This is a genomic window from Ferriphaselus sp. R-1, from assembly GCF_000746095.1.
Classification (GTDB): domain Bacteria; phylum Pseudomonadota; class Gammaproteobacteria; order Burkholderiales; family Gallionellaceae; genus Ferriphaselus.
Window position 1 is genome coordinate 1 of sequence record NZ_KN050807.1, and the last position, 111,047, is coordinate 111,047.

Here is a 111,047-nt window from a genome sequence, read left to right on the forward strand (position 1 = left end):
CTATCGGGAAAAATTGCTGGGGCATGGCATGCGCCCGAGCATGAGCAGGCGCGGCAACTGTTACGACAACGCAGTGGCCGAGAGTTTCTTCTCAACCTTGAAGAACGAGCTCGTTCACCATTGCGACTTCCACACTAGAGATGAGGCACGGACGGCAATCTTCGAATATATTGAGATCTTCTATAATCGACAGCGTAGGCATCAGACTTTGGGGTACCTCAGCCCAGTGCAATTTGAGCAGCAAGCAGATGTACCCAATTAAACCGTCCGGGAAAAGCGGGTTAGCTCAGTCTGTCCCCGGTTATATGTCCCCGGTTATAAGGATTGTTTCTCCCGTGTTCAATTCGCCGTAAGCGCCGGACTCATGGAGGAAGCGACGCGATAAACCAAACGCTGCTTCAAAGAAGGCGATAGAGGACAAAACGTCCGGTACATAGATGATGGCGTAACCAAACTTCATAGCGGCTCCGTTTGTGAGGCCCAACGTGGAGCTAAGGGGCGCGCCGCAGGCGCGTCCCAGCGACCGAAGGGAGCGAACTTGAAAATAGGTGACTTGGTGTCACCTAGCACAGCAGGCGCGTCCCAGCGACCGAAGGGAGCGAACTTGGCCTTGCTCTTCTTCCCCTTGACCTTGTTCGCAGGCGCGTCCCAGCGACCGAAGGGAGCGAACTTGAGCGTAGGGTTAGATGCACGGATATACAGGTGCTCACGATGGCTCCCATTCCTTTGTTTCATAGTTGTACGCCCACCAATCTGCTTCACTTATATCAATCTCCATCAATATCTCGATTCGCAGTTCAGCCTTCTTAGGCATAAATAACTTTGCGGCTTCTTTTGCCTCTTCCATTGTTCGATAGTGAGATATTTCCCTATCCACATAAAGCCTGAAATTTTCTTCATTCATAGCGGCATCTAACGTAATTTAGACGGCTTAACAACAAGCCCGCAATGTCGTCTAAAACGGTCTGGCCTGTCAATGAATTGTTGGAAAAACACATAAAAGCAGCATGTTGCTATAACTTTGGATATAGACCATCCGATATGGGCGGTCTAAAAATACACGGATGAATGCTCGCGTTGTTTCTCAGGTCTGGACAGTCTGACTGCGTTAGTTCTTGCTTTCCAGCTTATCCGTCTGGGTGAAGGTCCAGGTGCGGGTGATGCTGAGGATGTCGGTGTCGCGGCGGATGTCGGGGGGGAAGGCGGCGTAGGGGGCGGCCAAGGCGACGATGCGTTTGGCGGCATCGTCCAGCACGGGTTGGCCGGAGGAGCGGCTGACTTCGATGTTCTCCACGCTTCCGTCGCTGCGGATGGAGACGGTGAGTTGCAGGCTGCCGAAGATGCGTTCGCGGCGGGCGCGTTCGGGGTAGTTGAGGTTGCCGATGCGCTCGACCTTGGCGCGCCAGTCTTCGACGTATTGGGCGAAGCGGAATTCCTGGGTGCGCGCGCCGATGAACTTGCGCCGGGGCAGCTTCTGGTAGGCATCGAAATCCTTGTTGATCTGCGCTTCGAGGCGGGCGATTTCCAGACTGCGCTGCATCAGATCCTGGCCGCTGCTGTCACCGACCTGCGATTGTTTCGGGTTGTGGCCGCGCTCCACCGTGGTCGAGCTTTTGAGCTGGGTCATCAGTTTCTTGTTTTCCTGTTCCAGTTGCTGCTGGCGCTGGGTGGCTTGTTCTTCGGTGAAGTGTTTGTCGTCCGTCAGCGTGGGCAGCGGACTTTTGGCCTGCTTGTCGGCGCTGGTGTTGCCGCCGCCATCCAGGTTGGCCTGCGCCAGGGCATCGGCCTGGTCCGGGCGTGATCTGGACTGGCTGTTGACCAGCGTGACTTCCAGCGGTTGCAGGGCGTTGAGTGCTTTGCGTGGATCGGGCAAGACCAGCCCGACACCGAACAGGATGAAGCTGTGCAGCAGCAGGGAAAAGGCGAACGCATGGGTCATGCGTTGCTTGATCCAGATTGCGAGCTGCACGGGCATTATTCGGCGGCCTCCACGGTGGCGACGTAGCGCGCGTCAAGGTTGAGGTCGAGCAGGTCGACACCGGCGATGGCCAGCGTGACGCGGGTGCCGGCGGGCAGTTCCGGTAGCGAGGGGAAGCGGCTGATGAGCGGTATCCCGTCCACCCGTGCCAGATTCTCGCGGATGATCTGTGCGTTGATCTGCTCCACGTTTTCCTGCTGCAGCCAGCGCAGGCACCAGTAACGCTCCATGTCGCGCTGGAAATCGGCGTAGATGCCGTACATCTGGTCGAAGTCGCGCATCGCCGCGAACAGCATCGGATCGTTGCGCACGTACGCAGGTTCTTCTCCGCGCAGCAGGGCGATGAGCTGGCGCTGGTTGAGCAGATCGACGTAGCGGCGCAACGGCGAACTGGACCAGGCGTATTGCGCCACGCCCAGGCCTTGATGCGGCGCAGGCACGCTGCTCATCTTCACCTTGCCGTTGTTCTGGGTGCGGTAGATGGCGGTGTAGTTGTTGTCGGCCAGCAGCTTGCCCCACTCGCTGTTGACGAAAATCATCAGCTCGGAGACGACCTTGTCGATGGGCGAGCCGCGCCGGCGGGTGCCGATGGTGACGCGGTCGTCCCGAATGTCGAAGGTGTAATCGACTTGCTGGTTGCTGTTGTCGGCGGACTTGCCGCGCTTCTCTTCCAGCTTCTGCGCCAGTTGCCAGAGCAGCGTCAGCTCGGGCGCGTAGGCGTAGTCCAGCTTGCCTGCGGCCAAGGTCTCCTCGTTGAACAGCGGTTCCAGCGTGTCGTGGCGCAGGTTGGCGGCGATGTGCAGGCGCTCAAGGCGGCTCTCGGTGGCAGTGACTTCCAGCGTGCCGGCCTGCACGGTGAGATACATCGACAACGCCGGGCAGACGCGGTCGGCATTGAGGGTGAACACTTCGACCACCGAGTCCGGCAGCATGGTGATCTTGCCGCCCGGCATGTAGACGGTGGACAGGCGGGACAGGGCGACCTCGTCGCCGGACGAGCCGCGCGGCATGCCCAGCGCCGGGGCGGCGATGTGTACGCCGATGCGCCAGTCGCCCGAGTCCAATTTTTCCAGCGAGAAGGCGTCGTCGATCTCGGTGGTGCTGGCATCGTCGATGCTGAAGGCGGTGACCTCGGCCAGCGGCAGCTCGTCCCAGCTGGCCAGCTCCACCGGCGGGAAGCCTGTGCCCTTGGGGAAGTGCTCGGTGAGGAAGCGTTGCAGGTGGTAATCCTGGGTGGACGTGATCGCGCCGCAGCGGTGCAGCAGGTGGGCGGCGGACAGGCCGGTGGCGGCGCAAGCGGCTTCCAGCGCCTTGACCTCGATGGTGTTGCGATCCGGCTTGTACAGCAGCAGTTGCAACTTGCCGGCCAGCTCCTCCGGCAGTTCGAAGCGGCTCAGCGCTTCGGTGTGGCGTGCCTGCTGTTCGGCCAGCAAACGCTTCTTTTCCACGCCAGCCAGCGCGGCCTTGAGCGCTTCCGGCGGTGCGGCCTTGTAGCGGCCCTTGCCCTTTTTGTAGAAATACATCGGCGCGGAATGCAGCCGGATCAGCGTGCCTGCGGCTTCCAGCGGATTCGGCGCATGGCCGAAGTATTCGGTCGCCAGCTCCTCGAAACCGAACTCGTCCGGTGGACAGCATTCCCACAGGAAGTCGGTGTCGATGTCGGCGCAGATCGCCTCGGCCTGCGGCATGAACTCCTCCAGCGCCGGGGCGGTGAAGCGCAGCATCACGCTGGTCGCCTTGATCTTGCTGCGTTTGCCGGAGATGCTCTCGACTTGCAACGAGGTGGTGTTATCAGCGAAGAGCGCGCCTACCTTGAAGCCGCCGTCTTCTTCGTAAAGGATGTTCATGGGGGATGGTGTGAAAACAGTGCGCGGATTATATCAGGTGCACCGCGCCGCAAAGACAAACGGCGGAATCGGTTGCCCGATCCCGCCGCTGCCTTTTGATGCTGGGTGGCTTACTTGAGCGCCAGAATCCAGCTCACCAGCGTCTTGATGTCAGCATCGCTCACCTTGGCGGCGGTGGGCGGCATCTTGCCGCTGAAGGAACCGGATCCGCCACTGCGAACCTTGGCTTCCAACTTGGCTTGAGCATCTGCCTTGCCGGCGTACTTGGCGGCGACATCCTTGAATGCAGGGCCCATCACCTTTTTGTCTATGCTATGGCACATGGTGCATCCCGACTTCTTGGCCAGCGCTTCATCCGCCCATGCGCTGCCCGCCATACCCAAACCAACCACCAGTGCTGCACATACGAGTTTCTTCATGCTGCTCTCCTTGCGAGTTAAAGTGAAACGAACCATAAAATTTCGACCGCGTGCAGTATCACGGTTTGCTAATGAAGCTGTCTTGACCTAGCTCAAATCGCTGCCAATGCCGTGTTGAAAGTGGCACTGGGCCGCATCGCGGCGGAGGTCTTGACGAAGTCCGGGTGGTAGTAGCCGCCCATGTCCACTGGCTGGCCTTGCGCGGCTATCAGCTCTTCGTTGATCTTGGCCTCGAAGGTGGTCAGCAGTTGAGCCAGCGGAGCGAACTTTGCCTTCAGCTCGGCATCCTTGTCCTGTGCCGCCAGCGCCTGCGCCCAGTACAGCGCGAGGTAAAAATGGCTGCCGCGATTGTCGATCTGGCCGACCCGGCGAGCGGGTGAGCGATCGTTGTCCAGGATCTTGCCGTTGGCCGCGTCCAGCGTGTCCGCCAGCACCTGCGCCTTGGGACTCTTGAACACCTGCGCCAGATGTTCCAGCGACACCGCCAGGGCGAGGAACTCACCCAGCGAATCCCAACGCAGATAGCCTTCCTGCTGGAACTGCTGCACATGCTTGGGCGCAGAGCCGCCCGCGCCGGTCTCGAACAGGCCGCCGCCGTTCATCAGCGGCACGATGGACAGCATCTTGGCGCTGGTGTTTAGCTCTAGAATCGGGAACAGGTCGGTGAGGTAGTCGCGCAACACGTTGCCGGTGACGGAGATGGTGTCCAGCCCCTGGCGGATGCGGGTCAAGGTCTCGCGGCAGGCGGCGGCGGGTTCCAGGATGCGCAGGTCCAGCCCGGCGGTGTCGTGATCCTTGAGGTAGCGCTCCACCTTGGCGATGATCTGCGCGTCGTGGCCACGGTTGGCATCCAGCCAGAAAATGGCGGGCGTGTTGCTCAAACGGGCACGGCTCACGGCCAGCTTGACCCAATCCTGGATCGGCGCGTCCTTGGTCTGGCAGGCGCGGAACACGTCGCCCGCCGCCACCTGTTGCTCCAGCAGCACTTGGCCTGCGGCATCGACGATGCGCACCACGCCGTCGGCGGCGATCTCGAACGTCTTGTCGTGCGAGCCGTATTCCTCGGCCTTTTGCGCCATCAGGCCGACGTTGGGCACACTGCCCATGGTGGACGGATCGAGCGCGCCGTGGGCTTTGCAGTCCTCGATGGTCGCTTGGTAGATGCCCGCGTAGCAGCGGTCGGGAATCAAAGCCAGCGTGTCGGCGGGCTGGCCGTCCGCGCCCCACATCTTGCCGCCGTCGCGGATCATGGGCGGCATCGAGGCATCGATGATCACGTCGCTGGGCACGTTTAGATTGGTGATGCCCTTGTCGGAATTCACCATCGCCAGCGCGGGACGGCTGCGGTAGGTCGCCTGGATGTCGGCCTCGATCTCGGCGCGCTGCGCTTCCGGCAGGGTGGCGATCTTTGCGTACAGGTCGCCCAGGCCGTTGTTGGGATTCACGCCCAGCGTCTTGAAAGTCTCGGCGTGCTTGGCGAACACCTCGGCGAAATACACCGCCACGGCGTGACCAAACAAAATGGGGTCGGACACTTTCATCATGGTGGCCTTGAGGTGCAGCGACAGCAGCACGCCCGGCTCGACGGCGGTCATCTGCTCGGCGTAAAAGGCGCGCAGGGCGGCGCGGCTCATCACCGCTGCATCCACGATCTCGCCCGCCTTGAGGTTGGTCTTTTCCTTCAGCACCTGCACGCTGCCGTCGTTGCCGACGAACTCGATGCGCGCCGTGGTTGCCGCATCCACCGTGACGGATTTTTCGCTGCCGTAGAAATCGCCGCTGCTCATGTGTGCCACGCGGGTCTTGGAATCCGCCGCCCACTTGCCCATGCGGTGCGGATGCTTCTTGGCGTAGTTCTTCACCGACAGCGCGGCGCGGCGGTCGGAGTTTCCTTCGCGCAGCACCGGGTTCACCGCGCTGCCTAGTACCTTGCCGTAGCGCGCCTTGATCTCTTGCTCTGCGCCGTTCTGCGGTGCTTCCGGATAATCCGGCACGGCATAGCCCTGTGCCTGCAATTCCTTGATCGCCGCCTTCAGTTGCGGCACCGATGCGCTAATATTCGGCAGCTTGATGATGTTGGCATCGGGTTGCAAGGTCAGCTCGCCCAGTTCGGTCAGCGCGTCGCCGATGCGTTGCGCCTCGGCAAGATGCTCGGGGAAGTTGGCGAGGATGCGTCCGGCCAGCGAGATGTCGCGTGTCTCGACAGCGATGCCCGCTGCCTGGGTGAAGGCCTGCACGATGGGTAGCAGGGAGTAGGTCGCCAGACGCGGCGCTTCGTCGGTCAGGGTGTAGATGATCTTTGGGGTGGTCATGTGTGTTTCCGGAATGAAAGATTGAGATGAGTCGCATCCTGTTGTTCAACAAACCCTACGGGGTCATTTGCCAGTTCAGCCGTGACGGGATGCACCCGACGCTGGCGGATTATATCGCCGTTCCCGAGGTTTATCCCGCTGGAAGGCTGGACACCGACAGCGAAGGCCTGCTACTGCTCACCGATGACGGCAAGTTGCAGCATCGCATCACCGATCCCAGGCATAAACTGCCCAAAACCTATCTGGTACAAGCAGAAGGTGTGCCAGATGAGGCGGCGTTGCTAAAGCTGCGGCAGGGCGTGCAACTCAAGGATGGCATGACGTTGCCGGCTGAGGTCAGGCTCATTTCTGAGCCGGTCGACCTGTGGCCGCGCACTCCGCCGGTGCGTTTTCGCAAGGAGATACCGACGAGCTGGCTGGAACTGACCATCCGTGAAGGGCGCAACCGTCAGGTGCGCCGCATGACGGCAGCGGTCGGATTCCCTACGTTGCGTTTGATTCGTTGGCGCATCGGCGATTGGTCGCTGGAGGGTCTGCCGCCGGGAAAGTGGCGCAGCTTGCCGACAGCGTGACGTTGTGGGCGGCGGGCGGCAGGGCCGCGTCCAGCGTCACCGGATGCAGCTTGGCGCGCTTCAGCGTGTCCAGCAATGAGGGCAGCACCTTGAGGATCAACGGCGTGCCATCCGCGCAACGCCCGGCACTGCCATCGTGCAGCAGCAGGATGTCGCCGGCCTTGAGGTCGCGGGTCAGTCTGGCCAGTACCTGTGCGGGATCGTGTCGCAGCGTGTCGAAGCCGCGTTTGCTCCAGTTGCATAGCATCAACCCTTGCCGGGCCAGTAGCGGGCCCAGCTCGGGGTTGCGCAATCCGGCGGTGGGTCTGAAGAAGCGCGGAGTCCGGCCACATATCTCGGTCAGTGCGCGCTGGGAGGACTCGATGTCGCGCCGCATTTGATAGGGCAGGAACAGCGAGAAGAGCCGGTTGTGCGTGTGCGTGTGGTTCTCTATCAGATGGCCGCGTTTCACGATCTCCCGGCACAGTTCCGGATAGCGCATGGCCAACTCGCCGATGCAGAAAAAGGTCGCCTTGGCCTGATATTCATCCAGTATGTCGAGCACATGCGGAGTCACGTCAGGGTTGGGGCCGTCGTCGATGGTGATCGCCACCTCGCCCCGCCGGGCGGCAGTCTGCGGCAGCCGGATGATGTTCGCCCCCAGCAGAGTGCTGCGGGGAATCAGCCCCGCGACTACCAGGATGGCTCGGTTGATGCACAGGGCAGCCAGCGCCCAGGCCCAGAGGTCGGGGCGCCACGCGGCGGTGGCAAGGGCGATGAAGACGGTCAGCGTGCTGAGCTTGAGTGCGAGCGTCGGCTTCCAGGGCAGGGCAGGCAGGGACATCGTTACGGGATGGATATGGCTTCCCCCCATTATACAATGGCAGGCGGTGAGGGTTTGATGGAGGGTGTATGCAGTTCCGCTGGATGGTTCTAGGGTTTTCGTTGTGCGCAGTCGCCGGGTGCAGTACGCCCCCGCACAAGCCGGTCGTCACCGGGCGAGGGGATTTCGCCTACACCAAGGAATACATGTCCTGGCTGATCGGGCGGGAGATGCGCAGTGCCGACATCACCGGGCTGAGCATCGCGCTGGTCGATGACCAGCAGGTGGTGTGGGCGCAGGGCTTCGGGTATGCCGACAAGCAGGCTCGACTCGGCGCAACAGCCGATACGGTGTACCACCTCGGCTCCATCGCCAAGGTGTTCACGGCGACGGCTGCGATGCAGTTGGCCGAGCAGGGCAAGTTGGACATTGACCAGCCGCTGCAGACCTATCTGCCGGGGTTCTCCATCAAGAGCCGTTCCGGTGGCGTGGACAGGGTCACCCCACGCAACATCATGACGCATCATTCGGGTCTGCCGGGCAACTGGGTGAGTGGCATGAGCGAGCGCCATCCGGGGTCCTTCACCGAGGTCGAGCATGCTGTCCGCGATGAGTACATGGCCTATCCGCCAGACTATATATTTGCCTACTCCAATCTTGGGGTCACCTTGCTCGGGACTGCCATCGGCAAGGTGGGCGGGCAGGGCTATGCAAACTACATGGAACGCCAGGTGTTGCAGCCGCTGGAGATGCGGCATTCCGAGTTCGCTCCGCGTATCCCCGGCAAGAGTTACGACAAGGGCAAGGAGATCGAGGCGTTCCCGCTGCGCGACCTGCCGTCCGGAGGCATGAACTCCAGTGCGAACGATCTCGCGCATTTCATGCAGATGATCTTTGCCGACGGGAGCTATGCCGGGCGACAGCTGCTGCGGCCGGAATCCTTGCGTGAGATGTTTCGGGCGCAGAACGAGGCTGTCCCGATGGATTTCGATTTCCGTATGGGGTTGGGCTGGATGCTGAGCGGAATCGAGGTGCCCGGTGCCGGTGTGGTGGCCAGCCATGGCGGGACCACGCTCAATTCACATACCCTGATGGCGGTGTTGCCCGAACACAAGCTGGGCGTGGTCGTCCTGTCCAACTCGGTCACGGCGCAAGAGTCGGTTGGCAAGATCGCTGCCGATACTCTGAAGCTGGCACTGGAAGCCAAGCAAGGCATAGCTCCGCCAGCACCTGTGGCGGTGGAGGCGGTTGAGCTGCCACTGACGGACGAGGACCTGCGCACCTATGTCGGCTATTTCGATACGCTGGTCGGCGTGGTCAAGGTGAGCGGGAAGGAGGGGCGGCTGGTGGCCGAGATCATGGGGCAGAAGCTGGAGCTGCTGCCGCGCGAAGAGAAGATGTTCGGTGTGCGCTTCAAACTGTTCGGCTTCATCCCGATCAAGCTTGCCATGCTGGAGGAGTTGAACCTGTTCCTGCGCCGTATCGACGGACATGATGTGCTGGCCCTGAAGCGGCACGGGCAGAGCATGCTGGTCGGCGAAAAGCTGGAGCCGGTCGCCCTGGCTCCGCATCTGCTCGACTATGCCGGTGAGTACGAGGTCATCAACAAGCACGACGGGCCGCTGCCCGACTCGGTGCGCATTCAGCATGAGGATGGCATGCTCATCGGTGCGTTGACCTTTCCGCAGAAGCCGGGATTCACCTTCCGCGTGGCGTTCCGGCCAGTGGCCGACGACGAGCTGGTGATGTACGGCCTGGGGCCGGGCAAGGGTGAGACGCTGCGCTTGAAGAAGGTTGGCGACGAGTGCCGCGTGCTGTTCTCCGGTTTCGAGTTGCGCAAGAAGACTGCGGGCAAGGTGGATGTTCAGTCTTAAGGTTCCTTATGTGCAGGATGTCGCGCCGGAAGTCGCGGGCGAGCGGGCTTTGTTGCTGATGCTGCCGGGCGCGAAGAACACACCGCAGCAACTGGTTGAGCATGGCTTCATCTGCGCCTTGCGCGAGCGCAGGTTGCCGGTCGATGTGTTGGCGCTGGATGCGCCCGTCGATCTTTATCTGGAGCGGGCTGATATAGAGCAGGTCCTGCTCCACACGCTGGATGAGGTGAGCGCGCGCGGGTATCGCCGCATCTGGCTGTTCGGTATCTCTCTGGGCGGCTCGGGAGCGATGATCGCCGCCACCCGACGTGGGTCGGAAGTGGCCGGGGTGTTCTTGCTGGCCCCCTTTCTCGGGACGCGCGGCATCATCGCGGAAGTGGCGGCGGCGGGCGGCTTGAGCCACTGGCGCCCCGGCGAGGTGGCCGAACGCGATCACGAACGGGCGTTGCTCGACGATCTGCGCAATGGACTGTGCGTCGCGAGTGAGCTGCCACCTATCTATCTGGGTTACGGTAGTGAAGATCGTTATCGGGGTGCGAGCCTCATGCTCGCCGCGAGATTGCCGGCGCGGCAGGTGGTGGAATGCTCCGGCGGCCATGACTGGGCGACCTGGTTGCAACTTTGGCATGTGTTGCTGGAGCAGGCGGCAGGCGGGGGCTGGCCGTTCGCCGCTCCTGCGGTCGATCCGGACACGTGCGAGGTGCTGCGTTGACCGCGCGCAGGGCGCTTGTCGGGCCCGGAAAAATATAGTGAAAATGGTTTTGACCGGGGGCGTGGTTTGTGTATAATTCGCGCCTTTGCAAAACCCCATTCATCGAGGTTGTCATGTACGCAGTCATTAAAACTGGTGGTAAGCAGCACCGTGTTTCGCTGGGCGAAACGCTGAAAATCGAAACCGTCGCAGGCGACGTAGGCGCTGCTATCGTTCTGGACAAGGTCTTGCTGGTCGCCGATGGCGATAAGCTGAGCATGGGCAAGCCGCTGGTCGCTGGCGCTACCGTGCAGGCCACCATCGTGTCGCATGGTCGTCACGACAAGGTTCGCATCTTCAAGATGCGCCGTCGTAAGCACTACCAGAAGCGTCAAGGTCATCGTCAAAACTATACCGAGATCCGCATCGACGGTATCTCTGCCTAAGCACTGAAGGAGCAATAAGATGGCATCGAAAAAAGGTGGTGGTAGTACCAGTAACGGCCGCGACTCACACTCGAAACGACTGGGTGTCAAGAGTTACGGCGGCGAACTGATCAGCGCAGGCAGCATCATCATTCGTCAGCGTGGTACGCAAGTACACGCAGGCGACAACGTCGGCATGGGCAAGGATCACACCCTGTTCGCCAAGATCACCGGCAAGGTGGTGTTTGCGACCAAGGGCGCTCTGAAGCGCAAGACCGTCAGCATCGTCGCCGCTTAAGCGCGACCTGCTCAGGTTACAATGAGCCCTATCGCAAGGTAGGGCTTTTTGCTTTTTGTTGGATTACCGGACATAGCGCCCCATGAAGTTCATAGACGAATCAAAGATCGAGGTCATCGCCGGTAATGGCGGTAACGGTGTCGCCAGTTTCCGCCGCGAGAAATACATCGCCAAGGGCGGCCCGGATGGCGGTGATGGCGGGCGTGGCGGCAGCGTGATCGCGGTGGCTGACCGCAACATCAATACGCTGGTGGACTATCGCTTCGCACGTATCCATCGCGCCCGGAACGGTGAGTCCGGACGTGGTTCGGATTGCTACGGCAAGGGCGCGGACGACATCGTGCTGCGTATGCCGGTAGGCACCGTGATCACCGATCTGAATTCCGGCGAAGTCATCGCCGATCTGGAGCGCGACGGACAGCAAGTGGTGGTAGCGCAAGGCGGCAAGGGCGGACTGGGTAATCTGCATTTCAAGTCCAGTACCAACCGCACGCCGCGCCAATGCACGCCGGGCGAGGAGGGCGAACGCCGCGATCTGCAACTGGAGTTGAAGGTGCTGGCCGATGTCGGGCTGCTGGGCATGCCCAACGCGGGCAAGTCCACCTTCATCCGCTCGGTATCGTCCGCCCGACCCAAGGTCGCTGATTATCCCTTTACCACGCTGCACCCCAATCTGGGCGTGGTGCGCGTGTCGGCGGAGAAGAGTTTCGTCATCGCCGACATTCCCGGCCTGATCGAAGGCGCGGCTGAAGGTGCCGGTCTCGGCCACCAGTTCCTGCGCCATCTGGCGCGCACCCGCTTGCTGCTGCATCTGGTGGACATCGCGCCGCTCAACCCCGAGACCGATCCGATACACGAAGCGCACGCCATCCTCAATGAGCTGAAGAAGTACGACGAAGAGTTGTACGCCAAGCCGCGCTGGCTGGTGCTGAACAAACTGGATCTGGTGGAAGATGCCGACGCTAAGGTTGCCGCCTTCCTGGCTGAATTCAAGGATTACGACCGTCAGTTCGCCATTTCCGCCATCAACGGCGACGGCACCAAAGAGCTGACTTACGCCATCATGGAACATCTGCAGCAGACGGCGCGCGCCGAAGAGGAGGCCGCCGCCGAAAGCGCTCAGGAAACCGATACGCCCGTATTATGAAAACGCTACTCGCTCATTGCCAACGTCTGGTCGTCAAAGTCGGCAGCAGTCTGGTCACCAATCAGGGGCAGGGGCTGGATCATCAAGCCTTGTCCAACTGGGCGGGCCAGATCGCCGCTTTGCGCGAGAGCGGCCACCAGGTCATCCTGGTCTCATCGGGGGCCATCGCCGAAGGCTTGCAGCGTCTGGGCTGGAAGACTCGCCCCAGCGCTGTTCATGAACTGCAGGCGGCAGCGGCGGTCGGGCAGATGGGCTTGGTGCAAGCCTACGAAAGTTGCTTCCGCGAACTGGGCCTGCGTGCTGCACAGGTGTTGCTGACCCACGCGGACCTGGCGGATCGCGAGCGCTATCTGAATGCGCGCTCCACCTTGCTCACCCTGCTCGAACTGGGCGTGGTGCCCATCATCAACGAGAACGACACGGTCGTCACAGACGAGATCAAGTTCGGCGACAACGACACCTTGGGTGCGCTGGTGACCAACCTGATCGAAGCCGATGCGCTGGTAATCCTGACCGACCAGCCTGGCCTGTACACCGCCGATCCACGCAAAGATCCGAACGCCACGCTGGTGGAGCATGCCCAGGCGGGTGATGCTTCGCTGGAGCTGATGGCCGGCGGCGCGGGCAGCAGCATCGGTCGCGGCGGCATGATCACCAAGATACTGGCCGCCAAGCGCGCAGCCCGTAGTGGTGCGCACACCGTTATCGCATCCGGTCACGAGCGTGACGTGCTGGTGCGCCTGACCCAGGGCGAAAGCATAGGCACCCTGCTGGAAGCGCCGCAGATGATACTGGCTGCGCGCAAGCAATGGCTGGCCGACCACCTGCAAGTAGCAGGACAACTCAAGCTGGATGCGGGCGCGGCACGGGTTCTGCGCGACGAAGGCAAGAGCCTGCTGCCCATCGGCGTGACCGAAGTCTGTGGCGAATTCCAGCGCGGTGCTGTCGTGGCGCTGCTTGACGAGCACGGCAACGACATCGCACGCGGACTGGTCAACTATAGCGCCGCCGAGTCCAGACGCATCGCACGGCAGCCCAGCAGCTCGATCGAAGCGACCCTCGGCTATGTCGACCAGCTTGAGTTGATCCACCGGGATAACCTGGTGCTGCTGTAACTCTTGTTTTAGAGTGTGATGCAATGCATTGAAATTATGGGTGAATTTACTTCCTGCCCGCCGAAGTGAAAATTATTCAAGAAAGACGTGAAAAAAATCCGAACTTTGCTATAATGCGCGCCTTCGCAAAACAACGCGACACGCGCCCGTAGCTCAGCTGGATAGAGTACTTGGCTACGAACCAAGGGGTCAGGAGTTCGAATCTCTTCGGGCGCGCCATATAAATCAAAGGGTTAAGTTTAAAGACTTAACCCTTTGTTCTTTTCTGCGCTACCCATGCGCTACCGGATTAATCAATCTCGAAGTAATTCCAATGCACTCGGTTGCAATGTCGGTGTACCGAATATTGTGCGAACGGGGGGCTTTACTGTGTGGCCTCCGGTCTTCAATCTGGGCAGTAAACCGGAAATTGGCGGGGGCTTCCCGCTGATGTTAGGTGAGTTGCTTGTGCCGAAAGAAATCGCCCCTGCCGCACACGCTGCTAAAGAAGCCAGGGAAGATGCCGATAGGCACGGTCTAGTGTCGTGTAGGTCAAGAAATGGTGGGGATCAGTGGTTCCCGGTTAATAATCGAGCAAATTTAGCTGGTTAACGATAGCCTCCGGTTCTTCGAGTTGTCTGCGGCCTGTGAAAGCCTGATCCAGCGGGGTTTTCTTGAAGGCGGACACCGAACGAATCTGTAGCAAGGAATAGAGCGAACTATCCAATTGAAGCTCCTTTTTGACGATGGCGATCAGTACATGCGTGGCGACGGCGCATCAGGTTTGTGTTTTCATCCCGTTCTCGCTATTGCCGATGAATCGTTTGATACGCGGATGCTGCTTGACTCATTTAAAGAACAGTTCGACTTGCCGAAGACTTTTGTACCGCGCGGCGATCGTCAGTGCGGGCAGGGCGATATTGCTGGTCAGGAACACCAGCGTCTTGAGTTCTGCCAAGTCGCCCGAGATGTGCCGGTCGCACCCTTGGTTGGCATTGGCCAGCAGGCAGGCTTCGATGTTGCGCAGACTCTCGCGGTAGTTCACCTCGGGCGGTATCAACTGATGGATGCGACTCGAACCGGAGTATGGGTAAACTGATTTCAGACTGCACCACAATCTTGGCGCTGTAACGCGCGTCGTTATTGGGTTGAATGGCATCAATGGTTAATTTAACCGGACGCAACTGGGAGGGGATATGAAAGTGGTGGTCATCGACGATGCGCAGATCAATGTGACGTTGTTGCAGCATCTGGTCAAAAAACTGCCGGATTGCGAACCCGTATGTTTCACCGATCCGGTTGCGGCGCTGGCTTGGTGTGTGGACAACGACCCGGACTTGGTGGTGGTGGACTACATGATGCCGCAGTTGAACGGTACCGAGCTCACCAAGCAGTTCCGCGCGCGTCACCCGGACAATCCGGTGCTGATGGTGACTGCCAATCACGAGCTTGAATTGCGGCATGATGCCTTGCATAACGGTGTCACCGATTTCCTCACCAAGCCTTTGGACAATGCCGAGTTCCTAGCGCGTGCGCGGAATATGCTTGCCTTGCGCAAGAGCCACAAACTGTTGCAAGACCGTGCGGCCCTACTGGCAGAGGAGGTGCGCCAGGCGACGGCGAAGATAGTGGCGCAGGAGCGCGAGACCATCTTCTGCCTGGCCAAGGCGGCGGAATATCGCGATCCCGAGACCGGTGCGCACATCCTGCGCATGGCGTATTACTCCCGCCATATCGCCCGCGCGCTCGGTTTGTCTGTAGCACAACAGGAGTTGCTGCTGGAAGCAGCGCCTATGCACGATATCGGCAAGGTGGGCACGCCCGATCTCATCCTGCTCAAGCAGGGCAAGTTGACCGATGAGGAGTTCATTATCATGAAGCAGCACGCGGTGATCGGCTTTGAGGTGCTGAATGCATCCAGTTCACCCATGTTGAAGGTGGCTGCCGAGATCGCCTATACCCATCACGAGAAGTTTGATGGTGCGGGTTATCCACGCGGATTGAAAGGCGAGGACATCCCGCTGTTCGGGCGCATCGTGGCCGTGGCGGATGTGTTCGATGCACTGACTTCAGAGCGCCCCTACAAGAAAGCGTGGGACATCGAACGTGCCAGCCAGTTGTTACAGGAGGGAAAAGGCAAGCATTTCGACCCTGCTTGTGTGGAGGCATTCTTTACCGATTTCGAAGAGGTGTTGGCGATCAAGAACCAATTCGTCGATGAGACAGTAGACCCGCGTGAACAAGACGAAGTGCTGGGAGTGGGAGGACGATAAGGTGTTCAAGGTTTACAACTTGCGGGGTGTGTTTCTGGCGACACTGCTCCTCGCATTGAGTGTCGGTACGTATCTGTGGTGGTCGTCTAAATCTGAACGTCCCGCCGATAAATTGAACGTGATGGGATGGCATCTTCTAGTCCCGGAGAGTATGGGAATCACCCAGCCCATTCCGTCGAACCTGGTGTTCGATGCGAAGAAGGTCGCGCTGGGCGGGGCGCTGTTCGATGAGAAAATGCTATCCGCCGATGGCACCATCGCTTGCTCCAACTGTCATGTGTTGCAAGCCGGTGGGACGGATAACATGGCGCGATCGGTCGGTATCAACGGGGAACAAGGCGGCATCAATGCGCCGACCGTCCTCAACAGTGGTTTTAACTTCGTGCAGTTCTGGGATGGCCGGGCGGCCACACTGGAAGATCAGATCGACGGTCCGGTGCAGCATCCCAAAGAGATGGGGGCGACCTGGCCGCAGGTGCTGGATAAACTGAAAAACAGCCCGCGTTACCAGGCAGCCTTTGCCGAAATCTATCCCGACAAGGTCACGGTCGCCAACATCAAGGACGCGCTTGCCACCTTCGAGCGGTCGCTGGTCACGCCCAACTCCCGTTTCGACCGCTATCTGCGCGGCGATTCGTCGGTACTGTCCGAGCAGGAGAAGCGCGGGTACGCGCTGTTCCAGGAGCGGGGATGTGTCGCCTGCCATCAGGGGATCAATCTGGGCGGCAACATGTACGAGCGCATGGGGCTGATGGGAGACTACTTCGGTGACCGCGGCGGCCTCACGGAGGCCGATAACGGGCGCTTCAATGTCACCCGGAAAGAGGAGGACAGGTATTATTTCCGCGTGCCCAGCCTGCGCAACGTCGCCAAGACCGCCCCCTATTTCCACGATGGCAACGCGGCTGACCTGCATAGTGCGGTGAGTATCATGGCGCGTTACCAGCTCGGCCGCGTTCTGGAGGAGGATGAGATCGATGCCATCGTCGCATTCCTGCATACCTTGACAGGTGAACTGCAAGGACACCCGCTATGAAAGGTATTCTGTTCAAATCACTCGGCGTGCTGTTGATGGGGTGTCTGCTGGCGTTCCTGTATCTCAAATCCGTCTCGGTCGATGCGAAGAAACATGTACATATCAGTGCAGAGCTAAGACATCTACACCTGTTGGAAGAGCGTTTGGGGCAACTCGTGCTGAAAAGTGGGGAAGGGCTGTTGCTGAACAACGACCCGATGAACCAGACGCAGGAGAAGATGCGGGTCATTGCGACGCAACTGGAGACCGATTATCCGAACCTGTTCCAAGGGGACGCAACGGAATTGTCGCGGCGCTTCATCGACTACCGCAGGGCGCGTGAAGAGCGGCAGTCTTTGATCGAATCCTTCAAGTCGCAGCATGCGGTGCTGCGTAACTCAGTGCGTTATTTCCCGGTCGCTGTTGATACCTTGCTTGAAGGGAAGGGGCATCTCAAAGCCGGTGATCCGCTGGAGATCGAGGTGCGCGATCACTTGTTGAACGACATGCTGGTATACCAGCTCAACACGTCCGAGGCCAAACTGAAATCCATCATGGACTCGATGTCGAAGATCGCGCAGCGCTCAGACAGCTATCCGGAGACTCAGAGACTGCAATTGGAAGCATTACTCATGCATGCGGGCCTCATGACCGCATACAAGGATGAAACGGACAGGGTGACCAACAGTATCTTGACTAACCGTTCGTCCGAGATATTGGAGGAAGTCTTCAATCTGTACAGCCAGCAGTTCGAACGGGAAGAACATGAGGCTGACTACTACCGCTTCTGGTTGATGCTGTTCGCCTTGTTTGGACTACTGTATGGCATCTATTCGCTGAGCCGTATCAGCCGGGCTCGCGATGAGCTGGTCAAGTCCTTGTCTGAACTGGAGTTTCAAAAGTTCGCTCTTGACCAGCACTCCATCGTCAGTATCGCCGACCGTGCGGGACGCATCACCTACACCAACGACAAATTCAGCGAGATCAGCCAATTCAAGCGTGAAGAGCTACTCGGGCAAGACCATCGCTTGCTGAATTCCGGGTATCACCCCAGCAGCTTCTTCAAGGCGATGTGGCAAACCATCGGTCGCGGTGGTGTATGGCATGGTGAGATTAAAAACAAACGCAAGGACGGCACGGAGTACTGGGTGGAGTCGACCATCGTGCCGTTCATGGATGCGGATGGCAAACCGTTGCGCTATGTGTCCATCCGCACGGACATCACCGAGCGCAAACAAGCCGAGGCGGAGATGTTGCGAGCGAAACTCATCGCCGAAGAAGCCAGCCAGGCCAAGAGCGATTTCCTTGCCAATATGAGTCATGAGATACGCACGCCGATGAACGGCATCATCGGCTTGACCGAACTGGCGCTGGATACCGATCTGAATGCGGAGCAGCGCGAATTCATCGGCTTGGTCAAGTCCTCCGCCGATTCCCTGCTCACCATCGTCAACGACATTTTGGATTTCTCCAAGATCGAAGCGGGCAAGATGGGGGTCGAGGACATCGAGTTCTGTCCGCAGGATATGTTGGCGCAGACCCTGCGTTCCATCGCACTGCGAGCTAACCAAAAGGGGCTGGAGCTGTTGCTCGACATCGATCCCGCCATTCCGCAGATGTTGATCGGTGACCCAGGACGTTTGCGTCAGGTCTTGCTCAATATCATCGGCAATGCGATCAAATTCACCGAACACGGCGAGATCGTGGTGCGTGCGGTTTTGCGCGAGGCTGACTCGGATGCGCGCCATGTCGGTCTGCGTATCAGCGTCAGCGATACCGGCATCGGCATTCCCACCGACAAACAACAGGCGATCTTCGAATCGTTTGCGCAGGCGGACACTTCCACCACGCGCAAATACGGCGGTACCGGTCTCGGCCTGACCATCTCCACCCGTTTGGTTGAGATGATGCAGGGGGCGATCAGTGTCGAGAGCGAAGTGGGCAAGGGCAGCACCTTCCATGTGGATGTGTTGTTGCAGCGTGCCGCCGAATCCGTTGCGCCGACGTTCGAAACCGGCAAGTTGGCGGATATGGACGTACTGGTCGTGGATGACAATGCCACCAACCGCGAGATCGCCGTAAAGCTGTTGCAGGGTTGGGGGATGCGGCCTTATGCGGTGGTGGGCGGTGCAGAAGCCATCGCCGAATTGGACAGAGCGAGCGCGGAAGGCAGAGGCTATAGACTGTTGTTGCTGGATGTGCGCATGCCGACCATGGACGGTTTTGAGGTGGTCACGCATTTGCGTCAACATCCCGCTCTCACAGCGGCACCGATCATGATGCTGACTTCGGAGGGCCAGCGCGGCGATGCAGCCCGTTGCAGAGAGTTGGGGGTCGCCGCCTATCTGTTGAAACCGTTCGCGCAAAGCGATCTGTTCATCGCCATCATGAATACGCTGGGCATGGAATCGGTGGCCCAGGCGCCCCTGGTCACGCGCCATACCATCGTGCATAACCGGCGCAGCCTGCGCGTGCTGCTGGCAGAGGACAACAGCGTCAACCAGACGCTGGCCACGCGCTTGTTGCAGAAGTTCGGTCATACGGTCGAGGTCGCCGCCAACGGTGTCATCGCGGTCGAGAAATGGAAGCAGGGCACATACGATCTCATCCTGATGGATGTGGGTATGCCTGAGCTGAACGGATACGGCGCGACCGAGCAGATACGCGCGGCGGAGCGCGAAAGCGGAGCACACATCCCGATCATCGGTTTGACCGCCCATGCCGGGCAAGGCGCGCGTGAGAGTTGCCTCGCACACGGGATGGACGGCTACCTGAGCAAACCCATTGGCACGGAAGCGCTTTGGGTAGAGTTGGAGGGAGTCAAGGGCGGGGCTGACGAAACGGAAGAAAGCACACCCGTTGCGGTTGAAGTGCCGCCTGTCCGTTTTGAGTTCGATGTGAAATGTGCGATGGAGTTGATGGCGAACGATCATTCCTTGTTCAAAGAGATGGTGCGCATCTATCTGGAAGACTACCCCGGCTATCTTGCCAGGTTGCAAGAAGCCGTCGCGAATGCAGATGCGGACCAGACGCGGTATCTGGCGCATACCATCAAGGGGATGTTGTCGGTGTTCGCGGTGCGGGAGATCTCTGATATCGCACAGCGTATCGAAGATCAGGTCGGCGCAGATCACAGCTCGTCGGTGGTGGTGTTGGCTGAGGGACTGCGCTGGCTAGCGTTGGAATTACGCAAACATACGGATACGAATTAATCCTTGTAAGCGGACGATTTATAAGGCAGCAGACATTGAGGTCGACCTAAGATCCAAGAGCGCAGGAGTTCGAATCTCTTTGGGCGCACCATATAAACAACGGATTAGATAATCCCCATAAGTCTATCGACCAAGTTCATCCAAAGCGTCGAATAGCTTCCACGGCAAGTCCGGCACCAATGCTGCCAAACAAATCTTCTTCGATGCGCCGGGCTTGAGGTAGTAGAGATGCGATGCGTTCTCTCACCATCGGCACACCGCTGGCGCCGCCTGTGAAGAACACCGTATCCACTTTTTCATGGCTTACTCCCGCCGTTGCAAGCAAGGTGCTGAGGGTGGTGCCGATGCGTTCGACTAACTGAGCAGAGGCCAACTCGAACTCAAGCCGAGTGAGCGTGTGCTGCAAGTTAGGAGTCAACTTATCCAGGTTCAGGGTTACTTTTTCTCCGTCAGAAAGGGCGATCTTGGCGGCTTCCACCTGTATGGCCAGCCAATGGCCAGAGCGTTCGCGAATCAATTTGAGCAGGCGATCCAGTGCTTCGGGAGCTTGCGAGTCAAGATACAGCTCCTGCAACTCCGCCCAAGTTCGACGGGTATACACTTGGTTGATGGTGTGCCAGGTCGCGAGATTCATGTAATGGCTGGATGGCATATCCAGGCCACGCTTGAGCATGCTGCGATAACCCAGCAGAGGCATTACGCCGGCCAGGCTTAATTGACGATCAAAATTGGTGCCGCCGATGTGTACGCCGCCATTGGCCAGAAGGTCCTCCCGCCGATCCGTATTGCGCGCGCGTTGCGGCGACAGGCGAATCAGAGAGAAGTCGGTGGTGCCGCCACCAATATCGGCAACCAACACGAGCTCTTCGCGATCAATCTGGCGTTCATAATGGTAGGCCGCCGCGATGGGCTCATACTGAAAACACACCTCTTTAAAGCCAGAGGCTCGGGCGATGGCCTCAAGCGTGGCTTCAGCTTTACGGTCTGCGGCTGCATCGTCATCCACAAAAAACACAGGGCGGCCGAACACTGCCTGGTCAAATGAACGACCCGCAGCCGTTTCGGCTCGGCGTTTTAGCTCGACCATGAATTGGCTCAACAGCTCCATGTAGGGCAACGAGCGCCCCTGAACCTCGGTTTTTCCTTCCATCAGGCTGCTACCCAGCAGGCTCTTGAGCGCGCGCATCAGTCGACCTTCATAGCCAGCCAAGTATTCGTTGAGAGCGGCGCGACCAACGCTAGTGCTGTTCTCCTCGACATTGAAAAAGATCACTGAGGGCAAGGTGGCATGGCCATCCTCAAGTGCCAGCAGTGGCGGATGATTAGGGCGAAGCCATCCTACCGTGGAGTTGGAAGTGCCAAAATCTATACCGCAGGCGCGGGCGGGAGCGGCTAAAAACATGGCGGAACACTCTGGGCAAGCCGAACTGAAAAGGGCGGCGATGCTACCGCCCTGATTGGAAAATGTCGAATGGTCTATAGGAAGAATGTGCTGATTTTGTGTTTTGGCTGATTGATGATGAAAATGGAGGCCGGGCTGTTAGCCCAAGCTCATGAGCTGAGCAACACGTTTTTGTTCATAGTGACGGGCCGTTGAACAGTGTGTTGTAGTCTGCCGAGATAGGCGGATTATCCAGACTCTGCACATGAAATCGAATCGGTGTCGCAGCCTTGGCAATGTTTTCACCAGGCGCTTTCACAAACACGGTAAAAGCGGTGCCTCTTTCATGGGCAACGAATATGGGCTTGGCCGAGCCGACGATGAGTTGACCCTTGATGCCGCCCTCTGCCGTCACGGTGATCTGCATATCCTTGGGGGACTTGTTCATCAACTTGAACTCATACCGATTCTGGATAGAGCCGTCGCTCATGCGCACGAACAAAGGCTGTCGTTCCGGCCTGACGTTGAGGGTCAAGACAGACATGTGGGTCAGGCCGTACACGACACCTGAACCCGATGCCAGCAAAAGGGCGGCATAGACCCAAAGCCAGGGATTTTGCCGCCGCTTCCCGTGCGGCTTGCCCTCGATCTCATCCGGCGTGGCGTAGCGGATCAAGCCGTGCGGCTTGCCGATTTTGTCCATCACCGAATCGCATGCGTCTATGCACAGGCCGCAGGTGATGCAGCCCAACTGGTGTCCGTGGCGTATATCCACCCCGGTGGGGCAGACTTGCACGCACTGGTAGCAGTCGATGCAATCGCCCTGTTGCGCCGGGGCTTGATCGCCTTTGCGTAATTTGCTGCGCGGCTCGCCCCGCTTGATGTCGTAGCTGGGCATGAGGGTTTGCCCGTCCGCCATCACTGATTGAAAACGCGCGTAGGGGCACATCCATAGGCACATCTGTTCGCGCATCAATCCGGCATACAGATAGGTTCCGGTAATCACCAGCGCCAGCGTCACCCATCCGGCACGGGGTAATTGCAGGTGGAGCAGCTTGTTCCAATACTCGAACGCATCGACAAACCAGACGGAAAAGCTGATGGCGGTGAGCAGCGACACGCCCAGCCAGATGGCGTGCTTGGCAACTTTTTTGATGATCTTGTCGGCATGCCACGGGGCATCGTCCAGCTTGCGTCGCGCGGCGGGATTGCCTTCAACCTTGCCTTCGATCCAGGTAAACAAATCGACCCAGGTCGATTGAAAACAGAAATATCCGCACCACACCCGCGAGGCGATGTTGGTCACCGCGAACATCAGCACGGACGCGCCCAGCCAGAGCAACATCAGCATCCAGATCTCGTCCGGCCTGACGGTCAGGTTAAAGCAATGAAACTGGCTGTGGTCGATGTCGAACATGATGGCTTGTTTGCCGTTCCAGCGCAGGTAAGGCAGCAACAGCAGCGGCAGCCACAAACCCAGCTGTGTCGCCGTTCTGAGCGAGCGGAAGTAGCCCGGCATGCGTTTGGCATGGACGGTTTTCTCGCCGATATTGACCGGATATGACTCCAGCTCGCGGTATAACTCAATGACTGCGCCGACTTGTTGTTGCATGGCTTCCCCCGGAGTGATGGTAGTGGCGATTGATAGGCCGTTGCATGGTAGAGGCTGGGCCGCAGCAGTAACAGAATCAGAATTTGAAAAAAAGACCGTATCAGATTCATAATCGCTCCCTCTGCAAGCAGGCAAAACCCACACATGAAACGCTACGAACAACTGGCCGACGACATCGCGCGCTCCATCCGGGAAGGGCTGCTGGCGCGCGGCGAAAAGCTGCCCTCGGTGCGGCAGGCCAGCGCCGCCCGCAAGGTCAGCCCCGCCACCGTGTTTCAGGCTTATTACCTGCTGGAGGCACGCGGCCTGATTTCGGCGCGGGAGCGCTCCGGCTACTACGTCTCGGGCGGCGCGCAGCACCTGCCGCCGTTGCCTGAACCCGACATCAACAGCACACCCGAAGCGGCGCAGGTGGATGTCAGCGAATTGGTGTTCGAGGTGCTGGAATCGACGCGAGCGCGCAAAGTCGTGCCGCTGGGTTCGGCCTTTCCCAGCCCGGAGCTGTTTCCCATGGCGCGCCTGGCGAAGACGATGGCGGCCTGCGTGCAGGCGATGGACCCGTGGCGCAGCGTGGAAGACATCGGCCCCGGCGATGCCGAGTTGCGCAGGCAAATTGCGCTGCGTTACATGATCGACGGCTTGCAGGTTGCGCCCGACGAAATCGTGATCAGCAACGGCGCGCTGGAGGGCTTGAACCTGTGCCTGCAAGCGGTGACGCAAGCCGGCGATACCGTGCTGATCGGATCGCCCACGTTTTACGCGGCGTTGCAGGCGATCGAGCGCAACGGCCTGAAGGCGGTCGAGGTGCCTTGCCATCCGCGCGACGGCATCGACCTGAACGCGCTGCAACGCGCGCTTGAGTTGCATCAACCCGCCGCCTGCTGGCTGATGACCAACTTCCAGAATCCCCTCGGCAGCCTGATGCCGGATGACAAGAAAAAGGACATGGTGGCTTTGCTGGCGCGCCACCATGTGCCGCTGATCGAGGATGATGTTTACGGCGAGTTGTATTTCGGCGAGCAACGCCCCAAGCCTGCGAAGGCATTTGATACCGAGGGGCTGGTGATGCACTGCTCGTCTTTTTCCAAATGCCTGGCACCCGGCTACCGCGTCGGCTGGGCCGCGCCGGGGCGCTACGCAAAAACCGTCGAGCGCCTGAAACTCACCACCACGCTGGCGACCTCGGTCCCCGCGCAAATCACGCTCGCCAGCTACCTGAAAAAGGGCGGCTACGACAAACACCTGCGTGCGCTGCGCCACACCTTGCTGCTACAGCAAATCAAATTCGTCGAAGCGGTGGAGCGTCACTTTCCGGCAGGCACACGCCTCACCAGCCCGAGCGGCGGCTATTTTTTATGGGTGAAACTGCCGGACGGGGTGAACTCTCTGGAGCTGCATCGCGAAGCATTGCATGCCGGTATCAGCATCGCGCCGGGGCCGATCTTTTCGGCACAGAAAGGGTATGCGGATTATGTGCGGCTGAACTATGGACACCTCTGGAGCGTAGAGATGGAGGGAGCCATTGCCGTATTGGGGAAGATCACTCACCGCCTGGCGAGGCGAGCTACATAATCGTCGGCGGAGGTATCGCAGCTCTGGTCGACTCGCTCGTGAATCGGATTTGTATCGTGCGGCTGGTGTGGGCGTTCAGCGAGCGGTCTGGGGCAGGGTGATGCGCTCCAGATATCTTGCCCGGTACAGTAGCCGCTGGTGCGCCGTCGGCGCATCGGTAAAGGCGGCGCGGTCGTGCAGGACGTTGTTGCAGAGCAGGCCCATGCCGGGGCTGAGGCGGGTGCGGAAGATGTGTGGGGAGTCGCTTTCGAGCAGGTGCTCCAGAGCTTTGACGGCGGCGCGGGTAGCGTCGTCGTCCTTCCATTCGATGCTGCGGGTGCGGGCGGTGTAGCGCATGTGCAGGTGGCCAGCATCATCCACCGAGAACACCGGGCCGGTCTGGGCGGGGCGGGCGACACCGTGTTCGTCGGTGCGTTCGGGGATGGTCATCGCATCCGGGGCGGAGAGGGCGCAGATGTGCTCGGGGTCGGCTTCGCGCAGCAGCAGGTAGGCGATCTCGTGGTCCAGTAGCCGGTTCTCGCCGCCTTGGGCGGCATCATGCGCGCAGTGCAGCACCATCGCGCGTATCTGGCGTTCGGGCGGGTTGTAATAGCCGTCGGTGTGCCACTTGATCGGGCGGTTGGTGTAGGGGATGTAGGCCTGGCGCTGGCCGTCCTTGCTGCACACGGTGATACGGGTGATGCCGAGGTCGTCGGCCAGCCAGTTGGCATCCAGCCGCTGCAGGCCGAACTGCGTGCCCAGCGCTTTGATGTCCGGCTCCGACATTGCGCGGCGAGTGGCGTAGATCGCCATGTTGCTGCGCTGGCAACGGTCGCGCAGGGCGGCGTGTTCAGCGGCGGTGAGCGCGGTGGGGTCGTCGATCTCGACGACGAGCTGGTGGATGTCGGTGATGGCCCGCACCAGTTTCGCATCGCGCCAGCGTTGGTAGGCCTCGCTGTCATCCAGCTCGAACGGGCCGCTCATCTCAGTCGCCGCTGGTCCCGTTGCGGCGGCGCGCCGGGCGCGGCTCCGCTTCGAGCAGATCGCGCAGGGTCTTGTCCACCATCTTCACCGCTTCCGGCGCTTCGATGCTGATGATCTGGTCGATGATCCAGTGGCTGTCCTTCGCGTCCATGATGGGGCTCATGCAGAAGGCGAGGTAGCGCATGAAGGTGTAGTCGGGGCCGTGCTCGTCATAGCCGAAATCGGCGTATTCCCCGGCGCGTAGGTTGACGTGCTCGATGAAGCGCTGCTTGCTGGCGGCGGGCGTGCCGCCGAGCAGACGGCTCTCGTTCTCGGCATAGGTCTCGCCCAGCCGGTTGGCCAGCGTGCCGGTGAAGCTCATCCGTTCTTCGGCGCTGAACCGGCGATAGGCGATGCGGTCGGCCACCATGATGAGGAACTGCAGGAACTCGTTGAGGAAGGCGAAGTACTGCGGGCCGACAGCGATCTCGAAATCCGCCTTGCGGGTGTTGCGCAGGGCGTTGTCGGCGATGCGCCAGGCGACGAAGGCCAGCGCATCGGCGATCTCCTGCGGTGTGCGTTCGCGCCCGTCGCGGAACCAGTGGCTCTTGATGCGCAAGATCAGCCTTTGCGGATGTAGAACTCGTGGATGCCCGCGCCCGACTCGATGGTCTCCAGCAGCGTCATGCCGGTGGCGGATGCCCAGCTGTCGATGTCGTTCATCACGCCGGGGCAATCGCTGACCAGCTTGAGCACTTCGCCGGTCTGCATGCCGTTCAGCAGCTTCTTGGCTTCGATGATGGGGCCGGGGCAGACCGCGCCACGGATGTCCAGCGTGACATTGGCGTTGAGCACATGGCCCTGGCCTTTCTGCACATAGTAGCCGGTGCCGCCTTCCGGCATCTTCTCGCTGCGCAGGATCTGGTTGCCGGTCTGCCTGGCCCAGACATGCAGGTCGTCGGGGGTGCCGGGGCAATCGGAAACCAGCAGCAGGACTTGTCCGGCGGCAAGTTCGTCCATGATGCGCTTCGCCCCGATGAGCGGGCGCGGGCAGGACAGTCCCTTCATATCCAGCACGATGTTGGCCATTTCCATTTGCTTCTCTCCTTGAAAGCCGTGATTCGGCAGGGCCTCAGTAGCCGCCCTTGCCCTTGGGTTGTGGCAGCCCGGCGACCTTGGCGGCCTGCTTGGCCGGGCCGACGGGGAAAAGATCATACAGCGCCTTGCTGTCGGCTTCCGGCCAGAACTCGTTGATGCCTTTCAGCATGTTGCGGAAGTTGGGCGTGTGGCCGTTCTCGCGATATTCGTCGCGCATGTAGTTGACGATCTCCCAGTGCTTGGGGGTCAGTTCGATGCCTTCGGCGGCGGCGACGACAGCGACGATCTCTTCGCCGAAATCAGGCTCCAGCAGATACCCCTCGTCATCGGTCTCGATCTCGTTCCCTGCGACTACGTAGCTCATTGCTTGCTCCTTTTTCAAGTAAAAACATCATTCCAGACTGGAGATGGCCTTGTACGGCACGAACACGCCGCAGCCGTAATGGCGCGCCTTCCCCATGCCGGCGCACTGCAGACGCAGCGAGGCTTCCGGCTTGAGGTCGTGCAGCACCAGGCTGAAACCGGCTATGGTTCGTCCGCCGTCACAGAGTCGTCCAGGCCGACCGCAGATGGATTGCGCCTGTACACCCAACTCGGCCAGTTCCGCCACGACTTGCTGCATGAACACGACCTCGTCCGTATCGCCAGCGACCAGATGGGCGTGCAGCGTGGGGTAGGACTGGAGCGGGCGCGACTTGCCTGCGCCCAGCGTGATCGGGTGGCCGGACACATTCAGCCGCGCACCGACCAGCGCCAGCGTGGCCTGGGCCTGCTCATGTGGTACCCGCAGCGTCAGCTTGGCGCGCTTGGGTAGCAGGTGGAGCTCGCCGGTCTCGGCGGTGCGCAGCGGCAGCAGGCCGATGCGACCATCGTGCGCCAGCGCGGGCTCAATGCGGACCAGCTCGTGCCAGAGCGCGACATGATAGTCGGCGGGCAGCGAGTCGCCTGCCAGGTCGAACATCATGTCGGTCATGCTGGCGAGGGAGAGCGTCACTTGCCCTCCTGCGACTTCGCCCAGGCATGCATGGCGCTGGCCCATTGCTCGGCGCTGGCCGGGTCGATGTCGAAGATGGTGAAGCGTTTTCCCTCGCGGATGCGGATGCGCAACAGACTCATGCCGCCCTCGGCATGGTCGATCTGCTGCAGCTCGATCTCCTGGCTGCCGAGCGGTATCTTGAATTTTGCCAATCCGGTGATTTCTGCCATTTCTGGAGTCGATGCCAAGTGCGAACGATGAGCCGCGAGTCTATCGCCAATCCAGTCGGCTTTGAAATACTACCGGGGGTGGCACAGGACCACCCGTAAGGGTTATGAAAAATAGCCGCTACGGGTGATGGTTAGCCGGTGTGATGCCTCGTAGTATGCGTGTCCATCAAGAGACGGTTGCGCCAGACAGCAAAGGTTCAGTCGATCGATCGTATTACCGCTCCAAACCTTTAACCGAGTCATTGCAATCAAGGGGTCGGGTATTTACCCGATTCGACTGAAAGGAACCATTATGGCGAAGAAGCTGCATGATACCCCCAACCTCGATCAGCTGGAGACCGGCCCCTGGCCCAGTTTCGTCACCGGATTGAAAGAACTGGCCAAGGACAAGGATTACGTTGTCGATCTGCTCGGCCAGTTGGAAGAGTCCTACAAGACCCGCAAAGGCTACTGGAAGGGCGGTACGGTCGGTGTGTACGGCTACGGCGGCGGCGTGATCCCGCGCTTCACCGAGCTGAAGAACGAGGACGGTACGCCCAAGTTCAAGGATGCCGCCGAGTTCCACACCCTGCGCGTGATGCCTCCGCCCGGCATGCACTACGATACCGCCACCCTGCGCCAGTTCTGTGACATCTGGGAGAAGCACGGCTCCGGCCTGATCGCTTTCCACGGCCAGTCCGGCGACATCATGTTCCAGGGCGCGACCACCGAGAACGTGCAGCATGCGTTCGACGAATTCAACGAGATGGGTTTCGATCTGGGCGGTGCGGGCCCGGCGGTGCGTACCGCGATGTCCTGCGTGGGGGCGGCCCGCTGCGAGCAGTCCTGCTACGACGAAGCCAAGGTGCACCGCGCCGTGCTGAACACCTTCCTGGACGACATCCACCGTCCCTCGCTGCCGTACAAGTTCAAGTTCAAGTTCTCCGGTTGTTCCAATGACTGCATGAATTCGGTGCAGCGCGCCGACATGGCCGTGATCGGCACTTGGCGCGACAACATCCGCACCGACGAGGCGCTGGCCAAGAAGTGGTTCGCCAAGCACGGCATGGATGAGCTGGTGAATGACGTGGTTGCCCGTTGTCCGACCAAGGCCTTTCAGGTCAAGGAATTGTCCAAGATCAAGGCGGGCGAACATACATCGACCGTGGCTGTGAGCGACACGCATGGTGTGGAGATCAGCAATCAGGACTGTGTGCGCTGTATGCACTGCGTCAACGTGATGACCGGCGCGCTGGCTCCGGGCAAGGACAAGGGCGCGACCGTGCTGGTGGGCGGCAAGAGTCATCTGAAGATCGGCGGTTTGATGGGGACGGTGGTGATCCCGTTCATCAAGCTGGATACGGACGAAGGCGTGGAGCAACTGGTCGATTTCGCCCAGCGCACCATCGAGTTCTTCGCCGAGAACGCGCTGGAACACGAACGCACCGGCGAGATGATCGAGCGTATCGGTTTGACCAACTTCCTGGATGCGATGGAGATCGACGTCGATCCGGCGATGGTCAACTCGCCGCGCATGAACCCCTATGTCCGTACCGATGGCTGGGATGACGAAGTCGCCAAGATCAACGCCAAGAAACAAGCCGCCTAATTCTGGAGAATGACGATGAATCAAGCTGTTCAAGCTGCCGCGCCCGCACAGAAGCGCAAGCCCAAGGAGACCGGCGTACCGGAGAACAAGAAGTTCCTGCATCCGACGCTGGCCAAGAACTACGGTGACTGGAAATATCATGATCGTCCGCGTCCCGGCGTGCTGCACCACGTCGCCCACGGCGGAGACGAAGTGTGGTCGGTGCGTGCCGGTACACAGCGCCAGATGGATGTCTACACCATACGCAAGCTGTGCGACATCGCCGACAACTACGCCGAAGGCCGCGTGCGTTTCACCATCCGCTCCAACATCGAATTCATCGTGTCGGAAGAGGCCAAGGTCGCTCCGCTGATCGCCGAGCTGGAAAAGAATGGCTTCCCCGTGGGTGGCACCGGCAACTCGGTGACCATGATCGCCCACACCCAGGGCTGGCTGCACTGCGACATCCCCGGCACTGACGCTTCCGGCGTGGTGAAGGCGCTGATGGACGAGCTGCATCACGAGTTCGTGCGCGAAGAGATGCCCAACCGTGTGCACCTTTCGACTTCTTGCTGCGAGATCAACTGTGGCGGTCAGGCCGACATCGCCATTATCGTGCAGCACACCAAGCCGCCGGTCATTAACCACGACCTGGTCGCCAATGTGTGCGAACGCCCGACCGTGGTGGCGCGTTGCCCAGTTGCTGCGATCCGCCCGGCCATGGTCAACGGCAGGCCTTCGCTGGAGATCGACGAATCCAAGTGTATGTGCTGCGGCGCGTGTTACCCACCGTGCCCGCCGATGCAGATCAACGACCCGGAGAACTCCAAGCTGGCCATCTGGGTGGGCGGCAAGAACTCCAATGCGCGCGGCAAGCCGACCTTCATGAAGATGGTCGCCTCCGGTCTGCCCAACAACGCACCGCGCTGGCCGGAAGTGGCCGAGGTGGTGAAGAACATCATCAGCGTGTACAAGGCGGATGCCCGTCCCTGGGAGCGCATGGCCGACTGGATCGACCGCATCGGCTGGCCGCGCTTCTTCGAGAAGACCGGGCTGCCGTTCACCAAGTACCTGATCGACGATTGGCGCGGTTCGCGTGCCAACCTGAATGCTTCGACCCACATCCGCTTCTGAGGGGACTTCGGAATGAAATTCGGAATCGTTGTGAATGAAGGGCCGTACCAGCATCAAGCCAGTGATTCGGCCTATCTGTTCGCCAAGGCGGCCATCGCCGCCGGTCACGAAGTGTGGCGCGTGTTCTTCTACCATGATGGCGTGAACAACGCGTCGCGCCTGACCGAGCCGCCGCAGGACGACCGCAACATCGTCAACCGCTGGAGCAAGCTGGCCGACGAGCACAAGGTCGATCTGGTGGTGTGCGTAGCGGCTGCGTTGCGGCGCGGCATCAAGGATGAGAATCTGGCGGCGGGCTTCCGCATCTCCGGTCTCGGCCAGTTGGTCGAGGCAGGCATCCAGTGTGACCGTCTGGTCACCTTCGGCGATTGAGGAGAGCGGGATGAGTGATACCAAAAAATTCATGTTCGTGAACCGCAAGGCGCCTTACGGCACGATCTACGCACTGGAATCGCTGGAAGTGGTGCTGATCACCGCCGCCTTCGATCAGGATGTGTCGCTGGTGTTCATGGACGACGGCGTCTATCAGTTGAAGAAAGGCCAGCAGACCAAGGGCATCGAGACCAAGAACTTCTCGCCCGCCTACCGTGCGCTGGAAGGCTATGACATCGAGAAGCTGTACGTCGAGCAGGAGGCGCTGGAAGCGCGCGGCCTGAGTGAAGACGATCTGCTGGTGGATGTCACCGTGCTCAGCCGTGCCGAGATGGGCGCGTTGATGGATGAGCAAGACGTGGTCTTGAGTTTCTAAGGGGGAGCAGATGCTACATATCGTCAATAAATCACCCTTGACCAGCGTCACGCTGGAGAGCTGCCTGAATACGGCGACCGGCGGCGACGTGCTGCTGATCGAAGATGCCGTGTATGCGGCAACGCGCGGCAGCGCAGCGGAAGCCAAGTTGCAATCCGCCATGGGCCGCTTCAAGATACACGTGCTGATGCCGGACCTGGAAGCGCGTGGTCTGGGCGACCGCTTGGCTGAAGGTGTGACGCCGGTGGATTACAGCGGTTTTGTCGAACTCACCGTCAGCAACAAAACCAGCCAGTCCTGGCTGTGATCAACAATTCTTACCAAGGAGAACTAGCATGGCCAATATCGAAGTCGGTGGTAACAGCTACGAAACAGACGAAGAAGGTTATCTCGTCAATCTGTCGGACTGGAACTCCGACATTGCGAACTATATCGCCGGTACCGAGAACATCGAGATGAACGACCAGCACTGGGAAGTCATCAACTTCCTGCGCGAATACTTCGAGGAATATCAGATCGCTCCCGCCGTGCGTGTGCTGACCAAGGCCATCGGCAAGAAGCTGGGTGCGGACAAGGGCAACAGCGAATACCTGTACGGCCTGTTCCCGTATGGCCCCGGCAAGCAAGCCTGCAAGATCGCCGGTCTGCCCAAGCCTACCGGTTGCGTCTAACAGACAGTTCCGAGTACCGAGTGCCGAGTATCGAGTGCTCGGTACTCAGGGGCTCGGCACTCAGCCCTTAGAACTCAGCACTCAGCACTGATAATATGAGCCTACTCTTTGCGATCCTGCTCTACGCGACGACCCTGCTGTTCGTCGTTGGGCTGTTCCAACGCATACGCGGCTATGCCAACACACCGGTGCCGCTGAAGATTCCCACGACACCCGCCCCGACGACTCAAACCGGCGTGGTGTTGCGCATGACGCGCGAAGTCCTGTTCTTCGAGAGTCTGTTCAAGGCCAATCTGTGGACCTGGGCGATGAGCGCACTGTTCCACGGCAGTCTGGCGCTGGTGTTGCTGCGCCATCTGCGATATTTCACCGAGCCCGTCTGGGGCTGGGTGGCCCTGATCCAGCCCTTTGGTGCCTATGCGGGCATCACCATGCTGGCCGGTCTGGGCGGGTTGTGGGCACGACGCCTGTTCGTCGAGCGCATCCGCTACATCTCCACCTTGTCCGACCACCTGATGCTGGTGTTGCTGATGGGCATCGCAGCCAGCGGCCTGACGATGAAGTTCATCACCCACACCGACGTGGTCGCCGTGAAGGGTTTCTTCCTGGGCTGGTTGCACTTCAGTATCCAGCCGCTGCCGGCAGACGCGATACTCGCGCTGCATCTGTTTTCTGTCATGGCGCTCCTGGCGATCTTCCCGTTCAGCAAATTGCTGCATGCGCCAGGCGTCTTTTTCTCGCCCACCCGCAATCAGACCGACGATCCGCGCGAGAAGCGCCATCTGAGTGCCTGGGCCGCCAAGCTGGAATCGGAGAACTAAGATGGCAGATGTCGCTGCACCCGCTTACCGCATCATTCCCATCATCCCGGCCCTGAAGCCCGGAGCCATGGAAGGGAAGGGCCCGTTCGTCGCCAATGAGAAGATCAACGAGGCCATCGGTTTCCCCGGCAAGATGGCAGAGAACTGGCAGGAGACCCACGACGCGGTCATTGCCAAGATGGGCGAGTTGCTGAGCAAGTACCGCTCGCTCAAGGTGTACATGGATGCCTGCGTGCACTGCGGCGCCTGCTCCGACAAGTGCCACTATTTCATTGGCACGCAAGATCCCAAGAACATGCCGGTGGCGCGCCAGGACCTGATGCGCAGCGTGTATCGTCGCTACTTCACCTTGCCCGGTAAGCTGTTCCCCAAACTGGTCGGCGCGCGCGACCTGACGCGCGAAGTGCTGGACGAGTGGTACAACTATTTCAACCAGTGTTCCGAATGCCGCCGCTGCTCGGTGTTCTGCCCCTACGGCATCGACACTGCCGAAGTGACCATGGCGGCGCGCGAGATACTCGACTCCGTCGGTTACGGCCAGAAATACTCCAACGAGATCATCGGCAAGGTGCACCGCATCGGCAACAACCTCGGTCTGCCGGGGCCTGCGCTGCAAGACACGCTGGAAGGGCTGGAGGAAGACGTGAAGGATGCCACCGGCATCGATATCCGCTTCCCGATGGACGTGAAGGGCGCGGAAGTGTTGCTGATCACGCCGTCCGCCGACTTCTTCGCCGAGCCGCATATCGACTCGCTCATCGGCTACGCCAAGGTGTTCCATGCCACCGGCACGTCGTGGACCCTGTCCTCGATGGCTTCCGAGGCGGGCAACTTCGGTATGTTCATCGGCAATTACGAGCAACTGCGCAAGATCGCCCTGCGCATCCGCGAGGCGGCGCTGGAACTGGGCGTGAAGCGCATCGTGGTGGGCGAGTGCGGCCATGCCTGGCGCGTGGCCTACAGTTTCTGGAACACGCTGACCGGCGTGGGCGACGGGGCCGATGCCAACGACCGTTTCGCCCAGATGCTGCAAAAGCAGCTCGATCACCGCTACAAACAGCCGACGCACATCTGCGAGTTCACTTGGGACATGATCCAGGACGAGCGGCTGAGCTTCGACAAGTCGAAGAACGACAAGCACATCATCACCTTCCACGATTCCTGCAACGTGGCGCGCGGCTCGCGCATGGGCGATTTCGCCGGTGGCCAGTTCGAGATTCCGCGCAACATCATCAAGGCCGTGGCCAACAACTATGTCGAGATGCGCGACGGCACCACCCGCGAGCAGACGTTCTGCTGCGGCGGCGGTGGTGGCCTGCTCACCGACGACCTGATCGACCTGCGCGTCAAGGGCGCGCTGCCCCGGATGGAGGTGCTGCAGGAGACCGTTGATGTGCATGGCGTGAACTTCATGGCGACCATCTGCGCCATCTGCAAGGCGCAATTCACCAAGGTCATGCCGATCTATGGATTCGACCGCCGCATGGTGGGCGGGGTGCACCAGCTGGTCAGCAACGCGATCATCCTGGGTGATAAATAGCAGGTAACAACACTGGAGACTGGATATGTCGGCAACAAATGAAACCCCGCAAAATCTCACGTTCCGTCGCTACAAGGATGGCGACAGCAAGGTGCGTCGCCTGAATCAGAAGATCTTCCAGGCCAGCCATTCGTACAAGTGCCCGACCTATATCCAGTCCACGCCGCCGTGCCAGGGCAGCTGTCCGGCAGGTGAGGACATCCGTGGCTACCTGGCCATCGTGCGCGGTACCGAGAAGGTGCCGGTCGGTGCCGACGGCAAGACAGCGATCATGCCGTGGCAGGAATACGCCTGGCGTCGCCTGACCGAAGCCAACCCGTTCCCGTCGGTGATGGGGCGCGTGTGCCCGGCCCCGTGCGAATCCGGCTGCAACCGCAACGAAGTGGAAGACCACGTCGGCATCAATTCGGTTGAGCACTTCTTGGGCGAATACGCCATCGCCAACAACCTCAAGTTCAACAAGCCGGATGTGGCTGCTTCCGGCAGGAAGGTGGCGGTGTTGGGCGGCGGCCCGGCTGGCCTGTCGGTCGCCTACCAGCTGACGCTGAAGGGGCACGAAGTCACCATTTTCGACGAGCATGAGTTCCTCGGCGGCATGATGCGCTATGGCATCCCCGGCTTCCGTACCCCGCGCGACGTGCTCGATGCGGAGATCCAGCGCATCCTCGATCTGGGTGTGAAAACACGCCTGAACTGCCACGTGGGCAAAGATGTCACGCTGGAACAGATCCGCCAAGAGTTCGATGCGGTGTTCCTCGGCATGGGCGCACAGGCGGGACGTGCACTGCCCATCGCGGATGCCGAAGCACCCAATGTGGTGACGGCGACCGCCTTCCTGAAAGCCTTTAATGACGGTCGCTTGCAGCATGTCGGCAAGCGCGTGGTGGTGGTCGGCGGTGGCGATACCTCCATCGACGTGGCGACCGTGGCGCGACGTCTGGGCCATATTGAACACGCCAAACCCACCGATGCCGAGCTGGCCATCGCCGGACGCATGGCGCATGACGTGGCCGACATCTCGGCCAAGCAGGGCGCAGAGGTGACGCTGACCTCGGTGTTCAACATCGACAAGATGCAGGCGAACAAGCACGAGATCGAACAGGCGTTGGCCGAAGGCATCCACATACGCGGCAGTCTGGTACCGGTCGGTATCGTGCGTGGTGCGGATGGTCGTGCCACCGCGCTGCGCGTGGCTCAGTGCGAAGCCAAGCTGGTGGGCGGTCGTCTGGATCTGAAGACCATCGAAGGCACCGAGCAGGACATCGAAGCCGACCTGATCGTGTCCGCCATCGGGCAGGCGGTGGATTTCACCGGCCTGGAAGAGTTCAACAACGGCAAGGGCGCAGTGTCCACCGACCGCAACTATGTGGTGAACGGCCAGCAGGGCGTGTTCGCCGGCGGCGACGTGATCCGCCCGCACCTGCTGACCACGGCCATCGGCCACGGCTCCATCGCGGCGGACGGCATCCATAACTTCCTGCTGGGACGCGATCTGGAGAAGCGCCCCAAGATCGACGCGCACCAGTTCGACCTGATGCGCAAGCTGGCCGAGAAGGGCATCGAGGTCAAGCAGGCCACCGAGCCGCTGCGCGGCACTTGCAACTCCAACGTCGCGGTGCACAACTTCGACAACCGTTCCGACCGTTACATCATCCCGCACGACAAGCTGTTCCTCGGGCATTTCGGCTATGTGGCGCGCAACCATCGCCATGTCGTGACACTGGACAAGGAGAGCGCGCTGGGCAATTTCGACGAGCGTCTGGGCGTGCTCACCGAGAAGGAGGCGCAAGCCGAGGCCAAGCGCTGCATGAGTTGCGGCATGTGCTTCGAGTGCGACAACTGCGTGGTGTACTGCCCGCAGACCGCCGTGTCGCGCGTGAAGAAGAGCGAGGCCACGACGGGCCGCTATGTGAAGACTGACTACGACAAGTGCATCGGTTGCCACATCTGCGCCGATGTCTGCCCGACGGGCTATATCCAGATGGGTCTTGGGGAATAGAGAGCGCCAGATGCTGAGATTGCTCACCACGATACTGCTTGCCTGTAGCCTGAGCTGCACGGCGAGCGCGCATGAGAGTTCGTTCACGCCCAAGTTGGACATCGGCAAGGGGGGCAAGTGCGTGGAGGATGAAGCGACCATGCGCAGCCATCACTATGAGCTGATCCGTCACCAGCGCGACGAGACCACGCGCAAGGGTATCCGTGGTGGTAAATACAGTCTGGCTGACTGCGTGGATTGCCACGCCAGCAAGAAGAACAACAGCGTGCTGGGCAGTAGCGAGAACTTCTGCCAGGGGTGTCACGAGTACGCAGCGGTCAAGCCGGACTGCTTCGAGTGCCACAGCAGCAAGCCGCGCAAGGCTGCCGGAGGTGTGAAATGAGCGAGATCAACAACGACCGTCGCCAGTTCATGGGCAAGGCGCTCGCCATGGCGGGCATCGCCATCGCTCCCGGCGTGATGCTGTATGACGTGAAGGCGGGCAATGACGGCAAGCCTGCCTCCAGCAAGGTGCGCTGGGGCATGCTGATCGATTCCAACCAGTGCAAGGAAGGGTGCGACGATTGCGTGACGGCCTGCAGTACCGAGAACGGATTGTCCGGCGGCAAGAAATCGACCGACTCGCAATGGATACGCAAGGTCGAGCTGAAGGATATGCGCTCTGGCCGCAGTCTCAATCTGCCGATGATGTGCCAACACTGCGAGCAGCCGCCCTGCGTGGATGTCTGTCCAACGCAGGCTTCGTTCAAGCGTGCAGACGGCATCGTGCTGGTGGACAAGCACCGCTGCATCGGCTGTCGCTATTGCATGATGGCCTGCCCGTACAAGGCGCGTTCCTTCGTGCACGAAGAGCTGCATGACCAGAATCCCGAGGTGCCGCGCGGCAAGGGGACGGTGGAGAGTTGTACGCTGTGCGTGCATCGGGTGGATCGCGGCGAGTCACCCGCCTGCATGGAGGCCTGCGCCAAGGCCGGGCATAACGCCATCCTGTTCGGCGACCTGAACGATCCCGAGAGCGAGATCTCCAAACGCATCCGCACGGTGGCCACCTCGCAGATCCGCGCCGATCTCGGGTTGAACCCCGGCATCCGCTACCAAGGAATGTAACCATGCCCACTCCCGAATCACTCAGATACAAGAACAAGCTGTACTACCTGCTGCTGGCTGCGGGCGGGTTGGTGGCCTTGGCCGGTCTGTACGCTGTGCACATGATGGAAGAGCACGGCCACATCATCAGCGGTATGAACAACCAGATTGTGTGGGGACTGCCGCATGTGTTCGCCATCTTCCTGATCGTCGCCGCATCCGGCGTGCTCAACGTCGCCTCCATAGGCTCGGTGTTCGGCAAGGCCGTGTACAAGGCGCGCGCGCCCTTGGCCAGCCTGTTGTCCATCGCCATGTTGTCTGGTGGATTGACCGTACTGATGCTGGATCTGGGGCGTCCGGATCGGATCATCGTCGCCGCCACCAACTACAACTCGACTTCGGTGTTCGCCTGGAACGTGGTGCTGTATTCCGGCATGTTCTCGCTGGTGATCGTCTATCTGTGGACGATGATGGAGCGGCGCATGCATGTCTGGTCCAAACCGGCTGGTTTTGCGGTGTTCGCCTGGCGTTTCGTGCTCACCACGGGTACCGGGCTGATCTTCGCCTTCCTGACTGCGCGTCAGGCCTACGGCTCGGCGCTGCTGCCGCCGATGTTCATCGTGCTGTCTTTCGCCTGGGGGCTGGCGGTGTTCCATCTGGTGCAGACCACCATCTACGCATGGAACGAGAAGACACTGGATCCGGCGATCTTGCGCCGCAAGAAGAACCTGCTGGGCGTGTTCGTCATCGCCTCGCTGTACATGGTCGCCGTCTATCACATGACCAACCTGTATTTCGCGCATCAGGTTGCGTTCGAGAATTTCATCCTGCACGAGGGCGGCACGTACACCATGATGTTCTGGATAGGCTACGTGCTGTTCGGTAACGCAGTGCCGCTGGGATTGATCTACGCGCCCGGCCTGGGTGACACCCGTTGCGTGATGATGGCCTCGGCCCTGGTCGTGCTGGGCGGGTTCGCGTTCCTGTACGTGTTCATCATCGGCGGTCAGGCGTTCCCGCTGAACATCTTCCCCGGCTATGTGGCGAGCAGCAGCTTCGGCGACGGCCAGATCGCGCACTACGAGCCATCGATCTACGAGATCATGCTCGGCTTTGGCGGCCTGGCGATCGCGTTCATCATCACTACCGTCAGCGTGCGCGTGCTGAATTTCATGCCGCAAGACAAGGCTTACATCGCCGATTGAACCCCTGAAAGGCTGCCATGAATCGCATGCTCATTTCGGCAGCACATAAATCCTCTGGCAAGACCACGGTCAGCATCGGCCTGTGTGCGGCGCTGGCCGCGCGCGGCCTCGTCGTGCAGTCGTTCAAGAAAGGGCCGGACTACATCGACCCGATGTGGCTGGGGCAGGCGGCGGGTCATCCCTGTCGCAACCTCGACCTCTACCTGATGGAGAACGACGATGTCGTCTCTACCTTCGCGCGCCATGCGTCCGAAGTGAACCTCGTCGAGGGCAACAAGGGACTGTACGACGGCCTCGCGCTGGATGGCAGCAACAGCAACGCCGCCTTGGCCAAGCTGCTCGACCTGCCGGTGATCCTGGTGATAGACGCACGCGGCATGACGCGCGGCATCGCGCCGCTGATCCTGGGCTATCAGGCCTTCGACCGCGACATCAACATCGCCGGAGTCATCCTCAACAACCTCGGCGGGCGTCGTCACGAGTCCAAATTGCGTCAGGTCATCGAGCATTACACCGACGTGCCGGTGATCGGTGCGATCCAGCATGACGAGCGCCTGTCCATCATCGAGCGCCATCTCGGGCTGATGCCCAGCAACGAATCGCATGTCGCCACCGCCAAGATCAAGCAGATCGGTGAGGCTATCGCCGAGCAGGTCGATCTGGACAGGTTGCTTGCGTTGTCGCAGAAGGAGTCGATGGCGGTGCCGCTCCAAAGCCCTCACCTCAATCCTCTCCCAGAGGGAGAGGAGGCAAACGTGAAAAGCAATCTTCAAACTCCTGTGCGCATCGCCATCGCGCGCGACCGTGCCTTCGGTTTCTATTACGCCGACGACCTCGATGCGCTGGAGGCGGCGGGGGCGGAGCTGGTGCCTTTCGATACGCTGAGCGACGCGCATCTGCCGCCAGTGGACGGTCTGTATATCGGGGGTGGCTTCCCCGAGGCTTGCGCGGTCGAGCTGGAAGCGAATGCCAGTCTGCGCGGCGAGATCGCCCAGGCTATCGCAGCGGGATTGCCCGCCTACGCGGAATGTGGCGGCTTGATGTACTTGTCGCGCAGCATCACTGACGCAGGGCGCAGCTACGCGATGGTCGGTGCCATTCCCGGTGATGTGACCATGCACGCCAAGCCCATCGGGCGTGGCTATGTCCACCTGAAAGAGGATGAGACGCATCCCTGGCCACGACCGGACATGCCTGCAAAGCAGATCCGCGCCCATGAGTTCCACTATTCGAAGCTGGACAACCTGCCGCAAGACAGCCGTTTCGCTTACCATGTCGAGCGCGGTTACGGCATCGACGGCGACCGGGATGGGCTGGTGGTGAACAATCTGCTGGCTTCCTACACGCACCTGCGCACCATCGGCAGTTGCTATTGGGCGACCCGTTTCGTTGGCTTCGTGCGTCGCTGCAAAGAACACCGGGAGCCGATTTCAACCCTTAACGAGAGAGCATCATGACCAGCACGCTGTATCAGGCCGCCATCGCGGCATTCGACCAGGCCAACGCCGAAGATCCAAACAAGGAAGTCTTCGAAGGTAAGGAATATCCCAAGGAGTTGCTGTACGCGCAGCGCATGAGCGAGATGCAGGAGCGCTATGCGCCCGACGCATCCGAGGCGGTCAAGCTGGCTTGCCGCGCGCAACACATCCAGCGCTGGAAAAGCCCGCGCAGCGATTACGCTATGGACAAGAAGGGCTACATGCTGTGGCGCACCAACTTGTATAAATTCCATGCCGAAACGGCGGGGGCGCTGATGAAACACGTGGGCTATGACGACGCGATGATAGAGCGCGTCAAGACCATCGTCGGCAAGAAGGAGCTGAAGAGCAACCCCGAGACGCAGTTGATGGAAGATGTGGTGGATCTGGTGTTCATCGAGCATTACATGTTGGCGTTCGCCGGGCAGCATCCAGACTACGACGAAGCCAAGTGGATCGTCATCATCAAAAAGACCTGGGACAAGATGTCTGAACGCGCGCACGACTTTGCGCTGGCCGGCAAGATCAAGCTGCCCGAGGCACTGGTGCCGCTGATACTCAAGTCGATAAAGGCATAACGTGGACTTTCTGCCTATCTTTGCCAATGTGAAGAACACACTCTGTCTCGTCGTCGGCGGCGGTAGCGTCGGCGCACGCAAGGCGGGTGTACTGCTCGAAGCGGGTGCGAAAGTACGTGTGGTTGCCCCCGAAATCGATGCAGAGCTGGCGGCGCATCGCGCTGTCGAGGCCGTCATCGCGCGTTTCGAGGCCACCCATCTCGATGGCGTGAAGCTGGTCATCGCTGCGACCAACGACCGCGAGGTGAACAAGCAAGTCTCGGCGCAGGCGCAGGCGCGCAACATCCCGGTGAATGTGGTGGACGATCCCGAACTGTGCTCGTTCATCATGCCCGCCATCCTCGACCGCTCGCCGCTGATGGTGGCGTTCTCCAGCGGTGGCGCGTCGCCCGTGCTGACGCGCATGATGCGCGGCAAGATGGAGACCGTGATCCCGCAGAACTACAGCCGTCTGGCCGGTTTCGCCGAGCGTTTCCGTACCGCCGTCAAGCAGCGTGTGACCAACCCTGCCAAGCGCCGTATCTTCTGGGAGAACGTGTTCGACGGCGTGATCGCCGAGAAGGTGCTGACCGGCGACGAAGCCAGCGCCGAAGCGATGTTGGAGCAGATGCTGGCGGACGAAGACAACATCGTGCGCGGCGAGGTGTATCTGGTCGGTGCCGGTCCCGGCGATCCCGATCTGCTCACCTTCCGCGCGCTACGCCTGATGCAAAAGGCCGACGTGGTAGTGTATGACAACCTCGTGTCCAAGCCCATCGTCGATATGACGCGGCGCGATGCCGAGCGCATCTTCGTCGGCAAGAAGCGCAACGACCACACGCTGCAACAGGAAGAGATCAACCTGCTGCTGGTGCGTTTGGCGAAAGAGGGCAAGCGCGTGCTGCGACTCAAGGGCGGTGACCCGTTCATCTTCGGACGCGGAGGCGAAGAGATCGAAACGCTGGCAGCAGAAGGCATCGCCTTCCAGGTGGTGCCAGGCATCACCGCCGCGTCCGGCGTGGCTTCGTATGCAGGTATCCCGCTCACCCACCGCGACCATGCGCAGTCCTGCGTGTTTGTCACTGGCCACCTCAAGGACGGCACGATGAACCTGGACTGGGAGCAGCTCGCCCGTCCGCGCCAGACCGTGGTGGTGTACATGGGCTTGCACGGGCTGGATACGCTGTGCGGCAAGCTGATCGAGCACGGTCTGCCCGACACTACGCCCATCGCCATCGTGCAGCACGGCACGCAGCCCACGCAGCGCGTCATCAGCGGTACGCTGGCGACTCTGCCGGAGATCGCCGAACGCGAGAAGCCACAAGCGCCCACGCTCATCATCATCGGCGGCGTGGTCACCTTGCGCGACAAGCTGGCCTGGTTCCATCCACAACGAAGCGAGTAGAACATCATGTCTGAGGAGCTGTTGGAGGCGGTGAACGCCGGCAAGTTGATGACGGTACGGGCGATCCTGGCCTCCGGCGCGTATGCCAAGACGCGCGATGCCGCAGGCAACACATTACTGATGCTGGCGGCACAGCGCGGCGATCTGGCCATGGTCGAGCTGTTGCTGGCGGCGGGCGTGGAGGTCGATGCAGTGGATGCTTCCGGCTGGTCGGCCTTGACCCGGGCGGTGTACAACCCCGCGCTGAAGCAGGGCTTCGCTGAGATCGTGCAAGCCTTGATCCGGGCGGGGGCGAACATCGAAGCGCCCATCGGTTACGGCGTGCGCCCTCTGATGCTGGCGGCAGGCTATGGCGAGACCGCCGTGGTCGAGGTGCTGCTGAATGCGGGAGCCGACGTGCTGGCGCGCAACGAAGGCGGTTATACTGCGCTGATGATGGTCAAACAGAAACACTACGTCGATGTGATCAACCTGCTGCACGAGGCCGAACAGCTGCTCGGCGTGGGCGAGGGCTCGTGCGACAGCAAGAACGCGCCCGGCTCCAACGTCATCACCTTCATGAAGCGTCCCGCCCACTGAGCCATGCCTTATTTCATCTACCGTATCGACGCGCGCCCCATCCGCATGCTGGAAAAGCTGGAGCAGCATGAGGCTTACCGCGATGCCTCGGCGCGGGTCAAGCAACTGCGCGCCGGGCTGGATGCTGGCGCGACAGCCACCATCAAGATGATCCATGCCGAATCGGAGTTGCACGCCGAGGATCTGCTCAACGAAGTGCGTCCCCCGGCTCCCGTCCTGGGCGATGACTGAGCGGGTCTCCGGCGTGTCTCCAGACGTTCTGCAAGATCGCTTCGGTCGCCGCATAGACTACCTGCGCCTCTCGGTCACCGACCGCTGCGACATGCGTTGCAGCTACTGTATGCCGGAAGGGTTCAGCGATTACGAAGAGCCGCAGGACTGGCTGAGCTTCGCCGAGATCGAGCGCGTCGTCGCGGCCTTTGCCCGGCTGGGCACCTCGCGTTTTCGCATCACTGGCGGCGAGCCGCTGCTGCGGCGCAACCTGAGCCAGCTTGCCGCCAATCTGAACCGGCTGCCCGGCGTGCACGATCTTTCCCTCAGCACCAACGGCACCCAGTTGGCGCGTCATGCGGCGGCGTTGAAGGCGGCGGGCGTCTCGCGCCTCAACGTCAGCCTCGATTCGCTGTGCGCCGAGCGGGTGCTCGACATCACCCGGCGCGATGCGCTGGCTCAGATCCAGGATGGCTTGCTGGTAGCGCAGTCGTGCGGCTTCGCCCCGATCAAGATCAACATGGTGGTGATGGGCGGAGTGAACGAGGACGAGGTGGACAACATGGCGGAATACTGCTTCCGCCACGGCTTCGTGCTGCGCCTGATCGAGACCATGCCGATGGGCAACACCGGGCGCAACGCGGGCTACGTCGATCTGCAACCGATACGGCAGCGCCTGCAAGCGCGCTTTGGTCTGGTGGATGGCGTGGTGCGCGGCGGAGGTCCGGCGCGTTATCTGGTGTCGCCGGACGGCGACTTCAGCATAGGGTTCATCACGCCTTTGTCGCAGCATTTTTGCGAGACCTGCAATCGCGTGCGCCTGTCGGTGGAGGGCACGCTGTATCTGTGTCTGGGGCAGGAGCACCAATTTGCCTTGCGTCCCTTGTTGCGCGCGGGCATCAGCGATGCCGAACTGGATGCCGCGATCCGCAGCGCCATCGAACTCAAGCCGGAACGACACGAGTTCCGCGAACAACCCGGTAAAATCATCCGCGTGATGTCAAAGACCGGAGGTTGAAGCATGAACGATGAACTCACTCATTTCTCGTACGCGGGTCGCGCGCGCATGGTGGACGTGTCGAACAAGTCCGTCACCCAGCGCAGCGCCACTGCCAGCGGCATCATCCGCATGCGACCGGAGACCTTGGCACGTATCCGCGAGGGCTATATCGCCAAGGGTAACGTGCTGGCAGTGGCCGATGTGGCGGCGGTGATGGCGGCCAAACGCACGCCCGACCTCATCCCCATGTGCCACAGCCTGCCGCTCACCGGCGTGGAAGTCAGCTTCAGTGAGACTGCTGACAGCGCTGGCTTGCGCGTCGAGGTCACCGCCAAATGCGTGGGGCAGACCGGCGTGGAGATGGAAGCCCTGACCGCCGCCAGCGCCGCGCTGCTCACCGTGTACGACATGTGCAAGGCCATCGACCGGGACATGCGCATCGAGTCCATCCAGCTCGAAGAGAAGCGCGGCGGCAAGAGCGGCGTGTGGCGCAGGGGCGACGCATGATCCGCGTGCTGTTCTTCGGCCCGGTGGCCGAGCGGATAGGGGCGCGCGAGCTGGAGTTGCCCTGCGTCGCCGGAATGCGCCTGCAAGCGCTCATCGAGCAACTAAGCGCACAGCATCCGGGCGCGTTCGACATCGTCAGCTTCATCGCCGTGAACCAGACGCAGGTCCACGACACGCAATTGCCGCTCAACGACGGCGACGAGATCGCCCTGATGGCCAAGTTCTCGGGAGGCTGAGATGAATAAAAGATGCCGTCATTCCGGCGCAGCGTGGTTGTTGCCGATTTATCGGCTTTACAACCACGGCGTACTCCTTGCGGGTGCAGGCCGGAATCCAGCAAAAACAAAAAGCCCGCGTAGCGGACAAAACCAAAATGTTGTCCTGCTTCGCAGGGAATGTACGACCATCTGGATTCCGGCCTGCGCCGGAATGACGGCGGGGAGTTGAGATGAACAAACCCGTCCGCATCCAGCAAGAAGATTTCTCCCAAGATGCCGAGATCGCCGCGCTGAAAGCCAGCTCGCTGCGCATCGGCGGCATCGCCACCTTCCTCGGCTGCGCGCGTGACTTCTCCGAAGGCCGCGACGTTTCCGAGATCAGCTTCGAAGCCTACGGCAGCATGGCGCTGGCCGAAATGAACAAACTACGCGCGGAAGCCATCGCAACATTCAAACTCATCGACGCCCGCATCGTGCATCGCGTCACCACCGTCCAAGCGGGCGACAACATCGTCTTCATCGCCGCCGCCGCCGAACACCGTGCCGCCGCCTTCGACGCCTGCCGCTGGATCATCGACGAACTCAAACAACGCGTGCCGATCTGGAAGAAAGAGATCACCCCGCAGGGAGAAGCATGGGTCACGCCGCACCCGTAAGCAGTATCTGATAGCATCGCCCCTCGGCGTGAAAGAAGCGCAATAAATCAGGGATACAAGATGGCCAAAGCCGCCAAAGAAATCAAAGCCGAACCGCTGGAAAAACAGCTCTGGAAAGCCGCTGACAAACTGCGCAAGAACATCGACGCCGCCGAGTACAAGCATGTGGTGCTGGGCCTGATCTTCCTCAAATACATTTCCGATTCCTTCGAGGAAATGTTCAACAAGCTGCAAGCAGGCGAAGGCGACTACGCCGGAGCCGACCCCGAAGACAAGGACGAATACAAAGCCGAGAACGTTTTCTTCGTGCCGCCCGAGGCGCGCTGGTCGTTCCTGTTGGGCAAGGCCAAGCAGCCCGACATCGGCCTGCATGTGGATGGCGCAATGGATGCCATCGAAAAAGAAAACGCCAGCCTCAAGGGCGTGCTGCCCAAAGTCTATGCGCGGCAAAACCTCGATCCCGCCAGCCTCGGCGGGTTGATCGACCTGGTGGGCAACATCGCGCTGGGCGATGCCAAGGCGCGTAGCGCCGATGTACTGGGCCATGTGTTCGAATACTTCCTCGGCGAATTCGCGCTGGCCGAAGGCAAGCAAGGCGGGCAATTCTATACACCGCGCAGCATCGTCGAATTGCTGGTCGCCATGCTGGAGCCGTACAAAGGCCGCGTGTTCGACCCCTGTTGCGGCTCGGGCGGCATGTTCGTGCAATCGGAAAAATTCGTCGAAGAACACCAGGGCAAGGCCAACGACATCTCCATCTACGGGCAGGAAAGCAACCAGACCACCTGGCGGCTGGCCAAGATGAACCTCGCCATTCGCGGTATCGCCGCCGACCAAGTGAAGTGGAATAACGAAGGCTCCTTCCTTAACGACGCGCATAAAGACACCAAGGCCGATTTCATCATCGCCAACCCGCCGTTCAATGTGAGCGACTGGAGCGGCGAACTGCTGCGCAACGATGGCCGCTGGCAATACGGCGCGCCGCCCGCAGGCAACGCCAACTTCGCCTGGCTGCAACACTTCATCTACCACCTTTCGCCCAACGGCAAAGCCGGCGTGGTGCTCGCCAAAGGCGCGCTCACCAGCAAAACCAGCGGCGAAGGCGACATCCGCAAAGCGCTCATCGCGCAGGGCAACCTGATCGACTGCATCGTCAACCTCCCCGCCAAACTCTTCCTCAACACCCAAATCCCCGCAGCCCTCTGGTTCATGAACCGCCGCCGCTCAGAACCCTCTCCCTCCGGGGGAGGGCAGGGTGGGGGAACACACCCCCGCAACAACGAAATCCTCTTCATCGACGCCCGCAACCTCGGCCACCTCATCAACCGCCGCACCCGCGAACTGAGCCACGAAGACATTCAAAGGATCGCCGCCGTCTATCACAACTGGCGCACCGGAGAAGGCGACTACGCCGACGAGAAGGGATTCTGCGCCTCCGTGCCGCTGGAGCGCGTGGCAGAACTAGACTACGTGCTCACGCCAGGCCGCTATGTCGGCCTGCCGGATGAAGAGGACGACTTCAACTTTGCCGAACGCTTTGCCACACTCAAGGCCGAGTTTGAAGCGCAGTTGACGGAAGAGGCGAGGCTGAATAAAGCCATTGCCGAGAATCTGGCGAAGGTGAAGGTATGAGTGAGTGGCAGGAGTATCTTCTGGAGGATGTCGTCGATAGATTTATTGACTATCGAGGAAAGACTCCAAGGAAGACAACTGCGGGTATTCCTCTTGTTACAGCAAAAGTGGTGAAGTCAGGAAAGATACTGCCTCCAAACGAATTTATTGCTGCAGAGGATTACGACACCTGGATGACGAGAGGGCTGCCTGAAATTGACGATGTCGTCTTAACTACGGAAGCGCCACTTGGAGAGGTGGCGCTGATAAAGGATGCGAATGTTGCCTTGGCCCAGCGCGTTATCACTATGCGAGCAAAAGAAGGTTTTGCATTTGGGCCTTTCTTGAAATTCTATTTTCAGAACGGAGATGGTCAGCACGAGCTTCAATCTCGCGCATCTGGCACCACCGTTTTTGGGATCAAGGCTTCGGTTCTGCGCAAGATTCCGATTGAATTGCCTTCGGTCCCAGAACAAAAAACCATCGCTGCCGTCCTAAGCAGCCTGGACGACAAAATCGACCTGCTGCACCGCCAGAACAAAACCCTCGAAGCCATGGCCGAAACCCTGTTCCGCCAATGGTTCGTGGAAGAGGCGCAGGAGGATTGGGAGGAAGTCACACTTGCCGATGTCACTACCAGAATTACTGATGGTGCACACGCAAGCCCGCCAACTGTAGAGTCAGGGCGTCCAATGGCCTCAGTTAAGGATATGTACGAATGGGGAATCAACATCGAAAGCTGCCGACAAATTTCACCGGAAGATTACGATGCGTTGGTTAAAGCGGACTGCCGCCCACTCAAGAACGATATTTTGATTGCCAAGGACGGAAGCTATCTCAAGCATGTATTCGTTGCAGAGGATGACATGGACGTTGTAGTTCTGTCGTCCGTTGCAATCTTAAGACCAAACGGAAAATATCATCCGTTACTCCTGGCGACTTTTCTTAAGATGGAATCTACGCGGGAAAGCATGGAAAATATTGTGACCGGGGCTGTCATACCGCGCATTGTTCTAAAAGACTTTCGGAAATATGAATTGCAGCTCCCTCCGATACAGCTTCAGGAACAGGCGTTGGCTGCGATTGAACCTCTATATGAGAAGTGCTGGGAAAACGACAGGCAAATTCGCACCCTCGAAACCCTCCGCGACACCCTGCTGCCCAAGCTGATGAGCGGCGAAATGAGGGTTGGAATATGAGTAGCGTTCGCCGCAAAGTCGATTTGTATATTCTGTCCTTGGCTCTGCTTTTTATCTTCTTCATCATCATCACCGTCAAGTTGCCTGAGGCGCCATTTGTAATGAAGGATTGGAAATGGTGGTTGGCTTTGGCCGAGGCAAATCCAATTGGGGATATTTCCCTGATTTTGTTCGGGTACAGTTTGTACGCATACAAGAAGTTTGATTACGACCTGAAGGGTTCCACCGACCTTCCATTTGAGGTCAAGAAGATCAAGGGCGTCAACTATGAGCACCTGACTTTCCTGGCAACCTATGTTGTGCCACTGATCAGCTTTGATTTTGGCAGCGGGCGACGCATGATTGTTCTTTGCCTGCTGCTTATTGTGATGGGTGTGATTTACGTCAAGACAGATATGTTTTATCAGAATCCTTCTTTGGCTCTGCTCGGATTTCACATTTACGAGGCTAGCGGAAATTTCAAGACTGGAGATAGGGAAGGGCTGATCTTGATTAGCCGTAAGCAGATCGAATCTGCGCAAAGAGTCTCATATATCAAGCTGGATGGGCGTATCTATTACGTGAAAGGCATTTCGGAATGAATGCGGATGAACTGAGGGTAGCGCTACAACCATTTTTCGAGAACATAGACGAGATCGGTGTTTCTGTTTATGCGATTTTGAAAAGCCAAGGCGATTCGGCTCCGAGAAAACTTGATATTGCAGGTGATGCGCTGCCGGGCCTCAAAGTTCTTTTTATGCAAGGCATTCGTGAGGAGATAGTGGATCGCGCCGAGCTTGCGGTTCTAAATCTGTCGACCTCTGATGAAAGAACCAATGCGATCTACGTTTGTGACATTGATGTGCCGGAGGGCCTGGCGGCAATGGAAAGCGTAAGTCAGGCCGACAATCTTCCCCTTCTGGACTTGGCTCAAAGTGACTTGTCCGACATCAAGGCGCTCATGATCGAGATAGGAAATAACATTGGGCAGATTGTGTTGTACAAGACGATGGCGCCAGTGAATATCTTCGGTAGGGGCAGCTTCTTTTTGAGGAAGGCAAGGCACAGGCTGGAACAGATCGAGGATGAGTTTCTCAGGGTCAGCGCGGGGTTTCAGTTTATGAGAGTGAATGGCGAACTGCTGGTGGTCGATCTTCATGCGCTTGAAAGAAGCTTTGGGTTCCATGAGGCGATTGTTCGAGAGGCGGCCTTGGGGATTTCGGCGATTGAGTCGATTTCTCTCGTTGAGAATCCGGATGTGCTACGTGAACTTCTTGATGACGTTAAGTATGCAAGAAGATTTACCAAGGTTGCCAGAGCATCTCCCGTGTTAGGCGCTCGCGTTCCTAATTCATCAATAATCCAGTTTTGCAGGACATTTCCAAAACTCGCCGGGAGAATAAGGTTTAACGCGGCCGGGGACAAAATTTTGCTCGATACGCAGGTTTCCAAGGATTTGTTTATCAAACTGCTGATGGACGATTTTCTGACTTCAGAGTTGACGAACTTTCACTATGAAAGCGTGGCGAAAGACAGCGTGGAAGAGGCTGCTAACGCAGATGCCAGATGACTAAACTCACTGAATCCGCCTTCGAATATTTCGCCATCAAGCTATTCGAGCGCTTGGGGGACAACACTATCCATACGCACATCACCTTAGATGGGCGCATTCGCTTGAATGTGGCATTGGATGAGGAGAGCGCATGAGCAACATCAAACTCTTTCAAAGCCAGCAAATCCGCAGCCATTGGGATGCGGAGCAGGAGCAGTGGCTGTTCAGCGTGATCGACATCATTCAGGCATTGACGGGGAATGAGCGGCCCCGCAAGTACTGGAGTGACCTGAAAAAGAAGCTGCAAGTCGAGGGCAGTGAAGTGTCCGATAAAATCGGACAGTTGAAATTGCGGGCTCCCGATGGGAAATCTCGCCTTACCGATGTCGCCAATACCGAAACCCTGCTACGCCTGATCCAGTCCATTCCCTCGCCGCGCGCTGAGCCTTTCAAACTGTGGCTGGCGCAGGTGGGCTATGAGCGGCTGGAAGAAAACGAAGACCCGGAGTTGTCCATAGATCGGGCGTTGGAGGCCTATCTCGCCAAGGGTTATTCCAAGGAGTGGATCAACCAGCGCCTGAAAAGCATCGAGGTGCGCAAGGAGCTGACGGACGAGTGGGAGCAGCGCGGGGTGAGCCGGGGGCAAGAGTTTGCCCTGCTGACGGATGAGATCACCCGAGCATGGAGTGGCCTGACCACCAAGGGCTACAAGCAGCACAAGGGGCTGAAGAAAGAAAACCTGCGCGACAACATGACCAACCTGGAGTTGGTGCTGAACATGCTGGCGGAGGCGACGACCACGGAAATATCGAAAGAGAAATTGCCGCAAACGCTGGATGAAAATCGCACGGTTGCGCGGCAGGGCGGCGAGGTGGCCGGGAACGCCCGCAAAGAGATTGAGGCGAAGACGGGCAAGAAGGTTGTCTCCAGCCAGAATGCCAAGCAATTGGGGCGCACCAAAAAACTGGAGAGGCCGAAGGAATGAGCAGACTCACCGAATCTGCCATCGAAGATTTCGCCGTCAAGCTAGTTGCAATCAAGGATAAAAAGCGGTGTATGATCCAGAAATACACTATGTTTTTTCTGGATTTTTAATACCATTCATAGCATGAAAAACATCACTGAAACATGCTTTTACTTCATTGCCGGGCATGGCAGGGGGTGGGCATTTTCGCCAAGTGATCTGGCGGGGCGGTTTTCACGCCAGCAGGTGGATAGCCTGCTTTCCGAGTTGACCCGGCAGGGCAAGATTCGGCGGGTGGCGCGCGGGTTGTACGATTACCCCGGCTTTAGCGAGTTGCTGCAAAAGATGTTGTCGCCGGATATTGACCAGGTGGCGGCGGCGTATGCGCGCAAGTTTGGTTGGCGCATTGAGGTGTCAGGCGAGTCTGCCCTGAATCTACTGGGGCTTTCTACCCAGGTGCCGGGGCGGTATGTGTATTTGAGCGACGGGCCGAACAAACGCTATGAGGTGTCTGGCGTCGAGCTGGAGTTCAGGAAGTCGGCGCTGAAGAACATCGGCTTCAAATACCGAGAAAGCTCGTTGCTGGTGCAGGCGCTGAAGGCGCTGGGCAAGGAGCATGTGACGTCGGAGGTGATAGACAAAGCCCGTGCGCAGATCGACCCCAAGCAGTTTGAAAAAATCCTGAAAGACACGCAGGGTGCAACCGGCTGGATTTACGAGGCCATCAAGCAAGTCTGCCGGAGCAAGAATGGGCAATTGCGCTATTGTAGCCAGATGAATAAAGGAGGCGATATGCTATTGGACGAGTTGCGACTGAACAAAAACAGGATCGAGGCGCTGGCGCAGCAGTATGGGGCGCAGCATGTCCGCGTGTTCGGCTCTGTCGCGAGGCGCGAGGAGCGGCCCGATAGCGATGTGGATTTTCTGGTGGAACTACCGCGCGGCTACGATCTGTTTGCCCAACGCTTGCCCCTCGCCGAAAGTCTGGAACGGTTGCTGCGCCGTAAGGTGGAGCTGGTGCCCGAACATGAACTTAATCGGCATATTCGCCAGCGGGTGATGAGCGAGGCGGTGGAGTTATGAGTAAGCCTTGGCAGCCTTACGCGCAGCACATCCTGGATGCCATCGGGAAAATCCGGCGCATTCAGATGCGCGGCGACATCGCCAGCGATGAGGTGCTTTATGACGCGGTGCTGCGGAATTTGCAGACACTTTCCGAGGCGACTCAGTTATTACCGGAAGAGAAGAAGGCTGGTTTCCCCGCTATCCCATGGCGGGAGATCAGCGGTTTCCGCAACATCCTCGTTCACAATTATCTGGGGGACATCGATCCCCTGACCGTTTCTGCCGTAATCGTTAAACACTTGCAGCCGCTTGAGGAATGCATGCAGGCCATGCTCGCACAGGATCGTGGCAATCTCGATGCGGCGCTGGCTTTGTTGAACCGCACAGGCGGCGAGCCGCCGCAATCCGGCGACGAGATTTTATAGCCGATGTCTAACAGACTCACCGAATCCGCCATCGAAGACTTCGCCATCAAGCTGTTTGAACGCTTGGGTTATGACTACATCCATGCGCCGGACATCGCGCCGGATGGCGACAGGCCGGAGCGCAGCAGTTATGACGAGGTGCTGCTCACCGGGCGGCTGGAAGCGGCGCTGAAGCGCATCAACCCCAAGCTGTCGGCGGCATTGTTGCAAGATGCCCTGAAAGAGGTGCAGCGTATTCATTCGCCCGAGCTGCTGGCGAACAATGAAGCGTTCCATCGCTTGCTGACCGAGGGCGTGCCGGTTTCCACGCACAAGGACGGCGATCAGCGCGGCGAGCGGGTCTGGTTGATCGATTTCGCCAGGCCGGAGAACAACGAGTTCGTCGTTGCCAACCAGTTCACGGTGATCGAGAACCACCAAAACAAACGGCCCGATCTGGTGCTGTTTGTGAACGGCATTCCGCTGGTGGTGATCGAGCTGAAAAACGCTGCCGATGAAAACGCCACGATCAAGGCGGCGTATCAGCAACTGGATACCTACAAGCAGGCCATTCCCAGCCTGTTCACCTCGAACGCATTCTTGGTGATTTCCGACGGGCTGGAAGCCAAGGCGGGTTCGCTCTCGGCCAGTTTTTCGCGATTCATGGCATGGAAGAGCGCGGACGGCAAGGCGGAGGCTTCGCATCTGGTGAGCCAGTTGGAGGTGCTCATCAACGGTATGCTGAACAAGGCGACGCTGCTTGACCTGCTGCGCCATTTCATCGTGTTCGAGAAATCGAAGAAGGAAGACCCTAAGACCGGGGTGATTACCCTCAGCACGGTGAAAAAGCTGGCGGCGTATCACCAATATTACGCGGTGAATGCAGCGGTGGTATCCACCTTGCGCGCAGCGGATATGGCAGAGCTGAAGGTGGCGCAGACCCCGGCCAGCTACGGCCTGCCTGGTGTGGCGCAGCAGCCCAAGGGTGACAAGAAGGCCGGGGTGGTGTGGCATACGCAGGGTTCGGGCAAGTCGCTTTCCATGGTGTTCTACACCGGCAAGATCGTGCTGGCGATGGATAACCCGACCATCCTGATGATTACCGACCGCAACGATCTCGACGACCAGTTGTTCGATACCTTTGCCGCCTCAAAGCAGTTGCTGCGGCAGGAGCCAGTGCAGGCCGAGAGCCGCGAGCAGTTGAAGGATTTGCTCAAGGTGGCATCGGGCGGGGTGATCTTTTCCACCATCCAGAAATTCCAGCCCGAAGAGGGCAATGTGTACGAGCAGTTGTCCGCTCGCCGCAACATCGTGGTGATTGCCGACGAGGCACACCGCACGCAATACGGCTTCACCCCCAAGACGGTGGATGACAAGGATGAGCAGGGCAATGTGATCGGCAAGAAGGTGGTGTATGGCTTTGCCAAATACCTGCGCGATGCGCTGCCGAATGCGACCTATCTGGGCTTTACCGGCACGCCTATCGAGAAAACCGATGTGAACACCCCGGCGGTGTTCGGTAATTACGTGGACATCTACGACATCGCGCAGGCGGTGGAAGACGGCGCGACGGTGCGTATCTATTACGAGAGCCGCTTGGCGAAGGTCGGCTTGAGCGACGAGGGAAAAAAGCTGATCGCTGATCTGGACGACGAACTGGAACAGGATGAGCTGACCGAGACGCAGAAAGCCAAGGCCAAGTGGACCAAGATGGAAGCGCTGATCGGCAGCGAGCAGCGCATCAAGAACATCGCGCGCGACATCGTGGCGCACTTTGAAGCGCGGCAGCAGGTGTTTGCAGGCAAGGGAATGGTCGTATGCATGTCGCGGCGCATTGCTGCGGAGTTGTATGCGGAAATTGCCAAGCTCAAGCCGGAATGGCACGACGATGATCTGGGCCGTGGCGCAATCAAGGTGGTGATGACAGCGGCCAGTAGCGATGGCCCCAAGATGGCCAAGCATCACACGACCAAAGATCAGCGGCGGACATTGGCGGAGCGCATGAAGAGCGACGACGATCCGCTGAAGCTGGTGATTGTGCGCGACATGTGGCTGACCGGCTTCGACGCGCCCTGCATGCACACCCTCTACATCGACAAGCCGATGAAGGGTCACAACCTGATGCAGGCGATTGCGCGGGTGAACCGGGTGCACAAGGACAAGCCCGGCGGTTTGGTGGTGGACTATCTGGGCATTGCCGCCGATCTGAAAGAGGCGCTGTCGTTCTATTCCGATGCGGGCGGCAAGGGTGACCCGACACTGGCGCAGGAACAGGCGGTGAGCCTGATGCTGGAGAAGCTGGAAGTGGTGTCGGCGATGTACAACGGCTTTGCCTACGAGGAATATTTCGCGGCGGATACCTCGAAGAAGCTCTCACTGATCCTTGCAGCGGAAGAGCACATCCTTGGGCTGGACGATGGGCGCAAGCGTTACATAAACGAGGTCACTGCACTGTCACAGGCATTCGCCATTGCCATTCCGCATGATCAGGCGATGGATGCGAAGGACGAGATCGCTTTCTTCCAGGCTGTGAAAGCAAGGCTGGCGAAGTTCGACGGCACAGGCGAGGGGCGCAGTAACGAAGAGATCGAGACTACTATTCGGCAGGTGATCGATCAGGCGCTGGTATCCGAAAAGGTGATCGACGTATTCGACGCGGCGGGTATCAAGAAGCCGGACATTTCGGTGTTGTCAGAGGAATTCCTAGCAGAGCTGAAGGGCTTCAAGCACAAGAATGTGGCGCTGGAAGTGCTGAAAAAGCTGCTCAACGACGAGTTGAAAGTGCGCGCTAGAAAGAATCTGGTGCAGAGCAAAACACTGATGGAGATGCTCGAAAACGCCATCAAGAAATACCACAACAAGGTGCTGACCGCCGCCGAGGTGATGGAAGAGCTAATCAAGATCAGCAAGGAAATTGTAACGGCGGATGGCGAAGCCAAGCAGTTAGGGTTAAGCGATTTTGAATATGCGTTCTATACGGCGGTGGCGAACAATGACAGCGCAAAACAATTGATGCAGCAAGACAAGCTGCGCGAGCTCGCTGTGGTGTTGACTCAGCGGGTGCGAGAGAATGCTTCCATCGATTGGACGATCAAGGAAAGCGTAAAGGCCAAGCTAAAAGTCATCGTGAAGCGCACGCTGCGCCAATATGGCTATCCGCCGGATATGCAGTTGCTGGCGACCGAGACTGTGTTGAAACAGGCCGAGATGATTGCGGATGAATTGGCGGGGTAGATGATGAAACTTGTTTCCATCGTTGGCCACTCCGGTTCCGGCAAGACGACTCTGGTTGAAAGGCTCATTCGTGAGCTGACGCAGCGTGGTGTGCGCGTGGCGACGATCAAGCACGCGCATCATCAGGTGCAGCTCGATACGCCGGGTAAGGATAGTTGGCGCTACACCCAAGCGGGGGCGGCGATGAGTATTCTGGTGACGGGCGAGGGCGTGCAGTTGGTTGCGACGGAGGTGGCCGAGCGCGACCCTCAGCAGCTGGCGCAACGGTTCATGGGCGAGGCCAATCTGGTGTTGGCGGAGGGGTTCTCGCTGGCGCCGGGGGTGAAGATCGAGGTGGTGCGGCGTGAGTGCGGCAAGCCGCCGCGTTGCAGCATCGAAGACGGTTTGATCGCCATCGTCACCGACATGGACGATGTCTATCCGCAGTTGCCGCATTTCGGGTTGGAGGATGTGAAGGGCATCGTCGATTTCATTCTGATGCAGGCTGAGTCGGCAGCCGTTCACCCTTCGACAGGCTCAGGGCGAACGGCGGGTTTGAAATGATCGACGACTGCACCGCGCTCATCCTCGCCGGTGGCGATTCGCGCCGCATGGGACAGGACAAGGCCGGGTTGGTGCTGGATGGGCAGACGCTTCTGGAGCGCGTTTCCCGCACGATGCAGTCCATCTTTCCCAAGCTGCTGGTCAGTGTGCGTGCACGGCGTTCCGCGCTGGAATTAACGCAAGTCTGCGACGAGGTGACAGCCAGCGGGCCGCTGGCGGGTCTGGTCGCCGGGCTTGCCCAGGCTGAAACGCCGTGGGTGTTCGCGGTGGCGTGCGATATGCCGTTCGTGTCTCCCGCCGTGGTCACAAAGCTGGCGGATTTTCGTGTCGGCCATCAGGCGGTGGTGCCGGTGGTGGGCGGGTATCCGCAACCGCTGGCGGCGTTCTATGCGGTCAGCGCGTTGGAGGCGATGCGCGCTTCGTTGGCAAGTGGCGACCTCAGTCTGCGCGGGATGTTGGGCAGGCTGGACGTGTGTTTTGTGGATGAGGCGGAGTTGCGGTCTAGCGATCCGCAGCTCCGTAGTTTTTTTGATCTGGATACGCCGCAGGATGTGCAGGCGGCGAGGCGATGAGGGTGAGATGAGCGGATTGACGGTGGCAGCGGCGCAACGCTGCGTGATCGCAGCGATGAAACGATTGGGCGCGGAGTCCGTGCCCTTGCAGCAGGCCTTAGGACGGGTACTGGCGGAGGATGTGCGCGCCAACCGCGATCAGCCGCCGTATGACGTGTCGGCGATGGATGGTTTCGCTATCCGCAGTGCGGATGTGGCGAGTGCTCCAGCGGTGCTGGAGGTTGTCGAGGACATCAAGGCCGGAGACATGCCGCAGAAAGTGCTGGCCGCCGGGCAGTGCGCGCGCATCATGACCGGCGCGCCGGTGCCGCACGGGGCGGATGCGGTGATCCGGGGCGAGGATACGCAAGCGCTAACCGAGGGGCGAGTGCAGATCGACGTGAGTGTGAAGTCGCGCAACGATATCCGCGACCGTGGCGAGAGCATGAGAACGGGCGAGGTGGTGCTGCCTGCCGGCACTGAGATCACGCCGGGCGTGGTCGGCATGCTGGCGATGGTGAAGGCGGCGCAGGTGCCGGTGTATCGCCAGCCGCGCGTGGCTATCCTTTCCACCGGCGACGAGCTGGAAGGACTGGACGAGCCCATCGACGCGAACAAGATCCCCGATGCCAACAGCTACGCGCTGATGGCGCAGGTGCAGGCGCTGGGCATCCAGCCGGTGCTGCTGGGCATCGCCCGCGACGATCCCGATCACCTGCGCGGTTTGCTGCAACGCGGCTTGCAGTTCGACGTGTTGCTGGTCTCCGGCGGTACATCGGTCGGCGTGCACGACTACGTGCGCCCCACGCTGGAAGCGCTGGGCGTGCAGATGCAGTTCTGGGGCGTGGCGATGAAGCCGGGGCATCCGATGGCGTTCGGTGTCGCACCGCTGACCTGGGTGTTCGGCATCCCCGGCAATCCGGTGTCCAGCATGGTGTGTTTCGAGGAGTTCATCGGCCCCGCTTTGCGCCGCGCCATGGGGCACCAGAATATCTATCGGCGCACGGTGACGGCCAAGCTGGCACGTGACGTGAAGCACAAACACCGTCGCACCGAGTTCGTGCGCGTGATGCTGGCACGGGACGAGGGCGCGCTGGTAGCGACACCGACCGGCGATCAGGGCAGCGGCATCCTGCGTTCGATGGCGATGGCGGAAGGGCTGATGGTGGTCCCTGCAAGCAGCCAGGGTGTCGCGGCGGGAGCCGAAGTGACGGTGCAGTTGCTGGACGGTACCGCATACCAAGGCGAAGCGGGTGGGGAGTGGTGATGAAAGCGCGTATCGGTTTTGTGACCGTTTCCGACCGTGCCAGTCGCGGCGAGTATGAAGACAAGGGCGGCCCGGCGATGTTGGCCTGGTTCACGCGGGTGCTGACCAGTGAGTGGGAGGCGGTGGTGCGTGTCATTCCTGACGAACAGCCGTTGATCGAGCAGACGCTGGTCGAGCTGGCGGACAGGGAGGGATGCAGCCTGATCGTCACCACGGGCGGCACCGGCCCGGCATTGCGTGATGTGACACCGGAAGCGACTGAAGCCGTGTGCGAGAAGATGATGCCGGGCTTTGGCGAGTTAATGCGCAGCGCATCACTCAAAGTGGTGCCGACCGCTATCCTGTCGCGCCAGACGGCGGGCATGCGCGGCAAGAGTCTGATCGTCAATCTGCCGGGCAAGCCATCCGCGATAGACGATTGCCTGAATGCGGTGTTTCCCGCCATCCCGTATTGCATCGACCTGGTCGAGGGGGCTTGGCTGGAAGCCGATGCGGCTCTGTGCAAGGTGTTCCGTCCGGCGCATGCCAGACAACGATAATCGCAGGCAATAAAAAAACCCGCCTTGCGGCGGGTTTTTCAACATGCGAGTCGCTGATTAGGCGGCCTGGATGTTGGAAGCTTGCTTGCCCTTGTTGCCTTGGACGACTTCGAAAGTCACCTTCTGGCCTTCCTTCAGGCTCTTGAAGCCGCTCATGTTGATCGCGGAGAAGTGCGCGAACAGGTCTTCGCTACCATCATCCGGAGTAATGAAGCCGAAACCCTTTGCGTCGTTGAACCACTTAACGGTACCAGTTGCCATGTGTATTTTCCTTAACTTACAAAAACCGGGGAAATCCCCCGTCAAACTGTTTGAAACGAAGACCGCACACGGCAAAACCAGTACTGCGCTACTTTGATTCAAACGCCAGCGCGCTTTTTACTCTCGATTACCCGTTATAGTCAAGAGGAATTGTGATTTTTTTAAGCCTATCGCCGAAAGCCGGCTTTTCAGGGGGTGGAGCGGCCTGTTCTGGGCGATTCTCCCCAGTCTTTTTTGGGTACGAGTCCTTGATGTTCCTCGTGCTGCAGATGACGGAGGCATTGTGTGCTGCATGAAGCGATGGGGGCATCAAGGTAGTCGGTCTGGCTGCTCCCTATGGTCGGAGTGCAGGAGGTGCGCTCGTCATGAGTTCACGATGTTGGATAGGTCCCCTACGACCCGGACTACATGCAGGGCACCTTGCCGGATGCCGGATATAGACTCTTTAGCCTGATTGGTGAGGGCGACACCGTTCGAGACGGCAGTCCGTCCGCTGGCCATGCTGTTGCTCACGGCTTGCGTCTCCGACCGTATGGTCAGCAGCTTTTCGGAGATCTCTTGGGTCGCCTGCCCAGTCCTGACGGCAAGCTTGCGCACTTCGTCAGCCACGACGGCAAACCCTCGGCCACTTTCACCGGCCCTTGCAGCCTCGATCGCTGCATTGAGAGCCAACAGGTTGGTTTGATCCGCGATTTCCTTGATGGTGTTGACGATGCCGGTGATGTTCTTGGTCTGCAGGTCCAGATCTTCGACCAGACTGGTCGCTTGCCCGACCAACTTTTCGACACTGAGTATCTGATCGGTAGTGGACAGCAAGATGGCTTCGCCTTCCTTGGCTATCCTTTCTGTGGTCAGGGCGACCTCGTAGGCAGTCTCAGCCCCGTGCTTCTCAGCCTCATGTCGTTTGATACGTGCTGTCACATCGGAGGCGAACTTCACAATCTTGGTGACCACACCGTCGGGAGAGAAGACTGGGTTATAGCTTGCCTCCAGCCACACGGGCTGTCCAGCGGCGTTGAGCCTTGCATACAGACCGGAGTGAAACTCCCCGGCGCGTAATTGGCTCCAGAATGCCTGATAGTCAACTGATCTGGCGACATCGGGAGTGCAGAACAGGCTGTGATGTCGGCCAACGATCTGATGCTCTTCATAGCCCATCAGGCGCAGCATATTGGGGTTGGCGCGCAGGATGGTGCCGGTGGTGTCGAATTCGATGACTGCCATGGAGCGCTCGACAGCCTCGATCATCGCCTGTGTGCGTGCTGATTCCTCTATCCGTGCCGTGACATCGCTGGCGATCTTTATCACCTCGCGCGGGGCGCCCTGCGGGTCGAGAATCGGGGTGTAAGTGGCCTCCAGCCAGACGGTGCTGCCGTCCCGTCTTTTGCGGGGAATAGTACCTTGATGGTATTCACCGCGTTGCAGGTGCTCCCAGAACTTACGGTAGTCATCGGACTCTGCGTATTCCTGTGCGCAGAACAGGCGGTGGTGCTTGCCGATCAAGGCAACCCTCGTGTAGCCCATGAGCTGCACGAAACTCTCGTTCGCATCCAGAATGGTACCGCTCATGTCAAAGCGGACCATGGCGATCGAGCGGTTGATGGCACCGAGTTCAGCCTGACTTTGTGTCAGCTGTTGCCTGAGTGATTCGTTCTCAAGAATGTACTTTTTACAAAATAAAGCCATGTAAGTAACTTCCCCCGATGTGAAGTAAAACGGTGACCGAATCCAGGTGCCGAGACCGACGAGCTTCTTGCCTCGTGGCTGGGTTACTCGGTCTCTACGGTGGAGGTGATTTTCAACCGGGCGCGTTTGAGGCGGGCGAGTGTCTGGATCATCTCGCCGGAGCTCAGGCTATGCCGCTTGGCGGCGGCATCGAAGGCAGCGAGCAGCTCGGGGATGAGTTCACTTTGTTTGCTCAGAGGCTGTTTTTTATTGGACTTGGGTGGGGAGGATTTGAGCTTGGCTATCTTGGCTTCCAAGTCTGCGATCAGTTGTGTCTTGCTGCGGCGTACCCGTTTGGATTCTGACATTTAACTCTCCTAGTATTCAATTATGGTTATTTTTTGTTGGGGGCGCCATTCTGAACCTTGCCTGTTAAAATTGCAAAGACGTAGCTACTAGGATCAGCCTGATCGCGGTCGCTCTATTGGCCAGCTCAATGTGATAAGTCAGGAGCCGATCACTTATAGGGCGCGAGGTATCCGGGGGCTTGTGGGATGTGTCTAGCGTGTAGTCTCTTGGCTCGTCCCGCTGCCTTGTTTCATCCCCGGTGGCGGATGGCGATGTCCTCGATTGTTGGCACCGCGACGCTTACCATGATGGCGCAACTCCGGTACAGTTCCGACCTGCTGCATCGCTCTTGGTGGCAGTGGGACGGAGCGGCGTGGCAGGTCATTCGGCGGGTGAGCCTCGAATATGTCCGGAAAACCGTCGCTAATTATCAACAGCAATGCCCGTGAACGCGGGTAAAACGAAACTTGTGGCTATGGCAACGAAGCAGGGAAGCACGACATTGCTCGATCGCGAGAGAGAGGCACTGCAACCACCCAGGATGTACAAGGTGCTGCTGCTGAACGACGATTTCACTACGATGGAGTTCGTGATCGAGGTCTTGCAGCGATATTTTTCGATGGAGCTGGAACGCGCCATGCAGACCATGCTCAAAGTGCACAATGAAGGCAAGGCGGTGTGCGGGATTTACACCCGTGACATCGCCGAGACCAAAGTGATTCAGGTGTCCCAGTATGCGAAGCAGAACGGACATCCGCTACGATGCGAGATGGAGGAACAGTAAAATGATCGCCCAGGAACTTGAAGTCAGTCTGCATCTGGCCTTTGTCGAGGCGCGCCAGAAGCGCCACGAATTCATCACGGTCGAGCATCTGCTGCTGGCGATGCTGGACAACCCCTCGGCGGCGCAAGTGCTGCGCGGTTGCGGGGCGGACATCGACGAACTGCGCGGCGTAGTGGCCGAGTTCATCGAGAACAATGTGAGCGTCATGCCCGGCACGGGGGAAGTGGACACCCAACCCACCGTCGGCTTCCAGCGCGTTATCCAGCGCGCCATCCTGCACGTGCAGTCGGCCAGCAAGAAGGAAGTCACCGGCGCGAACATCCTCGTGGCCCTGTTCGGCGAGAAGGAGTCGCACGCCGTCTATTTCCTCACCCAACGCAACATCAACCGCCTGGACGTGGTGAACTATCTGTCGCATGGCATCGCCAAGGCTGAAGCCTCGACCGCCAAGGCTGCGCCACAGGAAGGTGCGGCCGAGAGCAAGCCGGACGATAGCAGCGCAGGCGTACTCAAGGACTACACCATTGATCTCATCGCACAGGCGCAGGCTGGCAAGATTGATCCGCTGATCGGGCGTGACCTGGAACTGGAGCGTGTGATCCAGACACTGTGCCGTCGCCGCAAGAACAACCCGTTGCTGGTGGGCGAAGCGGGAGTGGGCAAGACCGCGATCGCCGAGGGTTTGGCGCGCCGCATCGTCGAAGGCGAGGTGCCCGATATCCTCAAGGGGGCGCAAGTCTATTCGCTCGATATGGGCGCGCTGCTGGCCGGGACCAAATATCGTGGCGACTTCGAGCAGCGCCTCAAGGCGGTGCTGAAAGAGTTGAAGGACGCGCCGAACGCGGTGCTGTTCATCGATGAGATCCACACCTTGATCGGCGCAGGCTCGGCATCCGGCGGCACCATGGATGCATCCAACCTGCTCAAGCCGGCGCTGTCCAGCGGCGCGCTCAAGTGCATAGGTGCGACCACCTATCAGGAGTATCGCGGCATCTTCGAGAAGGATCATGCGTTGTCGCGCCGCTTCCAGAAGGTGGACGTGCCGGAGCCCTCGGTCGAGCAGACCATCGAGATTCTCAAAGGGCTGAAGTCGCGCTTCGAGGAGCATCACAGCATCAAGTTCAGTGCCGCCGCCATCACCAGCGCCGCCGAACTTTCCGCCCGCTTCATCAACGACCGCCACCTGCCGGACAAGGCCATCGACGTGCTGGACGAGGCGGGCGCGGCGCAGCGCATCCTGCCCAAGTCCAAACAGAAGAAGCTGGTCGGCAAGCACGAGATCGAAGAGATCATCGCCAAGATCGCCCGCATCCCGGCGCGCACCGTGTCGCACGATGACCGCAACGCGCTGAAGAACCTCGACCGCGACCTGAAAGCCACCGTGTTCGGCCAGGATCAGGCCATCGACGTGCTGGCGCGCGCCATCAAGATGTCGCGCAGCGGCTTGGGCAACCCGCAGAAGCCCATCGGCAGCTTTCTCTTTTCTGGCCCAACCGGCGTGGGCAAGACCGAGGTTGCGCGCCAACTGGCGTATTCGATGGGGATGCCGCTGCACCGCTTCGATATGTCCGAGTACATGGAGCGTCACGCCGTCAGCCGCTTGATCGGCGCGCCGCCGGGCTACGTCGGTTTCGACCAGGGCGGCCTGCTCACCGAGGCCATCAGCAAACAGCCGCATTCCGTGCTGCTGCTGGACGAGATCGAGAAGGCGCATCCGGACATCTTCAACATCCTGTTGCAGGTGATGGATCACGGCACGCTGACCGATAACAATGGCCGCAAGGCCGATTTCCGCAACGTCGTCATCATCATGACCACCAACGCGGGTGCGGAAGCGCTGAACAAGACCCAGATCGGCTTCGCCAAGGTCTCGTCGGCGGGCGACGAGATGGCCGACATCAAACGCCTGTTCACCCCCGAGTTCCGCAACCGGCTGGATGCCATTGTCTCCTTCGCGCCGCTCAACAAGGAGGTCATCCTGCGCGTGGTGGACAAGTTCCTGATGCAGCTCGAAGAGCAGTTGCATGAAAAGAAGGTTGAGGCTGTGTTCACTGATGCGCTCAAGGACCACCTCGCCGAGCACGGCTTCGACCCGCTGATGGGTGCGCGCCCGATGGCCCGTTTGATTCAGGACACCATCCGCAGCGCCCTGGCCGACGAACTCCTGTTCGGTCGCCTGGCCAACGGTGGCAAAGTCATCGTCGACGTGAAGGACGGCAAGGTGGGGTTGGAGTTCGAGGAGGAGACGGTGGCTGCCTAGTCGGTCCGGGTGAGCCTCAGGGAAATTCTTCGAGCTCTGCGCTGGAGTCGCACCCTGTACCCGCCGCGATCCGTTTGGCGAAGAAACCCTTCGCCAGCCGGTTGCAGGCAACCGGGATTATTCGGGAGTGCTTGGCCGGATCGCTAAGCATGCCGCAGCGGTAGCAGCTTGCCGACTCATCCCAAGTCAGCGCACGACACGCACCGCGCCATTGCCAGAGGAACAGCCGGGCCACCGGGCAGGGATCGGCGGCGCAGCAGACTCCGCAGCCATTGCAGGGCGCGCCCAGCGCAGGTTTTGCCGGGGCATCGCGGTGGATCGTTATGGTTTGCCAGGTCGTGTTCATCGCGGGCTATGGTAGTACGCCCGGTATGATCTGGCCAGCGACAAGGCCGGGTACAAGGAATAACAGCGCGTATCTTTGAGCATCGGGGTGTTCGACACCTGACAGTGCGGCGCGCTGCGCAAACCTATTCTGTAAAAGCCTATGATTTCTTCATCTCACTACCGTGGCCGCTTCGCCCCATCTCCTACAGGTCCGCTGCACTTCGGTTCGCTGGTCGCCGCCGTAGGTAGTTATCTCGATGCCAGAGCCAACAACGGAACTTGGCTACTGCGCATGGAAGACCTCGACACGCCGCGCTGCGTGCCGGGAGCGGCGGACGGCATCTTGCGCACGCTGGAAGCCTTCGGCCTGCACTGGGATGGCGCAGTGCTCTACCAGAGCCAGCGAGGTACGGCTTACGAGGCGGCTCTGCAACAGCTAAAGGACAGCGGTGTGGTCTATCCCTGCGTCTGTACCCGCAAGGAGATCGCCGACTCGGCGCTGCAGGGCATCGAGGGCTTCGTGTATCCGGGGACGTGCCGGGGAGGAGCGTATTCCCCCACCCCCGGGCCATCCCATGGAGGGAGAGGGGAGAAGAAGTCCACGGCCTGGCGGGTGCGGACAGACAAAACAACCGATCGGTCTGAGCCTGTCCAAGCTCGGAATTTGCCCTTAGACAAATTCAGGGCGAGCGGAGACGTGGTGTTCCAAGATGCCCTGCAAGGCTCCATCACCCAGAATCTGGAACAGGAGATCGGCGATTTCGTGGTGAAGCGCGCCGATGGGCTGTTCGCCTATCAGTTGGCAGTGGTGGTGGACGATGCTTTCCAGGGCGTGACCCATGTGGTGCGCGGCAGCGATCTGCTGGCTTCCACGCCGCGCCAGATCTGGTTGCAGCGGCTGCTGGGGTTGAACACCCCAGCCTACATGCACTTGCCGGTGGCGGTGAATGCGGCGGGGGAGAAGTTGAGCAAGCAGACGTTGGCCGCGCCGGTGGAGAGTGCTGACGCCGCAGGTTCGTTGTGGCGCGCGCTGGGCTTTCTGCGCCAGGCTCCGCCGCCGGAACTGGCGGGCGATCTGCCGGAATTGCTGGCCTGGGCGGTGCAAAACTGGCAGCCGGAAAGATTGCACGGCCTCAAGGCGCTGTCTGCTCTGGCATAATCCGCCCCCATTACCAACCCGTCATTCCCGCGTAGGCGGGAATCCAGCTTGATTGATGAAGCCTGCGTAGCAGACAACACCATTCTTTGTCCCGCTACGCGGGGTTTTTCCTTGACTGGATTCCTGCCTGCACGGGAATGACGAAGTACTCAAATCTGGATATACAATGGAATTCAAACTACACACCACCTCCGGCGCGGCGCGGCGCGGCACCTTGACACTTGCCCACGGCAAGCTGGAAACGCCTGCGTTCATGCCCGTGGGCACCTACGGCACGGTCAAGGCGATGTCGCCGGTCGAGTTGCGCGACATCGGCGCGCAGATCGTGCTCGGCAACACCTTCCACCTCTGGCTGCGCCCGGGGCTGCATGTCATTGAGCAGTTCGGTGGCTTGCATCGTTTCATGGGCTGGGATGGCCCCATCCTGACCGACTCGGGCGGCTTCCAGGTGTTCAGCCTGGGCGAGTTGCGCAAGATCACCGGCGGCGGGGTGGAGTTCCGCTCGCCGATCAATGGTGACAAGTGCTTCCTGTCGCCGGAGGAATCGATGCGCATCCAGAAGGTGCTGAATTCCGACATCGTGATGATCTTCGACGAATGCACGCCGTATCCGGCAGACGAGCAGGTGGCGGGCGTGTCGATGCGCCTCAGCCTGGGCTGGGCCGAGCGCTCGAAAAAGGCGCATGAGGGCAACTCGAACGCGCTGTTCGGCATCGTGCAAGGCGGGATGCACGAGCATTTGCGCGACGAGTCGCTGGCCGGGCTGACCAACATCGGTTTCGACGGCTACGCCATCGGCGGGCTCTCGGTGGGCGAGCCCAAGGACGACATGATGCGCATCCTGCGCCACACCGCGCCGCAACTGCCGACCGACAAGCCGCGCTACCTGATGGGCGTGGGCACGCCGGAAGACTTGGTGGATGCGGTGGAGCAGGGCATAGACATGTTCGACTGCGTGATGCCGACGCGCAACGCACGTAACGGCCACTTGTTCACCCGCTTCGGCGACGTGCGCATCAAGAATGCCGTCCACAGGGCCGACATCCGTCCGCTGGACGAGCAGTGCGAATGCTACTGCTGCAAGAACTTCAGCCGTGCTTACCTGCATCACCTGCACCGCGCGGGCGAGATCTTGGGCGCGCGGCTCAACACCATCCACAACCTGCATTACTACCAGGAGCTGATGCGCGACATCCGCGCCGCCATCGAGTGCGGCCAGTTCGCCGAGTTCGCTGCCAGCTTCCGCGCGCAGCGCGGCAGCCTCGGCAAATAGTCTCGCCTTCCGTGCTAGAATGCGCCCCTTTGAAATTTACCGGAGTTTTCATCATGATTTCTTTGAGCAATCTGCTGATCAGTAACGCTTACGCCGAAGGTGCTGCACCCGCAGCGGGCGGCGGCATTGCGGACTTTTTGCCGCTGATCGCGCTGCTGGCCGTGTTCTATTTCCTGGTGCTGCGTCCGCAACAGAAGCGCGCCAAGGAAGTGAAAGCGATGCTGGAAGCGCTGAACAAGGGCGACGAAGTGCTGACCACTGGCGGCATCATGGGTCGTGTGACCAAGATCGGCGACACCTACACCAGCATCGAGATCGCTGACAACGTGGTCATCCAGGTGCAGAAGGAAACCATCCAGAGCGTGCTGCCCAAGGGAACCATCCGCACCGCCAACTAAGGATCGCCGCAATGAATCGATACCCGCTGTGGAAATATCTGCTGATCTTGTTCGTGCTGATTGCCGGGCTGATCTACACCCTGCCCAATTTCTACGGCGAGTCGCCAGCGGTGCAGGTGCAGCCGCTGCGTAGCGGCCTGAAGGTCGATACCGCATTGCTGGCGCGGGTAGAGACGGCGCTCAAGGCCGCGAATCTGAACGTCAATGCGCTGTCGCAGGACAGCTCCAGTATCCGTGCGCGCTTTGCCGATACCGACAGCCAGCTCAAGGCCAAGGACGTGCTGGCAGCGCAACTCGGCGAAGATTATGTGGTGGCGCTGAATCTGGTGTCCAGCTCGCCGAGCTGGCTGGCCAGCTTGCACGCGCTGCCTATGTATCTGGGCCTCGATCTGCGCGGCGGCGTGCATTTCCTGTTGCAGGTGGACATGAAGGCCGCGCTGGACAAGGCGATGGAGGCCGCCGTGGCCGATTTGCGCAGCACCTTGCGCGAGCAAAACGTGCCGTACTCCGGCATCAATCGCGAGGGCAAGCAGATCGCCATCAAGTTCCGCGACAACGAAGGCCGCACGCGCGGCGAGAACGAGATCAAGCAGCATTTCAACGATCTGGCGCTGAGCAACAAGGAAGAAGGCGGTGAGTTCCTGCTGATCGCCACGCTGAAGCCGCAAGCCGAGACCCGCATCCAGGAATCCGCCGTGCAGCAGAACCTGCTGACCCTGCGCAACCGCGTCAACGAACTGGGCGTGGCCGAGCCGGTGATCCAGCAGCAGGGCGTGGATCGCGTGGTGGTGCAGTTGCCGGGTGTGCAGGATACCGCGCGTGCCAAGGACATCCTGGGCCGTACCGCCACGCTGGAAGTGCGTCTGGTGGATGACGAGCATCCGGTCAGCGCGGGTGCTGCCGCACCGTTCGGCACCGAGGTGTTCAAGGATCGCGAGGGCAATCTGGTCGTGGTCAAGAAGAGTGTGCTGCTGACCGGCGAGCGCATCAACGATGCCCAGCCCGGTTTCGATAACCGCAGCAACGAGCCCGCCGTGCACATCAATCTGGATGCGGTCGGGGCGCGCAAGTTCAAGGAAGCGACGCACGAGAACGTCGGCAAGCGCATGGCCATCATCCTGTTCGAGAAGGGTAGGGGCGAGGTCATCACCGCGCCGGTGATCCGCGAGGAGATCGGCGGTGGTCGCGTGCAAATCAGCGGCAAGATGACGACTGAAGAGGCGCAGGACACTTCGCTGCTGTTGCGTGCCGGTGCCCTGGCTGCACCTATGGAAATCGTCGAGGAACGCACCGTTGGTCCCAGCCTGGGCGCGGACAACATCGACCGGGGCTTCAATTCCACCAAGATCGGCTTCGTCGCTATCTCGATCTTCATGATCGCCTACTACCTGATGTTCGGCACCATCTCCATGCTGGCGCTGGGTGCCAACCTGTTGCTGCTGGTGGCGCTGCTGTCCATGCTGCAAGCCACGCTGACCCTGCCGGGCATGGCGGGTATCGCGCTGACGCTGGGGATGGCGATCGACGCCAACGTGCTGATCAACGAACGTATCCGCGAAGAATTGCGCAATGGCGTGTCGCCGCAGGCGGCGATCCATGCGGGCTATGACCGCGCCTTCTCCACCATCCTGGACTCGAACATCACCACCATGATCGCCGGTATCGCGCTGTTCATGTTCGGTTCCGGGCCGATACGCGGCTTCGCGGTGGTGCTGTGTCTGGGCATCCTGACATCGATGTTCAGTGCCGTGCTGGTGTCACGTGCGTTGGTGAACCTGATTTATGGCCGCAAGGCGCGTCTGTCCAAAGTGGCTATCGGCTGAGGATCAAGCATGGAATTCTTCCGTATCAAACAAGACATCCCGTTCATGAGTTTCGGGAAGATCACCACCAGCGTCTCGCTGGCGACCTTCATCCTGGCTGTGTTCTTCCTGTTCACGAAGGGTCTGAATTTCGGCGTGGATTTTACCGGCGGTACGGTGATGGAATTCCACTACGCGCAGGCGGCGGATGCCAACAAGGTGCGCGAGCAACTGGCCGGCATCGGGCTGAAGGAAGCGCAAGTGCAGAACTTCGGCTCCAGCCATGATCTACTCATTCAGGTGCCGCTGAAGCAGAACGTGGCTGGTGCGAAGCTGTCCGACCAGGTGCGTGATACCCTGAAGCAGCATGATGCCAGCGTGGAGATGCGCCGCGTCGAGTTCGTCGGCCCGCAAGTCGGCAAGGATCTGGTCGAGAACGGCGCGATGGCGCTGCTGCTGGTGAGTTTGGGCATCGTCGGCTATCTGTGGCTGCGCTTTGAGTGGAAGTTCGGCCTGTCCGCCATCATCGCCAACCTGCACGACGTGGTCATCATCCTGGGCTTCTTTGCCTTCTTCCAGTGGGAGTTTTCGCTCTCGGTGCTGGCGGCAGTTCTCGCCGTGCTGGGTTATTCGGTGAACGAATCCGTCGTGGTGTTCGACCGTATCCGCGAGAATTTCCGCGCCATGCGCAAGGCCGAGGTGCACGAGGTGATCGACAACGCCATCACCCGTACCATGTCGCGCACCATCATCACCCATGCTTGTACCCAGATGATGGTGACGGCGATGCTGTTCCTGGGCGGCGAGACGCTGCACTATTTCGCGCTGGCGCTGACCATCGGCATCCTGTTCGGTATCTACTCCTCGGTGCTGGTCGCCAGCCCCTTGCTGATGATGCTGGGCGTGTCGCGCGAGGACTTCATCAAGCCTGAAAAGGTCGAGACCGAAGAAGTACTGCCGTAAGGCGGGGCCGTTATGCTGGCGACCTTTATCGACCTCATCCTGCATCTGGATGTCCATCTGCAACTGCTGACGCAGGAGTATGGCGTCTGGGTGTATGGCATCCTGTTTCTCATCATCTTCTGCGAGACCGGCCTGGTGGTCGCGCCCTTTCTGCCGGGCGATTCGCTGCTGTTTGTGGCGGGTGCGCTGTGCGGCACGGGAGCGATGCAGATTGAGTTGCTGGCTCCATTGCTGATGCTGGCGGCGTTCTCGGGCGACAACACCAACTACTGGATCGGGCGCTTGATCGGCAAGCGCTTGGTCGAGCGCAGCAATGGCCGCTGGCTCAAACACGAACATCTGGAAAAGACGCACGCCTTCTATGAGAAGCACGGCGGCAAGACCATCCTGTTCGCACGCTTCCTGCCCGTCGTGCGTACTTTCGCGCCGTTCGTGGCCGGCATAGGCGAGATGAGCTACCGCTTCTTTCTGACCTTCAGCGCGCTGGGCAGTGTGGCCTGGATTGGCTTCTTCACCCTGTGCGGACTGTTCTTCGGCAACATCCCGGCGGTCAAGGACAACCTGATGCTCATCATCCTGGGCATCATCGCCATTTCGTTCCTGCCCGCTGTGGCGGAATTCATGAGGCAGCGCAGGAAATAACCTCCGGGAGTAGGGCATGTCGGGCAGCAGCCATATCGAGTTGAAGGTTCTCGTCGTCGAGGACAGTAAGGTGGTGCTCAAAGGATTGTGCAACTATCTGGAGCGCATGGGAATCGCCGATCCGCTGACGGCTGAGACCGGGATGGCGGCTCTGGAGTTGTATGAGCGCGAGCGCCCGGATATCATTTTGCTGGATGCCCTGCTGCCGGACATCGACGGTTTCGAGATCGCCCGGCGCATCCGCGCCAAGGAACATCCCGACGAGTGGACCGCGATTATCTTCCTGACCAGCATGACCAAGGACGAAGATCTGGTGCACGGTATCACCGCAGGCGGCGACGATTACCTGATGAAGCCGATCAGTCAGGTGGTGCTGCAAGCCAAGATCTCGGCGATGCGCCGCCTGGTCGAGATGCAACGCAAACTGGTCGAGACCACTCACAAGCTGGACGCAGCCAACCGCGAGTTGCAGCGTCTCTCCACCACCGACGGGCTGACCGGCATCGCCAACCGGCGCATGTTCGATGAACTGCTGTCGCGTGAGTGGCGGCGCTGCCTGCGTGCGGGCAAGCCGCTGGCGCTGGTGATGGTGGATGTGGATTTCTTCAAACAGTACAACGATACTTACGGCCATCAAGCCGGAGATGCCTGCCTGCAAGCTGTGGCCAAACAGCTGGCCCGTTCTGCTCCCCGCGCCAGCGATGTGGCGGCACGTTATGGGGGTGAGGAGTTCGCGCTGATTCTGGGGGATACCGAGATGGATGGCGCGGTGTGGGTGGCCAACTACATCCGGCAGAACGTTGCCGCGCTCGACTTGCCGCACAAACGATCACCATTCAAGCATGTCACGGTGAGTTGTGGTGTCGCCACCATCCTGCCCAGCGACAAGGCATCCCCGCAGACTCTGATCCAGGCAGCCGACCACGCCTTGTATCAGGCCAAGGAGCGCGGTCGTGACCGTGTCGCCGGGGCGGCGGGCTAGTCGCTGATACGGTTGCGTCCTGCCAGCTTGGCGCGCTGCAGTGCCGCTTCAGCCTTATGTAGAAGCTGGTCGAGGCTCTCTTCGACATGTACTTGGGCCAGGCCGATCGAGATTGTGGCTTGCGGCAGGGCATCCCCGCTCGGCGTGACGATGAAGGCGCTCTCGGCCTGTCTGCGTAGTCGCTCGGCCGCTTTGTGGCCTTCCTCCAGCGTGGTGCGGGGCAGGAACACGGCGAACATCTTGCCGTGGAAGCGTGCCGCCTGATCGTTCGGGCGCAAGCAGCCGAGGATGGTCTGGGCGATGGTGCGCAGTGCCTGATCGCCGCCCAAACGGCCATGCTGCTGGTTGTAGTGCTTGAACTGGTCGATGCTGACCATCATCAGCGTGGCGTAGCCCTTGTCCATGGCGCAGCGGTGGATCTGGCGGCTGAACATCTGGTACATCCATTGGCTGTTGTAGAGGCCGGTCAACTCATCCACATGATTCAATCCGGCGTAACCCTGACGACTTTCGATGTCGTCGTGGATGTTGCGCTCACTGATGGGGATGCGCAGTGCCAGTATGTTGAGCATGTTGCGCGCCGCCTGGTGCGAGTCGTTCACCAGCGACCAGAGGGTGGCGTGGTCGATGGAAAGCAGTTCGCACTCGGTATCGGCCATCAGGTAGGCATAGGCCTTGCTGTCATCGAGTATCGACATCTCGCCCACTGATTCTCCGGGGCCGAACATCGCGATGGGCTCGTCACCCAAGCTGAGGGAACTGAGGCGCAGCCGCCCCGAGAGTATGACGTAGACCTTGTCGTTGGCGTCCCCGGGCGAGAGCAGCGTCTGACCGGGGGCGAGATGGAGCGTGCTGGCTTCTTCCAGATGGCGACCGAGGATCTCTTCCGAGACACCGAAGAACAAGGGGGACTCTTGCAGCAGGCTCAACGTTTCGTCGGTCAGGTTCACGATGCACTCCAGTGGTTATGCGGTTCTCAGATGGTCGGCCCAGTTGTTGGGGGTTTCATACAGGCGCACCCGTTCCAGTTGCAGGTGGTTGCCATAAGTGTCGCGGTAGGCGCTGTCGAGCAGCTCGAAGGCGATCATGGCCAGATGTTCGGCGGTGGGGGGCACGTCGAGCACCACGGTCTTGTGCCCGGGCATGGTCGCCAGAAAATCCAGCACGCTCCGGTCGCCCCGATACACCAGGAAAGCATGGTCCCAGGTGTCCACCACGATCTCTTTCGCGATACGTTTCACCTCGGAGAAATCCATCACCATGCCTTGTTCGGAGAGTCCTTCGGTGGTGATGATGTCGCCGGACAGGGTGATCTCCAGTGCGTAGCGATGGCCGTGCAGATGGCGGCACTGGCTGTTGTGGTTGGGAATGCGATGTCCGGCATCGAATTCCAGTCTGCGGGTGATTTGCATGGTGGGTCGGATAGGCTGAATTGCGCCGGATTATAGCCGAGCGGCGGTCGCGCGAGGTCCATGAATTTGGTCGCGGGCACGAATGCACTTACAATGCGGCTCGTGCTGAATTTAGTGTGTTCGAGATGACTAGAATCAAGGTGTGCGGCCTGACCCGCGTTGCAGACATCCAGCGCGTCGCCGCCAGCGGTGCGGATGCCATCGGACTGGTGTTCTACGCGCAGAGTCCGCGCTACGTCACGCCCGAGCAGGCGCGACTTCTGCTGGCTGCGCTGCCGCCCTTCGTCACTGTCGTCGGGCTGTTCGTCAATGCCAGCGCAGCCGAGGTGCGCGCCGTGTTGCAGCAGGTGCCGCTCGATGTGTTGCAGTTCCACGGCGAAGAGTCGCCGGAGTTCTGTCGGCAGTTTGCCCGACCTTATCTCAAGGCGATCCGGGTCAAGGCGGGGGTGGATTTGCTACAATGCGCGGCGCGTTATGCCGACGCGCAGGCGTTGCTGCTGGATGCCTACGTCGAAGGCACGCACGGCGGCACGGGCGAATCCTTTGATTGGGCGCTCATCCCGCAACACCTGCCGCTGCCGGTGATCCTGTCCGGTGGTTTGCATGCGGGCAACGTGGCGGCGGCGATAGCTGCAGTGCGGCCTTACGCGGTGGATGTGTCCAGCGGCGTGGAGTCGGCAAAAGGAATCAAAGATGCGGCGAAGATCGCCGCATTCATCAAAGAGGTTAAGTGCATTGAGTTATAACTATCCAGACCAAGGCGGCCACTTCGGCCAGTTCGGCGGCATCTACATGGCCGAGACGCTCATACCCGCTGTGGAAGAGCTGCGCGTGCAGTACCTGCGCTTCCGCGACGATCCCGAATTCAAGGCCGAGTTCGCCCACGAACTGAAACACTACGTTGGCCGTCCCAGCCCCATCTACCACGCCAAGCGCCTGTCCGACAGTCTGGGTGGCGCGCAGATCTACCTCAAGCGCGAAGACCTGAATCATACCGGCGCGCACAAGATCAACAACGCCATCGGCCAGGCCTTGCTGGCCAAGCGCATGGGCAAGAAGCGCGTCATCGCCGAGACCGGCGCGGGCATGCACGGCGTGGCGACGGCCACCGTAGCCGCACGCTTCGGCATGGAATGCATCGTGTACATGGGCGCGGAAGACATCCAGCGCCAGGCACCCAACGTGTTCCGCATGAAGTTGCTGGGCGCGACTGTCGTGCCGGTGGAGAGCGGCTCCAAGACGTTGAAAGATGCCTGCAACGAAGCTATCCGCGACTGGGTCACCAACGTCGAGTCCACTTTCTACATCTTCGGTACCGCAGCAGGTCCGCACCCGTATCCGATGATGGTGCGCGACTTCCAATGCGTGATCGGCAACGAAGCCAAGGTGCAGATGCCGGAGATGATCGGTCGCCAGCCGGATGCGGTGATCGCCTGCGTGGGCGGCGGCTCCAACGCCATCGGCCTGTTTCATCCCTATATCGACGTGCCGAACGTGCAGATCATCGGCGTGGAGGCGGGCGGTTACGGTGTCGCCAGCGGCAAACACGCCGCGCCGCTCACCGCGAACGCCAAGGTCGGCGTGCTGCACGGCAACAAGGTCAATCTGATGCAGGACGAGAACGGCCAGATCATCGAGACGCACTCCATCTCCGCCGGACTGGACTACCCCGGTGTCGGCCCTGAGCATTGCTTGCTCAAGGATATAGGGCGTGCTCAGTATGTGGCCGCTGACGACGACGAGGCCATCGCTGCCTTCGACGCGTTGTGCCGCTTTGAGGGCATCATCCCGGCGCTGGAATCCAGCCACGCCTTGGCGCACGCGATCAAGATCGCGCCGTCCATGGGCAAGGACAAAGTGCTGCTGGTGAATCTGTCCGGTCGCGGCGACAAGGACATGAACACGGTGGCGCGCATCAAGGGGATCACGCTATGAGCCGCATCCAGACGACCTTTGCCAGACTCAAAGCCGCTCAGCGCAAGGCGCTGATCCCGTTTATCACCGCCGGTGACCCCTCGCCCCAGCTGACCGTGCCCTTGTTGCATGGTTTGGTCGCGGCGGGTGCGGACGTGCTGGAACTGGGCGTGCCATTCTCCGACCCGATGGCGGACGGCCCGACCATCCAGCGCGCTTCCGAACGTGCGCTCAAGCAAGGTGTCAGCCTGCGCAGCGTGCTGGCCATGGTGGCGGAGTTCCGCCAGCTGGACACGACTACGCCGGTGGTGCTGATGGGCTACGGCAATCCGATCGAAGCGATGGGCTGGGAGGTGTTCGCCAAACGCTGCGCCGAGGTCGGTGTGGATGGCGTGCTGACGGTCGATTTTCCGCCGGAAGAAAGTCACGAGGCGTTCGAGCATCTGGAGGCGTATGGGGTCGATCCGATCTTCCTGCTGGCGCCGACCACCAGCGACGAGCGCATCGCCGCTGTGGCCAAGCTGGCGCGCGGCTACGTGTACTACGTGTCACTCAAGGGCGTGACTGGGGCGGGCAACCTCGACCTGTCCGCCATCGAGGAGAAGATGCCGCACATGCGCCGTTACCTTGACCTGCCCATCGGAGTAGGTTTCGGTATCCGCGATGCGGCTACTGCTGAAGCGGTGGCGAAGCTGTGCGATGGCGTGGTGGTCGGCAGTCGCATCGTGCAGGAGATCGAGAATTCGACAGAACAAAATGTGGTCGCCCATGTAGCGACCCTGGTTGGCGAACTGAGACAGGCCGTCGATCGGGCCTGAGTGCGAACTACCGGGCTTCCGTCGTCCAGACGGGAGCGACGCAAAATTAGGAGGAAATGCCATGAGCTGGTTCCAAAAGATGTTACCCCCCAAGATCAATCGTCGGGGAGGAGAAGAAGCCAAAAAGAACGTGCCGGAAGGACTTTGGTTCAAGTGTCCGAGCTGCCAGACCGTGCTGTATCACACCGATCTGGAAAAGAATCTCGACGTATGTCCGACCTGTAGCCACCATCACCGTATCAGCGCGCGTGCGCGCCTGAACGCCTTGCTCGATAGCGAAGGCCGTTTCGAGATCGGTACCGAAGTGCAGCCGGTGGACACGCTCAAGTTCAAGGATCAGAAGAGATACACCGACCGCCTGACCGCCTCGCAAAAGAGCACGGGCGAGGATGATGCGCTGGTGGTGATGCAAGGCAACATCCAGTCCGTGCCGGTGGTCGCCGCCGTGTTCGAATTCAGCTTCATGGGCGGCTCGATGGGTTCCGTCGTCGGCGAGCGCTTTGTGCGCGGCGTGCAAGTCGCGCTGGAGCAGCGTTGCCCCTTCGTCTGTTTCGCTGCCAGCGGCGGCGCGCGCATGCAGGAAGGCTTGTTGTCGCTGATGCAGATGGCCAAAACTTGCGCCGCGCTGACCCAGCTCTCGCAGGAAAAGCTCCCCTTCATCTCCGTGCTGACCGACCCCACCATGGGCGGCGTGTCCGCCAGCTTCGCCTTCATGGGCGATGTGGTTATCGCTGAACCCGGCGCACTGATCGGCTTCGCCGGCGCCCGCGTGATCCAGCAGACCGTGCGCGAGACCTTGCCCGAAGGCTTCCAGCGCGCCGAATTCCTGCTCGAACACGGTGCCGTGGACATGATTGTGGATAGACGCGAGATGCGCAAACAACTGGCTACACTGATTACCCTGCTGCAGAAACAGGCGGCGGTGGAGAGCGAGGCGGCGTAGGGCGGTGTTTTACTATGCGCTGAAGGTCGGTGTTTCTGCCGCCGTCATCGTGGCGGTGACGGAGATCGCCAAGCGCAGTAGTGGATTTGCCGCCCTCATTGCTGCCTTGCCGCTGACTTCGCTGCTGGCCTTCATGTGGCTGTATTTTGAGGGTGCAGAGCCGACACGAATCGCCGATTTGTCTGGCCAGATATTCTGGTTGGTATTGCCTTCACTGGCCTTGTTTCTGTTGCTGCCGGTGCTTATTCGGCAGGGGCTGGGTTTCTGGTCTAGTCTTGCGATTTCCACTGTGGCCACTTCAGTCTGTTATCTTGCCATGCTGCCCCTGCTACGCAAATTTGGAGTGCAGTTGTAATATCTGATTGCTGAAATGCATAGCACACTGTCCGACTGGCTCTCTTATCTTGAATCCCTCCACCCCAAAACCATCGCGCTCGGTCTGGAGCGGGTGGCGGAGGTCAAGCAGCGGCTGAATCTGCACCCTGAATTTCCCGTCATCATCGTCGGTGGCACCAACGGCAAGGGCTCGGTCTGCGCCATGCTGGAAGCCATACTGCACGCTGCCGGATACAAGGTCGGCTGCTACACCTCGCCGCACCTGCTGGATTACAACGAGCGCGTGCGCATCGCCAAACGTCAGGCGAGCGATGCGGAGCTGTGTGCATCGTTCGAGGCCATCGAGCGGGCACGTGGTGACATAGCACTGACCTATTTCGAATTCGGCACGCTGGCGGCGATGCAGTGTTTCATCGAGCACCAGGTGGATGTCGCCATCCTGGAAGTCGGGCTGGGCGGGCGGCTGGATGCGGTGAACGTGTTCGATGCTGACGTAGCGGTGGTGACCAGTGTGGACATTGATCACATTGATTATCTGGGCGACACACGGGAAAAGATTGCCTTCGAGAAGGCGGGCATTTTCCGGCCGGGCAGGGTGGCGGTCTGCGCCGATAGCGATGTGCCGTCAGCCTTGCGCGCCCATGCCGAGCAGATCGGGGCGGAGTTGTGGTGCGTGGCGCGTGATTTTGGTTTCGAGCTTCTGGCCAATGTTCATGGCGCGGGCGCACAGCAATGGAACTATCGTAGCAAGCTCGGCTCGCGTCACGCCTTGCCCATTCCCGCACTGCGCGGTGCTTTCCAGTTGCACAACGCCAGCGCCGTGCTGGCCGCGCTGGATGCGTTGAATGATCGCTTGCCGGTGAGTATGGAGGCGGTGCGGCGCGGTTTGGTAGAGGTGCAGTTGGCAGGACGTTTCCAGTTCGTGCCGGGCACGCCAACGCTGATCCTGGATGTCGCGCACAACCCGCACGCGGCGCGTTCGCTGGCGCAGAACCTTGCCAGCCTGCCGCCCGCCAAGACCTATGCAGTGTTTGCCATGCTCAAGGACAAGGATATGACGGGGGTGGTGGAGGCGCTGCGCGATCAGATCAATGTCTGGCTGGTCGCCGGGATAGACGCACCACGCGGTGCAACAGCGGATGAGTTGGCGCGAGTCCTGCGCGAGGTAAACGTGGCCGGTGAGATCATGGAGTTTGAAAATGCGGCTTCTGCCTTGCTTCACGCCAGCAAGGTGGCGGGTGGTAGTGATAGAATCGCGGCCTTCGGTTCATTCTACACAGTGGCGGAAGTGATGCAGGCGCGCAAACTGCGCGCGGGCTGATTCCCAACAGGTACGGGCGATGGCAAAACAGGTGACAGACGAGGAAGCTGGCCTCAAGCGGCAAGCGCGACGCAGGCTGATCGGCGCAGTGGCGCTGGTCACGGCAGTGGCGGTGATCCTGCCTATGGTGCTGGACAGCGAACCCAAGCCAGCCGGGGTGGACATCGAGTTACGCATCCCGGACAAAGACAAGGTCGCGGCGTTTCAACCGGCGCCAGCCCCGGCTGTACCGGCGGCTGTTGCACCGCAGCACGTTTCGGCTCCTGTGGCGGCAGAGCCGCAGGCTGCCCCGACGGATACGGTCATCGCGCCCGCACCCGTGGCGGAGCCAGCACCGGTGGCACCAGCCGCGAAGCCTGAAGTACAGTCTGCAGCCAAGCCGGAGTTGAAACCCGCCGCGAAACCGGAACAAAAGCCTGAGCCTAAAGCCGAGGCCAAGCCGGAAGCCAAATCCCCCGCCAAGTCTGAGGGTGGCAAGCCTGGCTTCGTGTTGCAGGTCGGGGCGTATGCCAATGCCGAGATCGCCAAGGATTGGCAGGTCAAACTGAAGAAGCACGGCTTCCATGCCTATACCGAACCGGCAGGCGCGCGCACCCGCTTGCGTGTTGGTCCCTTCACTACACATGAGGCTGCGGATGCTGCGCGGCAGAAGTTGCAGGGCTTGGGCTTGCACCCTGATCTGCTGGATATTGGGAGTAAATGATGACCATTTTTGACTTTGTCGTGATCGGTGTGATGTTGCTATCGGTGGCTCTCGGCTTGTGGCGGGGGCTGGCGCATGAGGCGATGTCCATCATCGGTTTAGTCGTCGCCTATCAGTTGGCCAGGATGTATGCCCATACTCTGGGGGTGTGGCTGCCTGCCGCCTCGGGGCCTGAATATGTGCGGGTGATCGTCGCCTTCGTCGCGATCTTCGTGATTGTGGTGTTCGCCTCGGATGCCGTCGCTGCGCTGATCTCCAAACTGATGGGTACGGCCGGTCTGGGCTTGGTGAACCGCATTCTGGGCGGTGGTTTCGGGGTGATTCGCGGCGGCCTGCTGGTGCTTATCATGGTCTGGCTGGCTGGCATGACCAGCCTGCCGCAGCAGACATTCTGGCGGGACGCGGCACTCAGCCGTCCCTTGGTCAACTTCGCGCTGGAACAGAAGGATTGGTTGCCCGACAATCTGGCCCAGCGTCTGCATTATTGATATTCGAATTGGACTGAATCTATGTGTGGCATTTTAGGTGTCGTAGCGCAAACCCCGGTCAACCAGCTGTTGTATGACGGCTTGCAGGTGTTGCAGCACCGTGGGCAGGATGCCGCTGGCATCGCCACGCTGGAAGGGCGTACGTTCTGCCTGCACAAAGGCAACGGCTTGGTGCGCGACGTGTTCCGCACACGCAACATGCGCGCCCTCAAGGGCAACGCAGGCATCGCCCATGTGCGCTATCCGACCGCCGGTAATGCGGTCGATCACAACGAGGCGCAGCCGTTCTATGTGAACTCCCCGTTCGGCATCGTGCTCGGCCACAACGGCAATCTGACCAACACTGAGGAGTTGCGTCGCGCCATGTACCAGCAGGATCTGCGCCACATCAATACCGGTTCGGATTCGGAGGTGCTGCTCAATGTGCTGGCGCATGAGATCCAGGCGCAGGCTACCGGCTTCAAGCTCGATCCGCAGAAGATATTCGCCGCCGTGGTGGGTGTGCAGCGCCGGGTGAAGGGCGCGTATGCGGTGGTGGCAATGATCGCCGGTTACGGCCTGCTGGCGTTCCGCGATCCGCACGGCATCCGTCCGCTGGTGATGGGCACGCACGAGATGAACGGCAAGACCGAACATCTGATCGCCTCCGAGAGCGTGGCGCTGGATACGCTGGGCTTCAAATTCGTGCGCGACATCGCGCCGGGCGAAGCGGTGTTCATCGATTTCGACGGCAATTTCCACAGCCAGCAATGCGCGGAGCAGGCCACGCTCAGCCCGTGCATCTTCGAATATGTCTATTTCGCCCGCCCCGATTCGGTGATGGACGGCATCTCGGTCTACGCCACGCGCCTGTACATGGGCGAGTTCCTGGCCGATAAACTGGTACGCGAGTGGGGAGGGCACGACATCGACGTGGTCATTCCCATCCCCGATTCCAGCCGCCCGAGTGCGCTGCAACTGGCGAATCATCTGGGCATCCCGTTTCGCGAAGGCTTCGTCAAGAACCGCTATATTGGCCGAACCTTCATCATGCCGGGGCAGGCGATGCGCAAGAAGTCGGTGCGCCAGAAGCTGAATGCGATCGGCATCGAGTTCAAGGACAAGAACGTGCTGCTGGTGGACGATTCCATCGTGCGCGGAACCACCAGCCGCGAGATCGTGCAGATGGCGCGTGAGGCCGGTGCGCGCAAGGTCTATTTCGCCTCGGCTGCCCCGCCCGTCATGTACCCCAATGTCTACGGCATCGACATGCCCAGCGGCAAGGAATTGATCGCGACCGGTCGCACCGACGACGAGATCTGCCGCGAGATCAGTGCGGATCGTCTGATCTATCAGGATCTGGACGATCTCAAGCGCGCGGTACAGAAAGCCAATCCGACGCTGACCCAGTTCGATTGCTCCTGCTTCGATGGACAGTACATCACCGGCGACATCACGCCGGAATATCTGGCGCGCGTCGAAGCGGCACGTATCGGCGGCAAGGCGGCAGCGTCTGCCGAGGAAGATCAGATGGAGCTGGATCTGGCGATGAGCGTCTCGTCGATGTAGTCGTTGACGTGTCACGGGGCGAGTGTTAGTTTCCGCCTGCGCCGATTTGAGGAACAGCTTGCGGGCGCGTTAAAAATACAGCTAAAGCGGGTGAACCCGGTTTGGCGCTAAGCTTTCCGGGTTTTTGCTTTTGGGAGCCACCATGTCAGAGTTTGAAAACTATCAACCAGAGACGCTGGCGGTGCGTGCCGGCACCGAACGTAGCCAGTTCCACGAACACAGCGAGGCGTTGTTCCTGACTTCCAGCTTTGTGTTCGACAGTGCCGAGCAGGCGGCGCGGCGCTTCATCGGCGAGGAGCCGGGCAACATCTACGCGCGTTTCACCAACCCCACCGTCACCATGTTCGAGCAGCGGCTAGCGGCGCTGGAAGGCGCGGAACAGTGCATCGCCACGGCTTCCGGCATGTCGGCGATTCTGGCCGCCTGCATGGGACTGCTCAAGGCGGGCGACCATGTGGTGGCATCGCAGAGCCTGTTCGGCGCGACGGTGAACCTGTTCAACAACATCCTGAACAAGTTCGGCATCGAGACGAGCTATGTGTCGGCCACCGACGTGGCGCAGTGGCGCGCTGCCGTGCGCCCGAACACACGATTGTTCTTCCTGGAGACGCCGTCCAACCCGCTGACCGAGATCTCCGACATCGCGGCGATCTCCGCTGTGGCCAAGGAATGTGGCGCGCTGCTGGCGGTGGACAACTGCTTCTGTACGCCCATCCTGCAACAGCCGCTCAAGTTGGGCGCGGATGTCGTGATCCACTCCGCCACCAAATACATCGACGGGCAGGGCAGGGTGCTGGGCGGCGCGGTGCTGGGCGACAAGAAGAGGCTGGAAGGCGTGTACGGTTTCCTGCGCACGGCGGGCCCGACCATGAGCGCGTTCAACGCCTGGGTGTTTCTCAAGGGGCTGGAAACGCTGAAGCTGCGCATGGACGCGCATTGCGCCAACGCCCTGCAACTGGCGCGCTGGCTGGAGGCGCAGCCCAACGTGGCACAGGTGTTCTATCCCAGCCTGCCCTCGCACCCGCAGCATGAGTTGGCGATGAAGCAGCAGAAGAGCGGCGGCGGCATCGTGTCGTTCGAGGTGAAGGGCGGCAAGGAAGCCGCTTGGCGCGTGATCGACAACACGCAGATGCTGTCGGTGACGGCCAATCTGGGCGACACCAAGACCACCATCACCCATCCGGCCAGCACCACGCACGCCCGCATCACGCCGGAAGCGCGTGCGGCGGCCGGCATCAGCGACGGCTTGATCCGTATTGCGGTAGGGCTGGAAGCGGTGGAAGACATCCAGCGCGATCTGGCGCGGGGGCTGTGATGGACATCCTCGCGGCACAGGTGGGTGGTTTGCTCAAGTCGCATGGCATGATGCTGGCGGCGGCAGAGTCGTGTACCGGCGGTGCGGTGGCGGCAGCCATCACCGACATCGCGGGCAGCTCGGCCTGGTTCGAGCGCGGTTTCGTCACCTATGCCAATGCGGCCAAGGTCGAGATGCTGGGCGTGAACCCGGCCACGCTGGATCGATACGGCGCGGTAAGCGAGGCGACCGTGCGCGAGATGGCGCTGGGTGCTTTGCAGCACAGTCATGCCCATATCTCACTTGCCATCAGTGGCATCGCCGGGCCGGACGGCGGCTCCCCGGACAAGCCGGTCGGCACCGTCTGGTTCGCCTGGGCGCGCAAGCACGGCGAGGTCGTCGCACGCCTCCATCTGATCTCCGGCGGGCGCAATGTGGTGCGCGCCCAATCGGTGCGCGTCGCGTTGCAGGGCGTGGCTGACATGCTCAATCAACGCACCTTGCTGGCCTGATGGAAAAAATCAGGCTCTCCAAGCTGATGTCCGAGCAGGGCTTGTGCTCGCGGCGCGAGGCCGACAGCTACATCGAGCGCGGCTGGGTGAAGGTGGATGGCGTGGTGGTGAGCGAACTCGGCACCCGGATATTCCCGGATCAGCGTATCACGCTGGAACGTGCTGCGCAGGCGCAGCAGCGCTCGCGCGTCACCATCCTGCTGCACAAGCCGGTGGGCTACGTGTCGGGCCAGGCGGAAGATGGCTACAAACCTGCCGTGACGTTGGTGGGCGCGGCGACGCGCTACAGCGGCGACACGGCTCCAATCGATTTCCACCCTGCGCAATTGCGCGGTCTCGCGCCGGCAGGGCGGCTGGACATCGATTCGCAAGGCTTGCTGGTATTGACGCAAGACGGGCGCATCGCCAAGCAGCTCATTGGCGACGACTCGCAGGTCGAAAAGGAATATCTGGTGCGCGTGCAGGGTAAGCTGGACGAGCGCGGGCTGGCGCTGCTTAACCACGGTTTGACGCTGGATGGCGTGAAGCTGCGCCCGGCCCGGGTGAGCTGGCTCAACGACGATCAGCTGCGTTTCATCCTGCGCGAAGGACGCAAGCGGCAGATCCGTCGCATGTGCGAGTTGGTCGGGCTGAAGGTGGTCGGTCTGAAGCGCGTGCGCATCGGCAAGGTCAAGCTGTCCGAACTGCCGCCTGGCCAGTGGCGCTATCTGCGCGAAGACGAGGGCTTCTGAAAGTCGCCCTGGCGCATCTGCGTTAGTGGATGCGCCAGGGCGTCATCCGGCAATCTTAAGGAGCCGGGTCGGGGTAGCGCTGGTGCACCGCGTCTATCTTGGTCAGCACTTCGGCATCCAGCGTAAATTCGGCGCTGTCCAGATTCTCTTTCAACTGATCCAGCGTGGTCGCGCCCAGAATGACGCTGGCGGTGAAGCGGCGGCTGCGGGCGTAAGCCAGCGCCATTTGCGCCGGATTGAGTCCCGCTTCGCGAGCGATGCGCACGTACTCTGCGCTGGCGGCGGGGACGTTGGGCTTGTTGTAGCGCTGACCGAAGCCGGGAAACAGGGTGATGCGGCCAGGTGTCTGCGGGTTTTCCAGATACTTTCCAGTCAAGTGGCCGAAGGCCAGCGGGCTGTAGGCGAGCAGGCCGACGTTGGCGTGGTGGCAGACCTCGGCCAGCCCGGCTTCGAAAGTGCGGTTCATCAGGTGGTAGGCGTTCTGGACGCTGACGATCTTCGGCAGGCCGATCTGCTCGGCGCAGCGCACGAATTCCATCACACCCCACGGTGTCTCGTTGGAAAGGCCGATGTGGCGTACCTTGCCAGCCTGTACCAGTTCGGCCAGCGCCTGCAACTGTTCGACGATGGGCGTGCTGTCGCGCTCCTGCGCGGCATCGTAACGGGTGGCTCCGAACATCGGCACGTAGCGGTCGGGCCAGTGGATCTGGTAGAGATCGACGTAGTCGGTCTGCAAGCGGCGCAAGCTGCCGTCGATGGCGGACTGGATGTGCGCGCGGTCGATACGCGGGCCACCGCGTATCCAGCCGAAACCGCGCGCGGGTCCGGCGATCTTGGTGGCGACGACGAGCCGGTCACGCGGCTGGCGCTTTAGCCAGGTCCCGATGTAGGCTTCGGTGCGATGCACGGTCTCGGCGCGGGGTGCGACCGGATACATCTCGGCGGTGTCGATCAGATTCACTCCGCGCGCTACGGCGTAATCGAGCTGGGCATGCGCCTCGGCCTCGCTGTTCTGTTCGCCAAACGTCATCGTACCCAGACACAATGCGGATACGCTCAGATCACTGCCACCCAGTTTCCGGTATTCCATGTCACCTCCGCTCCAAAACGGCGGCCATTCTAACTTGCCTTGCCGCTGGGTGACTTCTATAGTGCGGCCTCCACGACCCGCTCCCCACTTTGTCATGAAGATTTCCTCGGTACTGCATGCCACGTTCCTGTCTTCCGATCTGACGCGTTCGCGTGCCTTTTACGAAGATGTGCTGAGCCTGTCGCCTGATGCGGCACGGCCTGCGATGGGTTTCGAGGGTGTGTGGTACGACCTGGGGCGGGGGCAGCAGATCCATCTGATGCGCTTGCCCGACCCCGAAGTCGGCCTGCAACGTCCAGCCCACGGCGGACGCGACCGCCATCTGGCGCTGGCGGCGGACGATCTGGGCGAGCTGGCGCGTCGGCTGGAGGTTGCGGGCATCGCCTACACCGTCAGCCAGTCCGGGCGGCGCGCCTTGTTCTGCCGCGACCCCGACGGCAACGCGCTGGAATTCATCGAGGTGCCGGTATGAAGAAGCAAACGTCGCTGTCCGATTGCCCGTGCGGCAGCGGACGCAGCTATGTCGCGTGTTGCCAGCCTTGGCACGCTGGCGTGGCAGCGCCCACGGCGGAAGCCTTGATGCGTTCGCGTTACACCGCCTACGTGCTGGACCTCGCACCCTATCTGCTGGCGACATGGCATGCCAGTACCCGCCCGGAGGAACTGCGCCCGGAAGTGCCTGCGCCCAAGTGGCTGGGCCTGTCGGTCAAACACCACCACGCCGACGGTGACGCTGCGACAGTCGAATTCGTCGCGCGTTACAAGCTCGGCGGGCGTGCTTTGCGTTTGCACGAGATCAGCCGATTCGTACGCGAGGACGGGCGCTGGTTCTATGTGGACGGCACGTTCCCCGAATAGCTGCCCGCCGGGAGCCTGCGTCAGGTCCGATAACTGATTTGCGGCTACAATCCCGCTCCGATCCCGCTGTCCGAATGCTCCATGCACTCCATTCTGTCCCTGTTGAGCCATAGCAAAACCGCACTGGAAGCCGCGCTCGGCCTTGATCCGGCGACGGCGCGCAGCGAAGCGCGGAGTCTGTTGCAGGCGGTGTTGCAGGTGGACCGCGCCTGGCTGATCGCGCATGATCGCGAAGTGGTCGCGCCCGAGCATCAGGCGCGATTCGATGCCGGATTGGCGCGGCGACTGGCGGGTGAGCCACTGGCCTACATCCTTGGCGAGCGCGAGTTCTTCGGCCTCGACTTCAAGGTCACCCCGGCTACGCTGATTCCCCGTGCCGATACCGAGTTGCTGGTGGAGTTGGCGTTGCAGAGGCAGTCGACGAGCGTGCTCGATCTGGGCACGGGTAGCGGGGCGGTCGCATTGTCCATCGCCCATGCCAGACCGGATGCGCTGGTGACGGCGGTCGATGCATCGGCGGCGGCACTGGCGGTGGCGCGGGAAAATGCCGTGCGTCTGGGATTGCTCAATGTGGCGCTGGTCGAGAGTGACTGGTTCGCGGCGCTGGCCGGGCGGACGTACGATTTGATCGTTTCCAATCCGCCTTACATCGCGGCTGACGATCCGCATCTGGTACAGGGCGATCTGCCGTTCGAACCCGCTTCAGCATTGGCTTCAGGGGCGGACGGTCTGGATGACATACGCCGCATCGTGGCCGCTGCGCCGGATTATCTGAGGGCGGGCGGTGAGTTGCTGCTGGAGCACGGCTACGATCAGGCGGATCGGGTCAGGTCGCTGCTGGAGCAACGGGGATTCGGCGAGGTGCGTTCGTTCCGCGATCTGGCGGGTATCGAACGGGTGACCGGCGGTCGCTGGCCGGCTTGACCGTGCCTCATTGCATTCGATACAATCCCGAGCAAATGACTCAACATAATCAGGTGATCGAATGGACATCCAGGAAACGATACGGCAGCAAGTGACCTCGAATCATATCGTGCTGTACATGAAGGGCACGCCCCAATTCCCGCAATGTGGCTTTTCCGCCAACGCAGTGCGCATCCTGCATACGCTGGGTGTGAGGGACTTTTTGAGCATGGATGTGCTGCGCGATCCCGAGCTGCGGCAGGGCATCAAGGATTATGCCAACTGGCCGACCATTCCCCAGCTTTACATCCATGGCGAGTTCGTGGGCGGATCGGACATCATGAGCGAGATGTTCCAGAGCGGCGAATTGCGCCAACTCATCAATCGCTGACCACTTCCCGTACGGCCTGTCGTCAGGCCCTACGCGGCATTGACCGGAAACCATTTCACGGGTAGGATTCGCGCCTTTCATGCAGTGACTTGGAGAGGGTGCTGATGCGACGCAAATTCGTGGCAGGTAATTGGAAGATGCACGGTTCCATGGTTGAGAACAAGGCCTTGCTCGATGCGGTGATCGCGGGCATGAGCCAGCTCAACACTGTGGATTGCGCCGTGTGCGTGCCGTATCCCTACCTGGCGCAAGCGCAGAACATGCTGACCGGTTCCAACGTCATGTGGGGCGCGCAAGATGTGCACCAGCTGGAGAAGGGTGCTTACACCGGCGAAGTCTCGGCAGAGATGTTGAACGATTTCGGTTGCCGCTATGCGATCGTCGGCCACTCCGAGCGTCGTGCCATTTATGGTGAGACCAATCTGGTCGTGGCTGGCAAGTTCGCCGCCGCGCAGAAGGCCAAGCTGACTCCCATCCTGTGTGTGGGCGAGACTCTGGATGATCGTGAGGGCGGCAAGACGGAAGACGTTGTAGCTGCTCAGTTGGACATCGTGATCGAGATGTGCGGCATCCATGCCTTGCGTAACTCCGTGCTGGCCTATGAGCCGGTGTGGGCCATCGGTACCGGAAAAACGGCATCGCCGGAACAGGCTCAGGAGGTTCATGCCTTCATCCGTCACCGCATCGCTGGGCATGATGCCTCGGTGGCCGAGCGGGTGATCATCCAGTACGGCGGCAGCGTCAAGCCGGGCAATGCGGCAGAATTGTTCGCCATGCCGGATATCGACGGCGGCCTGATCGGCGGTGCGGCCTTGGTGGCAGAAGACTTCCTGGCGATCTGTCGCGCAGGGAACTAATCGAACTTGGAGTAGATGTGGAATCTTTGATTTGGGTAGTGCATGTGCTGACAGCCGTGGTGCTGATCGGTCTGGTATTGATGCAGCATGGCAAGGGTGCCGACATGGGGGCTGCGTTCGGCTCCGGGTCGGCAGGTAGTCTGTTCGGCTCGACTGGGTCGGCCAACTTTTTGAGCCGCAGTACTGCGATCGCAGCGACCGTGTTCTTCATCACCAGCTTGTCGCTGACCTATGTCTATTCGCACCAGACAGCGCAGCAAGGCGTGATGGCCAAGCAGGTCGTCGCCCCAGTCGCGCCCAAGGATGCTGGCACACCTGGCTTGATCCCGGGTCAGGCGCCGGTTGTTCCGGTGGCTCCGGTCACTGTGCCGCCAGCGAAGTAACAAGTTTTAGCCGATGTGGTGAAATTGGTAGACACGCTATCTTGAGGGGGTAGTGGCGCAAGCCGTAGCAGTTCGAGTCTGCTCATCGGCACCAGTATGGTGCAAGAAGCCTGTGGTTACACAGGCTTTTTTGTTTCAAAAATCCAAGGGCTTAGCGTGCAAATCGCATGGCAAACTTCTTGTGGCTGGGCCTGATTAGGTAATAGAATGCGCGCGTACTTGCAGGAACGAATCCGGGGGGATTGCGTAGCAGGTATCTGAGCAAAAGAACGAGTATTCAGAAAGTTGATTATGAAAAGCAGCGAGATCCGCCAGAAATTCCTAGATTATTTTGCTTCCAAGGGCCACGCCGTGGTCGCTTCCAGCTCGCTGGTTCCGCATGACGATCCGACACTGCTGTTCACCAATGCCGGGATGAATCAGTTCAAGGACGTGTTCCTCGGTTTCGACAAGCGCCCCTACACCCGCGCTGCGTCTTCGCAGAAATGCGTGCGTGCAGGCGGCAAGCACAACGATCTGGAAAACGTCGGCTACACTGCGCGCCACCATACCTTCTTCGAGATGCTGGGCAACTTCAGCTTCGGCGACTACTTCAAGCGCGAAGCCATCCAGTACGCCTGGGAGCTGCTCACCGAGGTGTACAAGCTGCCCAAGGACAAGCTCACCGTTACCGTTTACGCCGAAGATGACGAGGCTTACGACATCTGGGCCAACGAGGTCGGCGTACCGCGTGAGCGCATCATCCGCATCGGCGACAACAAGGGCGCGCGCTACGCTTCCGACAATTTCTGGATGATGGGCGACACTGGTCCCTGTGGTCCCTGCACCGAAATCTTCTATGACCACGGCGATCATATCTGGGGCGGCCCACCCGGCAGCCCCGAGGAAGACGGCGACCGTTTCATCGAGATCTGGAACAACGTGTTCATGCAGTTCAATCGCGACGAAGCAGGCGTAATGCACCCGTTGCCCAAGCCTTCCGTCGATACCGGTATGGGGCTGGAGCGCATCTCGGCGGTGCTGCAACACGTCCACGCCAACTACGAGATCGACCTGTTCCAGGCGCTGATTGCCGCCGCCGCGCGCGAAACTTCCAGCGCCGACATGAACAGCCCCTCGCTGAAAGTGCTGGCCGACCACATCCGCGCCTGCTCCTTCCTCATCGCCGATGGCGTGATCCCCGGCAATGAAGGACGTGGCTATGTGCTGCGCCGGATTATCAGACGCGCGATTCGTCATGGTTACAAGCTCGGTGCACGCGCCGCCTTTTTCCACAAGCTGGTGCCCGACTTGGTCGAACAAATGGGCAGTGCCTACCCCGAACTCGCTGCCGCGCAAGTGCGCGTGATGGAGATCTTGAAGCAGGAAGAGGAGCGCTTCTTTGCGACCATCGAGAATGGCATGGCGATACTGGAAGCCGAGTTGACCACGTTGAGCGAAGGCGCGGTGTTCAATGGCGAGACGGCCTTCAAGCTGCACGATACCTACGGCTTCCCGCTCGACCTGACCGCTGACGTTTGCCGCGAGCGGGGTGTGACGGTGGACGATGCCGCTTTCAACGCCGCGATGGCGCGCCAGAAGGAACAAGCCCGCGCCGCTGGCAAGTTCAAGATGGCGACCAACCTCGAATACGACGGACCGGCCACCACTTTCCATGGCTATCAAACGCTGGAGCACAAGGGCAACATCCTCGCGCTGTACAAGGACGGCGCGGCGGTGAACGAGTTGAACGAGGGCGAGATGGGCGTGGTGGTACTGGACGACACCCCGTTCTACGCCGAATCCGGCGGTCAGGTCGGCGACCGGGGTGAGCTGCGCAGCGTGCACGGCATCTTCGCGGTGGAAGATACGCTGAAGATACAAGCCAGCGTGTTCGGCCACCACGGCGTGGTCAAGACCGGCAAGCTCACCGTCGGCAACGGCGTGAACGCCCGCGTGGACTTGGCGGCGCGTGCTGCGACCGAGCGCAACCACTCGGTGACGCACTTGATGCACAAGGCACTGCGCGAGGTGCTGGGCGCTCATGTGCAACAGAAAGGCTCGCAGGTCGATCCCGACAAGACGCGCTTCGACTTCGTCCACACCCAGCCGGTGAGCGATGCCGAGATTCGCCGCGTCGAGGCCATCGTCAATGCCGAGATTCTGGCCAATGCCGCCACCGATGCCAGCGTGATGGGCATCGAGGCCGCGCAGCAGACCGGCGCAATGATGTTGTTCGGCGAAAAATATGGCGACGAAGTTCGCGTGCTGACCATAGGCTCGTCCAAGGAACTGTGCGGCGGCACCCACGTCAAGCGCACCGGCGACATCGGCCTGTTCAAGGTCGTGGCCGAATCCGGCGTGGCCGCAGGCGTGCGCCGTATCGAAGCAGTCACGGGGGCGGGCGCGCTGGCTTTGATCCAGCAGCAGGAAGACCAGTTGTTCCAGGTCGCCGCTGCCGTGAAAGCGCAACCGCAAGAGGTCGCCGCCCGGGTGGTGCAGATCCTCGACAACGTGAAGTCGCTGGAGAAGGAACTTGCCGCGCTGAAATCCAAACTGGCCTCCGCCCAAGGCGACGAATTGGTGGCTCAAGCCCAGGACCTCAATGGCGTGAAAGTGTTGGCGGCCAGATTGGACGGCGCGGATGCCAACACCTTGCGCGAGACCATGGACAAGCTGAAGGACAAGCTCAAGAGTGCGGTCATCGTGCTGGCTGCGGTCGCTGACGGCAAAGTCAGTCTGGCAGCCGGGGTGACTGCCGATCAGACCGGGAAGGTGAAGGCGGGTGAGTTGGTCAACTTCGTCGCACAGCAGGTCGGTGGCAAGGGTGGCGGTCGTCCCGATATGGCGATGGCCGGGGGGACTCAGCCAGAGCATCTGGCGGGAGCGATGGCTGCCGTCCAGCCTTGGGTGGCAGCTAAGCTGTCATGACCATCCGCCTGTCCATACTGTTGGTGGCCATATCGGACGATGTGGCGCTGCGGTTGGACGGGCGGTTCAGGGAAGAGGGTGTGGAGGTCGTTTTCCGGCGTGCGGAAACGGCTGAGACTTTGGCGGGGGCCCTGTCCGAGCCGCTGAACCTGCTGATCGCTGGGGCGTCGCCGCTGTTGGACTTGCGCATGCTGGTGACCGAACTGCGCATCCGCTCGCTGGATGTGCCCATACTCGTGGTGACTGAAACAGGGCGCAATCAGGCCCAGTTCATGCGTGATGGCGCGCAGGATGTCTTCGTTTCCAGTGACCTTTCGCGTCTGGTGCCGGTCATCCGGCGCGAGCTCACGGCGGCGGTGCAACGTATGCAGCTGAGTGAGCAGATCGTCATCACCCATCTGCTGCAGGAGGTCGATGAGTTCATCCTCCGACGTGACGACTTTCCCGTCCTGGTTGGCCACATCGCTCAGCGCATCATCGAGCTGTTCGATTTCCGTTTGGTCTGGATAGGTTTGAAGGAGCCCGATGGCAGCATCGATGTAGTCGCATCGGCGGGGGCACAAGGTTATCTGCAGGACATCCCGATGCGCTGGGATGGTGCCGCGCCCGACCATTCCGTGGCTGGATTAGCCATCCGTCGGGGAGTGCCGGTCTCCTTGCCCTGGGATACTCCCGAGTTGGCACATTTGCGCGACCGGGCGCAGCGCTATGGGTTGCGCAGCATCCTGTCGCTGCCGCTGGGGGTAAAAGGGAATGTGATCGGTGTGCTGAACATCTATTCACCTCACGAGCAAGCCTTCAGCGAGGCAGTGGTGCAGCGGCTGACCGCGTTTGCTTCGCGCGTGACGGTGGCGATGCTGGCGGCGCGTGAGCAGCAGGAGTTGCGCCTGCTGGCGCTGGCGATGAGCAAGGCCGCGAATGCCATGTTCATCACCCGCAGCGACGGTGCGATCGAATGGATGAATGAGGCACTGACACACTTCAGCGGCTATCCTGTGCAAGAACTGCTGGGGCAGAACCCGCGCATCTTCGGGTCGGGACAGCACGATGCCGGGTTCTGGCAGGAGATGTGGCAGGCCATGCTGGATGGCCGGGTGTGGAGCAGTGATGTCGTCAACCGCCACCGTGATGGTCATCTTTATACCGTCAACCAGAACGTCTCGCCGCTCTATGACCTTTCCGGTCGTCTCTCACATTTCCTGGCCGTGCAGCAAGACGTGTCGGAAAAGAAACGGCTGGAACAAGAGATCCACTTCATGGCCTACCATGATGCGCTCACCGGACTGCCCAATCGCATCCTTTTCCATGACCGTGTGCAACAGGCCATCGTACAGGCACGCCGTAGCCGCAAGCCACTGGCACTGATGTTCATGGATCTGGATGGCTTCAAGGCGGTGAACGATACCTGCGGGCATGCCAAGGGGGACGAGTTGCTGCGGCAGGTCGCCGAGCGGATGAAAGCTTCGGTGCGCTCGGGCGATACCGTGGCGCGTCTGGCAGGGGATGAGTTCACTGTGCTCTTGCTCGATGTGCAGGGGGCGGAGAGCGTCGCCCAGGTGGCGCAGAAACTGCTCAACAGCATCGCGCGGCCTTTCGATCTGGGGGATGGGCAGGTGGTGGAAGTGACACTCAGTATCGGCATCAGCCTGTATCCCCGAGATGCGGGTGAGGCTGAGGCGCTGCTGAACGGCGCTGATCACGCCATGTATCAGGCCAAGAACGGCGGCAAGAACCGCTATGTTTTCCTGTCCCAGATCGAGGACGAGTCGCCGGTCTAGGTCTCCGTCCGTTTCAGCAATACCAGCACAGCCCCTCCGCCACCCAGAGCAGCGGACGGCTCGCACCAGGCGAGCACCAGCGGATGCTGGCTCAACCAATGGCGGGTGAGTCGCTTCAGCAGACCGTCACTGCCATCCGGTGCCCGACCTTTTCCATGCACGATGTTGACGCAGCGCAGCTGCCGTTGCTGAGCGTCGGCGATGAAGCGTGCCAGCAGGCCGCGTGCGCCCTCGCTGCTCAGGCCGTGCAGGTCGAGTTGGTCCTGCACCGGAAATTGCCCACGTCGCAGCTTGCGCAAGGTCATGCGCGACAGGCCGGAGCGCAGGAACTCCTGCGCGGCAAGCTCCTCCGCACCGTGGTCGGACCAACTGTCTTGGATCGGGAGTGGGGCGACTGTGTGTGTGCGGACCTTGGCGGGACGCGGCGGGGCGGGCGCTATACGGTCATCGGGTGCCAGCGGCGTGACATCCTGCATGGCTTGCCGGAAGAGGTCGCTGGCGTGTGACATGGGGTGGGGCGTGGACCGTCATCCCGGTAGATGCGGGATGACGGCGACGGGTCAGCCGTGTTGGGCCAGATACTTGTCCGCGTCCAGCGCGGCCATGCAGCCGGTCGCGGCGGAGGTGCAGGCCTGGCGGTAGATCTGGTCCTGCACGTCGCCGGCGGCGAACACGCCGTCCACACTGGTGGCGGTGGCATTGCCTTGATGGCCGCCGCGCGTGACCAGATAGCCGTTGTCCATCTGCAGTTGGCCCGCGAACAGGTCGGTGTTGGGCTTGTGGCCGATGGCGATGAACACGCCGTCCACGGTGATCTCCTGCGTGCTGCCGTCCTGCACGTTCTTCAGACGCGCGCCGGTCACGCCGGAAGCGTCGCCCAGCACCTCGTCCAGCACTTGATGCAGTTGCAGGGTGATCTTGCCTTCCTTCACCTTCTCCATCAGATGATCGACCATGATGCGTTCGGCGCGGAAGCTGTCGCGGCGGTGAATCAGGGTGACGTGGCTGGCGATGTTGGCCAGATACAGCGCTTCTTCCACGGCGGTGTTGCCGCCGCCGACCACGGCTACCGGCTTGTTGCGGTAGAAGAAGCCGTCGCAGGTGGCGCAACCGGACACGCCACGGCCCATGAACGCTTCTTCCGATGGCAGCCCCAGATACTGTGCCGACGCGCCGGTGCAGATGATGAGCGCGTCGCAGGTGTAATGCCCGGCATCCCCGATCAGCTCGAACGGTTTTTGTTGCAGCTTGGCGGTGTGGATGTGGTCAAAGATCAGCTGGGTGTTGAAGCGCTCGGCGTGTTGCTGGAAGCGCTGCATCAGCTCGGGGCCTTGTACGCCGTTGGGGTCTGCGGGCCAGTTGTCCACTTCGGTGGTGGTCATCAGTTGGCCACCCTGGGCCAAACCGGTGATGAGCACGGGGTTGAGATTGGCGCGCGCGGCGTACACGGCGGCAGTGTAACCGGCAGGGCCGGAACCGAGGATGACGAGGCGATGATGCTGAACGGTCTTTTCCATGATGGACGCTTCCGGTAAGTGCAAAGAGGGGGCGAAATTTAACAGCGGCGCGTTCGGCTGTCGAGATAAAATCGCGGCCATGCGTTGCTTGCCCCTTTTGCTCTCCATGTTGCTGCTTCCGATGCCGGAGTCACATGCGGCACAGTTCCCCGGAGTGGATGTTTTCATCGACGAGATGGTACAACGTCACCAGTTCGAGCGGACCTATCTGGAGTCCGCGTTCGCCTCGGCCCAGCATAGGCCGTCCATCATAGCGGCCATGTCCCGCCCTTATACCCGCAAGCCTTGGCCGGAGTACCGGGCGACTGTGGTCGAACCGCGCCGGATCAGGCGTGGCCTGGCTTTCTGGCAGCAACACCGGGATACGCTGGCTCGCGCCGAGCAGCGCTACGGCGTGCCTGCCGAGATCGTGGTCGCGCTCATCGGTATCGAGACGGTCTATGGCCGCAACGTCGGCAAGGTGCCCACGCTGGATGCGCTCGCAACGCTGGCGTTCGACTATCCGCGCCGTGCGGAATTCTTCCGGGGCGAGCTGGAGCAATTCCTGCTGCTGGTGCGCGAGCAGCAACTAGACGTGCTGACCGTGCAAGGTTCGTATGCCGGGGCACTGGGGATGCCGCAGTTCATGCCGGGTAGCTATCGCCGATATGCGGTCGATTTCGATCAGGATGGCAGGGCCGACCTGTTGACCGATGCCGATGATGTGATCGGCAGTGTGGCCAACTATCTGTACCAATTTGGCTGGAAGCAGGGAGAGCCGGTGGCGGTGCGTTCCAGAGATTTGCTCGGTGAGGGCGATAAAACCCCACGCCCTTTGGCGGAGTGGTCGGGCATCGGTGTCACGCCACTGGAGCCGGTCGCCGCACTGGATGCGAGTCAAGCGGCGACCCTGCTGGAATTCACCCTGGCCGAGGGCCGGGAAAGCTGGCTGGCGTTCGGTAATTTCGGCGTGATCACCCGGTACAACAACAGCAACTACTACGCCATGTCGGTGTTCCAGCTAGCCGAGGAACTCAAGCGGGCGTTCTACGCTCCCCAATAACGCGGCCCCATTCCTCTAATCGTGGCCGAAAGTACCGCTGCGCCTAGCGTGGACAATAGCCCACAAAATCAAGAGCGATTGCTGTCCGGCAGTGCTTGAATTGTCAGGAGATGCTTGCATGCCCTCGCTCATAAGCGAATAATCGCATCATGTATCAGATCATCCATTACCTTGATGAGGGGCAGAATGACATCTATCAGTCATGGCTGGACTCTCTTCGTGATCGCACGGCCAAGATTGCCATCATCCGTCGTGTTGCGCGTATCGAGCTTGGGCTGTTTGGTGACTGCAAACCTTTGAGGGATGGCATCTCAGAGTTAAGAGTTGATGTCGGTGCCGGATATCGTATCTATTACGCACAGGTAGGCAACATGGTTATTTTGCTCACGAGCGGCGGCGACAAGAGGTCTCAGAGCCGCGACATTGAGCGTGCAATCCGCTTACTCCACGATTGGGAGAAACGAAATGGCTAATACGCATAGAACACATGAAGCAGCAACGACAGATATGTTCAAAAATGATCCTGAGCTAGCTGCAGAATATTTGAACTCCGTGCTTGCGGACGGTGATGAGGCTGACCTAATGCTTGCACTCAGAAGTCTAAGCAAATCGTATGGCGGCGTGCAGGAGGTTGCCCGTCAAGCCGAGGTCAATGCGCATACGTTGTATCGAACTCTGTCTGAGCAAGGGAATCCGGAGTTAAAAACACTTTCGTCGATTCTACGCGCGATGGGGATGCGCCTAGCCGTTCAGCCTATCAAATCGTTGCATGACGAGCATTCAAAATGCGCTGTCTGAAAGAGGAAACAGATAGCCTAGCGCCAGTCGAGCATGACGAAGCTTTTATTGCAACCGTGCTGGCCGATGCTGACACCAAGTTCGCATACGACCAACTTAAGGAGGAGTATGCGGCAATACAAGCGGTGCTTCGTGCTGGGTTAGAGGCGAGAAGTGTTACTTGATTACCTCTTCAGGCTGGAGCCAGATCGTAGCTACGGAACGCTCTTCCAGACATTTTAAGATGCTGAAACTAGCTACGTTTGATAAATGCGAATTGGCACAGGGCGTTGTTTAGTGAGGTAAGTAACGCTGGATACCTCGCCTTATTGGCTGGGTTGCTCAGGCTCGGTCGGTTTGGTCGCTCCGGATTTTTGCGGGGTATGTGCGGGCGCTTTGTGCGGCTTTGGTGGGGCGGGCTCACTGGTCGCCGAGCCGAGGGTGCGCGCGGCGGTCTTCATGCCTGACCACATGTTTTTGGCCTGTGCGATCTGGCTGTCCAGTTCTCGCCGGACGTGGTCTGGTTCTTTCATGATGGGGACGAGCGTGAAGATCTCGTAGATCACGATGAGCACGATGGCGAACCTGATGAGGAAGAACAGATTCCTGAACAAACCCAGCAGCCATCCCAGCATGCGGCTGGGCAAAGAGCGTTTGGGCGGGGTCCATTCTGCGCGGGGTTTGGGTGCGGCGGCGGGAGCCGTGGGTTGGTGCGCTGCGGCGGTCTGGCTGGCAGGCCCCCAGCCGTACACGTCGTAAGCTCGGGCGCTCTGGTCGGTCCGCTTACCGAGGTGGTGGAACATCTCCCCGTACCGGTGCGACAAGGGCAGGATGATGTCGTAGTAGCCGCGTGACACCACGATCTGGCCGGGATCGGCGAAGCCCATCACCCGCTGCGCGCCATTGACGGCATCGCCGACGACACACGGTTTGCCGTGCACGTCGGTGGATAGCTGTATCGGGCCGAAATTGATGCCCATGCGCAGTGGCATGGGGGTGGAGAACCTGGGGTCTTCGGTCACCATCAACTCGCGCAGCTTCAAGGCCACGCGGATGCAGTCCTCCGGTTCGACCAGTGCGGTCATGGCTGCGCCATCGCCGGTATCGACCACCATCACATCGGTTGCGGGGATCTTGCTGGTGGCGATCATCCACACCGAGACGAAGCGCTCCTTCAGTGCGATCTGTTCGACATTGGTTTGTTCCGGGTATCCGGCAATGCCTGCGAACAGGACACTGCACATCTTTGTGCTGCCACGAGTTGCGCTCATCGATCGACTTTCTGCTGAAACCTTAACATTGCGCGAATCTCACCCGGCTCGACCGGACTGCTCTATCTCGGTCGATTATGCCATGGCCGGGATAAACCCACACCACCGAGCGGGCAGGAGATGCAGCAAGTCAGGCCGTTCGTGTGCCCGGCTCATTCCCCGAGCCGGAAATGGCGGATCGAGTGACAGGTGTAGCCATCGGGATGTTTGATCAGGTATTTCTGGTGATACTCCTCGGCGCGCCAGAACTGCTTGAACGGAGTCACTTCGGTCACCACTTTGCCTCCCCATTCGCCTGACGCATCCACCGTGCGTATTACTTCGGCGGCGGTGGCCTGTTGCTCGGCGCTGGTGGTGAAGATGGCCGAGCGGTATTGCGTCCCGACATCGTTGCCTTGCCGGTTGGTGGTGGTCGGGTTGTGCATGCGGAAGAACTCGAACAGCAGGTGGCGGTAGCTCAGTCGCTTGGGGTCGAACTCGATCTTCAGCGATTCCGCATGGCCGGTGCGCCCGGTCTTGACCTGCTCGTAGCGCGCGTCCGGGGTTGCGCCGCCGGTGTAGCCGACCTCGGTGCTGAGCACGCCGGGGATCTGACGCACCAGTTCCTCCATGCCCCAGAAGCATCCTCCGGCGAGATAGGCGGTTTGTGGGGTGACGGGCATGGCGGTTCCTTTCGTGGCGGCGTGCGCAGAGAGTGGGACGAGGGCAAGTAAAATCCAGAGCAGGCGTAGCATGGTTTTCATCGGGCGTGTTCCGGTTAGGTACACGAGGTTGCTGGGCCTCGCCATTATAGGCATCCGATGGTTTGTCGCCAGCTTGATCGGCGCATTTCGCAGGTGCCGGGGATGATAGAATTCTGCCATTGATCGTCGGTGCTTCCCATGTCGCAACTCCGTTTTGTCCATCTTCGTCTGCACAGTGAGTTTTCCATCGCCGACGGTATCGTTCGCCTCGATGTCGTCGAGAAGAAGAAGGATGCCGAGGGCAATAGCTACAAGGTGCATGTCTGTCCGCCAGTCGCGGCGGCACGGGCGGACGGGATGCCGGCGCTGGCGCTGACCGACCTTTCCAACGTATTCGGCATCGTCAAGTTCTATCAGGCCGCGCGCGGGGCCGGCATGAAACCGGTCATCGGTGCCGATGTGTTCATCACCAACGAAGCTGACCGCAGCAAGCCGTACCGGCTGCTGCTGTTGTGCCAGTCCAATGAAGGCTATCTGCGGCTGTGCCGTTTGCTGACCCGCGCCTTTCTGGAGAACCAGCATCTGGGCCGCTCCGAGTTGCGCCGCGAGTACATCATTGAGGAGGGCAGTGCGGGGCTGATCGCCTTGTCCGGCGCGCAGTTGGGCGATGTCGGTACGGCCTTGCTCAATGGCAACCGCCAGGCGGCGCGCCAATACGCCGAGGGTTGGGCGGCGTTGTTCCCGGAGCGCTACTACCTGGAGGTGCAGCGCGCCGGTTTCCCTGGCGAGGAAGTGCATGTGCGGGGTGCGGTGACGCTGGCGGCAGAGCTGGGGCTGCCACTGGTGGCGACCCATCCGATCCAGTTCATGGCGCGCGAAGAATTCAAGGCCCACGAGGCGCGCGTGTGCATTGCCGAAGGCTACGTGCTCAACGACAAACGCCGCGCCAAGGCCTTCACCGAGCAGCAATATTTCAAGACTCAGGCGGAGATGGCCGAGCTGTTCGCCGATCTGCCCGAAGCGCTGGAGAACAGCGTCGAGATCGCCAAGCGCTGCAACCTCACGCTCAAGCTGGGCAAACCGCAACTGCCGGACTTTCCCACGCCCAACGGCGAGAGTCTGGACCAGTTCCTGTACGACGAATCCGAGCGCGGGCTGATGCAGCGCATGGCGCAGCTTTACCCAGATGAGGCCGAGCGTGCCGCCAGGTTGCCGCAGTACATGGACCGGCTGAAATTCGAGGTGGATACCATCATCAAGATGGGCTTCCCCGGCTACTTCCTGATCGTGGCCGACTTCATCCGCTGGGCCAAGGCTTACCGCCACGAACGCTTCCCCAATGGCGTGCCGGTCGGGCCGGGGCGGGGTTCCGGTGCAGGTTCGCTGGTGGCTTATTCGCTGGGTATCACCGATCTCGACCCGTTGCGCTACGACCTGCTGTTCGAGCGCTTCCTCAATCCCGAGCGGGTTTCCATGCCTGACTTCGACGTGGACTTCTGTCAGGATGGGCGCGAACTGGTGATCCGTTACGTGCGCGACAAATATGGCGCGCAGTGCGTATCCCAGATCGCTACCTTCGGCACCATGGCCTCCAAGGGCGTGATCCGCGACGTGGGGCGGGTGATGGATTTCCCCTATGGACTGTGCGACCGCCTGTCCAAGCTGATTCCGCTGGATGGACCTAAGCCGGTCTCCCTGGCCAAGGCGCGCGAGCTGGAGCCTGAGATCAATGCCATTGCCAATGACGAGGAGGGCGTTCCTGAACTACTGGAACTGGCCGAAGGGCTGGAAGACCTGACCCGCAACATCGGCATGCACGCTGGCGGGGTGCTGATCGCGCCGGGCAAGCTCACCGACTTCTGTCCGCTCTACACCGCCGACGGTAGCAATCCGGTGAGTCAGCTCGACAAGGATGACGTGGAAGCCATCGGTCTGGTGAAATTCGACTTTCTGGGCTTGCGCACGCTGACCATCATCGACTGGGCGGTGCGCTATGTGCGCCAGACACTCGGTGTGCCGGATTTCAACATCGATACCATCCCGCTCGACGACAAGCCGACTTACGACCGCATCTTCAAGGCGGCCAACACCACGGCGGTGTTCCAGTTCGAGTCACGCGGGATGAAGGACACGCTGAAGAACGCCAAGCCGGACTGCCTGGAAGACCTGATCGCGCTGAATGCGCTGTATCGTCCCGGCCCGATGGATTTCATCCCCGACTTCATCAACCGCAAGCATGGCCGCGAAACGGTGGTCTATCCACACCCTTGCTTGGAAAAGGTGCTGGTCCACACCTACGGCATCATGGTGTACCAGGAGCAGGTGATGCAGGCCGCGCAGGTGGCAGCGGGCTACAGTCTGGGCGGCGCGGACATGCTGCGTCGGGCAATGGGTAAGAAGAAGGTCGAGGAGATGGCGAAGGAGCGCGCCAAGTTCGTGGAGGGCGCGGCCAAGAACAACATCGGTGCGGATCAGGCTAACGAGATCTTCGACGTGATGGAGAAGTTCGCGGGCTACGGCTTCAACAAGTCGCACGCCGCCGCTTACTCGCTGGTGGCCTACCAGACCGCTTACCTCAAGTGCCACCATCCCGCTGCGTTCATGGCTTCGACCATGACCTCGGAAATGGACAACACCGACAAGGTGAGTTTTTTCTATCAGGACACGCTGCAACAGGGCTTGACCATCCTGCCGCCGGACGTCAATTCGTCGGACTACCGCTTCGCCCCCAAGGACGATACGACCATCGTGTACGGGCTGGGGGCAATCAAGGGTACCGGGCAGGCGGCGATCGAGAATCTGGTTGAGGCGCGCAAGAGCGGCCCGTTCACGGATCTACACGACTTCTGCCGCCGGGTGGACAAGCGCGTGGTCAACCGCCGCACCATCGAGGCGCTGATCCGGGGTGGCGCTTTCGATGCCATCAACGACCACAGGCATCAGTTGATGGCATCGCTGGATGCGGCTCTGGAGGCGGCAGACCAGCACGCCCGCCATGCGAACCAGAACAGTCTGTTCGGGGACGATGATGGCGCGGACCTGCCGGTGACCATGGCAGATGTACCACGCTGGAGTCTGCGCGAGCGGTTACAGCAGGAGAAGACGGCGCTGGGTTTCTATCTCAGCGGCCACCCGTATCAGGAATATGCCGAGGAGTTGGCCAAGTTCATCAGGTTGAAGCTGGCCGATGTCACGCCGCAGCTGCAAACCTCGAACCGCAGCAGCAATCATGGCGAGGGCGGTGGTGGTCGGCGCAATGCAGGTGTGGCGGTGGTGCTGGCCGGCATCGTCTCCAGCGTGCGCATCTTGCAGACCCGGCGCGGACGCATGGCGGCGGTGACGCTGGATGATGGTCATGCACAACTCGAACTGACTGTGTTCAACGATGTGTACGAGGGCAGCAAACAGTGGATACGCGAAGACGAGTTGCTGGTGGTGCGCGGCAAGGCGGGCTACGACGAATACTCCGGCGGGATGCGGGTCAGTGGGGAAGAATTGTTCGATTTCGCTTCGGCACGCTCAGCCTATGCCAAACGCCTGGATGTCGCCGTCACCCAGGCCAGCGGCGTGACTGTCGCTGATCTGCAGTCCTTGCTGATGCCGTATCGCGGCGGGGAGTGTCCCGTGTTCATCCATTACCGCAACGCCGAAGCCAGCGTTCAGCTCCGGCTGGGCGAGGGTTGGGGCGTGATCCTGCATGACGAATTGCTCCAGGGGCTGAGACAGCGTCTGGGCGAGCAGAACGTGCGCGTCGTCTACTGATGCACTTGCCGGTGCGAGGGGCGGCGCTACGGCCTGACCGCGACCACTCCATCGGCCCCGGCGATGCCAGAGATCACCTGTCCCGATGCCGTTCTTACCTGAACGGACTGCCCCTCGGCGGCATTGTTCAACGCCTTGCCTTCCGAGCTGACGCTCAGCCCTTCCATCCTTAACTGCAATTTCACGCTTTGCCCCTGGGTCACCGACCAGGGCGCACGCAGCATGTCCTGCTTGAGTATCTGGCCAGCGCCCAGGCTGAACCTGAGTATCTTGCCGATGGCCTGATTGGGGTCGGTGAGTATGCCGGGTTGGCTGACCTCGCCGCTTTGGCTGGAAATGTCGGCCGCCGTCAGCAGTTGGCCTTGTTGCAAGGGGTGGCTGGCGGTCAACATGGTCAGGGTGACCTTGATCTGTACCGGCACGAACAGTGTCCAGCCATCCTTGCAGCGTACCCCGACATTGGTCTTGCCGATCAGCTGCGTCCCCTGCGGCAGAAACGTCTCGAACCCTGGGCAGGCAGGCAGGACGATGTGCGGATCGATCTCGTCCACCTTGACGATGACCTTGCCCTGCATGGACTGGGTCTGCTCCTGCACGAACTCGCTGACCTTGAGCCGGACCTCGGCATGGCTTTGCGCGGAGGGGGCGGCCCAAGCCGTGGGAATCGCCAGCAGCAACAATGTGAGCAATGTCTTCATGGCGTTATTGTGTCCTCAACGGCGTATCGGAAAGAAGGGAAATGGATGGTTAATCCACGCTTAATCGGATGATGGATGACACTTTACTCTCGCTAGTATGCACGTCATGGAAATGGTAGTCGGGTGAGCGAGGAGAACGGCGATGGCAAGCAGGATAGATCAAGTGATGCAATACCACCAGACGGCGCTGAGTCTGCGTGCGGCGCGGCAGGAGTTGCTGGCTTCGAACATCGCCAATGCGGATACGCCCAACTATAAGGCCAAGGATATCGACTTTGCCAGTGCCTTGCAGGGTGCGATGGCGGGGCGGAGTGGCAGCCTGTCCATGGCCACCACCTCGCCGCGTCACATCGAGGGAGCAGCGGCGGGTGGTGGTTTGCTGGCGGGACAGGTACAGGTCAAGTATCGCAATGTGATCCAGCCCTCAGCCGATGGCAATACCGTGGATATGGATGTGGAGCGGGCTCAATTCGCTGATAACGCGCTGCGCTATGAAGCCAGCGTCAAGTTCGTCGGCGACGAGTTCAAGGATGTGTTGACAGCATTACAAGGGTGATCGTCATGTCTCTGTTCAATATCTTCAACATCGCCGGTTCCGGTATGACGGCGCAGTCACAGCGCCTCAACGTGGTCGCCAGTAATCTGGCCAATGCCGACAGTACCACCGGCCCCGACGGCAAGCCGTATCGTGCCAAACAGGTAGTGTTCAACACGGTGCCCATGGGTGAGGGGGCGGGCGCCGGTGTCAAAGTCTCGGCAGTGGTGGAAGATGCCTCGCCGATGAAGGTTGTGTACGACCCGAAGCATCCAATGGCGGATGAAAAGGGCTACGTCACGCTGCCGAACGTGAATGTGGTGGAGGAGATGGTCAACATGATCTCGGCCTCGCGCTCGTATCAAAACAATGTGGACATGCTGAACACCTCGAAGTCCATGCTACTCAAGACGCTGACCATCGGCGGCTGATTTTCTGAAAGGATAGGAAAATGATCACTTCGACTCAAAGCAGCAACCCAGCCTCGTCGCTGTATGCCTCGCTCAATGCCAAGAACAGCAGTGCGGCTGCGACCGACCCCAACTCGGCTGCCGGTGTGCAGGACCGTTTCCTGAAGCTGCTGGTGACGCAGATGAAGAATCAGGATCCACTCAATCCCATGGACAACGCCCAGGTCACTTCGCAGATGGCGCAACTGAGTACGGTGAGTGGCATCGACAAGCTGAACACCACCTTGCAGGCGTTGAGCAGCAGCATGACGTCTACGCAATCGCTGAACGCGACCAATATGATCGGTCGCAGCGTGCTGGTGCCGGGTAACAAGATGCAGGTTTCCGGTGGGCAGGGCTTCGGCGGCATCAATCTGACGCAGTCGGTCGATAGTCTGAAGCTGAGCATCAAGGATGCAGCGGGAGCTCTGGTGCGCACCATCGATCTGGGTGCGCAGCAGGCCGGGATCGTCCCTATCGCCTGGAACGGGCTAACCGATAGCGGTACCCAGGCGGTCGATGGCAGCTATCAAATCACGGCTAGCGCAGTACTGGCGGGCCAGTCCAGCGCGCCTGCGACGCTGTCCTTCGGCATGGTGAACGCGGTCACGCAGGGTGCGCAGGGTGCGCAACTGGAAATCGGTCAGTTGGGCGCATTCGCCCTGGCTGACATCAAACAAATCATGTAACTGAGGAGACGGTCATGGGCTTTCAACAAGGATTAAGCGGTCTGAATGTTTCGTCCAAACAACTGGATGTCATCGGTAACAACATCGCCAATGCCAACACCGTCGGCTTCAAGATGGGGCAGGCCCAGTTTGCGGATGTGTATGCCGCATCGTTGAGCGGTGCGGGTGGCAATCAGGTCGGATTGGGCGCGCGACTGGCGGCGGTGGCGCAACAGTTCACGCAAGGCAACATCACGGTCACCAACAGCACCATGGACATGGCGATCAACGGCAACGGCTTCTATCGCATGGACAACAACGGAGCTGTCTCCTATTCCCGCAACGGCCAGTTCCAGATCGACCAGAACGGTTTCATCGTGAACTCGCAGGGCGCTATGCTGACGGGCTATCAGGTCAGCCCGACGACCGGTGCCATCGTCGCCGCCGCACCCTCGCCGATACAGATCCCTACTGCCAACATGGCTGCCAAACCTTCTGCCAATGTGGCCATGGTGGCCAATCTGGATGCGCGTTCGGCTGTGCCTATCACGGCAGCGTTCAGTCCGGCTGTGCCGACATCGTTCAATAATTCGACGGCGATCACCACTTACGACAGTCTGGGGAACAGCCACGTCACCAACTTGTACTTCCAGCTTCAGGCAGTGAATCCGGCAGCTGTACCACCGGTGGCCGCCAACACTTGGAATGTGTACGCCACGGTCGATGGGGTTCAGGTTCCGGCGGTGGTGGCTCCTGCCGCAGCCACGCCGGTAGGGACGCTGGTGTTCAACACCAATGGCACGCTGGCCACCCCCGTGGGCGGGACCATGACGACGGCACCGTTTACTTCGCTGGGTGCGACACCCAACCAGACGCTGACGTTCAATTTCACCAACTCGACCCAGTTCGGAGCCAATTTCGGGGTGAACGCGCTGACTCAGGATGGCTATGGTTCGGGCTTGTTGAGCGGTTTCAGTACCGCTGCCGACGGCGTCATCATGGGGCGTTACTCCAACGGACAGAGCAAGGTTCTGGGGCAGGTCGTGCTGGCGAACTTCGCCAATCCTCAGGGTTTGGTGTCCTTGGGCGGCAACGTCTGGTCGCAGTCGCCGACCTCGGGTGCGCCGCTGATCGGCGCTCCCGGCACAGCCCAGCTGGGCAAGATCCAGTCGGGCGCGGTAGAGGATTCGAATACCGACCTGACGGGCGAGCTGGTCAACATGATCACGGCACAGCGCGTCTATCAGGCAAACGCGCAAAGCATCAAGACGCAGGACCAGATCCTGCAGACCTTGGTGAACATGCGTTAAGTATTGACCGGAGGCTGACATGGACCGCGTGATCTACACCGCAATGACCGGCGCATCGCACATCCTGCACCAGCAGGCTGCGGTGTCGGAGAATCTGGCGAACAACAATACGCCTGGGTTCCGTTCGGCGCTGAATACCTTCCGTGCCGTTCCCCTGCAAGGGCAGGGGTTGCAGACGCGCGCGTTCGTGGTCGATTCCACGGCAGGCTCGGACTTCAGTTCCGGCGTGCTGCAGCCTACCGGTCGCGAGCTGGATGTAGCTGTTAACGGCAAGGGCTGGTTGGCCGTACAGTTGCCTGATGGTAGCGAGGCCTACACCCGCAATGGCAGTCTCCAGTCGACACCGAATGGCATCTTGCAGACCCGCAGCGGTCTGACCGTGGTGGGTGAGGGCGGTCCGATCACCTTGCCCCCGAACACCGAAGTGAGTATCGCCAGGGATGGCACCATCACTACGGTGCCGACCGGAAACACGCCGGTCCAGGTGCAGGTCGTGGGTCGTTTGAAACTGGTGAACCCGCCCGAGAACCAGATGGTGCGGGGCGAGGATGGTTTGTTCCGTACCGCTGACAAGCAGCCTGCTACGGCGGATGCGAGTGTTTCGGTGGTGCCCGGCAATCTGGAGAGCAGCAATGTGAATGTGGTCGAGGCGATGGTCAATATGATCGCGCTGGGTCGGTCGTTCGAGATGCAGATGAAAGTGCTGCAGAATGCGGACACCAATGCTCGTCAAGCGAGCCAGATCTTCAACATCAACGGCTGATCACGATCAGCCCATTGAAAGGAAAGAAAAATGATACGCTCACTGTGGATTTCCAAGACCGGCCTGGATGCTCAGCAAACCCAGATGGATGTCATATCCAACAACCTGGCCAACGTCAGCACCAATGGTTTCAAACGCTCGCGTGCGGTATTCGAAGACCTGCTGTACCAGACCATACGCCAGCCCGGTGCACAGTCTTCGCAGCAGACGCAGATCCCGTCCGGTTTGCAGATCGGTACCGGGGTGCGCCCGGTCGCCGCCGAACGTATTCATACCCAGGGCAATCTGCAGCAAACCGGCAATAGCCTAGATGTCGCCATCAACGGCCCTGGTTTCTTCTCGGTGCTGTTGCCGGACGGCACCACCGGTTATACCCGCGACGGCTCGTTCCAAGCGGACAATCAGGGGCAGCTGGTGACGGCCAATGGTTTCGTGGTGCAACCGCCGATCACGATTCCGGCCAATGCCCTCACGGTGACGGTTGGGCGGGATGGGGTGGTGTCGGTGACCCAACCCGGAGTGAATGCCCCGGTCCAGGTGGGAGCCTTGCAGCTGACTTCCTTCATCAACCCGGCTGGCCTGCAAAGCCAGGGTGAGAATCTGTATGTCGAGACTGCCTCCAGCGGTACACCTTCGACCAGTGTGCCGGGGTTGAACGGTACCGGCGTGCTGAATCAGGGGTATGTGGAAACTTCCAATGTGAATGTGGTCGAAGAGCTGGTGAATATGATCCAGACCCAACGCGCCTACGAGATCAACTCCAAGTCTATTCAGACTTCGGATCAGATGTTGCAGCGCCTGACCCAACTGTAAAGGAAAGATGATGCGCAAGTCGTTCGGATGGTGTTCGGCGCTGCTGGCTTTGGGTTTGGCCGCTTGCACCATGGTCGAGCCCAGTACCAAGATCCATCAGCCGATGACGGCGCGTCCGGCGGAGCGTACGCAGGCGATGTACAGCGATGGTGCCATCTATCATGCGGGCAACTCGCGCCCCTTGTTTGAAGACCGTCGTCCACGCATGGTGGGCGACATCCTGACCATCAACATCGTGGAAAAGACTTCGGCCAATGACAAGTCGAGCAACTCCGGGGATCACAGCAGCAGTACCAATGCAACCACGCCCAAGTTGTCTAGCCTGCTCAATCCGGCGAAGCTGATGTTCAATAGTCTGACCTTTGGGCCGGGCTCTTCGGCCAATAAACTATCCAACAACAGCGCCAATGCCACCAGTAACGATTTCACGGGTGTCATCACGGTCACCGTGGTCGAGGTGTTGGGCAATGGCAATCTGCTGGTGAGCGGCGAGAAGCAGGTGGTGGTCAATCAAGCCAATGAGTACATCCGCTTCTCGGGGGTGGTCAATCCGAACACCATCACCGGCGCGAATACGGTGCAATCCACCCAAGTGGCGGATGCGCATCTGGAATACAAGGGTAGCAACTACAGTATGGATACGTCTTCGACCTTGTCGCTGTTAGGACGTTTCTTCCAGTCGGTGCTGCCATTCTGATGGGGCGAGAGTCATGAGATTTCTGAACAAGGTGTTCTGCTTGCTGGTGCTGTTATCGCCGCTTGTGGCCTCTGCCGAGCGCATCAAGGACCTGGCCAGCATCCAGGGGGTGCGTGACAACCAGTTGATCGGCTACGGTCTGGTGGTCGGTCTGGATGGCAGCGGTGACCAGACCACGCAGACTCCGTTCACCGTGCAGAGCGTGATCAGCATGTTGTCCAACATGGGGGTGAATCTGCCACCGGCGACTTCGCTGCAATTGAAGAATGTAGCGGCAGTGACCGTGACGGCCACCCTGCCGCCGTTTTCCCGGCCCGGCCAGACCATCGACGTCACGGTCTCCTCCATCGGCAATGCCAAGAGCCTGCGCGGAGGGACGCTGCTGATGAGCCCACTCAAGGGTGCGGACGGTCAGGTGTACGCCATGGCGCAGGGGAGTTTGCTGGTCGGAGGGGCGGGCGCATCGGCTGGGGGCTCCAAGACCCAGGTCAACCATCTCAGCGTGGGCATCATCTCCGGCGGGGCGACGGTGGAGCGGGCGGTGCCCACCAACTTGGGCACGGGCGACTCCATCATGCTCAATCTCAACAAGACGGATTTCACCACCGCATCGCGTATCGCCGAGGCGCTTAACCAGAAGTTCGGTGCAGATAGTGCTGTGCCCCTCGATGGGCGTACGGTTCAGGTCAGCGCACCGCCGGGGAATGGTCGCGTGGCATTCCTGGCACAGATGGAAAACATCGAGGTGGAGCCTGCCGCTGGCGTGGCCAAGGTCATCATCAACGCCCGTACGGGCTCGGTGGTGATGAACCAGGCAGTGACGCTGGATGATTGTGCCGTGTCGCACGGTAGCCTGACGGTGGTCATCAAGACCGAGAATTCCGTCAGTCAGCCGGGGATGTTGTCGGGAGGAGAGACGGAAAAGGTCTCCAATTCGAACATTGATATCAAGGCAAGTGATGGCAAGATACTCACATTGAAGCGCGGCGTGTCGTTGGGTGATGTGGTCAAGTCGCTCAATGCCATCGGAGCAACCCCGCAGGATCTGCTGGTGATCTTGCAAGCCATGAAATCTGCCGGAGCGCTGCATGCTGATCTGGAGATCATTTGATGAACACGATGTCGAACATTGCAGGTTTGGCCACCGATGTGCAAAGTCTTGATGCACTCAAGCTGCAGGCCAAGCAGTCTCCCGATGCTGCGCTGAAGAAAGCCGCGCAGCAGTTCGAGGCCGTGTTCATGAACATGATGCTGAAATCCATGCGCGAGGCTGCTCCGCAGGATGGCATGTTCGATAGCGACCAGACCCGCATGTTCACCTCCATGCTCGACCAGCAGCTATCTCAGGATATGTCTGCACGCGGCATGGGGTTGGCCGATGTGATGGTCAAGCAACTCAGTCGGTCGCTGCCTGGGGCGGTCGCGACACCCTCTCATGCCCCAGCCGTGACTAGCCCGGTGCGTCAGTCGGCTGTGCCGTCGGCGTATAGCCAGGGCACTCAACAAGAGTTCGTGGATCGCTTGTTGCCGCATGCGGTACAGGCGGCACAGGCCACCGGCATCTCGCCCCAGCTGATACTGGGGCAGGCCGCGCTGGAAAGTGGCTGGGGCAGGCGCGAGATCAAGAATGCCGACGGCAGCAATAGCTTCAACCTGTTCGGCATCAAGGCGGGGCAGGGTTGGAACGGCAAAGTGGCGGAAGTCACCACCACCGAGTATGTGAACGGCGCGCCAGTGAAGCAGGTGGAGAAGTTCCGTGCCTACGGCTCCTATGCCGAGGCGTTTCAGGACTACGCCAGGATGCTGGGCGGTAATGCGCGCTACGCGGGTGTGTTGCGGCAGACGGATGCGGTCGGCTTCTCTCAGGCCATGCAGCGGTCTGGTTATGCCACCGATCCCCATTATGCGGACAAGCTGGTCGGTACGATCAGTAAAGTCAGCGCAATGGGTTGATAAAGTTTATCTGGCTTGAGCCGATATCACTGATGGAGCTCATGCTCTAAGGAATCGACATCATGGGAACCTCGATATTTGGAATTGGAGTGACGGCGCTGAACACAGCGCAGATCGGTATCACCACGACCGAGCATAACATCGCCAATGCCAGCACTCCCGGCTTCAGCCGCCAGCAGGCCGTGCAGACGGCCAATCCGCCGCAGTTCAGCGGGGCGGGTTTTTTGGGACAGGGTGTCAATGTCTCCACCATCAAGCGTATGTACAGCGAGTTTCTGGGCGCGCAGGTGCTGCAAGAGCAGGCCCAGGCCAACCAGCTCGATACCTATTACACCGAGATCCAGCAGATCAACAATCTGTTGGCCGATGCCTCTGCCGGTTTGGCACCTGCCATTCAGGGGTTCTTCAGTGGTGTGAACACAGTTGCGACCACGCCGCAGTCGCAAGCGGGACGGCAGACGATGTTGAGCAGCGCTCAGGTGCTGGTCTCTCGCTTCCAGGCGCTGGGTCAGCGCATGGCGGATGTCAGTGCCGGCTTGAACAGCCAGATCACCACCAGCGTGGCAGCCATTAATGGCTATGCGCAACAGATCGCGGCCTTGAATGACAGCATCGTGCTGGCACAAGGGACATCGGGGGGGATGACGGCCAATGATCTGCTCGACCAGCGCGACCAGCTCATCACCCAGTTGAACGTCGAGATCAAGGCCACGGTCCTCAAGCAGACCGATGGCAGCTACAACGTATTCATCGGCAACGGTCAGGCCTTGGTGGTCGGCTCCGGTGCCTACACCTTGCAGGCAGCACAGAATCAACAGGATGCCTCAAGGCTGGACTTGGCCTACAGTTCGAATGGGCAGGTGATACGTCTGCCGCAAAGCGCGATTCAGGGTGGCAAACTGGGCGGGCTGATGAACTTCCGCACGCAGACACTGGATGCGACGCAGAACTCCCTGGGCCGACTGGCCATCGGGATGGCGAGCAATTTCAATGCTCAGCACCAGTTGGGACTGGATGCCAACGGAGCGCTGGGTGGCAACTTCTTCAATGTGCCCGTACCCAGCGTAGCTCCATCGGTCGTCAACGCCGGAACGGGGGCTGTCAGTGCCACCATCGCGAATGTGGCTGCACTGACGACCAGCGATTACCAGCTGATCTTCAACGGCGGTACCAGTTACAGCGTGTTGCGTATGTCCGACAACACACTGACCAATTTCCCGGCAGGGTTGCCGCAGACTGTCGATGGCGTGACATTTGCGCTGACTGGTGGTGCCCCCGTCGCCGGAGATACCTTCCTGATTCGCCCGACCGCGAGCGGGGCGGGCAGTATCAGTCTGGCAATCTCGAATACGAACCTTATCGCTGCCGCCTCGCCCGTGCGTTCCGGTGCCGCTCTGGCCAATACCGGTTCGGGAGCGATCAGCTCTGCCACGGTGAACGCCACCCCGGTCTTGGCCAATCCTGCTCATCCTGCCACTGACCTGAACCTGCAGCAGCCGGTCACGATAACGTTCAACAATCCCCCGACCACGTTCAATGTGGCAGGGGTCGGGGTTCCCTTGCCGGGTACCAATATCCCGTTCACGGCAGGTGCGGCCATCACCTACAATGGCTGGACGGTGAGTATCTCGGGTGCACCCAATGCCGGCGACGTGTTCTCGGTGGGGACCAACACGCTGTCTACCGCCGACGGGAGCAATGCCTTGCTGCTGGCGGGGTTGCAGACTCGCCCCAACTTGTCCAACAGTACCGCCAGCTACGAGGGAGCTTACGCGCAATTGGTTGGTGAGGTGGGCAACAAGACCCGGGAGCTGAAAGTGACCAGTCAGGCCCAGACCACACTGGTGAACAATACGATACAGCAGCAGCAATCCATCTCAGGAGTCAATCTGGATGAAGAGGCGGCCAACCTGATGCGTTTTCAGCGGGCCTATCAGGCTGCGGGACAAGCGATCAAGGTCGCCAACACCATGTTCGATACCTTGCTGTCACTGAG

116 protein-coding genes, 2 tRNA genes, 1 pseudogene, 1 CRISPR repeat array and 1 riboswitch (1 of these 121 running past the window's edge) are annotated in these 111,047 nt (G+C 60.3%); of the genes and pseudogenes, 92 read left to right on the top strand and 27 right to left on the bottom strand.

What is annotated here, in order from left to right; translation table 11 throughout:
- Positions 1–262, top strand: a 262-nt coding sequence (locus DM08_RS10875) for an IS3 family transposase (protein ID WP_035384689.1), incomplete at its 5' end; no start/stop codon positions are given.
- Positions 263–504: 242 nt separating this feature from the next.
- A CRISPR array of direct repeats spans positions 505–674; the repeat unit is 36 nt; unit sequence GCAGGCGCGTCCCAGCGACCGAAGGGAGCGAACTTG.
- A 32-nt stretch (positions 675–706) separates the two neighbouring features.
- Here the strand turns inward: DM08_RS10875 and DM08_RS12945 are convergent.
- The 5 genes from DM08_RS12945 to DM08_RS10900 form a co-directional block, all read right to left on the bottom strand.
- The gene (locus DM08_RS12945; RefSeq protein ID WP_152555831.1) at positions 707–904 is read right to left on the bottom strand and encodes a hypothetical protein; all 198 of its coding nucleotides are present in this window, start codon (positions 902–904) and stop codon (positions 707–709) included.
- A 204-nt stretch (positions 905–1,108) separates the two neighbouring features.
- A complete protein-coding gene (locus tag DM08_RS10885) occupies positions 1,109–1,969 on the bottom strand; it encodes an energy transducer TonB (RefSeq protein WP_237560277.1) in 861 nt (286 codons plus the stop codon).
- A 5-nt stretch (positions 1,970–1,974) separates the two neighbouring features.
- Positions 1,975–3,825 (bottom strand): ribonuclease catalytic domain-containing protein, encoded by a 1,851-nt coding sequence (locus DM08_RS10890; protein WP_035384690.1) that lies wholly within the window; start codon positions 3,823–3,825, stop codon positions 1,975–1,977.
- A gap of 110 nt (positions 3,826–3,935) precedes the next feature.
- The gene (locus tag DM08_RS10895) at positions 3,936–4,244 is read right to left on the bottom strand and encodes a c-type cytochrome (protein WP_035384691.1); all 309 of its coding nucleotides are present in this window, start codon (positions 4,242–4,244) and stop codon (positions 3,936–3,938) included.
- A 92-nt stretch (positions 4,245–4,336) separates the two neighbouring features.
- A complete protein-coding gene (locus DM08_RS10900; RefSeq protein ID WP_035384692.1) occupies positions 4,337–6,556 on the bottom strand; it encodes an NADP-dependent isocitrate dehydrogenase in 2,220 nt (739 codons plus the stop codon).
- Between the two features lie 26 nt (positions 6,557–6,582).
- On the opposite strand from DM08_RS10900, the gene DM08_RS10905 reads away from it, so the two are divergent.
- On the top strand, positions 6,583–7,128 hold the full coding sequence (locus DM08_RS10905) for an rRNA large subunit pseudouridine synthase E (RefSeq protein WP_035384693.1): 546 nt from the start codon (positions 6,583–6,585) through the stop codon (positions 7,126–7,128).
- Here the strand turns inward: DM08_RS10905 and DM08_RS10910 are convergent.
- Positions 7,040–7,951 carry a polysaccharide deacetylase family protein gene (locus DM08_RS10910; RefSeq protein WP_081908882.1) on the bottom strand — a complete coding sequence of 304 codons (912 nt, stop codon included), beginning with the start codon at positions 7,949–7,951 and terminating at the stop codon, positions 7,040–7,042. The two genes, DM08_RS10905 and DM08_RS10910, sit on opposite strands and share 89 nt — an antisense overlap.
- A 68-nt stretch (positions 7,952–8,019) precedes the next feature.
- On the opposite strand from DM08_RS10910, the gene DM08_RS10915 reads away from it, so the two are divergent.
- The 7 genes from DM08_RS10915 (at position 8,020) to DM08_RS10945 (ending at position 13,699) form a co-directional block, all read left to right on the top strand.
- Positions 8,020–9,804 carry a serine hydrolase domain-containing protein gene (locus tag DM08_RS10915; protein WP_081908883.1) on the top strand — a complete coding sequence of 595 codons (1,785 nt, stop codon included), beginning with the start codon at positions 8,020–8,022 and terminating at the stop codon, positions 9,802–9,804.
- Positions 9,791–10,516 carry an alpha/beta hydrolase gene (locus tag DM08_RS10920; protein WP_051938174.1) on the top strand — a complete coding sequence of 242 codons (726 nt, stop codon included), beginning with the start codon at positions 9,791–9,793 and terminating at the stop codon, positions 10,514–10,516. Before DM08_RS10915 ends, DM08_RS10920 begins: the two co-directional genes overlap by 14 nt.
- A gap of 113 nt (positions 10,517–10,629) precedes the next feature.
- Entirely contained in the window at positions 10,630–10,941 is a 312-nt protein-coding gene (gene rplU, locus DM08_RS10925) for a 50S ribosomal protein L21 (protein WP_035384694.1), read from the top strand.
- A 19-nt stretch (positions 10,942–10,960) separates the two neighbouring features.
- Positions 10,961–11,218, top strand: coding sequence for a 50S ribosomal protein L27 (rpmA, locus tag DM08_RS10930; RefSeq protein ID WP_035384695.1), 258 nt, complete (start codon positions 10,961–10,963; stop codon positions 11,216–11,218).
- Positions 11,219–11,300: 82 nt separating this feature from the next.
- Positions 11,301–12,365, top strand: a complete 1,065-nt coding sequence (gene obgE, locus DM08_RS10935) for a GTPase ObgE (RefSeq protein WP_035384696.1) — start codon at positions 11,301–11,303, stop codon at positions 12,363–12,365.
- Positions 12,362–13,480 (top strand): glutamate 5-kinase, encoded by a 1,119-nt coding sequence (gene proB / locus DM08_RS10940; protein ID WP_035384697.1) that lies wholly within the window; start codon positions 12,362–12,364, stop codon positions 13,478–13,480. Before obgE ends, proB begins: the two co-directional genes overlap by 4 nt.
- 142 nt (positions 13,481–13,622) lie before the next feature.
- Positions 13,623–13,699, top strand: a tRNA-Arg gene (locus DM08_RS10945).
- 421 nt (positions 13,700–14,120) lie between these two features.
- Here the strand turns inward: DM08_RS10945 and DM08_RS12745 are convergent.
- A pseudogene (locus DM08_RS12745) lies at positions 14,121–14,405 on the bottom strand (IS4 family transposase); the annotation flags it as partial.
- Between the two features lie 250 nt (positions 14,406–14,655).
- Here DM08_RS12745 and DM08_RS10955 point away from each other — a divergent pair.
- Genes DM08_RS10955 through DM08_RS12390 form a run of 3 tightly spaced genes read left to right on the top strand, consistent with a single transcriptional unit; the run spans position 14,656 to position 19,959 of the window.
- Entirely contained in the window at positions 14,656–15,732 is a 1,077-nt protein-coding gene (locus DM08_RS10955; RefSeq protein ID WP_035384699.1) for an HD domain-containing phosphohydrolase, read from the top strand.
- Positions 15,695–16,768 (top strand): cytochrome-c peroxidase, encoded by a 1,074-nt coding sequence (locus DM08_RS10960; protein WP_237560278.1) that lies wholly within the window; start codon positions 15,695–15,697, stop codon positions 16,766–16,768. Before DM08_RS10955 ends, DM08_RS10960 begins: the two co-directional genes overlap by 38 nt.
- Entirely contained in the window at positions 16,765–19,959 is a 3,195-nt protein-coding gene (locus DM08_RS12390) for a response regulator (protein ID WP_051938175.1), read from the top strand. Before DM08_RS10960 ends, DM08_RS12390 begins: the two co-directional genes overlap by 4 nt.
- 136 nt (positions 19,960–20,095) lie before the next feature.
- Here the strand turns inward: DM08_RS12390 and DM08_RS10970 are convergent, their stop codons facing one another.
- Positions 20,096–21,361: an Hsp70 family protein gene (locus DM08_RS10970; RefSeq protein WP_035384700.1), complete on the bottom strand. Its 1,266-nt coding sequence runs from the start codon at positions 21,359–21,361 to the stop codon at positions 20,096–20,098.
- A 175-nt stretch (positions 21,362–21,536) separates the two neighbouring features.
- Positions 21,537–22,952 carry a cytochrome c oxidase accessory protein CcoG gene (ccoG, locus tag DM08_RS10975; protein ID WP_035384701.1) on the bottom strand — a complete coding sequence of 472 codons (1,416 nt, stop codon included), beginning with the start codon at positions 22,950–22,952 and terminating at the stop codon, positions 21,537–21,539.
- A gap of 144 nt (positions 22,953–23,096) precedes the next feature.
- Here ccoG and DM08_RS10980 point away from each other — a divergent pair, with 144 nt between their 5' ends.
- A complete protein-coding gene (locus DM08_RS10980) occupies positions 23,097–24,524 on the top strand; it encodes an aminotransferase-like domain-containing protein (RefSeq protein ID WP_035384702.1) in 1,428 nt (475 codons plus the stop codon).
- Between the two features lie 75 nt (positions 24,525–24,599).
- On the opposite strand, the gene DM08_RS10985 is transcribed toward DM08_RS10980, so the two are convergent.
- Genes DM08_RS10985 through DM08_RS11010 form a run of 6 tightly spaced genes read right to left on the bottom strand, consistent with a single transcriptional unit; the run spans position 24,600 to position 27,770 of the window.
- Positions 24,600–25,487, bottom strand: coding sequence for a TauD/TfdA family dioxygenase (locus DM08_RS10985; protein ID WP_035384703.1), 888 nt, complete (start codon positions 25,485–25,487; stop codon positions 24,600–24,602).
- A 1-nt stretch (position 25,488) separates the two neighbouring features.
- Positions 25,489–26,085: a hypothetical protein gene (locus DM08_RS10990; protein WP_035384704.1), complete on the bottom strand. Its 597-nt coding sequence runs from the start codon at positions 26,083–26,085 to the stop codon at positions 25,489–25,491.
- A 2-nt stretch (positions 26,086–26,087) separates the two neighbouring features.
- On the bottom strand, positions 26,088–26,561 hold the full coding sequence (locus tag DM08_RS12395) for a sulfurtransferase TusA family protein (RefSeq protein ID WP_051938177.1): 474 nt from the start codon (positions 26,559–26,561) through the stop codon (positions 26,088–26,090).
- A 37-nt stretch (positions 26,562–26,598) separates the two neighbouring features.
- Entirely contained in the window at positions 26,599–26,928 is a 330-nt protein-coding gene (locus tag DM08_RS11000; RefSeq protein WP_035384705.1) for a TusE/DsrC/DsvC family sulfur relay protein, read from the bottom strand.
- Positions 26,929–26,955: 27 nt separating this feature from the next.
- Positions 26,956–27,558: a type I-MYXAN CRISPR-associated protein Cas6/Cmx6 gene (gene cas6, locus DM08_RS11005; protein ID WP_161780292.1), complete on the bottom strand. Its 603-nt coding sequence runs from the start codon at positions 27,556–27,558 to the stop codon at positions 26,956–26,958.
- Positions 27,555–27,770, bottom strand: a complete 216-nt coding sequence (locus DM08_RS11010; protein WP_035384707.1) for a DUF6967 family protein — start codon at positions 27,768–27,770, stop codon at positions 27,555–27,557. The genes cas6 and DM08_RS11010 overlap by 4 nt, the downstream gene beginning before the upstream one ends.
- A 292-nt stretch (positions 27,771–28,062) precedes the next feature.
- On the opposite strand from DM08_RS11010, the gene dsrA reads away from it, so the two are divergent.
- From dsrA to mog, 34 genes are all read left to right on the top strand, one after another.
- Positions 28,063–29,358 (top strand): dissimilatory-type sulfite reductase subunit alpha, encoded by a 1,296-nt coding sequence (dsrA, locus tag DM08_RS11015; RefSeq protein ID WP_035384708.1) that lies wholly within the window; start codon positions 28,063–28,065, stop codon positions 29,356–29,358.
- 15 nt (positions 29,359–29,373) lie between these two features.
- Positions 29,374–30,471, top strand: coding sequence for a dissimilatory-type sulfite reductase subunit beta (dsrB, locus tag DM08_RS11020; RefSeq protein ID WP_035384709.1), 1,098 nt, complete (start codon positions 29,374–29,376; stop codon positions 30,469–30,471).
- A gap of 12 nt (positions 30,472–30,483) precedes the next feature.
- On the top strand, positions 30,484–30,843 hold the full coding sequence (gene tusD / locus DM08_RS11025) for a sulfurtransferase complex subunit TusD (RefSeq protein WP_035384710.1): 360 nt from the start codon (positions 30,484–30,486) through the stop codon (positions 30,841–30,843).
- A 10-nt stretch (positions 30,844–30,853) separates the two neighbouring features.
- The gene (tusC, locus tag DM08_RS11030; protein WP_035384711.1) at positions 30,854–31,219 is read left to right on the top strand and encodes a sulfurtransferase complex subunit TusC; all 366 of its coding nucleotides are present in this window, start codon (positions 30,854–30,856) and stop codon (positions 31,217–31,219) included.
- Between the two features lie 10 nt (positions 31,220–31,229).
- Positions 31,230–31,526, top strand: coding sequence for a sulfurtransferase complex subunit TusB (tusB, locus tag DM08_RS11035; RefSeq protein ID WP_035384712.1), 297 nt, complete (start codon positions 31,230–31,232; stop codon positions 31,524–31,526).
- Positions 31,527–31,554: 28 nt separating this feature from the next.
- The gene (locus tag DM08_RS11040; RefSeq protein WP_035384713.1) at positions 31,555–31,890 is read left to right on the top strand and encodes a TusE/DsrC/DsvC family sulfur relay protein; all 336 of its coding nucleotides are present in this window, start codon (positions 31,555–31,557) and stop codon (positions 31,888–31,890) included.
- Between the two features lie 95 nt (positions 31,891–31,985).
- Entirely contained in the window at positions 31,986–32,711 is a 726-nt protein-coding gene (locus DM08_RS11045) for a respiratory nitrate reductase subunit gamma (RefSeq protein ID WP_035384714.1), read from the top strand.
- 1 nt (position 32,712) lies between these two features.
- Complete coding sequence (gene dsrK / locus DM08_RS11050; protein WP_035384715.1) at positions 32,713–34,251, top strand: sulfate reduction electron transfer complex DsrMKJOP subunit DsrK; 1,539 nt, start codon at positions 32,713–32,715, stop codon at positions 34,249–34,251.
- A gap of 25 nt (positions 34,252–34,276) precedes the next feature.
- Positions 34,277–36,250 (top strand): NAD(P)-binding protein, encoded by a 1,974-nt coding sequence (locus tag DM08_RS11055; protein WP_035384716.1) that lies wholly within the window; start codon positions 34,277–34,279, stop codon positions 36,248–36,250.
- A 10-nt stretch (positions 36,251–36,260) separates the two neighbouring features.
- On the top strand, positions 36,261–36,632 hold the full coding sequence (locus DM08_RS11060) for a hypothetical protein (protein WP_035384717.1): 372 nt from the start codon (positions 36,261–36,263) through the stop codon (positions 36,630–36,632).
- A complete protein-coding gene (dsrO, locus tag DM08_RS11065) occupies positions 36,629–37,357 on the top strand; it encodes a sulfate reduction electron transfer complex DsrMKJOP subunit DsrO (protein ID WP_035384718.1) in 729 nt (242 codons plus the stop codon). Before DM08_RS11060 ends, dsrO begins: the two co-directional genes overlap by 4 nt.
- Positions 37,358–37,359: 2 nt before the next feature.
- The gene (gene nrfD / locus DM08_RS11070) at positions 37,360–38,541 is read left to right on the top strand and encodes an NrfD/PsrC family molybdoenzyme membrane anchor subunit (RefSeq protein ID WP_035384719.1); all 1,182 of its coding nucleotides are present in this window, start codon (positions 37,360–37,362) and stop codon (positions 38,539–38,541) included.
- Positions 38,542–38,558: 17 nt separating this feature from the next.
- Positions 38,559–39,998: a cobyrinate a,c-diamide synthase gene (locus DM08_RS11075; RefSeq protein ID WP_035384720.1), complete on the top strand. Its 1,440-nt coding sequence runs from the start codon at positions 38,559–38,561 to the stop codon at positions 39,996–39,998.
- Complete coding sequence (locus DM08_RS11080; protein WP_035384721.1) at positions 39,995–40,597, top strand: DUF4202 domain-containing protein; 603 nt, start codon at positions 39,995–39,997, stop codon at positions 40,595–40,597. The genes DM08_RS11075 and DM08_RS11080 overlap by 4 nt, the downstream gene beginning before the upstream one ends.
- 1 nt (position 40,598) lies before the next feature.
- On the top strand, positions 40,599–41,981 hold the full coding sequence (cysG, locus tag DM08_RS11085; protein ID WP_035384722.1) for a siroheme synthase CysG: 1,383 nt from the start codon (positions 40,599–40,601) through the stop codon (positions 41,979–41,981).
- 6 nt (positions 41,982–41,987) lie between these two features.
- Positions 41,988–42,560 (top strand): ankyrin repeat domain-containing protein, encoded by a 573-nt coding sequence (locus DM08_RS11090; protein ID WP_035384723.1) that lies wholly within the window; start codon positions 41,988–41,990, stop codon positions 42,558–42,560.
- Between the two features lie 3 nt (positions 42,561–42,563).
- Entirely contained in the window at positions 42,564–42,791 is a 228-nt protein-coding gene (locus DM08_RS11095; RefSeq protein ID WP_035384724.1) for a hypothetical protein, read from the top strand.
- 13 nt (positions 42,792–42,804) lie between these two features.
- A complete protein-coding gene (gene moaA, locus DM08_RS11100; protein ID WP_035384821.1) occupies positions 42,805–43,788 on the top strand; it encodes a GTP 3',8-cyclase MoaA in 984 nt (327 codons plus the stop codon).
- A gap of 3 nt (positions 43,789–43,791) precedes the next feature.
- Positions 43,792–44,277, top strand: a complete 486-nt coding sequence (moaC, locus tag DM08_RS11105; RefSeq protein WP_035384725.1) for a cyclic pyranopterin monophosphate synthase MoaC — start codon at positions 43,792–43,794, stop codon at positions 44,275–44,277.
- Complete coding sequence (locus DM08_RS11110) at positions 44,274–44,513, top strand: MoaD/ThiS family protein (protein WP_035384726.1); 240 nt, start codon at positions 44,274–44,276, stop codon at positions 44,511–44,513. The genes moaC and DM08_RS11110 overlap by 4 nt, the downstream gene beginning before the upstream one ends.
- Before the next feature lie 212 nt (positions 44,514–44,725).
- Positions 44,726–45,151 (top strand): molybdenum cofactor biosynthesis protein MoaE, encoded by a 426-nt coding sequence (locus DM08_RS11115; protein WP_035384727.1) that lies wholly within the window; start codon positions 44,726–44,728, stop codon positions 45,149–45,151.
- A 60-nt stretch (positions 45,152–45,211) separates the two neighbouring features.
- Positions 45,212–46,783, top strand: a complete 1,572-nt coding sequence (locus tag DM08_RS11120) for a type I restriction-modification system subunit M (RefSeq protein ID WP_035384728.1) — start codon at positions 45,212–45,214, stop codon at positions 46,781–46,783.
- Positions 46,780–47,961, top strand: coding sequence for a restriction endonuclease subunit S (locus DM08_RS11125; protein ID WP_035384729.1), 1,182 nt, complete (start codon positions 46,780–46,782; stop codon positions 47,959–47,961). Before DM08_RS11120 ends, DM08_RS11125 begins: the two co-directional genes overlap by 4 nt.
- Positions 47,958–48,542 (top strand): anti-phage protein KwaA, encoded by a 585-nt coding sequence (kwaA, locus tag DM08_RS11130; RefSeq protein WP_035384730.1) that lies wholly within the window; start codon positions 47,958–47,960, stop codon positions 48,540–48,542. The genes DM08_RS11125 and kwaA overlap by 4 nt, the downstream gene beginning before the upstream one ends.
- Positions 48,539–49,510 carry an anti-phage protein KwaB gene (kwaB, locus tag DM08_RS11135; RefSeq protein ID WP_035384731.1) on the top strand — a complete coding sequence of 324 codons (972 nt, stop codon included), beginning with the start codon at positions 48,539–48,541 and terminating at the stop codon, positions 49,508–49,510. The genes kwaA and kwaB overlap by 4 nt, the downstream gene beginning before the upstream one ends.
- Positions 49,507–49,647: a hypothetical protein gene (locus DM08_RS13050; protein ID WP_161780293.1), complete on the top strand. Its 141-nt coding sequence runs from the start codon at positions 49,507–49,509 to the stop codon at positions 49,645–49,647. Before kwaB ends, DM08_RS13050 begins: the two co-directional genes overlap by 4 nt.
- Positions 49,644–50,477, top strand: a complete 834-nt coding sequence (locus DM08_RS11140) for a BRO family protein (protein ID WP_035384732.1) — start codon at positions 49,644–49,646, stop codon at positions 50,475–50,477. Before DM08_RS13050 ends, DM08_RS11140 begins: the two co-directional genes overlap by 4 nt.
- A 123-nt stretch (positions 50,478–50,600) precedes the next feature.
- Positions 50,601–51,539, top strand: a complete 939-nt coding sequence (locus tag DM08_RS11145) for a DUF6088 family protein (RefSeq protein WP_202593410.1) — start codon at positions 50,601–50,603, stop codon at positions 51,537–51,539.
- Complete coding sequence (locus DM08_RS11155; RefSeq protein ID WP_081908887.1) at positions 51,536–51,946, top strand: HepT-like ribonuclease domain-containing protein; 411 nt, start codon at positions 51,536–51,538, stop codon at positions 51,944–51,946. The genes DM08_RS11145 and DM08_RS11155 overlap by 4 nt, the downstream gene beginning before the upstream one ends.
- A 3-nt stretch (positions 51,947–51,949) precedes the next feature.
- The gene (locus tag DM08_RS11160; protein WP_035384733.1) at positions 51,950–55,159 is read left to right on the top strand and encodes a type I restriction endonuclease subunit R; all 3,210 of its coding nucleotides are present in this window, start codon (positions 51,950–51,952) and stop codon (positions 55,157–55,159) included.
- On the top strand, positions 55,160–55,702 hold the full coding sequence (gene mobB / locus DM08_RS11165) for a molybdopterin-guanine dinucleotide biosynthesis protein B (RefSeq protein ID WP_051938179.1): 543 nt from the start codon (positions 55,160–55,162) through the stop codon (positions 55,700–55,702).
- Entirely contained in the window at positions 55,699–56,274 is a 576-nt protein-coding gene (locus DM08_RS11170; protein ID WP_035384734.1) for a molybdenum cofactor guanylyltransferase, read from the top strand. The genes mobB and DM08_RS11170 overlap by 4 nt, the downstream gene beginning before the upstream one ends.
- 7 nt (positions 56,275–56,281) lie before the next feature.
- Positions 56,282–57,520, top strand: coding sequence for a molybdopterin molybdotransferase MoeA (gene glp / locus DM08_RS11175; protein WP_035384735.1), 1,239 nt, complete (start codon positions 56,282–56,284; stop codon positions 57,518–57,520).
- Entirely contained in the window at positions 57,520–58,059 is a 540-nt protein-coding gene (gene mog / locus DM08_RS11180; protein ID WP_035384736.1) for a molybdopterin adenylyltransferase, read from the top strand. Before glp ends, mog begins: the two co-directional genes overlap by 1 nt.
- Positions 58,060–58,116: 57 nt before the next feature.
- Here the strand turns inward: mog and DM08_RS11185 are convergent, their stop codons facing one another.
- From DM08_RS11185 to DM08_RS11195, 3 genes are all read right to left on the bottom strand, one after another.
- Entirely contained in the window at positions 58,117–58,320 is a 204-nt protein-coding gene (locus tag DM08_RS11185) for a cold-shock protein (protein ID WP_035384737.1), read from the bottom strand.
- A gap of 363 nt (positions 58,321–58,683) precedes the next feature.
- A complete protein-coding gene (locus DM08_RS13305) occupies positions 58,684–60,006 on the bottom strand; it encodes a methyl-accepting chemotaxis protein (RefSeq protein ID WP_035384738.1) in 1,323 nt (440 codons plus the stop codon).
- A gap of 83 nt (positions 60,007–60,089) precedes the next feature.
- The gene (locus DM08_RS11195; protein ID WP_035384739.1) at positions 60,090–60,353 is read right to left on the bottom strand and encodes a hypothetical protein; all 264 of its coding nucleotides are present in this window, start codon (positions 60,351–60,353) and stop codon (positions 60,090–60,092) included.
- Between the two features lie 455 nt (positions 60,354–60,808).
- On the opposite strand from DM08_RS11195, the gene clpS reads away from it, so the two are divergent.
- Together clpS and clpA are read left to right on the top strand one after the other, a co-directional pair.
- Positions 60,809–61,117: an ATP-dependent Clp protease adapter ClpS gene (gene clpS, locus DM08_RS11200; RefSeq protein WP_035384826.1), complete on the top strand. Its 309-nt coding sequence runs from the start codon at positions 60,809–60,811 to the stop codon at positions 61,115–61,117.
- A 1-nt stretch (position 61,118) separates the two neighbouring features.
- Positions 61,119–63,377, top strand: a complete 2,259-nt coding sequence (gene clpA / locus DM08_RS11205; RefSeq protein WP_035384740.1) for an ATP-dependent Clp protease ATP-binding subunit ClpA — start codon at positions 61,119–61,121, stop codon at positions 63,375–63,377.
- Between the two features lie 16 nt (positions 63,378–63,393).
- Here clpA and DM08_RS12690 read toward each other — a convergent pair whose 3' ends face one another.
- Positions 63,394–63,723, bottom strand: coding sequence for a hypothetical protein (locus DM08_RS12690; RefSeq protein WP_081908888.1), 330 nt, complete (start codon positions 63,721–63,723; stop codon positions 63,394–63,396).
- Positions 63,724–63,864: 141 nt separating this feature from the next.
- Between DM08_RS12690 and gluQRS the strand changes: the two genes are divergently transcribed.
- From gluQRS to DM08_RS11240, 7 genes are all read left to right on the top strand, one after another.
- On the top strand, positions 63,865–64,863 hold the full coding sequence (gene gluQRS, locus DM08_RS11210; protein ID WP_035384741.1) for a tRNA glutamyl-Q(34) synthetase GluQRS: 999 nt from the start codon (positions 63,865–63,867) through the stop codon (positions 64,861–64,863).
- A 166-nt stretch (positions 64,864–65,029) separates the two neighbouring features.
- The gene (tgt, locus tag DM08_RS11215; RefSeq protein ID WP_035384742.1) at positions 65,030–66,136 is read left to right on the top strand and encodes a tRNA guanosine(34) transglycosylase Tgt; all 1,107 of its coding nucleotides are present in this window, start codon (positions 65,030–65,032) and stop codon (positions 66,134–66,136) included.
- A 53-nt stretch (positions 66,137–66,189) separates the two neighbouring features.
- On the top strand, positions 66,190–66,534 hold the full coding sequence (yajC, locus tag DM08_RS11220) for a preprotein translocase subunit YajC (protein ID WP_202593411.1): 345 nt from the start codon (positions 66,190–66,192) through the stop codon (positions 66,532–66,534).
- A gap of 11 nt (positions 66,535–66,545) precedes the next feature.
- The gene (gene secD / locus DM08_RS11225) at positions 66,546–68,357 is read left to right on the top strand and encodes a protein translocase subunit SecD (protein ID WP_035384743.1); all 1,812 of its coding nucleotides are present in this window, start codon (positions 66,546–66,548) and stop codon (positions 68,355–68,357) included.
- A 9-nt stretch (positions 68,358–68,366) separates the two neighbouring features.
- Positions 68,367–69,299 carry a protein translocase subunit SecF gene (secF, locus tag DM08_RS11230; protein WP_035384744.1) on the top strand — a complete coding sequence of 311 codons (933 nt, stop codon included), beginning with the start codon at positions 68,367–68,369 and terminating at the stop codon, positions 69,297–69,299.
- Between the two features lie 12 nt (positions 69,300–69,311).
- Complete coding sequence (locus tag DM08_RS11235; protein ID WP_035384745.1) at positions 69,312–69,941, top strand: DedA family protein; 630 nt, start codon at positions 69,312–69,314, stop codon at positions 69,939–69,941.
- Positions 69,942–69,957: 16 nt separating this feature from the next.
- Positions 69,958–70,923 (top strand): diguanylate cyclase, encoded by a 966-nt coding sequence (locus DM08_RS11240; protein WP_081908889.1) that lies wholly within the window; start codon positions 69,958–69,960, stop codon positions 70,921–70,923.
- Here DM08_RS11240 and DM08_RS11245 read toward each other — a convergent pair.
- The gene (locus DM08_RS11245) at positions 70,920–71,873 is read right to left on the bottom strand and encodes a GGDEF domain-containing protein (RefSeq protein WP_035384746.1); all 954 of its coding nucleotides are present in this window, start codon (positions 71,871–71,873) and stop codon (positions 70,920–70,922) included. The two genes, DM08_RS11240 and DM08_RS11245, sit on opposite strands and share 4 nt — an antisense overlap.
- A gap of 15 nt (positions 71,874–71,888) precedes the next feature.
- Positions 71,889–72,335 carry a 6-carboxytetrahydropterin synthase QueD gene (gene queD / locus DM08_RS11250; RefSeq protein WP_035384747.1) on the bottom strand — a complete coding sequence of 149 codons (447 nt, stop codon included), beginning with the start codon at positions 72,333–72,335 and terminating at the stop codon, positions 71,889–71,891.
- Positions 72,336–72,451: 116 nt separating this feature from the next.
- Between queD and DM08_RS11255 the strand changes: the two genes are divergently transcribed.
- The 12 genes from DM08_RS11255 to DM08_RS11310 all read left to right on the top strand — a co-directional run bounded on the left by DM08_RS11255 (position 72,452) and on the right by DM08_RS11310 (position 82,943).
- Positions 72,452–73,081 carry a phosphoribosylanthranilate isomerase gene (locus DM08_RS11255; RefSeq protein ID WP_255358325.1) on the top strand — a complete coding sequence of 210 codons (630 nt, stop codon included), beginning with the start codon at positions 72,452–72,454 and terminating at the stop codon, positions 73,079–73,081.
- Positions 73,029–74,270: a tryptophan synthase subunit beta gene (gene trpB / locus DM08_RS11260; RefSeq protein WP_051938181.1), complete on the top strand. Its 1,242-nt coding sequence runs from the start codon at positions 73,029–73,031 to the stop codon at positions 74,268–74,270. Before DM08_RS11255 ends, trpB begins: the two co-directional genes overlap by 53 nt.
- Positions 74,267–75,067 carry a tryptophan synthase subunit alpha gene (gene trpA, locus DM08_RS11265; protein ID WP_035384749.1) on the top strand — a complete coding sequence of 267 codons (801 nt, stop codon included), beginning with the start codon at positions 74,267–74,269 and terminating at the stop codon, positions 75,065–75,067. The genes trpB and trpA overlap by 4 nt, the downstream gene beginning before the upstream one ends.
- A 61-nt stretch (positions 75,068–75,128) precedes the next feature.
- Positions 75,129–76,010 carry an acetyl-CoA carboxylase, carboxyltransferase subunit beta gene (accD, locus tag DM08_RS11270; RefSeq protein WP_035384750.1) on the top strand — a complete coding sequence of 294 codons (882 nt, stop codon included), beginning with the start codon at positions 75,129–75,131 and terminating at the stop codon, positions 76,008–76,010.
- Positions 76,011–76,014: 4 nt separating this feature from the next.
- Complete coding sequence (locus DM08_RS11275; protein WP_035384751.1) at positions 76,015–76,365, top strand: DUF3147 family protein; 351 nt, start codon at positions 76,015–76,017, stop codon at positions 76,363–76,365.
- Between the two features lie 15 nt (positions 76,366–76,380).
- Positions 76,381–77,667 (top strand): bifunctional tetrahydrofolate synthase/dihydrofolate synthase, encoded by a 1,287-nt coding sequence (gene folC / locus DM08_RS11280; protein WP_088177617.1) that lies wholly within the window; start codon positions 76,381–76,383, stop codon positions 77,665–77,667.
- 19 nt (positions 77,668–77,686) lie between these two features.
- Complete coding sequence (locus tag DM08_RS13310; RefSeq protein ID WP_051938183.1) at positions 77,687–78,370, top strand: SPOR domain-containing protein; 684 nt, start codon at positions 77,687–77,689, stop codon at positions 78,368–78,370.
- Positions 78,370–78,858, top strand: a complete 489-nt coding sequence (locus DM08_RS11290; protein WP_035384753.1) for a CvpA family protein — start codon at positions 78,370–78,372, stop codon at positions 78,856–78,858. Before DM08_RS13310 ends, DM08_RS11290 begins: the two co-directional genes overlap by 1 nt.
- A 21-nt stretch (positions 78,859–78,879) precedes the next feature.
- Positions 78,880–80,406 (top strand): amidophosphoribosyltransferase, encoded by a 1,527-nt coding sequence (purF, locus tag DM08_RS11295; RefSeq protein WP_035384754.1) that lies wholly within the window; start codon positions 78,880–78,882, stop codon positions 80,404–80,406.
- 28 nt (positions 80,407–80,434) lie between these two features.
- Positions 80,435–80,512: riboswitch (SAM riboswitch) on the top strand.
- A 36-nt stretch (positions 80,513–80,548) separates the two neighbouring features.
- Positions 80,549–81,721 (top strand): O-succinylhomoserine sulfhydrylase, encoded by a 1,173-nt coding sequence (locus DM08_RS11300; RefSeq protein WP_035384755.1) that lies wholly within the window; start codon positions 80,549–80,551, stop codon positions 81,719–81,721.
- Complete coding sequence (gene pncC / locus DM08_RS11305) at positions 81,721–82,212, top strand: nicotinamide-nucleotide amidase (protein WP_035384756.1); 492 nt, start codon at positions 81,721–81,723, stop codon at positions 82,210–82,212. Before DM08_RS11300 ends, pncC begins: the two co-directional genes overlap by 1 nt.
- The gene (locus DM08_RS11310; protein WP_035384757.1) at positions 82,212–82,943 is read left to right on the top strand and encodes a pseudouridine synthase; all 732 of its coding nucleotides are present in this window, start codon (positions 82,212–82,214) and stop codon (positions 82,941–82,943) included. Before pncC ends, DM08_RS11310 begins: the two co-directional genes overlap by 1 nt.
- A gap of 55 nt (positions 82,944–82,998) precedes the next feature.
- Here DM08_RS11310 and DM08_RS11315 read toward each other — a convergent pair whose 3' ends face one another.
- Positions 82,999–84,033, bottom strand: coding sequence for an NADP(H)-dependent aldo-keto reductase (locus DM08_RS11315; RefSeq protein ID WP_035384758.1), 1,035 nt, complete (start codon positions 84,031–84,033; stop codon positions 82,999–83,001).
- A gap of 94 nt (positions 84,034–84,127) precedes the next feature.
- On the opposite strand from DM08_RS11315, the gene DM08_RS11320 reads away from it, so the two are divergent.
- The 9 genes from DM08_RS11320 (at position 84,128) to DM08_RS12400 (ending at position 92,113) form a co-directional block, all read left to right on the top strand.
- On the top strand, positions 84,128–84,505 hold the full coding sequence (locus DM08_RS11320) for a VOC family protein (protein WP_035384759.1): 378 nt from the start codon (positions 84,128–84,130) through the stop codon (positions 84,503–84,505).
- A complete protein-coding gene (locus DM08_RS11325) occupies positions 84,502–84,891 on the top strand; it encodes a YchJ family protein (protein ID WP_035384760.1) in 390 nt (129 codons plus the stop codon). The genes DM08_RS11320 and DM08_RS11325 overlap by 4 nt, the downstream gene beginning before the upstream one ends.
- An 81-nt stretch (positions 84,892–84,972) precedes the next feature.
- A complete protein-coding gene (gene prmC / locus DM08_RS11330) occupies positions 84,973–85,815 on the top strand; it encodes a peptide chain release factor N(5)-glutamine methyltransferase (protein WP_088177618.1) in 843 nt (280 codons plus the stop codon).
- 61 nt (positions 85,816–85,876) lie between these two features.
- On the top strand, positions 85,877–86,185 hold the full coding sequence (gene grxD, locus DM08_RS11335; protein WP_035384761.1) for a Grx4 family monothiol glutaredoxin: 309 nt from the start codon (positions 85,877–85,879) through the stop codon (positions 86,183–86,185).
- A gap of 104 nt (positions 86,186–86,289) precedes the next feature.
- Positions 86,290–87,042 carry a triose-phosphate isomerase gene (gene tpiA, locus DM08_RS11340; protein ID WP_035384762.1) on the top strand — a complete coding sequence of 251 codons (753 nt, stop codon included), beginning with the start codon at positions 86,290–86,292 and terminating at the stop codon, positions 87,040–87,042.
- A gap of 17 nt (positions 87,043–87,059) precedes the next feature.
- The gene (secG, locus tag DM08_RS11345; protein WP_035384763.1) at positions 87,060–87,425 is read left to right on the top strand and encodes a preprotein translocase subunit SecG; all 366 of its coding nucleotides are present in this window, start codon (positions 87,060–87,062) and stop codon (positions 87,423–87,425) included.
- 9 nt (positions 87,426–87,434) lie between these two features.
- Positions 87,435–87,519, top strand: a tRNA-Leu gene (locus tag DM08_RS11350).
- Positions 87,520–87,716: 197 nt separating this feature from the next.
- Positions 87,717–90,335, top strand: a complete 2,619-nt coding sequence (gene alaS / locus DM08_RS11355; RefSeq protein ID WP_035384764.1) for an alanine--tRNA ligase — start codon at positions 87,717–87,719, stop codon at positions 90,333–90,335.
- Positions 90,332–92,113: a sensor domain-containing diguanylate cyclase gene (locus DM08_RS12400; RefSeq protein ID WP_051938185.1), complete on the top strand. Its 1,782-nt coding sequence runs from the start codon at positions 90,332–90,334 to the stop codon at positions 92,111–92,113. The genes alaS and DM08_RS12400 overlap by 4 nt, the downstream gene beginning before the upstream one ends.
- On the opposite strand, the gene DM08_RS11365 is transcribed toward DM08_RS12400, so the two are convergent.
- A complete protein-coding gene (locus DM08_RS11365) occupies positions 92,110–92,622 on the bottom strand; it encodes a Smr/MutS family protein (protein WP_035384765.1) in 513 nt (170 codons plus the stop codon). The two genes, DM08_RS12400 and DM08_RS11365, sit on opposite strands and share 4 nt — an antisense overlap.
- 51 nt (positions 92,623–92,673) lie before the next feature.
- A complete protein-coding gene (gene trxB / locus DM08_RS11370) occupies positions 92,674–93,630 on the bottom strand; it encodes a thioredoxin-disulfide reductase (protein ID WP_035384766.1) in 957 nt (318 codons plus the stop codon).
- 121 nt (positions 93,631–93,751) lie between these two features.
- Between trxB and mltB the strand changes: the two genes are divergently transcribed.
- The 4 genes from mltB (at position 93,752) to DM08_RS13245 (ending at position 95,634) form a co-directional block, all read left to right on the top strand.
- Entirely contained in the window at positions 93,752–94,672 is a 921-nt protein-coding gene (gene mltB / locus DM08_RS11375) for a lytic murein transglycosylase B (protein ID WP_237560279.1), read from the top strand.
- Positions 94,673–94,821: 149 nt separating this feature from the next.
- On the top strand, positions 94,822–95,145 hold the full coding sequence (locus DM08_RS11380) for a type II toxin-antitoxin system RelE/ParE family toxin (RefSeq protein ID WP_035384767.1): 324 nt from the start codon (positions 94,822–94,824) through the stop codon (positions 95,143–95,145).
- Positions 95,138–95,470 (top strand): helix-turn-helix domain-containing transcriptional regulator, encoded by a 333-nt coding sequence (locus DM08_RS11385; protein ID WP_035384768.1) that lies wholly within the window; start codon positions 95,138–95,140, stop codon positions 95,468–95,470. Before DM08_RS11380 ends, DM08_RS11385 begins: the two co-directional genes overlap by 8 nt.
- Positions 95,458–95,634: a hypothetical protein gene (locus DM08_RS13245; RefSeq protein ID WP_237560280.1), complete on the top strand. Its 177-nt coding sequence runs from the start codon at positions 95,458–95,460 to the stop codon at positions 95,632–95,634. Before DM08_RS11385 ends, DM08_RS13245 begins: the two co-directional genes overlap by 13 nt.
- Before the next feature lie 141 nt (positions 95,635–95,775).
- On the opposite strand, the gene DM08_RS11390 is transcribed toward DM08_RS13245, so the two are convergent.
- Together DM08_RS11390 and msrA are read right to left on the bottom strand one after the other, a co-directional pair.
- Positions 95,776–96,720, bottom strand: coding sequence for an adenylate/guanylate cyclase domain-containing protein (locus tag DM08_RS11390; RefSeq protein ID WP_081908891.1), 945 nt, complete (start codon positions 96,718–96,720; stop codon positions 95,776–95,778).
- Positions 96,721–96,872: 152 nt separating this feature from the next.
- Positions 96,873–97,382 (bottom strand): peptide-methionine (S)-S-oxide reductase MsrA, encoded by a 510-nt coding sequence (gene msrA, locus DM08_RS11395; protein WP_035384770.1) that lies wholly within the window; start codon positions 97,380–97,382, stop codon positions 96,873–96,875.
- A gap of 219 nt (positions 97,383–97,601) precedes the next feature.
- Between msrA and dnaE the strand changes: the two genes are divergently transcribed.
- Entirely contained in the window at positions 97,602–101,165 is a 3,564-nt protein-coding gene (gene dnaE / locus DM08_RS11400) for a DNA polymerase III subunit alpha (RefSeq protein WP_035384771.1), read from the top strand.
- 26 nt (positions 101,166–101,191) lie between these two features.
- On the opposite strand, the gene flgA is transcribed toward dnaE, so the two are convergent.
- On the bottom strand, positions 101,192–101,863 hold the full coding sequence (gene flgA, locus DM08_RS11405) for a flagellar basal body P-ring formation chaperone FlgA (protein WP_035384772.1): 672 nt from the start codon (positions 101,861–101,863) through the stop codon (positions 101,192–101,194).
- A gap of 142 nt (positions 101,864–102,005) precedes the next feature.
- Between flgA and flgB the strand changes: the two genes are divergently transcribed.
- The 10 genes from flgB to flgK form a co-directional block, all read left to right on the top strand.
- Complete coding sequence (gene flgB / locus DM08_RS11410; protein ID WP_035384773.1) at positions 102,006–102,419, top strand: flagellar basal body rod protein FlgB; 414 nt, start codon at positions 102,006–102,008, stop codon at positions 102,417–102,419.
- A 5-nt stretch (positions 102,420–102,424) separates the two neighbouring features.
- Positions 102,425–102,829, top strand: coding sequence for a flagellar basal body rod protein FlgC (gene flgC, locus DM08_RS11415; protein WP_035384834.1), 405 nt, complete (start codon positions 102,425–102,427; stop codon positions 102,827–102,829).
- A 20-nt stretch (positions 102,830–102,849) separates the two neighbouring features.
- Positions 102,850–103,536: a flagellar hook assembly protein FlgD gene (locus DM08_RS11420; protein ID WP_051938188.1), complete on the top strand. Its 687-nt coding sequence runs from the start codon at positions 102,850–102,852 to the stop codon at positions 103,534–103,536.
- 14 nt (positions 103,537–103,550) lie between these two features.
- Positions 103,551–104,825 (top strand): flagellar hook protein FlgE, encoded by a 1,275-nt coding sequence (gene flgE, locus DM08_RS11425; protein WP_035384774.1) that lies wholly within the window; start codon positions 103,551–103,553, stop codon positions 104,823–104,825.
- Positions 104,826–104,844: 19 nt separating this feature from the next.
- The gene (gene flgF, locus DM08_RS11430) at positions 104,845–105,588 is read left to right on the top strand and encodes a flagellar basal-body rod protein FlgF (RefSeq protein ID WP_035384775.1); all 744 of its coding nucleotides are present in this window, start codon (positions 104,845–104,847) and stop codon (positions 105,586–105,588) included.
- Between the two features lie 30 nt (positions 105,589–105,618).
- A complete protein-coding gene (gene flgG / locus DM08_RS11435; protein WP_035384776.1) occupies positions 105,619–106,401 on the top strand; it encodes a flagellar basal-body rod protein FlgG in 783 nt (260 codons plus the stop codon).
- A gap of 10 nt (positions 106,402–106,411) precedes the next feature.
- The gene (locus DM08_RS11440; protein WP_035384777.1) at positions 106,412–107,098 is read left to right on the top strand and encodes a flagellar basal body L-ring protein FlgH; all 687 of its coding nucleotides are present in this window, start codon (positions 106,412–106,414) and stop codon (positions 107,096–107,098) included.
- 13 nt (positions 107,099–107,111) lie between these two features.
- Complete coding sequence (locus DM08_RS11445; RefSeq protein ID WP_035384778.1) at positions 107,112–108,209, top strand: flagellar basal body P-ring protein FlgI; 1,098 nt, start codon at positions 107,112–107,114, stop codon at positions 108,207–108,209.
- Positions 108,209–109,051, top strand: a complete 843-nt coding sequence (flgJ, locus tag DM08_RS11450; RefSeq protein WP_035384779.1) for a flagellar assembly peptidoglycan hydrolase FlgJ — start codon at positions 108,209–108,211, stop codon at positions 109,049–109,051. Before DM08_RS11445 ends, flgJ begins: the two co-directional genes overlap by 1 nt.
- 62 nt (positions 109,052–109,113) lie before the next feature.
- A protein-coding gene (gene flgK, locus DM08_RS11455) for a flagellar hook-associated protein FlgK (protein WP_035384780.1) crosses the window boundary here: on the top strand, positions 109,114–111,047 show its 5' portion. The gene runs 4 nt beyond the window's last position; only the first 1,934 of its 1,938 coding nucleotides appear in the window; it begins with the start codon at positions 109,114–109,116; its stop codon lies off the right edge, out of view.

What these genes read in the sequence shown, in the direction of transcription:
- DM08_RS12945 (WP_152555831.1), bottom strand. Translation starts at nt 904, where the DNA reads ATGAATGAAGAAAATTTCAGGCTTTATGTGGATAGGGAAATATCTCAC.
- DM08_RS10890 (WP_035384690.1), bottom strand. Translation starts at nt 3,825, where the DNA reads ATGAACATCCTTTACGAAGAAGACGGCGGCTTCAAGGTAGGCGCGCTC.
- DM08_RS10895 (WP_035384691.1), bottom strand. Translation starts at nt 4,244, where the DNA reads ATGAAGAAACTCGTATGTGCAGCACTGGTGGTTGGTTTGGGTATGGCG.
- DM08_RS10900 (WP_035384692.1), bottom strand. Translation starts at nt 6,556, where the DNA reads ATGACCACCCCAAAGATCATCTACACCCTGACCGACGAAGCGCCGCGT.
- DM08_RS10905 (WP_035384693.1), top strand. Translation starts at nt 6,583, where the DNA reads ATGAGTCGCATCCTGTTGTTCAACAAACCCTACGGGGTCATTTGCCAG.
- DM08_RS10910 (WP_081908882.1), bottom strand. Translation starts at nt 7,951, where the DNA reads ATGTCCCTGCCTGCCCTGCCCTGGAAGCCGACGCTCGCACTCAAGCTC.
- DM08_RS10915 (WP_081908883.1), top strand. Translation starts at nt 8,020, where the DNA reads ATGCAGTTCCGCTGGATGGTTCTAGGGTTTTCGTTGTGCGCAGTCGCC.
- DM08_RS10920 (WP_051938174.1), top strand. Translation starts at nt 9,791, where the DNA reads ATGTTCAGTCTTAAGGTTCCTTATGTGCAGGATGTCGCGCCGGAAGTC.
- rplU (WP_035384694.1), top strand. Translation starts at nt 10,630, where the DNA reads ATGTACGCAGTCATTAAAACTGGTGGTAAGCAGCACCGTGTTTCGCTG.
- rpmA (WP_035384695.1), top strand. Translation starts at nt 10,961, where the DNA reads ATGGCATCGAAAAAAGGTGGTGGTAGTACCAGTAACGGCCGCGACTCA.
- obgE (WP_035384696.1), top strand. Translation starts at nt 11,301, where the DNA reads ATGAAGTTCATAGACGAATCAAAGATCGAGGTCATCGCCGGTAATGGC.
- proB (WP_035384697.1), top strand. Translation starts at nt 12,362, where the DNA reads ATGAAAACGCTACTCGCTCATTGCCAACGTCTGGTCGTCAAAGTCGGC.
- DM08_RS10955 (WP_035384699.1), top strand. Translation starts at nt 14,656, where the DNA reads ATGAAAGTGGTGGTCATCGACGATGCGCAGATCAATGTGACGTTGTTG.
- DM08_RS12390 (WP_051938175.1), top strand. Translation starts at nt 16,765, where the DNA reads ATGAAAGGTATTCTGTTCAAATCACTCGGCGTGCTGTTGATGGGGTGT.
- DM08_RS10970 (WP_035384700.1), bottom strand. Translation starts at nt 21,361, where the DNA reads ATGTTTTTAGCCGCTCCCGCCCGCGCCTGCGGTATAGATTTTGGCACT.
- ccoG (WP_035384701.1), bottom strand. Translation starts at nt 22,952, where the DNA reads ATGCAACAACAAGTCGGCGCAGTCATTGAGTTATACCGCGAGCTGGAG.
- DM08_RS10980 (WP_035384702.1), top strand. Translation starts at nt 23,097, where the DNA reads ATGAAACGCTACGAACAACTGGCCGACGACATCGCGCGCTCCATCCGG.
- DM08_RS10985 (WP_035384703.1), bottom strand. Translation starts at nt 25,487, where the DNA reads ATGAGCGGCCCGTTCGAGCTGGATGACAGCGAGGCCTACCAACGCTGG.
- DM08_RS12395 (WP_051938177.1), bottom strand. Translation starts at nt 26,561, where the DNA reads ATGGAAATGGCCAACATCGTGCTGGATATGAAGGGACTGTCCTGCCCG.
- DM08_RS11000 (WP_035384705.1), bottom strand. Translation starts at nt 26,928, where the DNA reads ATGAGCTACGTAGTCGCAGGGAACGAGATCGAGACCGATGACGAGGGG.
- DM08_RS11010 (WP_035384707.1), bottom strand. Translation starts at nt 27,770, where the DNA reads ATGGCAGAAATCACCGGATTGGCAAAATTCAAGATACCGCTCGGCAGC.
- dsrA (WP_035384708.1), top strand. Translation starts at nt 28,063, where the DNA reads ATGGCGAAGAAGCTGCATGATACCCCCAACCTCGATCAGCTGGAGACC.
- dsrB (WP_035384709.1), top strand. Translation starts at nt 29,374, where the DNA reads ATGAATCAAGCTGTTCAAGCTGCCGCGCCCGCACAGAAGCGCAAGCCC.
- tusD (WP_035384710.1), top strand. Translation starts at nt 30,484, where the DNA reads ATGAAATTCGGAATCGTTGTGAATGAAGGGCCGTACCAGCATCAAGCC.
- tusC (WP_035384711.1), top strand. Translation starts at nt 30,854, where the DNA reads ATGAGTGATACCAAAAAATTCATGTTCGTGAACCGCAAGGCGCCTTAC.
- tusB (WP_035384712.1), top strand. Translation starts at nt 31,230, where the DNA reads ATGCTACATATCGTCAATAAATCACCCTTGACCAGCGTCACGCTGGAG.
- DM08_RS11040 (WP_035384713.1), top strand. Translation starts at nt 31,555, where the DNA reads ATGGCCAATATCGAAGTCGGTGGTAACAGCTACGAAACAGACGAAGAA.
- DM08_RS11045 (WP_035384714.1), top strand. Translation starts at nt 31,986, where the DNA reads ATGAGCCTACTCTTTGCGATCCTGCTCTACGCGACGACCCTGCTGTTC.
- dsrK (WP_035384715.1), top strand. Translation starts at nt 32,713, where the DNA reads ATGGCAGATGTCGCTGCACCCGCTTACCGCATCATTCCCATCATCCCG.
- DM08_RS11055 (WP_035384716.1), top strand. Translation starts at nt 34,277, where the DNA reads ATGTCGGCAACAAATGAAACCCCGCAAAATCTCACGTTCCGTCGCTAC.
- DM08_RS11060 (WP_035384717.1), top strand. Translation starts at nt 36,261, where the DNA reads ATGCTGAGATTGCTCACCACGATACTGCTTGCCTGTAGCCTGAGCTGC.
- dsrO (WP_035384718.1), top strand. Translation starts at nt 36,629, where the DNA reads ATGAGCGAGATCAACAACGACCGTCGCCAGTTCATGGGCAAGGCGCTC.
- nrfD (WP_035384719.1), top strand. Translation starts at nt 37,360, where the DNA reads ATGCCCACTCCCGAATCACTCAGATACAAGAACAAGCTGTACTACCTG.
- DM08_RS11075 (WP_035384720.1), top strand. Translation starts at nt 38,559, where the DNA reads ATGAATCGCATGCTCATTTCGGCAGCACATAAATCCTCTGGCAAGACC.
- DM08_RS11080 (WP_035384721.1), top strand. Translation starts at nt 39,995, where the DNA reads ATGACCAGCACGCTGTATCAGGCCGCCATCGCGGCATTCGACCAGGCC.
- DM08_RS11090 (WP_035384723.1), top strand. Translation starts at nt 41,988, where the DNA reads ATGTCTGAGGAGCTGTTGGAGGCGGTGAACGCCGGCAAGTTGATGACG.
- DM08_RS11095 (WP_035384724.1), top strand. Translation starts at nt 42,564, where the DNA reads ATGCCTTATTTCATCTACCGTATCGACGCGCGCCCCATCCGCATGCTG.
- moaC (WP_035384725.1), top strand. Translation starts at nt 43,792, where the DNA reads ATGAACGATGAACTCACTCATTTCTCGTACGCGGGTCGCGCGCGCATG.
- DM08_RS11110 (WP_035384726.1), top strand. Translation starts at nt 44,274, where the DNA reads ATGATCCGCGTGCTGTTCTTCGGCCCGGTGGCCGAGCGGATAGGGGCG.
- DM08_RS11115 (WP_035384727.1), top strand. Translation starts at nt 44,726, where the DNA reads ATGAACAAACCCGTCCGCATCCAGCAAGAAGATTTCTCCCAAGATGCC.
- DM08_RS11120 (WP_035384728.1), top strand. Translation starts at nt 45,212, where the DNA reads ATGGCCAAAGCCGCCAAAGAAATCAAAGCCGAACCGCTGGAAAAACAG.
- DM08_RS11125 (WP_035384729.1), top strand. Translation starts at nt 46,780, where the DNA reads ATGAGTGAGTGGCAGGAGTATCTTCTGGAGGATGTCGTCGATAGATTT.
- kwaA (WP_035384730.1), top strand. Translation starts at nt 47,958, where the DNA reads ATGAGTAGCGTTCGCCGCAAAGTCGATTTGTATATTCTGTCCTTGGCT.
- kwaB (WP_035384731.1), top strand. Translation starts at nt 48,539, where the DNA reads ATGAATGCGGATGAACTGAGGGTAGCGCTACAACCATTTTTCGAGAAC.
- DM08_RS13050 (WP_161780293.1), top strand. Translation starts at nt 49,507, where the DNA reads ATGACTAAACTCACTGAATCCGCCTTCGAATATTTCGCCATCAAGCTA.
- DM08_RS11140 (WP_035384732.1), top strand. Translation starts at nt 49,644, where the DNA reads ATGAGCAACATCAAACTCTTTCAAAGCCAGCAAATCCGCAGCCATTGG.
- DM08_RS11145 (WP_202593410.1), top strand. Translation starts at nt 50,601, where the DNA reads ATGAAAAACATCACTGAAACATGCTTTTACTTCATTGCCGGGCATGGC.
- DM08_RS11155 (WP_081908887.1), top strand. Translation starts at nt 51,536, where the DNA reads ATGAGTAAGCCTTGGCAGCCTTACGCGCAGCACATCCTGGATGCCATC.
- DM08_RS11160 (WP_035384733.1), top strand. Translation starts at nt 51,950, where the DNA reads ATGTCTAACAGACTCACCGAATCCGCCATCGAAGACTTCGCCATCAAG.
- mobB (WP_051938179.1), top strand. Translation starts at nt 55,160, where the DNA reads ATGATGAAACTTGTTTCCATCGTTGGCCACTCCGGTTCCGGCAAGACG.
- DM08_RS11170 (WP_035384734.1), top strand. Translation starts at nt 55,699, where the DNA reads ATGATCGACGACTGCACCGCGCTCATCCTCGCCGGTGGCGATTCGCGC.
- glp (WP_035384735.1), top strand. Translation starts at nt 56,282, where the DNA reads ATGAGCGGATTGACGGTGGCAGCGGCGCAACGCTGCGTGATCGCAGCG.
- mog (WP_035384736.1), top strand. Translation starts at nt 57,520, where the DNA reads ATGAAAGCGCGTATCGGTTTTGTGACCGTTTCCGACCGTGCCAGTCGC.
- DM08_RS11185 (WP_035384737.1), bottom strand. Translation starts at nt 58,320, where the DNA reads ATGGCAACTGGTACCGTTAAGTGGTTCAACGACGCAAAGGGTTTCGGC.
- DM08_RS13305 (WP_035384738.1), bottom strand. Translation starts at nt 60,006, where the DNA reads ATGGCTTTATTTTGTAAAAAGTACATTCTTGAGAACGAATCACTCAGG.
- DM08_RS11195 (WP_035384739.1), bottom strand. Translation starts at nt 60,353, where the DNA reads ATGTCAGAATCCAAACGGGTACGCCGCAGCAAGACACAACTGATCGCA.
- clpS (WP_035384826.1), top strand. Translation starts at nt 60,809, where the DNA reads ATGGCAACGAAGCAGGGAAGCACGACATTGCTCGATCGCGAGAGAGAG.
- clpA (WP_035384740.1), top strand. Translation starts at nt 61,119, where the DNA reads ATGATCGCCCAGGAACTTGAAGTCAGTCTGCATCTGGCCTTTGTCGAG.
- DM08_RS12690 (WP_081908888.1), bottom strand. Translation starts at nt 63,723, where the DNA reads ATGAACACGACCTGGCAAACCATAACGATCCACCGCGATGCCCCGGCA.
- gluQRS (WP_035384741.1), top strand. Translation starts at nt 63,865, where the DNA reads ATGATTTCTTCATCTCACTACCGTGGCCGCTTCGCCCCATCTCCTACA.
- tgt (WP_035384742.1), top strand. Translation starts at nt 65,030, where the DNA reads ATGGAATTCAAACTACACACCACCTCCGGCGCGGCGCGGCGCGGCACC.
- yajC (WP_202593411.1), top strand. Translation starts at nt 66,190, where the DNA reads ATGATTTCTTTGAGCAATCTGCTGATCAGTAACGCTTACGCCGAAGGT.
- secD (WP_035384743.1), top strand. Translation starts at nt 66,546, where the DNA reads ATGAATCGATACCCGCTGTGGAAATATCTGCTGATCTTGTTCGTGCTG.
- secF (WP_035384744.1), top strand. Translation starts at nt 68,367, where the DNA reads ATGGAATTCTTCCGTATCAAACAAGACATCCCGTTCATGAGTTTCGGG.
- DM08_RS11235 (WP_035384745.1), top strand. Translation starts at nt 69,312, where the DNA reads ATGCTGGCGACCTTTATCGACCTCATCCTGCATCTGGATGTCCATCTG.
- DM08_RS11240 (WP_081908889.1), top strand. Translation starts at nt 69,958, where the DNA reads ATGTCGGGCAGCAGCCATATCGAGTTGAAGGTTCTCGTCGTCGAGGAC.
- queD (WP_035384747.1), bottom strand. Translation starts at nt 72,335, where the DNA reads ATGCAAATCACCCGCAGACTGGAATTCGATGCCGGACATCGCATTCCC.
- trpB (WP_051938181.1), top strand. Translation starts at nt 73,029, where the DNA reads ATGCGGCGAAGATCGCCGCATTCATCAAAGAGGTTAAGTGCATTGAGT.
- trpA (WP_035384749.1), top strand. Translation starts at nt 74,267, where the DNA reads ATGAGCCGCATCCAGACGACCTTTGCCAGACTCAAAGCCGCTCAGCGC.
- accD (WP_035384750.1), top strand. Translation starts at nt 75,129, where the DNA reads ATGAGCTGGTTCCAAAAGATGTTACCCCCCAAGATCAATCGTCGGGGA.
- folC (WP_088177617.1), top strand. Translation starts at nt 76,381, where the DNA reads ATGCATAGCACACTGTCCGACTGGCTCTCTTATCTTGAATCCCTCCAC.
- DM08_RS13310 (WP_051938183.1), top strand. Translation starts at nt 77,687, where the DNA reads ATGGCAAAACAGGTGACAGACGAGGAAGCTGGCCTCAAGCGGCAAGCG.
- DM08_RS11290 (WP_035384753.1), top strand. Translation starts at nt 78,370, where the DNA reads ATGACCATTTTTGACTTTGTCGTGATCGGTGTGATGTTGCTATCGGTG.
- purF (WP_035384754.1), top strand. Translation starts at nt 78,880, where the DNA reads ATGTGTGGCATTTTAGGTGTCGTAGCGCAAACCCCGGTCAACCAGCTG.
- DM08_RS11300 (WP_035384755.1), top strand. Translation starts at nt 80,549, where the DNA reads ATGTCAGAGTTTGAAAACTATCAACCAGAGACGCTGGCGGTGCGTGCC.
- pncC (WP_035384756.1), top strand. Translation starts at nt 81,721, where the DNA reads ATGGACATCCTCGCGGCACAGGTGGGTGGTTTGCTCAAGTCGCATGGC.
- DM08_RS11310 (WP_035384757.1), top strand. Translation starts at nt 82,212, where the DNA reads ATGGAAAAAATCAGGCTCTCCAAGCTGATGTCCGAGCAGGGCTTGTGC.
- DM08_RS11315 (WP_035384758.1), bottom strand. Translation starts at nt 84,033, where the DNA reads ATGGAATACCGGAAACTGGGTGGCAGTGATCTGAGCGTATCCGCATTG.
- DM08_RS11320 (WP_035384759.1), top strand. Translation starts at nt 84,128, where the DNA reads ATGAAGATTTCCTCGGTACTGCATGCCACGTTCCTGTCTTCCGATCTG.
- DM08_RS11325 (WP_035384760.1), top strand. Translation starts at nt 84,502, where the DNA reads ATGAAGAAGCAAACGTCGCTGTCCGATTGCCCGTGCGGCAGCGGACGC.
- prmC (WP_088177618.1), top strand. Translation starts at nt 84,973, where the DNA reads ATGCACTCCATTCTGTCCCTGTTGAGCCATAGCAAAACCGCACTGGAA.
- grxD (WP_035384761.1), top strand. Translation starts at nt 85,877, where the DNA reads ATGGACATCCAGGAAACGATACGGCAGCAAGTGACCTCGAATCATATC.
- tpiA (WP_035384762.1), top strand. Translation starts at nt 86,290, where the DNA reads ATGCGACGCAAATTCGTGGCAGGTAATTGGAAGATGCACGGTTCCATG.
- alaS (WP_035384764.1), top strand. Translation starts at nt 87,717, where the DNA reads ATGAAAAGCAGCGAGATCCGCCAGAAATTCCTAGATTATTTTGCTTCC.
- DM08_RS12400 (WP_051938185.1), top strand. Translation starts at nt 90,332, where the DNA reads ATGACCATCCGCCTGTCCATACTGTTGGTGGCCATATCGGACGATGTG.
- DM08_RS11365 (WP_035384765.1), bottom strand. Translation starts at nt 92,622, where the DNA reads ATGTCACACGCCAGCGACCTCTTCCGGCAAGCCATGCAGGATGTCACG.
- trxB (WP_035384766.1), bottom strand. Translation starts at nt 93,630, where the DNA reads ATGGAAAAGACCGTTCAGCATCATCGCCTCGTCATCCTCGGTTCCGGC.
- mltB (WP_237560279.1), top strand. Translation starts at nt 93,752, where the DNA reads ATGCCGGAGTCACATGCGGCACAGTTCCCCGGAGTGGATGTTTTCATC.
- DM08_RS11380 (WP_035384767.1), top strand. Translation starts at nt 94,822, where the DNA reads ATGTATCAGATCATCCATTACCTTGATGAGGGGCAGAATGACATCTAT.
- DM08_RS11385 (WP_035384768.1), top strand. Translation starts at nt 95,138, where the DNA reads ATGGCTAATACGCATAGAACACATGAAGCAGCAACGACAGATATGTTC.
- DM08_RS13245 (WP_237560280.1), top strand. Translation starts at nt 95,458, where the DNA reads ATGCGCTGTCTGAAAGAGGAAACAGATAGCCTAGCGCCAGTCGAGCAT.
- DM08_RS11390 (WP_081908891.1), bottom strand. Translation starts at nt 96,720, where the DNA reads ATGAGCGCAACTCGTGGCAGCACAAAGATGTGCAGTGTCCTGTTCGCA.
- msrA (WP_035384770.1), bottom strand. Translation starts at nt 97,382, where the DNA reads ATGCCCGTCACCCCACAAACCGCCTATCTCGCCGGAGGATGCTTCTGG.
- dnaE (WP_035384771.1), top strand. Translation starts at nt 97,602, where the DNA reads ATGTCGCAACTCCGTTTTGTCCATCTTCGTCTGCACAGTGAGTTTTCC.
- flgA (WP_035384772.1), bottom strand. Translation starts at nt 101,863, where the DNA reads ATGAAGACATTGCTCACATTGTTGCTGCTGGCGATTCCCACGGCTTGG.
- flgB (WP_035384773.1), top strand. Translation starts at nt 102,006, where the DNA reads ATGGCAAGCAGGATAGATCAAGTGATGCAATACCACCAGACGGCGCTG.
- flgC (WP_035384834.1), top strand. Translation starts at nt 102,425, where the DNA reads ATGTCTCTGTTCAATATCTTCAACATCGCCGGTTCCGGTATGACGGCG.
- DM08_RS11420 (WP_051938188.1), top strand. Translation starts at nt 102,850, where the DNA reads ATGATCACTTCGACTCAAAGCAGCAACCCAGCCTCGTCGCTGTATGCC.
- flgE (WP_035384774.1), top strand. Translation starts at nt 103,551, where the DNA reads ATGGGCTTTCAACAAGGATTAAGCGGTCTGAATGTTTCGTCCAAACAA.
- flgF (WP_035384775.1), top strand. Translation starts at nt 104,845, where the DNA reads ATGGACCGCGTGATCTACACCGCAATGACCGGCGCATCGCACATCCTG.
- flgG (WP_035384776.1), top strand. Translation starts at nt 105,619, where the DNA reads ATGATACGCTCACTGTGGATTTCCAAGACCGGCCTGGATGCTCAGCAA.
- DM08_RS11440 (WP_035384777.1), top strand. Translation starts at nt 106,412, where the DNA reads ATGCGCAAGTCGTTCGGATGGTGTTCGGCGCTGCTGGCTTTGGGTTTG.
- DM08_RS11445 (WP_035384778.1), top strand. Translation starts at nt 107,112, where the DNA reads ATGAGATTTCTGAACAAGGTGTTCTGCTTGCTGGTGCTGTTATCGCCG.
- flgJ (WP_035384779.1), top strand. Translation starts at nt 108,209, where the DNA reads ATGAACACGATGTCGAACATTGCAGGTTTGGCCACCGATGTGCAAAGT.